Below are 98,324 nucleotides of genomic sequence, written 5' to 3'. Positions count from 1 at the left end.
ACCACCCGCCGACGCCTCCGCCCCCCCCCCCCCCCCCCCCCTCCCCTTCGCCGACGAACTCGCCCGCACCGGCCTCGGCACACCGCCCGGTGCCCTCGCCGCCACCGTCGTCTTCCTGCTCACCACGGGCGGCGCGCTGTACCTCGTACGCAGGCGCCGCTGAGCGCACCGAGCCCGCCTGCGACGATCCGTGGCAGCAACCCTCGTGCGGTGAGTCGGGAACCTCAGGACGCCCGACGACGTTCGTGTCACTGACGGCCGGACGAACCGAGCCGTCGGCTCGCAGTGCCCAACTGCTGATTCCGTACGACGACTTGACCGGGGGGCAAGAGGCGTGCAGCAGCACCGCGCACACCCCACGCGCCCGGCCGTCGTCGTGCTCTCCGCGCTGCTCGCGGTCCTGACCTTCCTCCTGCCGGTGTCGGCCAAGTCGGTGCCGGCGTCCCGCCCGTCCTCGACGGGCACGGCCGCGACAGTGACCGCGACGGCGATCGCGCAGGCGTCCGCGACCGCCGACGCGCCGCGACCCGTCGCCGTGGCGCGTCCCGTTCTCGGCCACGCTGACGTCGTGCCGTACCCGTTCCACGGCTTCCTGGGCCCTGGCACCGGGGACGCGGCCCCGCACCGCGCTGTCGGCGGTCCCGACGTGGCCGTGGCGGCCGCGGACGCGGGAGCGAGCCGGGGCGCCCACACGTGTCGCCCGCGTGGCCCGCCGTCCCGATGGAGCACCGAAGTCCGTATCGACGCCTGACCGTTCGCCTCCGCGCCCGGCGCAGACGTCGACTCCGTCTGCCTGCCCATCGTGGAGAACTCATGTCTCGCGCGCCCATGTGGCGGGCGATCGTCGCCCTAGGTGTGATCGCCGCCTCGCTCTTCTTCGCTCTCACCCAGTCCGCCCGCCTCGGCCTCGACCTGCGCGGCGGCACCCAGATCGTCCTGGAGACCAAGGACTCACCCGTCGTCGAGGCCAATGCCGAATCGACCCAGCGGGCCCTGGAGGTGCTCCGCCAGCGGGTCGACGCGCTCGGCGTGTCCGAGCCGAGCCTGTACCGGTCCGGACAGCAGCGGATCTTCGTCGAGCTGCCCGGCCTGCAGGACCCGCGCGAGGCCGCCGAAGTCATCGGCCGCACTGCCCAGTTGACCGTCCACCCGGTGCGGGGTGCGACGGATGAGCAGGGCAAAAACAAGGGGAAGCCGGCCGAGGACGGCTCGCGCACCCTGGCCGACCCCGACCAGAAGGGGGCGTTCCTCGAGCTCGGGCCCACCGCCCTCACCGGCGAGGGCGTCAAGGACGCCGAGGCCGTGCTCGACCAGCAGCAGATGTCGGGCTGGATGGTCGACCTCACCTTCCGCGGGCAGGCAGGCAAGGACTGGGCACGGGTCACCGGGGCGGCGGCCTGTGCCCCGCAGGGCGCCCCCGAGCGGCGCGTCGCCATCGTCCTGGACGGCAAGGTCCTCTCGGCGCCCGGCGTCAACGCGGATGTGGCGTGCAAGGTCGGTATCTCCGGCGGCTCCACGCAGATCACCGGCGGTTTCGACCGGGAGGAGGCCCGCGATCTGGCCGCGCTCGTGAAGGGCGGTGCGCTGCCGGTGCCCGTGGAGGTCGTGGAGCAGCGCACCGTCGGCCCCACGCTCGGTGCCGACGCCATCGCCGCCAGCACTCAGGCCGCGATCATCGGGCTCGCCCTGACGGGGCTGTTCATCCTCGTCGTCTACCGGCTGCTCGGCGCCCTGGCCACCATCGCGCTCGCGCTGTACGGGCTGATCTCCTACGCCGCACTGGTCGCCCTGGGCGCGACCCTGACCCTGCCCGGACTCGCCGGTTTCGTCCTGGCGATCGGCATGGCGGTGGACGCGAACGTGCTGGTCTTCGAGCGTGCCCGCGAGGAGTATCTGGGAGCCCGCGCCCTGAAGTCGGGTCCGTCGCGCCTGGACAAGCCGCTGCGCACCGCCTTCGGCAAGACGTGGAGCGCGGTCGTCGACGAGGAGTATCAGAGTGCCCGCGCTTTGAAGTCGGCCCCGGCCCGCCTCGACAAGCCGCTGCGCACCGCCTTCGGCAAGACGTGGAGCGCGGTCGTCGACTCGAATGTGACCACGCTGCTCGCGTCCGGGCTGCTCTTCTTCTTCGCGACCGGACCCGTCAAGGGCTTCGGCGTCACGCTCTCCATCGGTGTCCTCGTCTCGATGATCTCGGCCCTGGTGATCACCCGGGTCCTCGCCGACTTCGCGATCCGGCGCCGCTTCGTGCGGGGCCGGCCCGGCCTGACCGGGATCACCTCCACCGGCCGGGTGCGCGCCTGGCTCGCGCACCGCAAACCCCGCCTGGTGCACCATCGGCGCCGCTGGCTCGGCGTCAGCGCGCTGCTGATCGTGGTCGCCGTCGTCGGAATCGGCCTGCGCGGCCTGGACTTCGGGGTGGAGTTCACCGGCGGGCGCCTGGTGCAGTACAGCACCAGCAGGCCCGTGGACGTGGACGCGGCGCGCACGGCGGTCACGGAGGCCGGGTTCCCGCGCGCGGTGGTGCAGGAGTCGGGGGACGGGGACATCTCGGTACGCACCGGTGAGCTGAGCAACGACCAGCAGCACACGATCAAAACGGCGCTGGCGAAGGAGGGCGGCGAGGTCACCGTCGAGCGGGACGAGCTGATCGGACCGAGCCTCGGCGCCGAACTGCGCCAGAACGCGCTCATCGCGCTCGGCATCGCCGTCGCCGCCCAGCTGATCTACCTCAGCGTGCGGTTCCGGTGGACGTTCGCCGCCGCGGCCGTATCGGCCATGGTGCACGACGTGCTGCTCGTGGTGGGCCTGTTCGCCTGGCTCGGCAAGCCCGTCGACAGCATCTTCCTGGCGGCCCTGCTCACGATCATCGGGTACTCCGTCAATGACACCGTCGTCGTCTTCGACCGGGTGCGCGAGGCGCGCCGCCGCGATCCGGCGGCGGACCTGGAAACCACCGCGAACAAGGCCGTCATCCAGACGCTGCCGCGCACGGTGAACACCGGTATGGGCGCGCTGTTCATCCTGGTCGCCCTGGCCGTGCTCGGCGGTGACTCCCTCGCGGACTTCTCCCTGGCGCTGATCGCCGGCGTGGTGATCGGTATGGCGTCGACGGTGTTCACCGCCGTGCCGATCGCCGTGCAGCTCGAGGGCAGCCGCCCGGCGCCGCCGGTGCGCCCCAGGCGCGGCGAGGACGGCGGAACGCGCAGTCCGCTGGAGCGACGCGGGCGGGCGCGGGGTTCAGGCGCTGTGGTGTGAGGGCGCCCTGGGCATGGAGGTCCGCGACCGGGATGATGAGCGAGCTGGACACGGCGATCGCCAGGGGGAGTGACAGCTGATGAGAGCGTGTGTGGTCGGGGCCGGCCCCGGGGGAATCGTCACCGCCAAGGTGCTGCTGGAGAACGGCTTCGACGTCACGGTCTTCGACAAGTACCAGCAGGTCGGCGGGATCTGGTCGGCGCAGGGCTGCTACGACGGGCTGGCCAACCAGTCCGCGCTCCGCATCTTCGAGTTCGCGGACCTGCCCAACCGCCTGCACTTCGCCGACGCGGTGGACACGCAACGCTACCTGGAGAACTACGCCAAGACCTTCGGTGTACTGGACCGCGTCCGGCCCGGTACCGAGGTGATCTCCATCAGGCCGGTGGAGGGGCCCGGGCGGGCGGGCGCCTCCGGCTGGTCGGTCGACTCCCGGCCCGCCGGGGACGAGGCGGCGGACGTTGATCGCGAGACATTCGACTACGTCGTTGTCGCCAGCGGGGCTCATCATCATCCCCGAATGCCCGAGCTGCCCGGGCGTGAGTCGTTCCGTGGGACCGTGCTGCACTCCAACGAGGTGCGGGCCGGGACATTCGCCGGGCGGCGCGTGGTCGTCGTGGGCGGCGGCAAGTCCGCATTGGACCTGATCACCCGCGCCGCACGCGAGGCGGCCTCGGCCACGATCGTGCAGCGCAGGGTGAACTGGATGATCCCCGAGCGTCTCCTGCTCGGTCTGGTCGGCTACAAGTGGATCCTGTTCACCCGGCTCGGCGAGGCGCTCCTGCCCCGCTACCACGATCCGGCCTGCGTCCGCCCGATCGACCGCATCGACGAGCGCGTCAAGCGGGCTCTGTGGTGGCTCATCACCCGCGACATGTTGCTTTCCACCGGGCTGTACCGGCTGCCGAGACAGCTGCGGCCCGCTCACGCGCTCCCCTTCCACCTGGCACACGCGGGAGTGATGCCACGCGGCTACGTGCGGGCCGTCCGCCGCGGCCTGATCGCCCCCAAGGTCAGTGCCGTCGAGGCGTACACCGACAAGGGGCTGCGACTGGCGACCGGCGAGGAAGTGGCGGCGGATGTCATCGTGTTCGCCACCGGGCATCACAAGACCTTCCCGTTCCTGGACCCGAGCGTGCGCGTGCACGATTCCGACGGGAGGCTGCGGCTCTACCGAGGCATCGTGCCCCCCGGCGCCGAACGGCTGGGGTTCGTCGGTTTCCGGCAGGTCTTCAACAACATCATGGGCATGGAACTCACCGCGCACTGGCTGACCCGTCATTTCCGGGCGACGCTGCGCACCACCCCGGGCGAGCAGGGGATGCGGGAGGCCATCGACGCTCGCCTGGCCTGGCAGGAGCAGGTACTGCCAGGCTCCGGCGGCTACGACTTCGGCCCCTACGACATCCACTGCGCGGACGAACTCCTGCACGACATGGGGTTGCCGTCCCGCCGCGCCGGCAACCTGCTGGCCGAGTACCTGCTTCCCGGCGGAGTGGCACACCGCTACGCGGGCCTGACTCGCTCGGTCATCGGTACCGGGTGATCGACGGGGTCGAGATCACCGCTTCCTGACTACGCTGGGGGCGTCGGTACGCCGTGGTTCCGGCGCCCCCGCACATGCACGCACGTACGGCAGGAGAACCCGCACATGGCAGACCGCAAGCCCATCGAGTCATGGCTCACCGACATGGACGGTGTGCTCATCCACGAGGGCGTTCCGATCCCCGGTGCCGACGCGTTCCTGAAGAAGCTGCGGGAGTCCGGGAAGCCCTTCCTGGTCCTCACCAACAACTCGATGTACACCGGGCGCGACCTGCACGCCCGGCTGCGGCGCATGGGCCTTGAGGTGCCGATCGAGTCCATCTGGACCTCGGCGCTGGCCACCGCCCAGTTCCTGGACGACCAGCGGCCCGGCGGCTCGGCGTACGTCATCGGCGAGGCCGGCCTGACCACCGCGCTGCACGACATCGGCTACATCCTCACCGACCACGAGCCCGATTACGTCGTCCTCGGCGAGACTCGAACCTATTCGTTCGAGGCCATGACCAAGGCCGTACGGCTGATCCTGGGCGGCGCCCGCTTCATCTGCACCAACCCCGACGAGACGGGCCCCTCCACCGAGGGCCCGCTGCCCGCCACCGGCGCCGTCGCCGCGCTGATCACCCAGGCGACCGGCAAGAAGCCGTACTTCGCCGGCAAGCCGAACCCGCTGATGATGCGCACCGGGCTGAACGCGATCGGCGCGCACTCCGAGACCAGCGCGATGATCGGCGACCGCATGGACACGGACGTGCTGGCCGGCATGGAGGCCGGGATGCAGACCTTCCTGGTGCTCACCGGGCTGACCCGGCCCGAACAGGTCGAGGACTTCCCGTACCGGCCCTCGAAGGTCGTCGACTCCATCGCCGACCTCGTCGACCGGGTCTGAAACCCGGTTCCCACGAAATCCAACTCGTACGGAGCAGCGCGGCCCGGCTGAGGATGCGCGGCGGGGCCCCGCGGGGGAGCCTCCTGACTACGGGAGGTTCATGATGGGTCCACTGAAAGTCACTCTCTGTGCGGGTGCGGCGATCTTCGCGGCGCTCACCCCGGCCGCCCACGCGGCGGACGGAGGCGGCCTCTCGGTGACCCCGGCGTCCCCCGCCCCCGGTACCGACATAGCCCTCAGGACCACCGGCTGCTCCACCACCACCGGCACCGCGTCCTCGGCGGCCTTCGTCGCCGACGCCCGCCTCACCGGCTCCGGCGGCACGCTCGTCGGGGAGACCCGCGTCAGCTCCTCGGTCAGGGCGGGCACGTACGACGTGCGGATCACCTGCGCGGGCGTGCGGACGAAGGGCGCCCTCACCGTCGTAGAGAAAACGCCGCCGAAGACGCCACCAAAGGCGCAGCCGCACCAGCCCACCGCCCCCGCCTCCTCTCCGGTTGCCCCCGTCCAGGCGGGCGGCGGTGGTGCCGCCCGGCTCGGTGCCGGAGCCGAGGCGGATGCCGAGGCCGACGAGGCCGGGCCCGGTACGGGGCACGCGGTGACCGGGCTGGTGCTGGCGGGTGTCGCCGCGGTCGCCGTGGCGCTGCGCAGCGCCCGCCGGAGCCGCGGAACGGACTGACCGGCGATGTCCGAGCGCTCCTCGGGTACCGGCCGCCTCACGACGGGGTTGGTCTGGGCGGTGCTGCTGCTCGGGCTGTGGCTGTGGGGGCGGGAGGTCACCGACGTACGGCACGGGACGGCCACACCCACCACCGGCGACATGGCGGCGGTCGGCCGCCCGCCGGACGACGAACTGCCGCCCGTCGCCCGCCCGTTGAAGCCCGCGCTGCCGCAGCGCATCGACATCCCCGACCTGGGCGTGCAGGCCCCCGTCGTGGCCCGCGGGCTCGACGCGCACGGCGCCGTCGACGCGCCGCCCCTCGACCAGTCCGGAGTGGTCGGCTGGTACGCGGGCGGCGCGAAACCCGGCGCCGCGGGCGCCGCGCTCATGGTCGGACACGCCGACACCGAGACCCGCCCCGCCGTCTTCCACAAGATCAGCTCCCTGCAGCCCGGCGCGAAAGTCCGCGTCATCCGCGACGACGGCAAGATCGCCGAGTTCACCGTCGACGACATCCAGGTGGTGACCCGAGACCTCTTCGACGCCCACCAGGCCTACGGCCCTCACCACCCCGGCCGCCCCGAGCTACGGCTGATCACCTGTGGCGGCACCTTCGACCGACAGAGCCGCAGCTATACGGCAAACGTGATCGTGTCGGCGTACCTGACGAGGACAGGCTCCTGACGATTCCGGAGTCACCCGGCCCGGTCGACGACCCGCTCCCCCTGAAGCCGCCGACCGGGCTGGTCCTCGACCGCGCGCGCTCGGGCTGCGGGAGTAACCCGGCGACCGGCGCGGGAGGCTTGGAAGCCACAGTGGGGATCGACCGGCCGGGGACTGGGGCCGTCGAGGACGACTGTAGAACGAAAAACGCTGCCCGGCATAGAGGTTGCAGGTGGTGCGGGGGTCACGCGGGTCCACCGACCGTTCCCTCGCTCTCCCCGCTCTCCCGGCGCAACTCCGCGTCGTCCGCGACCCGTTCGATGACAGCGCTTGCTACCCGGTCGATCGGAAGCCTGCGCCGACGCGCGTACTGCCGCAGGGCCACGAAGGCTTCGTCGGCCCCCGTGCCCCAGCGCTCCGCCAGCATCCCCTTCGCCTGCTCGATCCGCACCCGGCTGGACAGGGCCTCCTGCAACTGCCCGGCCAGCGTGCGGTACTGCGCGTACGCGCGATGGTTCTGCAGTCCTACGGCGGCGGCGTCGGCCAGCGCCTGGGCCAGCGCCAGCGCCGCCTCACCGGCACGCCCGTCGTGCTCGGGGGGCGTCGGCGCGAACACGTTGAGCGCGCCGAGCAGTGTCTCGCGGCGGCGCAGCGGCGGCGTGCCGGATGGACACCGGCGGCACCGGCTGCCCGGAGCTGTAGCTGTCCAGACAGGGACCGCCGCCGTGCTGCGCCTCCAGCAGATCGAGGGCGACCTCCTGCTGCCGGCTGCTCCCGGCCAGCGACACCGCCCGCCCGCCGTCGATCAGCATGATCCCGGCCGCCCGCGCGGCCAGCAGTTCCACAGAGTGGTCCGAGATCACCTGTAAGTAGCGCGTGGCCTCGAAGGCGTCCGTGAGGGTGTCCGCCGCCTCCACGAGAGCCTGAGCGAGCTGGATCTCCCGATTGGTGTGATGCATGCCCGCGCACTCCCTTTCGCGTGCCCCCGCGCCCTCCTCTCAGGCGCGCGCCTCCCCAGACCATCGGGGCTGTAACAGCTCTCCGACAAGGCTCGGGCGGCCTCGTGGGCGCCGCGTCACGTATGCCAGGATTGAGACTCGAACGGTGCACCCAAGGGGGGTTGATGTACGGCAACAGGGGGGTGAGGTCTTTGTCGGCCGGAACGCGGGCGTCCGCAGTGGTGCTGGGGGCGGCGCTACTGCTCGCGGGGTGCTCTTCAGGGGACGGGGACGGCGGGGACGAGACCGGCGAGGCCGGCGCGAAGATCTCCCAACAGCCCAAGGAGACCGACCCGTTCTGGGTCAACCCGCAGGGAAACGCGGCCGCGCAGGTCGCGACGTACGCGAAGGCCGGCAAGCAGGACGAGGCCGAGCAGATCCGCAAGATCGCTCAGCAGCCGACGGGCGAGTGGCTCACTCCGGAGAGCGCCGAGCAGGAGGCGCGCGGTTTCACCGAGGCCGCCGAGAAGGCCGACCGGGACGCGCTGCTCGTCGTCTACAACATTCCGCATCGCGACTGCGGCCAGTTCTCCGGCGGCGGCGCCGCGGACGGCAACGCGTACCGGGAGTTCATCGACCAGGTGGCCAAGGGCATCGGCGATCGCTCCGCGACGGTGATCCTCGAACCGGACGCGATCCTGCACCTGGTCGACGGCTGCACCCCGGACGAGTTCCACGAGGAGCGCTACGACCTCCTCAAGGGCGCCGTCGAGAAGCTCAAGGCCAGCAAGAACACCAAGGTCTACCTGGACGCGGGCAACGTCGGCTGGGGCCGGCCCGACCAGATCTTCGAGCCCCTCCAGCGGGCGGGCATCGACAAGGCCGACGGCTTCTCCGTCAATGTCTCGAACTTCTACTCCACCGAGGACTCCATCGCCTACGGCAAGGAGCTCTCCGCGAAGGTCGGCAACAAGCCCTTCATCATCGACACCAGCCGCAACGGCAACGGCCCCTACACCGAGGGCAACCCCGACGAACGCTGGTGCAACCCACCCGGCCGAGCCCTCGGCGAAACCCCGACCACCAAAACGGCGGACCCCCTCGTCGACGCCTACGTCTGGGCCAAGCGCCCCGGCGAATCGGACGGCGAGTGCAAGGGCGGCCCGAAGGCGGGCGAGTGGTGGCCCGAGTACGCACTAAACCTGGCCAAAGCTTCCAACTAACGCCAATCCCCGCGCCCCGAAAGGGGCGCGGGGATTGGCGCGACAAGCCACAACGAACCTGCGGCCAAGAACGGCGCTAAGGCACCCGGACCCACTGCGCCTTACTAGGCGTCCCCTGATCATCCGTGACGAACAGCATGTACCACCCCGCCTGCACCAGATTCCGGTTCTTCGGCACCGTCACCGTGATCTTGTCCCCGGACACCTTGTAGTCCAGCGCGATGGACCGCTGATCCACGTCCGTGACGTGCGTCGACGCGCTCGGCCGGACCAACCGCACCTTCTTGATCGTCGACGCGTGCTGCGAGGTGAACGTCCCCGTCCCGCCGCGCTCGATGGTCTTCGGACCACCGGACAGCGACGGCTGTGCGTCCCGGTACAGATACGGCGGCGTGTAGATCTCGATCCGCTGCTCGAACTCGCCCGGCTTGGTGTTGGCCTTGTCGCTGTAGAGCGAGTCGGAGCCGAAGAACATCACCCGCCCGTCGGGCAGCAGGATCGACCCGGAGTGGTAGTTCCGGCCCACCAGCGGGTCGGCGACGCGCCGCATCTCGCCGGTCTCGGCGTCGTACATCCGCGCCTCGAGGATGTTGGAGTCGCCGCGCCCGCGGTAGTCCTCGGAGCCGCCGGAGATCAGCACGGTGTCGTCGGGCAGCACGGAGGCCTGCGGATACCGTGTGCCCTTCTCCAGCGAAGGCCCGTCCTTGAACGCCGGGTCCGCGTCCTTCAGGTCGATCAGCCGGGTCTTCTCGCTCGACAGCTTGGACTCGCCGACCCCGCCGCCGCCGATCACCATGTACTTCTCGTCCTGCGCGGGCGGCAGCAGCACGGTGTTGGCGGTCTCCAGCATGTTCGCGTCGCTCAGCCCGGGCACCTTGGTGAACTTGTTGGAGTCCAGGTCCCAGACACCGGGGTCACGCCCCACGTCGTCCGGCCCGTATCCCGCGTTCGCGCCCGAGTAGAAGATCTTGCCGTTCTGCATCAGGAACAGCGCCGGATACGTCGGGAACTGACGGATCTTCTTCGTGTACGTCCACTTCTTGGTCGCCGGGTCGAAGATCTCGTTCTTGCCGGGGACCAACTGGCCGATGTCGTCGAGGCCGGAGACGCTGAGGATCCTGCCGTCGCTCAGGGTGGTGAGCGTCGGGTACCAGCGGGCCTCCTTCATCGGGTCGACCTTGATGTACTTCTCGGCGACCGGGTCGAACTCGAAGGCGTCCCGGATGCCCTGGAAGTCCTTCTTGTCGAGCGCGAGCTTCTGCGCGATGCCGTAGGTGTTGCGGGCGGCGGCGCCGGTCAGGCCCTGGACGCGGTAGTTGTCCTGGGTGCCGGTCTCGTACTGTCTGCCCTTCTTCTGCGCCTCGACGTAGATCCGGCCGAGACCGGGGTCGTTGCGCAGGAACGCGCCGGTCGCCGGGTCGAAGACCTTCTTGGCGCGCGGCACGAGCACCGGGTCCTTGGAGACGAACGTCTTGCCGTTCTCCTTGCCGGTGAACTTGGTGCCCGCGGGCAGGGTGATCGGCTTGTCCGGGTTCTCGTTGTGGACGATCATCAGGCCGCCGGCCTTGGTGACGTCACCCTTGAGCTTCTCGTACCGCTTGGTGCCGCCCGCGATCAGCAGATTGCCGTTGGCGAGCTGGGTGTGGCCCGTGCAGAACAGGTCGCTGGGCGTCGGCACCTTCTTGATGGTGCCCTTGACGGGGTCCCAGATCCGGGTGTCGAACTTCTTCGCGTCGAAGTTGTCCTGGTCGTTGCCCGACCCGGCGACGAGCAGCACCTTGCCGGTGCGCAGCAGCGCCGCGTGGATGGTGTTCTGCCGGTACTCCTCCGGGAAATCGACGATCTCCCAGCGGCCGTTGTCGGCTTTGTAGTCGGGTCTGTTGATCTGGTACTCGTGATATTTCTCGGTCCCGACGCGGTAGAGCCACGGCCCGTTCATCCCGGCCAGCGCGAGAACCACCGCCGTGCCTATCGCGAGTCGGCGGACACGGCGGCGGCCGGCCTGGTCTTTCATTCCTTACGTCCCCCAAGTCCACCAAGGGCGATCTGCATGGTCTGGTCGTTGCCGCCGCCCTGCGGCGGCTGCGGCTGCTGCTGCGTGGCGGCCCAACTCGGCATCTGCTGCGGGGCGTGCGGCGCCGGCAGCGGCTGCGGCTCGGGCCGGTCGGGCGCGGCGGGCTTCTTCTTCTCCTGCCGCATCATGTGGCGCCAGGCGAAGATGGGCGTCGCCGTGATCAGCAGGGCGAAGCAGGCCCAGATGATCATCGCGGGGTGGGAGTGGCCGTACACGAAGCCCGCGGCGATCGAGCCGGCGAAGATCAGGATGAAGTACCAGTGGTACCGGAAGGTCCCGAACCAGCGGTCCGGGCTGGCCGAGTCGCCCTTGGGCGTGACCACGAACTTGCTCTTCTTGCGCAGCATCGAGTCGATCAGCGCCTTCGCGTACAGCGGCGCCGACAGCGCGGACATCACCATGCCGGCCACACCGCCGGAGCCCTCGGGCTCGTGCGGCGAGACATTGTGGCGGCGGTTCCAGACGTAGAGGCCGATCTGCAGGGCGGAGGCGTTGCCGTAGAGCATCAGCCATATCGTCGGGTCGATGTTGACACCCGAGGCACCCAGACCCAGGAACAGCGCACAACTGATCGCCGCGAGGATCCAGTTCAGGGCCGACATCGGGTAGAAGATGATCATCATCGTGTAGTTGAAGAGCTTGCTCGGCGGCAGCGAGTAGAAGCCCTTCCAGTACTGCTTGAGGATCGTCTCGTACGTCCCGCGCGACCAGCGCATCTGCTGGGTGAAGAAGTCCGTCCAGGCGCTCGGGCCCTCACCGACCGCCAGCACGTCCGGGGTGTAGACCGAGCGCCACTTCTTGCCCGTGACGGGGTTCTTGTGCCGGTGGATCTCGAAGCCGGTCGCCATGTCCTCGGTGATCGAGTCGTACAGCCCGCCGATCTGCTTCAGCGCCCTGATGCGTACGGCGTTGGAGGTGCCCACGAACATCGGCGAGCCGTAGCGGTTGCCGGCGCGCTGGATCAGGGCGTGGAAGAGGAACTGCTGGGACTCGGCGGCCTTGGTGACGAAGTTGTCGTAGTTGCCGTAGACCTGCGGGCCGATGACGAAGCCGACGTCCGGGTCGCGGAAGAAGCCGAGCATCCGCTCCAGGTAGTTGGGCAGCGGCACATGGTCGGTGTCGACGGAGGCGAAGAAGTCGTAGTGGTCGCCGTACGCGTCCAGCCAGGCGTTGTAGTTGCCGTGCTTGGTCTTGGCGCGGTGCGGGCCCTTGGCCTGGTTCCACTTGGCGACGCCCTTGCGGCTGAAGTGGTGCACGCCGAGCCGGGCGCAGACCTCCTTGACCGCCGGGTCGTCGCCCTCGTCGAGCAGCCAGACATGCAGCAGGCCCCGGTGGCGCAGCTTGACGGCCGCCTCCAGGGTCTTCGTCACCATCTCCAGCGGCTCCTTGCCGGGCACGAAGGAGGTCAGGAAGGCGACTCTCGTGCCGGTCTCGGGCACCACCGGGATGGGGTCGCGGGCGACCAGCGTGGCGTGCGCGTTCGACAGCACGTTCATGCAGCGGAAGAACTCGATCAGGCCGATCGAGACGAGCATGACCATGTCGAGGGTCGGCAGGAAGTCGTACGCCGGGTAGTCGCGCTCGGTCCAGTGCACGGGCTGGAGCAGCCAGGCGAGCAGCACCAGCGAGAGCAGCGGTGCGGCGGCCAGCATCAGGGCCACTCTGAGCCGGTGCGGCTCCTGTGAGATCAAGGAGCGGTACTGCACTCTGTAGGGCTTGTTCGGATCGGGTTGTGTGAGGGGACCCGCCAGTCGGCTGTAGTGCTCGTAGTCGTACTTCGGCAGCGTCTTCTTTATCCGGCGGAAGGCGCCGGTGCGATGCGACGGGACCCTGAGCTGGGTCGTCTGTGACGGGTCATAGTTCTGCTCGGCGCCCGTCGGCGTCGACGTCATGAGTCATCCCCCCACACGCGGGTCAGCGCGTGTTTGTCGGTTCCTTACACCTGCTCCGGTCCCCCTCGACCTTCACAGGCGTATCAGTGGTGGACCGCTGTCACCACATCTTCCACACCTCTAGACATGAAACAGCGACCTTCCGGTTGCATGATGCCCCCCTCGGCATCGCCTCATGAACGGGGCCCCTCTCTCCCCGTGACAAACCGGCAACCGGCTCCTTGCCCCCCAACTGCCGCGAATCCGCAGCATCTGGCAGAAACAGGGTTCTACGGCGTCCAGCATGATCGCAAGATGGGGGGTAAGGCGAAGGCCCCCCGCCGGAGCGAGGGGCCTAGCTGTCGGTGCGCCGCCAGGGACTCGAACCCCGGACCCGCTGATTAAGAGTCAGCTGCTCTAACCAACTGAGCTAGCGGCGCCTGCTGACCTGCACGACTTTACCGGACCCCGGAGGGTGCTCCGGACCACCCGCGCCCGGCCGGCCGGGGCCCGCCCTGGCCGCCGTACATCATTCGGACCGTCAACATGCGCGTCCGGACGACAGTTGTGAAACTGATCAACATGCACAGACGTGGACATTTCCAGCTGGAGTGTGAAGGGAATCGCATGCCGGCTCCGGCCTTCGAGGAATTCGATCCCGCGGGCGACTGCGACTGCGCGGGATGTGTTCACTGGCGGCGGGTCCTGCCGCATTCCGCGACCGGTCACGGAAGTCGTCACCCGGCCGCCCGGCGGGTGCTGGTCGTGGCCGCCGCGGCGCTCGCCGCGGGGCAGGCGGCACCGGCGCTCGCCGCCCCGCACGCGGCCCAGCGGCCGGACCTTCCCCCGGATGACGAGGCCACGAGTCCGCAGGGCGGTCCCGCCCCGCTGCACGGTGCGGCCGGCCGGCCCAAGCCCGCGCCCGGGACCGTGGTGCCCGCGATCACCCGGGCGGAGATCATCAAGCGGGCCAAGACATGGGTCGAGGCGAAGGTGCCGTACAGCATGAGCCGGTTCTGGTCCGACGGATACCGGCAGGACTGCTCCGGCTTCGTCTCGATGGCCTGGAAGCTGCCGGGCAACGAATGGACGGGCAGCCTCGGCCAGTACGGGGTGCGGGTGTCCAAGGACGATCTGCTGCCCGGCGACATGCTGCTGTTCCACAACCCGGAGAACCCGCAGAACGGCTCACACGTCGTCATCTTCGGCGGCTGGACCGATCACACGCACACCTCCTACATCGCCTACGAGTCCACCCGCCCGCACGCCCGCAAGCAGACCACCCCCTACGCCTACTGGAACAACTCCGACCGCTATCTCGCCTACCGCTACAAGGGGCTCGCGGCAGGCACGACGGGAACCCCGGGCGCCGAGCCGAGCGCGTCCGCCGCGCGGCCGTACCCGGGAGCGGCCTACTTCGGTCCCGGCGCCCACAACAAGCACGTCGCCGAACTGGGCCGGATGCTCGCCGCACGCGGCGCCGGCCGGTTCTACGCCTCGGGTCCGGGCCCCCGTTGGACGGACGCCGACCGCAGGGCGACCCGGGCCTTCCAGCGCGCCCAGGGCTGGACCGGCGACGACGCGGACGGGCTGCCGGGGCCGCGGACCTGGGCGCTGCTGGTCACCGGTGAGGGCAAGGACATCACCACGGGGGCCGCCGCACCGGCCGCTCCTGCCTCGCACGGGGTGCCCGGCTATCCGGGGCGGGCCATGTTCCGGCCGGGCGCGGCCAACGAGTACGTCACCCAGCTCCGCCGGCAGCTGGTGAGAAAGGGCTTCGGCACGCACCACACGACCGGTCAGGATCCGCGCTGGAGCGAGGCGGACCGGCGCGGCGTCGAGGCCTTCCAGCGCTCCCAGGGCTGGCGGGGCGGCGCGGCGGACGGCTATCCGGGGCCGGAGACCTGGCGGCGGCTCTTCGCGTGATGCGAGGAGGCCGCGCATCCCACCGTTCTGAGCATCGACTCTGAGCATCGACGCATCTGACGCATCTGGCGCGGAGGCTGGAGGCACCCGATGACCACGACCACGTCCCACACGCCCGAGTCCGACGGCCCCGCCGAGAGCGCGCCCCGGCCCGCCCGGCTGATCCAGAACGAGGCGACCACCGAGATCCCCGTCCATCTGCTGTTCCGCGACGACGCCAACCCGGTGTCCGTCCCCCTCAAGCCCGCCGTCGTGGGCCGTCGTCACGGGACGGGGGAGCAGCCGCGCTTGCGCCGCCCGGTCCCGGCGAAGGCCCGCCCGGTGCCGGAGGTGGACCCCGCCCTGACCGAACGCCCGGCACGCGTGCTGCCCGGAGTGGTGGGAGTGCTCGCCGGGGGGACGGGGGTGGCCGGAGCTCTCCTCACCTCTTGGTGGGCGGGCGCGTTGCCGGCCCCGGTCCTTGCGGAACTGGGTCTGCCGGGGACCGGCGGGGCCGGGCTCGGGCCCGCGCAGTGGGCGGCGTACGCCGGGGCCGTTTCCCTGGGTCTGTTCGGGTTCGGCGGGCTGGCGCGGGGGCGGACCGGGCGGGCGTGGGTGCTCGGGCTGTTCGGCCGCTATCGGGGGACCGTGCGGCGGACCGGCCTGATGTGGGTCAACCCGCTGGTGCTGCGCCGCCGGGTCGACGTACGGCTGCGGCACTGGCGCAGCGAGCCGATGCCCGCGGCCGAGGGCAGCGGGGTCTCGCTGCGGGTCGTCGTCCTCGTGGTGTGGCGGGTGCGTGACACCGCGCGGGCCACGCTGGGCGTCGAGGACCACGAGACCTATCTGCGCGAGTGCGTGGAGGCGGCGCTCGCCCGGGTGCCGGTGGAGATGCCGGGCGGCGTACGGCCGTCGATGGACGTGGCCACCGACGCGCTGACCCGGCTGGTCGCGGCGGACGCGACGCCGGTCGGCCTGGAGGTGTTCTCGGTGCGTCCGGTGCGTGTCGAGTACGCCCCCGAGGTCGCCGCCGCCATGCACCGCCGCCGGATCGCCGCGCTGGACGCCCAGCAGCGGGCGAGCATGCTGACGTCGGTCGTGGACTCGGTGGAGGACACGGTGACGCGGCTGACGATGCGGGGGCTGGTGGACCTCGACGACTACGAACGCAAGGTGCTGGTGAAGGACTTGACGGTGGCGTTCTGTTCCGGACGGACGGAAACAGGGCCCTGAACCATGTCCGGAATGAGTTCCTCGATTGGTATGGACATGTTCAAGTAACCGCAATAATCTGAGACTTGGTCTAGACCTGCAAGCTCACTGAACTTCCCCCACGTTTTCCAGGAGCGGCAGCATGCGCACCAAGACCAAGTTGTCCGCCGTCGCGGTGGGCCTCGCCACGACCGGAGCCCTGGTGCTCTCCTCCGGCGGCGCCAGCGGCCACGGCTACACGGACCTCCCCATCAGCAGGCAGAAGCTCTGCCAGAACGGCACCGTCACCAACTGCGGCAACATCCAGTGGGAGCCGCAGAGCGTCGAGGGCCCGAAGGGCTTCCCGGCGTCCGGCCCGGCGGACGGGCAGATATGCAACGCGGGGCTGGGCCAGTTCGCCCAGCTCAGCGCCCCGAAGACGCCGTCGGGCGCCAACTGGCCGACCACCAGGGTGACGGGTGGTCAGAGCTACACGTTCCGCTGGCAGTTCACGGCCATGCACGCCACGACCGACTTCAAGTACTACGTCACCAAGCCGGGCTGGAACCAGAACCACAACCTGGCCCGCTCGGACCTCAACCTCACCCCGTTCTTCACCGTCCCCTACAACGGCCAGCGCCCGCCGCAGACCCTCTCCCACAGCGGCACGCTGCCCTCCGGCCTGAGCGGCCACCACGTCATCCTCGCCGTGTGGACCATCGCGGACACGAGCAACGCGTTCTACGCCTGCTCCGACGTCACGTTCTGAGCATCCCTTGAGTCAATCCGCCACCCCCCGCGGGTAGGTTTCCCGCACGCCGATCAAGACCGTTCCGGCGTGCGGGAAGCCGTACCTGACCTCGGGGGATCTCATGGAAGCGCTGTTCTACGTCATTCCGCTGTGCATGATCGGCCTTGCGGGCTACGGCGCGACGAGGCTGATGCGGCGTGCCCGCGACATTCGCGGCGCCTGGAACCACGGGCTCACGGCCGAGGCGCGGTGTCTGCGGGCGTTCACGACGACGCGCAACGACTCCACGACGCAGCATCACGTCTACGAGTTCACCACGCGCGACGGGCGTTACATCCGGTTCGAGGAGGCGTACGGCCCGGCGACGACCGTGGAAGGCGACATCGTCACCGTGCACTACCTGCCGGACCGCCCCGAACGCGCCACGGCCCACGCCCCGGCGCGCGGAAAGCTCGCGGCGGGCTCGGGCTGCGTGCTGCTGTTCCTCGGCTTCTTCATCGCCTTCTGTATCGCGTTCATGATCATCGTCCACGCGTTCTTCTCGGCGGCGGAAGGCTTCGGGTTCTAGGTTCCTGGGGCGCTTCCGGGTCCTCCTGGTCCTCCTGGGTTCTCCTAGGGCTCCACATCTGACGGTATGTCAATTACCGTGCGCGCCCATGGAATCCAGTGCGCGTACGGTCGCGGAACTCGTCGCCGCGGGGTGGGGCGACCACCGCCCGGGGCTGTGGTGCGAGGAACGGACGCTCACCCACCACGAGATGGCGGCCGGAGCGGCGGCCCGGGCGGCGCTGCTGGCCGATCTGCTGCCGCCGGACGCCGAGCCGCACATCGGGGTGCTGCTCGACAACACCCCGGAGTATCCGCTGTGGTTGGGCGCCGCCGCCCTCGCCGGTGCGGCCGTCGCCGGGATCAACCCCACCCGCCGCGGCCCCGAACTCGCCCGCGACATCCTGCACACCGACTGCCGGATCGTCCTCACCGACCGCACGCGCCTGCCCCTCCTTACGGGCCTCGACCTGCCCGGCATACGACTGCTGTGCACCGACACCCAGGAGTACGACGACCTGCTCGCGCCTTACGCCGACGCCCGCCCGGACTCCACCCGTGCCACCCCCTCCCACCGTCTCCTGCTGTACTTCACCTCCGGCTCGACCGGCGCCCCCAAGGCAGCCGTCTGCACACAGGGCCGCCTTGCCGCCGCCGGACACTCCCTCGCCGGCCACTTCGGGGTGGGCCGGGACGACGTGCACTACATCTGCATGCCGATGTTCCACGGCAACGCGGTGATCGCCGACTGGGCGCCCGCGCTGGCGGCCGGGGCGGGGGTGGCGCTGCGGCGGCGGTTCTCGGCGTCGGGGTTCCTGGCGGATGTACGGCGCTACGGGGCGACCTACTTCACGTATGTCGGGCGGGCCGTGCAGTACATCCTCGCCACCGAGGAACGGCCCGACGACCGCGACAACCCACTGCGGCTCGGCTTCGGCACGGAGGCGGGGGCGGTGGACGCGGCGGCGTTCGAGCGGCGGTTCGGGGTGCGGCTGGTGGAGGGGTACGGGTCGTCGGAGGGCGGGGCGGCGGTGCAGTGGACGCCGGAGACACCGGCGGGGGCGGTGGGGCCCGCGACGCCCGGGCTCGTCGTACTCGATCCGGAGACGGGACAGGAGTGCCCGGCGGCTCTCTTCGACTCCACGGGGCGTCTGCTCAACGGAGAGGAGGCGATCGGCGAGCTCGTGAACCGGGGGCCGAATCCCTTCGAGGGCTACTGGCGCAACCCGGAGGCGGACGCGGCACGGCTGCGGGACGGGGCGTACTGGACCGGCGACCTCTTCTGCCGGGACGCCGACGGGTACCTGTACTTCGCCGGGCGCACGGACGACCGGATCCGCGTCGACAGCGAGAATCTCGCCGCCGCGATGATCGAGAACATCCTCGCCCGGTACGAGGGTGCGGACGCCGTCGCCGTGTACGCGGTGCCGGACCCGGTGACCGGCGACCAGGTGATGGCGGCGCTCTCCGGGACCTTTGAGCCCGACGACTTCGCGCGCTTTCTGGCGGCCCAGCCCGACCTCGGGACCAAGATGGCGCCCCGGTTCGTACGGGTCGTGCAGCGGATGCCGGTCACGGCGACGAACAAGATCCACCGCGCGCGGCTCCGCAAGGAGGGCGTCCACTGCGCCGATCCCGTGTGGTGGCGGCCGGCGGGGGAGGACGCGTACCGGAGGCTGACGCCCGCGGACATCGAAGCGGCCATCGAAGAAGGGCCCCTCGCTCCCACGAGAGGCCCGGCTTCAGGGGGTGTGGGTGGCGGAGCCCCCACAACGCGCGGCGCAGCCGCGCAGTAACGACGATGGCGAGCCGGTTCGCGCTTTCCGCGAACACGCCTCGCCATCGACAACGTGCGCCGCCAGGGACTCGAACCCCGGACCCGCTGATTAAGAGTCAGCTGCTCTAACCAACTGAGCTAGCGGCGCATGACCCTCGCCGGCCGCGCGTGATGTGCTTCGCGCGGCGGCGGTACGGAAAATATTACCCGGTTCTCAGGGGTGCTCCTGACCAATGCCGGGCGACCCTCAGATGGCCAGCGAGAGCAGCACCGGCGCGGCGTTGCGGTTCAGCGCGTCGGCGGCCTGCTTGAGCCGGTGTGCGTGCTCGACCGGGAGGGAGAGGGCGAGGCAGCCCACGGAGGAGCCGGCCGTGATCGGGACGGCGGCGCAGACCGTGCCGATCGCGTACTCCTGGAGGTCGAGGTGGGGCACGGTCGGCGGCTGGGCCTCCAGGCGGGAGAGCAGCAGCTTGTCGCTGGTGATCGTGCGCGAGGTGAGCCGGGCCATCTTGTGCCGGGAGAGATGGTCCCGGCGGCCATTGTGGTCGAGCTGGCCGAGCAGGCTCTTGCCGATCGCGGTGGCGTGGGCGGAGTAGCGGAAGTCCACCCACTCGTTGACCGCGGGGGTGGTGGGGCCGTCGGCGTACTGCGTGACGTTGATCTCGCCGTCGACGTACCGGCTGATGTAGACGGCCGCGCCCACCGAGTCGCGCAGCCGGTCGAGGGTGCCCTGAAGCTTTTCGCGCAGGGCCTCCTCGCGGCCGTGCGTGGAGGTGAGGCGGGTGAGGGCGGCGCCGGTGACATAGGCACCGTCGGCGCCCTGCTCGACGTACCCCTCACGGCGCAGCATCCGCAGCAGCGCGGTCAGCCGCTCGGCGCCGAGGCCGGTGTGCCGGGCGAGCTCTGCGTCGGTGACTCCGGCGGAGTGTCGCGCCACCGTCTCCAGGACGCGCAGGGCGTCCTGGGCCGAGTGGTACGGCGCGGTCGGCTCGTTCATCAGCGCCACGGTTTCCCCCTGCGCTCGCTCTTGGCTCGCTCTTGGGCCGCAATCCGGTCAGCGGATCCTCTCCACGATAGCCGCCAAGAGGCTTGTAGTGAGCGGTTGTTGACGAGATTCCGGCCCTCTCAGCAGGGGGACTGACACTCTGGCATATGCCAGAGGAAAGGGCTGTCGGTTGTGTACCGACAGCCCGTCCGCCTTCACCTCGTGCAATCAGAGAACCGCGCTGAGGAATTCCCGCGTTCGGTCCTGCTCCGGGTCGCTGAAGATTTTCTCCGGCGGCCCGGCCTCGATGACCCGGCCGGAATCGAACATCAGGACCTGGTCCGAGATGTCGCGGGCGAAATTCATCTCGTGGGTCACACAGAGCATCGTGATGTCCGTGGAACGGGCGATGTCCCGGAGGACGTCGAGGACACCGGCGACCAGCTCCGGGTCCAGCGCCGACGTCACTTCGTCGAGCAGCAGCACCTGCGGCCGCATCGCCAGCGCCCGCGCGATCGCGACACGCTGCTGCTGGCCGCCGGAGAGCTGGGTCGGCCGCGCGTCGCACTTGTCGGCCAGGCCCACCAGGTCCAGCAGCCCGCGCGCCCGCTCCTCCGCCTCGTCCTTGGACATGCCGAGCACGGTGACCGGCGCCTCGGTGATGTTCCTGAGGGCCGTCATGTTCGGGAACAGGTTGAACTGCTGGAAGACCATCCCGATCTTCTTGCGGACCTCGCGGACCTGCTTCTCCGGCGCGGGGAACAGCTGCTCCCCGTCCACGGTGATGGTGCCCTCGTCGGGCTTGGTCAGCGTCATCAGCAGCCGCAGGATCGTGGTCTTGCCGGAGCCGGACGGGCCGATCAGGGTGACGTGCTTGCCCGCGCTCACGGAGAAGTCGAGATGGTCGAGGACCGTGTTCTCGCCGAACCGCTTGGTCACGTTCTCCAGGCGGATCAGTTCGGACGAGGAGGCGGGCACGTCGGTCGGGTTCTTTTCGGTGTCAACGGACAAGGCGTCGCTCCAGGGTGCGCAGCAGGACGGATGCGAGATAGGAGATGAGGATGAAGGCCACGCCGATCACGGTCAGCGGCTCGGTGAACCGGAAGGTCTGCTGAGAGAACAGCCGTGCCTCGCCCATCATGTCCAGCACGGTGATGGCCATCAGCAGCGGCGTGTCCTTGAGCATCGCGATCACGTAGTTGCCGAGCGCCGGCACGACCCGGCGGATCGCCTGCGGCAGGATCACCACGGTCCACGTCCGCCTGAGCGGCAGGTTCAGCGCGGTCGCCGCCTCCCACTGGCCGACGGGCACCGCTTCGATACCGGCCCGGTAGACCTGCATCGTGTACGTCGAGTAGTGCAGGCCGATCGCGAAGACGCCGGTGGTCAGCGCGGAGAAGGTGATGTTCCACTCGGGCAGCACGTAGAAGAGGAAGAACAGCTGCACCAGCAGCGGGGTGTTGCGCACGAACTCCGTGAGGACCCCGACCGGCCAGGTCACCCAGCGCGAGGGCACCCGCATCAGCAGCGCCCACACCAGACCCAGCGCGAACGAGATCAGCGAGCCGAGCACCAGCGCCTGGAGGGTGACCAGCAGGCCGTCCCAGAAGTGCGGCATGAAGTCGGCGACCGCTCCCCAGTCCCAGTTCACGCGACACCACTCCCCTCAGGCACGCGCACCGCGGACACCTTCTTCTCCGGCTTCTTGCCGACCCCGGCCTTCAACTTCTTCTCCAGTCCGCGCATCACACGCGTCAGCAGGAAGGCGATCACGAAGTAGATCAGCAGGATGTACGTGTAGATCTCCGCGCTCTCCTGCAGCGCGAGCCGCACCAGGCTGCCGCTGAACGCCAGATCGCCCATGCCCATGATCGACACCAGCGCGGTGCCCTTGAGCAGCTCGATCAGCAGGTTGGAGAACGGCGGGATCATCTCCGGCACCGCCTGCGGCAGCAGGATCAGCCGCATCCGCTGCCAGGGCGTGAAGCTGAGCGCGATCCCGCCCTCCTTCTGCGCCGGGTCGACGGCGGCCAGCGCGCCGCGCACGATCTCGGAGCCGTACGCCCCGTAGGTCAGTCCGAGCGCCAGCGTGCCCGCCCACATGGGCACCAGCTGCCAGCCGAAGGCGGGCGGCAGCACGAAGTACACCCAGAAGATCATGACCAGCGCCGAGGTCCCGCGGAACACCTCGGTGTAGAAGCCCGCGAGGAAGCGGACGATCCGCGACCGGTGGACGCGGGCCGTGCCGACAATGAACGACACGGCCGCCGCGAGCAGCGCGCTGAAGACGAGCAGCTGGATCGTGACCCAGAGGCCCTTGAGTACCAGTTCCCACAGTCCCGAGGTCATCCGCCGCACAGCTCCTTCGCGGTGAGGTCGGTCATCTCCGCCTGGGTGAAGCCGAAGGGCCGGAGGATGCGGAGCAGCTCTCCGCTCTCCTTGAGCTTGCGCAGCTCGACATTGAAGGCGTCGCGGAGGTTCGTCTCCGTCGGGCGGAACGCGAAGGCGCCCCCGTCGACATGCGGCTTGCCGCCGACGATCGGCTTGAACGGCTCGGTCGACTCGGCCTTGGCGGACTTCTTCACCACCTCGCGAGTGGTGAGCGCGGTTCCGGCGAAGACGTCGACGCGCCCCGCCTCCACCGCGTTCAGCCCGGCGACCTGATCCTGGACGATCATGATGTCGCTCTCCTTGTACCCCGCCTCGACGGCGTACTGGATCTCCGCGTAACCGGTCCCGGTCGCGAACTTCGCCTTCTTCTCGACGACGTCCTTGTAGTTGTGCAGCCCTTTCGGATTCCCCTTGCGCACGATGAAGGCATCGAGCATCTGGTAGTCCGGATCGGCGAAGATCACCTCCGCACAGCGCTCGGGATTGACGTACATCCCCGCCGCCACGACGTCGAACTGCTGCACGTTCAGCCCCGGAATGAGCGACCCGAACTCCGTCGGCACGGCCTGCACGCTGTCCACGCCGAGCCGTTTGAAGATCACCTTCGCCAACTCCGGTGCCTCACCGGTGAGTTCGCCGTTCGTGTCGATGTATCCGAACGGTATCTCGCCCGCGATCCCGAGCCGTACGACACCCTGCGCCTTCAGCCGGTCGAGGAGATCACCGCCCTCCGTGGACGAGGCCGAGGCCACGCGTGAGCAGCCCGCGGCGCCCAGCGCGCCGACCGCCGCCACCCCCGCGAGCAGCGACCGGCGCGTGGGCCCGGACATACGCGTGGGCCCGGACATATCTGAGCCATGTTCCAGTGATGGAGCCATGGCGGCGCAGCTACCCGACCTCATGCGAGTTATGCGGGCCGATTTGAGCCCCGTTCCTGGCCACGCCCTCTTGACCGGCGGTGCACCATGGACTGCATGGCTGATCGCTACATCGAAGTATCGCTGGTCAAGCGCGGAATCACCTGCCGGGCCCGGCTGCTCGACGACCGCGCACCGATCACCTGCGCCGCCGTCTGGGATTCCCTGCCGCTTTCCGGCGACGTCTACCACGCGAAATACGCGCGCAATGAGATCTACGCCCTTTTCGCACCGTTCGCGGACGCGGAGCCCCCTCTGGAGAATCCGACGGTGACCCCCATCCCGGGGGACCTCTGCTACTTCTCCTTCGCGGGAGCGGAACTGGGCACGCAGGCGTACGGCTACGACCGCGAGGTCCGCCCCGGCACGACCCTCGTCGACCTCGCCCTCTTCTACGAACGCAACAACCTGCTGCTCAACGCCGACGTGGGGTGGGTACCGGGGATCGTGTGGGGGACGGTGGTCGAGGGCCTCACGGAAATGGCGGAGGGCTGCAACGACCTGTGGCGGACGGGGGCGGCGGGGGAGAGCCTCAGCTTCCGGAGGGCGTGACGTGCCTTGCCGCAGGGTTGGCCCGACCCTCCCGGGGAGAGGGGAGGGCCGGGCCGCGGCGGCGGGTCAGGTGTTGGGGCAGGTGTCCCGATACTGGCTGATCGCCGTGCTCGGGGTGGGTGCCGGGCAGAGGAACTGGTCGTAGCGGGTGTCGTTGTCGACGAAGCGCTTCAGCCAGGACAGCGCGTACTTGGCGGTGGTGACGTTCTCGCTGACGGGGGCGAAATGGCTGCCGTTCAGCATTTCCAGGTACGCCTTCTCGGGCGCGGCCGTCATGGACGTGTACATCGGGATCGACATGGAGGCGACCGGGGCGATGGTGTCGGACTGGCCTCCGATGATCATCGTAGGTACTGAGACATTCTCCCAGGTGGCGTCGGATTCCCAGGGCGCGAGCGGAATCGCCGCCTGCAGGGACGAGCGGTTCTGCGCCGCCCACAGCGAGCCCCCGCCGCCCATCGAATGCCCCATGACCGCGAGGCGGCTGGGGTCGACGCGATCGCGGACCGGACTCCTCGTGGTCAGATGGTCCAGCGCGGCGAGCAGTTGGCTGCCGCGGCTCTGCGGCTGGTCGAACAGCCCGTTGGAGTCCAGGGTGAAGACGACGAAGCCCTGCGAGGCCAGACGGGGGCCCAGCCACTGGACCACGGACTGGGGCGAGACGAAACCGGGAATGACCGCGACCGCGCCGAACGTGCCCTGACTGGTGTCGGTCGGGTAGTAGATCGTGCCGCCGTTGAAGCCGGTGCCGCTGCCGGACTCCACGGTGACCTGGCCGATGGCGAACGGACCGCGGGCGGCGATGACACTGGCCTGCGTGGGGGCGGGGCCGCGCTCGTACGGGTTCTGTGCCGCCCCGGCCGGGGAGTTGACGCCCAGCAACACGGTCAGGGACACACCGGTGAGCAGTACTCCTAACCTTTTTCTCAGCGCTGGTTTCACGGAGAGTCCTCTCGTGAGTGTGGGGGTGTGGGGGTTTCGAGAGGACATCGTGGAATCAGGGAGACCGGCGTTCTGCATGTGACGCCGGGCAATTCGCGGCCTTGTTTGTCGGTCTCCGACAAGGTTGGCGCGGCACCGACAAAACGATCAACTCACCTTGTCACGCAGGTGAGTTGACCGGGTGAACGAGGTGCCGGGACCATCCGGGGGGACGGAAGAGGATGCTTGTGACTGTCATCGACCCACCGTTGGCGAAGTCGCTGTCGGACATGCTCCGGCCGCACCTCCCGGACGCCGTCGAGGAGATCGAGCGCGAGGTCCGGGTGCATGTGCACGAGGGCGGTCCGCCCGTGGACGCCGACTACCGCAGAGCCGTCCGTCAGGTCATCGACGAAACCGTCGCCCACTTCGTCGACTCACTCGGCCGGCCCGCCACGGACTCCACCCGACTGACCGAGCTCTACAGCCAGTTGGGAGCCGAGGCGGCCTGTCGGGGCTACAGCCTCGACCGGCTGCAGACCGCGCTCAGGCTGAGCGGGCAGGTCGCCTGCCGCCGGTTCATCAAGGACGCCTACCGGTTCTCCTGGCCCAAGGAGACCCTCTCCTCGCTCACCGACGGCCTCTTCGGGCTCCTCGCCCAGGCGGCCGACGCCGGCGCCCAGGGGTACGCGCGTCAGCAGGGTGAGCTGGCCACCGACCGGGAGCGCCGGCGCCGACGACTGCGTAATCTGCTGGTCCGCGAGCTGCCGCCCGACCCCGGCATGATCCACGAGCAGGCCAGGGCGGCCGACTGGCGGGTGCCCGGCACGGTCGCGGCGGTCGCCCTGGTCTCCGCCGCCCATCCGCCGAGCCGCATCCTGCCTCCCGATGTGCTCGCCGACTGGGACGCGTCGTATCTGATCGTCCCCGACCCCGACTCGGCAGGGCGGGAATGGCTGCCCACCCTGCTGGTCCCGCTGGGTGCCGCCGCCATCGGGCCGACGGTGCCGGCCGAGCGCACCGCAGTGTCGCTCCGCTGGGCCCGGCGCACCGTCGCCCTCATGGAGCGCGGTGTGCTGCCGTCCGACCGGCCGCAGCGGGCGGCCGACCACACCGCGCTCCTGGCCGCCGCCATGGTCGAGGACCTCATCGACACCACCTCGGCCGTGTTCCTGGCCCCGATCCTCGCCCTGCCGCCGCGCCGCCGGGTGCCGCTGCTGACCACGCTCCTCACCTATCTCCAGTGCGGTGACAACGCCGTGATCACGAGCGCCCGGCTCCAGGTCCACGAACAGACCGTCCGCTACCGGCTGCGCCGCATAGCGGAACTGACCGGAAGCCGGGTCTACGATCCCGCCGACCGACTCGACCTCATGATCACCCTGACCTGGCTGCTGCACACCGACGGCATCACCGCCGCACCCGGCGCCGCACCCGGCAACCCCGCCGTCACGCCTGCACGATCGGCTCCCTCGTGAACAGGGATCCCAGCACCGGCGCGTTCACCCGCCGGTCCGTCAGTCGTAGGGCCTCCCAGACCGTGACCTGATTCGCGGTGAGGACCGGCTTGCCCAGTTCCTTCTCCAGGGCGGGGAGATGGGAGGCGGTGTGCAGGGCGGTGTCCGGGAGGAGGACCGCTTCCGCGTCCGTGTGGTCCGCCTCGCGCGCCAGCGTCAGGACCTCTTCCTCGCCCCAGGTGCCGACCTCGGCCGCCGTGATGATGCCGGAGCCACGGACGGAGAGCACCTCAGCGCCGCCGGCCCGCAGGAACTGAGCGAACAGGTCCGCCACGTCCGAGGGATACGTCGCGCCGACCGCGACCCGCCGCACGTCCAGCTCCCGCACCGCGTGCACGAAGGCGAAGGACGTCGAGGAGGCGGGCATGCCGGCCGCGAGCGCGAGGCTGCGGACCTGGTCGTGGGCGCCCTCCCAGCCGTAGACGAAGCTGCCGCTGGTGCAGGCCCACACCACCGCCTCGGCGCCGGTCAGGCGGAGGGCCTCGGTGCCCGCCGCGAGTCGTTCCACCGAGCCCATCCGGAGCAGCGCGTCGACGCGGTGGGCGTCCTCGCCGATGTCCGTGTGGATCACGTCGAGCCGGATGTCGCTGCCCAGGAGCTGCTCGATGCGTGGATAGTCGTCCTCGGCGGAGTGGCCCGGGTAGAGGAATCCGAGTGCTGTCATGTCCACCCTTCCTGCTGCTGCTCTTCCTCCGGCAGTACGGGGCCGGAACCCTCCGGCAGTACGGCGCCGGAACTCTCCGGCACCACGGCGCCAGAACTCTCCGGCAGTACGGGGCCGACACGCGCGGCCGGATCGATCAGCCGCTGATACGGCCCCACCGCTCGGGTACCCAGTCGGCGCAGTGCCGCCCACATCGTCACCTGGTTGGCCGACAGCACCGGCAGGCGCAGTTCCGCCTCGAGTTGGGGGATGACGTCGTACGTGGGCAGGTTGGTGCAGCTGATGAACAGCGCGTCCGCCCCGCCCCGGCTCACCGCCTGCCGCGCCATGTCCGCCACGTTCCGGTACGGCACCTTCCAGATGTGCCGGGTCAGGCCCATGAACTCGCAGCCCGTGACCGTGACGCCCGCCTCCGCCACGTACTGCTCCAGCGAGCGGGTCACCGACACCGTGTACGGCGTCACCAGCGCCACCCTTCGCGCGCCCAGCGAGGCCAGCGCCTCCAGCAGCGCGCCGGACGTCGTGAGGGACGGCACGGCGCCCTCGCGGGTCATCGCCTCGCACATCGCGCGTTCGCCCGCGATGCCGCCGACGAAGCTGCCGGAGGTGCAGGCGTAGGCGACGACCTCGGGCGTGACGGCGTTCAGGGTGCGCACGGCGTCGCCGAGCGTCTCGTGCTCGCTGACCAGCCGGGCCAGGTCGAGGCTGACCTCGACGGGTACGAAGGGCGTGCGTGTGAGGTGGAGGGAGACCTCGTCGGGTACCCACCGCCACAGCTCGCGGTCCAGCGCGAAGTCGAAGGGAGCGACTACACCGACACCGCGCTGAGGGCGCGGTCCACCCAGAAAGGAGACATCCATGGCAGGCACCGGCCTCACATGAGGAACGAGAGGGCAGCGGACCCAACGCCCGCCCATGTTGACGAAGGTAGGTTCGGGTGCGAGCGTGGTCAATCCTCGCATGTCGCCCGCAGGTCAACGTGTCGTTACCGGCACATCACCGCCCACGTCAGACGACTGTCATCGCCGAGAAATCGTTGAGAAGACGCCGAGAAACGGCCCCCGAATGACCTCATCCCCGTCCGCCCCCACCCTCCTCGTCCTCGACGCCGAGCCACCGCCCCGCCTCGGCCGCCTCACCGGCCGCGCGCGCATCGAACACGCGGAACCCGCGACCCTCGCCGAGCGCCTCCCGCACGCCGACGTGCTCCTGGTCTGGGACTTCACCTCGCACGCCGTGCGCGAGGCCTGGCCGGGCGGGGGACCGCGCCCGCGCTGGGTGCACACGGCGAGCGCGGGCGTGGACCATCTGATGTGCCCGGAACTGGCCGAGTCCGACACGGTGGTCACCAACGCGCGCGGCATCTTCGACCAGCCCATCGCCGAGTACGTCGCCGCGCTCGTCCTCGCCATGGCCAAGGATCTGCCGCGGACGTGGGAGCTCCAACGCGCCCGGGAGTGGCGCCACCGCGAGTCACAGCGGGTCGCGGGCACGCGCGCGTGCATCGTCGGTTCCGGCCCGATCGGGCGGACGATCGCCCGTACCCTCAAGGCCCTCGAAGTGACGACCGCGCTCGTCGGACGCACCTCGCGCACCGGCGTCCACGGCCCCGAAGACCTCGACCGGCTGATGGCCCGCGCCGACTGGGTGATCGCCGCCGCGCCGCTCACCGAGCAGACGCACGGCATGTTCGACGCCCGCCGCTTCGGCATGATGCAGCCCTCCGCCCGCTTCATCAACGTCGGCCGCGGCCAGCTGGTCGTCGAGGACGCGCTCGCCGAGGCGCTGGCCAAGCGGTGGATCGCGGGCGCCGCCCTGGACGTCTTCGAGCACGAACCCCTCACTCCCGACAGCCCGTTGTGGCAGTTGCCCGGCCTGATCGTGTCCCCGCACATGAGCGGCGACACGATCGGCTGGCGGGACGAACTGGGCCGGCAGTTCCTGGAGTTGTACGAACGCTGGGAGGCGGGCAGATCACTGCTGAACGTGGTCGACAAGAAGCGCGGGTACGTACCCGGACGCTGACGTCCCTGGAGGTTGCTGCATGTCGGAGCTCACCGAGCTGACCGCCGTACAACTCGTCAACGGCTTCCGAAAGGGCGAATTCAGCCCCGTCGAGGCGACCCGCGCGGCCCTGGAACGCGCCGAGCAACTGCAGCCGGTCGTCAACGCGTTCGTACGCCTCGACCCCGAGGACGCGCTCGCGCGGGCCGCCGAGTCGGAGCGGCGGTGGCGGCGCGGGGAGCCGGCCGGGCTGGTGGACGGGGTGCCGGTGACGGTGAAGGACATCCTGCTGATGCGGGGCGGGCCGACGCTCAAGGGCTCCAAGGCTATTGATCCGGACGGCCGTTGGGACGAGGACGCCCCCTCCGTCGCCCGGCTGCGCGAGCACGGTGCCGTGTTCCTCGGGAAGACCACGACGCCCGAGTTCGGCTGGAAGGGCGTCACGGACTCACCGCTGTCCGGGGTGACCCGCAATCCCCACGACACCTCGCGCACCGCGGGCGGTTCGAGCGGCGGAAGCGCGGCGGCCGTGGCGCTGGGCGCAGGGCCGTTGTCGCTCGGCACGGACGGCGGCGGCAGTGTCCGTATCCCGGCCGCCTTCTGCGGGATCTTCGCGCTGAAACCGACGTACGGACGGGTGCCGCTGTATCCCGCGAGCGCCTTCGGCACGCTGGCGCACGTCGGGCCGATGACGCGGGACGCGGCTGACGCGGCGCTGCTGATGGACGTGATCGGCGGCCCCGACGCCCGGGACTGGTCGGCGCTCGCACCGACCACCTCCTTCGTCCAGGCCCTCGCGGGCGGCGTCCGCGGCCTGCGGGTCGCGTACTCGCCCGCGCTGGGCGGCCAGGTGGCGGTCCGTCCCGCGGTCGCCGCGGCCGTACGGCGGGCCGTGGAACGCCTGGCCGGGCTCGGCGCGTACGTCGAGGAGACCGACCCCGACTTCACCGACCCGGTGGACGCCTTCCACACCCTGTGGTTCAGCGGCGCGGCCCGCGTGACCCAGCACTTCGGGCCGCACCAGCGCGAGCTGCTCGATCCCGGACTCCGAGAGATCTGCACCCTCGGCGCCCGCTACAGCGCGCTGGACTACCTCGCCGCCGTCGACGTCCGCATGGAACTCGGGCGCCGCATGGGTCAGTTCCACGAGTCGTACGACCTGCTGGTCACGCCGACCCTGCCGATCACCGCGTTCGAGGCGGGCGCCGAGGTGCCCAAGGGGTCGGGCCACCGGCGGTGGACCGGCTGGACGCCGTTCACCTACCCGTTCAACATGACCCAGCAGCCGGCGGCGACGGTGCCGGTGGGGACGGACGCGGAGGGGCTGCCGATCGGGATGCAGATCGTGGGGGCACGGCACCGGGACGATGTGGTGCTGCGGGCGGCGCATGCGCTCTACGAGGCAGGAGGCGCCGGCCCTCGGAACAACCCTCGGGAATAAGCGGAGACAGCCTCCTGTTGTTCCCGTGCGGACAGCGCACGGCATCAACACAGGAGGCTTCACCGTGACGGCAGACGAGATACGGGGCACAGCGCAGGGCACGGCCCCCACCGCCCTCTCCGTATTGGACCTGGTGACCGTCGGTGCGGGACACACCGCCACCGAGGCCCTCCGTACCAGCGTCGAGCTGTCCCGCCTCGCCGAAAAGCGCGGCTTTCACCGCTACTGGGTCGCCGAGCACCACTCCATGCCGGGCGTGGCCTCCTCGTCGCCGGCCGTGATCCTCGCCCATCTGGCCGCCCACACCAGCCGCATCCGCCTCGGCTCGGGCGGCGTGATGCTCCCGAACCACGCCCCGCTCGTCATCGCGGAGCAGTTCGGCACGCTGGAGGCGATGGCGCCGGGCCGCGTCGACCTGGGCCTCGGCCGAGCCCCGGGCACGGACGGCGCCACCGCGGCAGCCCTCCGCCGCACGGACCACCTCAACGAGGGCGCCGACGACTTCCCCCAGCAGCTCGCCGAGCTGGTCCGCTTCCTGGACGACGACTTCCCCGACGGCCACCCCTACCGCCGGATCCACGCCGTCCCCGGCCCGGTCCAGGCGACCAGCCCCGGCGGCGTCCAGTCCCCGCACCGCCCCCCGGTCTGGCTGCTCGGCTCCTCCGGCTTCAGCGCCCGTCTCGCCGCCGCCCTCGGCCTGCCCTTCGCCTTCGCGCACCACTTCTCCGCGCAGAACACGATCCCGGCCCTGGAGATCTACCGCGAGTCCTTCCAGCCGTCGGCGCTCCTGGCCGAGCCCTACGCCCTCATCGGCGTCTCCGCGCTCGCCACCGACGACGAGAAGGAGGCCCGCCGCCAGGTCATGGCCGGCGCCCTGAACATGATCCGCCTGCGCACCGGACGTCCCGGCCTCGTCCCCACCCCAGAGGAAGCCGAGGCCCACGAATTCAGCCCCATGGAGCGGGAGTTCATCGGCTCCTGGAACTCCAACATCATCCACGGCACCGCCGACGAGGTCCGCGCCGGCCTCGACGACCTCCAAAAGCGCACCGGGGCCGACGAGTTGATGCTCACCTCGCACGCCCACGACGGAGCCGTCCGCGTCCGCAGCTACGAACTCATCGCGGACGCCTACGGGTTGCCGACCGTCGCCTGAACCTCCGGCGGGGCCAGTAGCTCGGAGATACGATCCGGCGACACCGGACGGGAGTACAGCCACCCCTGCCCGGTGTCGCAGCCGATGTGCCTGAGCCGGGTGGCCTGCGCCGACGTCTCCACGCACTCCGCCGTGACGGTCAGCCCCAGCCGGTGGGCGAGCTGGATCATCGCCTCGACGATGACCTCGTCCGCCGGGTTGGGCGCGACGGCCTTGTCGGCGGTGCTGTCGGTGCTGTCGTACTGGAAACCCCGTACGAACGACCCGTCGAGCTTCAGCACCGACACCGGCAGCCGGCTGAGGTAGGCCAGGTTCGAGTAGCCGGTGCCGAAGTCGTCGATCGCGATGCCCACGCCCATCTCGCTGAGCGCCTGGAGCGCTTGGAGGGGGCGGCCCGCCGAGCCCATCACCGCGGACTCGGTGAGTTCGAGCTGGAGCAGATGCGGCGCGAGTCCCGTCTCCGCCAGCGTCTCGGCCACGTCCGCCACCAGGTCCGAGTCCCAGACCTGGCGGACCGCCACATTGACGCTGACGAACAGCGGGGGCTCGTCGGGGTGCTCCACCTGCCAGCGCCGCGCCTGCCGGCAGGCCGTGGCGAGCACCCAGCGGCCCAGCGGAACGATCGAACCGTCCTCCTCCGCCAATCCGATGAACCGATTCGGCGTCAGTACGCCGAACTGTGGATGGTTCCATCTGACCAACGCCTCGACCCCGCGCAGCCGTCCGTCCTCCATGCCCACCAACGGCTGGTATTCGAGGGTGAATTCACCGCGCTCGATGGCCGGGCGGAGGGTGGAGGCCAGGGCCTGGCGGGTCATGCGGTGGGCGTTGCGCTCCGGGTCGAACAGCGTCCAGCGGTCCTTGCCGTCGGCCTTCGCCCAGTACAGCGTGGTGTCGGCGGCCTGCATCAGACCGGTCGCCGTGGTCCCGGCGGCCCGGCGTTCCACCACTCCGATCGACGCCGAGACGGACAGCCGCTGCCCGGACAGGTCGAACGGCGCCTGCAGGGACCGCAGTACGGACTCGGCCAGATCGGCGAGTTGCTCGGTACCGGTCGAGTCCTCGACCAGCAGGGCGAACTCGTCCCCGCCGAGCCGCGCCACCAGCGGCGCGCTCGCTCTGGCGTAACCGGCGTCGTCCGCACAGCGATTGAGGCGCTCCGCCACGGCGGCCAGCAGCCGGTCACCGACCCGGTGGCCGAGCGTGTCGTTGACCGCCTTGAAGCCGTCGAGATCCAGGTAGCACAACCCGATCCGTCCGGTGCCGCCCTCGGCGTACGCATCCGCCTCCAGCGCGGACGACAGACGCTCGAAGAACAGCGTGCGGTTGGGCAGCCGGGTCACCGGGTCGTGCATCTGCAAGTGCCGCAGCCGCGCCTGGAGTTCACGCCGGGCACTGATGTCGGAGACGGACAGCAGCACCGCCTCGGCCCGGTCCGGCAGCGGCCCGACCGTGACCTGCACCCACACCGCCTGCCCGTCGGGATGCTTGATTCGACGCGTACAGCGCAGCCGCGCCTGCCGCCCGCGCAGCACCTCGCGATACGCGTGCCAGGTACGGGCGTCGGACGCCAGGTCCACCAGATCGGCGGCCAGTTTGCCGGTCAACACCTCTGCCTGCGCGCCGAGTAGAGCGCCGAGCGCTTCATTGGCGCTGACGACCAGGCCCTCGCGGTCGACCACGGCCATCGCGAGCGGGGCCGCGGAGAACGCGGAACGGAAGTCGACTGGTGGGGTCAGAGTGTCCGGGGTGGTGCCGGACGACAACATTTCATCACTCTCTGTGACGGCAAGTTGCATGAGATCTGCCGTGGGCGCCGGCCCTTCGGACGTTCCGCTCACCGCTCGCTCCCGCAGTGCACTCGATCTTCGGATGGGTCTCGTCGGGATGGCCGTCCGGGGAGGAAGGCCTCCGGGCCGTGTCCGGGCTGGAAAGTGTGCCGATCATAGAGGCTGGCCCCGGGCCCTTCCAGCCACAGTCCAGTGTCCCCGACGGACCGGCCTTTCTGGCAGATCGTTTCTGCCCGCACATGGGCGGGTTCTTCGGGCCCCCGATCGCATGTGACGTTCCGTGAGCGATTCGGGGGTGTCGGCTTCGGCTGTTGCCACTGGTCCTCTCTTCTGACGGTCTCTCGGGTATCTCACTCATCTGGGCCAGACAAACAGGACGTAATACGACAATCTCGCACAGGCTGGATGCGGTGTCCCGCGAACCGCACCCGGAGGTGCCCGTGCCACGTCAGCTCTCCCTCACCGGACTCACCCATGGGGTCCGCCGAGGGTTCGGCTGGGCGGCGGCGCGGCCCCGACTGCGCAGTACGGCCGCGGTGTTCACCACGATGTCCGCGCTCGCCGCGACCTCCCTGATCACCGGCCCCTCGGTCGCCGAGCCCTTCTCGCCGGCCTCGTGCGCCCTGCACCGCACCGACGCCCATCACTCGGAGGGCGTCGACACCTGGAACGCCGCCTACCCGCGCCCGGCCCGCCGGCTTGACGCGGTGATGGTGTTCCTGTCCTTCCCGGACTCCGCCCCGCTCACCACCCCCGCCGAACTGACCGCCGACCACTTCCCGGTCACCAGCCGCTTCTTCGAACGCTCTTCCTACGGCCGCTTCACCCTGCGCCCGCACCCGCTCCGGCACTGGCTCCGGATGCCGCACTCGTCGAGGTCGTACGCCATACAGCGCGACTGGAATTCCGCGCACCGGGCGGCGTTCCTGCGCGACGCCATGCGGGTGGCCGACCCGCACGTCGACTTCTCCCGCTACGACATCGTCTACTTCGTCGCCGATCCGCACGCCCCCGGCGTCGACTCGGACGCGACGAAGGTCGTCAACCTGGAGACTCCGCTGCGCGCCGACGGCACAGACCTGCGCCGCGTCGTCACGGTCTTCGAACAGCACCCGCCGGACCGGCTGGTCCTGGCCCATGAGACCGGGCATGTCTTCGACCTGCCCGACCTGTACCACCGGCCGACGGACGACGAGGGCGACTGGGACACCTATGTCGGCGACTGGGACCTGATGGGCAGCCAATTCGGCCTGGCACCCGACCTGTTCGGCTGGCACAAGTGGAAGCTGGGCTGGCTGGACGGCCGTCAGGTGAGATGCGTGCAGGGCAGCGGGCCCACCCGGCTGACCCTGGAGCCGCTCGCGGCGGGCCCGGATGACCCGGCGACCGGCGCCGCGGGCGCCCCGTCCTTCGGCCTGGGCAACGGCACCAAGGTGGCCATCGTCCGCACCGGCGCCGACACGGCCCTCGCCTTCGAGGCCCGTGGCCCCGTCGGCAACGACGCGACGGCCTGCCGCCAGGGCATCCTCGTCTACCGCGTCCGCAGCGGCGAGGCGTCCGGCGGCGGCCCGATCCAGGTCATCGACGCCCACCCCCGCACCGAGGCCTGCTGGGCGAACTCCGTCTACCCACCCCTCGCGGACGCCCCGGTCGCCCTCGGCGAGACCTTCACCGTGCCGGGCGAAGGGGTCAGGGTGGAGGTGGAGGGGCGGACGGCGGCGGGGGCGTGGACGGTGAGAATCACGAGGGCGTGATCCCCGTCGGTTGTGTTTTTTTTGGGGGGCACGCAAAAGGCCTCCCACCTGAGTGAGAGGCCTTCCGGTCGGTGCGCCGCCAGGGACTCGAACCCCGGACCCGCTGATTAAGAGTCAGCTGCTCTAACCAACTGAGCTAGCGGCGCCTGCTGACGTCGTAGACCTTAGCACCCTGATCGGCGGGAGGAAAAATCGATATCCGTACGGTGGTCCGGGCCGCCCGCACGGCCGCCCACAGCAGGATTTCCGGCCCCGGCAGCCAGGGGTGACGGGTGTCGGGGGCGACGAGCCAGCGGGAGTGGAGGCCGACCGCGCCGAGGGGTGCGGGGAGGGTTACGGCGTCGCCATGGCCGTGGCAGAGCAGTGGCGGGATTCCGCCGGTACGGCCGGCCCACTCCTCCCAGTCCAGCAGCGACGGCAGCCGGTGTGCCGTTCCCGGCCCGGCGAACAGCAGCATCCGCCCCCGGAACACCGCGACCGGCCCGGACCCCGGTCCCTCGTCCCACAACCGGTCCAGCATCTGCCGCCCGAAGACCGCGGGCACGCTCACGACATCGAAGGCGGTACCGCACGGCAGCACGACCGGCGCGTCCGGCCGCTCCTCCCACAGTGCGAGAGCGCTCCGCGGGTACACACCGGCCGACGCCAGCCACGCCGCACCGTCCGCGGTGACACCGGATACGTCGAATCGATCGGACAACGTCTCATTGCGGGTGCTGCTGCTCATACCGTCCAGATCTACCGCCGGTGAGCAGCCAGTCCCGGAGGGTTGCCGGAAACGGGGACAGAGAGCAACGGGAGGGAGTATCTTGCCCGCCTGGCATATGCCGGCAGGGGTGACGCGGGTGGGCGTAGGCGGCACCCGTCAGCGCCGGGCCGCGCGACCCACCCCCGGCCCGCACCAGCCGGCGTTCACGTCACTCACACCGGATCCGCAGTACCTCGCCCGTCCCCGGCAACCCCCCGCAAGAGATCCCGCCCGAACTCGACCATCTTCTTCGCGTAGTCCTCGGTCCACTCGGCCCGCTCAGCGATATCCGCCGCCGTCAGCCGATCGAACCGCCGAGGGTCGGCCAACTGCGCGGCCGCGATCGCCTGAAACTCCACCGCACGGTCCGTAGCCGCCCGAAACGCCTGCGTCAGCTCTGTCGCCCGCGCCAGCAACGCGCGCGGATCCTCGATCGACTCCAGATCGAAGAAGTGCTCCGGATCGTCCGCCACCTGCGCGGGCTCGAAGAGCAGTGGCGCGGGGCGTAGCCGCGGTTCGTTCCGACGCGGCGTGGGCTCCGCCATGTCTGTCTCCTCCTCGTACGTCATGGACGACCGGCCTGTGGAGCGGGCCACCGTCCATTGTCTCGCGCCTCCGCAAGTGGGCCCCCGGCACATGGCACCGGCACAGGCGCTGTATTCGTTGGCCGCCTCCGGCGGCGTGCCGGACTCCGTCCGGCGGTGGGCGGCGTCGTCTGCGGCGCTTGCTGGTGCGCTGCCCGGGAGCCGGTCACGGCCGCCACGCCACCCGCCGCTCGGCCAGGTGCGCCAGCACCGCGTGGTTCGCCTCCCAGCCGTCAGGGAACTTCACGACCGTCCCCAGTTGTACCGGCTCGGTCGACGGATATTCGTCCAGCAGGTCGCTCACCCCGGCCCGGCAGACCACGATGCAGGCGTGCCGGTGGCGGGAGGTGAGGACGCAGAGTCGTCCGGTCTCCAGGTGGAAGGCGGTCGCGTCGGGGCGGCCTGACAGGGGGTGAAGGATCACCGTGACGTCGTACTCGCGGCCCTGGAGTCGGTTCGCGGTGTCGACCGTGACGTCGGCGACGCCCAGATCGCCGAGTGCTGCCCGTACCGCCGCCGCCTGGTCCCGGTGTGCCGTGCCGACCGCGATCCGGTCGGCGGTCAGGGGCGCCGGGCCGTCCGACCGCTCCGACGTGGCCGCACCGCCCCGGTCCAGCAGTCGTCGTACGACCGTCGCGACGGCCCGTACCGCCTCCGGATCGGTGCGCGGGGTGCGCCGGGCGGGCAGCTCCAGCAGGCCCCAGCCCGACGCGGCCGCCTCGTCGATCACCCGGTCGGGGCCGGAGCCGTCCGAGGGGACCGCGAAGGTCAGCCGCCGGTCGCCGTGGTCCGTGCCGCTGCGGAACGGTGTGTACGGGTAGAAGGCGTCCGACACCAGGGGCGCCGCGGACGCCGGGAGCCGCCAGGACACCGGGAGGCGGTGCTGCGGCAGCTCGGGGTTGTGGGCGAGCAGGGTGGTCACGGCGGAGCCGGACGGGTCGTACGACAGGCCCGCCCACTGCTCGCTGCCCACGATCGAGAACGGGTCCAGCTGCCCCGGGTCGCCCACGAACAGCGCCCGCTCGAACAGCCCGGCCACGGCGAGCAGCGCGTCCGAGCGCATCTGGTACGCCTCGTCGACGATCGCGTGCCGCCACGGTTCGTCGACCTTGACGTGCGCCCACTTGGCGGCCGTCGAGACCACGACCGGGAGGCCGGTCAGCTCGCCGGCCTTCGCGGACTTCCGTACCTGCGGCAGATCGTCCAGCGCCTTGTCGTACGGGTCGGTGTCGCTGCTGTGCAGCCGGCCGACCGGCAGCTCGGGGTTCTTCTCGGCGAGTCTCAGCACCAGGTCGTCGACCTGGGCGTTCGTCTGCGCGATGACCATCAGCGGGCGCCCGGCATCGGCCAGTTCCAGCGCCGCACGGACGACGAGCGTGGACTTGCCGGCACCGGGCGGGGAGTCGACGACGACGCCCCGATGGGTGCCGTGCAGGGTGTCGGCGAGGATCGCGTCGGTCGCGCGGGCGGCCTCCGCACCCGGGTCGAAAGCGGCCTGGGCCGTCACAGCACGTCCTCCGCGGTCATCGGGTCAGCCTCGGGGAGGACCGCCTCGCCGGGCGGCCCGCCATGGGTCCACGGGGTCTGCTCGGGATCGGGCAGCTTGGCGCCGCCCCGCTGTTCGTGCTCGAAGAGCGTGAAGCAGACCGCGTCGCCCTTGTCCGGCACCGAACCTTCCTCCGGCACCTTGCCGCGGCCCATCTTGTCGACGATCCGCAGCACGATCAGGTCGTCCCCGGCGCGCTCGACGAACTCCGCCGCCTGCGGCTTCCCGCCCAGCGACCGGTACACCCTGACCCGCTCACCGAGATGCGGCCGGTCGCCGGTGCGGACCGTGATCAGCGGGCGCGGGCTGGGGCGCTTGCTCTCGCTGTACGCCATGACGACATCCGTGACCTCGCCCGCGAACGCCTCTCCGGACAGCCGCCGCCCGGCCATCACCAGCGGGTCGTCGAGCGCCTCCTGGGCCTCCAGACGGGCCTGCTCCCGCTCGCGCGCGGCGAGCTTGTTGGCCGCGGTGACCGCGTCGTCGCGGCGCGGCTGCGGGGGCTCGCCGGCCACGATCCGGTCGCGGTGGGCGGTGAAGGACCAGCGGTCGCGCGTCCACCGCTCCTCGATGTGCGCGCCGGTGGGCAGGGCGCGCAGCAGGTCGAGGCCCTGCCAGACCTTCTGCCAGGTGGGCAGCGTACGGCTCAGCACAAGATCGCGGATCTCCCGCTCGGCGGCGGTGAGTTCACCGAGCCGGTCGTCCGCCTGCAGGCCGTCCTCGGCGGCGGCGAGGGCGGTGCGCGCACGGTCGTAGCGCTCGATCGCGGGCGCGAGCAGCCTGTTGTCGAACGCCGGGTCGGTGGCCGGACCGGCGGGCGGGCACAGCAGCTGGCCCTGCCGGTCCCGCGCCAGCTCGGCCCGCAGGGCGGCCTCGGCTCCCTGCTCGCCCTCCGGGGGGTCGATCCACGCGAGCAGCGCGCCGAGGTGCTGGTCCTCGAGGCTGGACTGGCCGGTCTCCCAGTGCCGGGCCAGCACGTCCGTCATGGCCAGCAGCAGCGAGGAGCCGGGCACGCGGGCCCGCTCCCCGAAGTGGGTCAGCCACCGGCCGAGCAGCGGAACCCGGGGCGGCGCCGGATACGGGGTCTCCGGGTCCTGCTCCGCCGTGCGCCGAAAGCGCATGGAGCGTCCGAGCAGTCGTACGAAATCGACGCCCGCGCGGCTCGGGACGATCAACTGCGGGGCGTCCGCGCACAGTTCGACCTCGACCTTGACCCGCTTGCCGGTCTCGGGGTCCGTCTCGGAGCGCTCGGCGGCCTCGACCGCCTCGGCGTACCCGTCGACATACGGCAGCACGACATCCGCCAGCTCCGCCAGGAACGCGAACCTCAGGTCGCGGTCGCGTGGCTGCGGTACGACCAGCAGGCGCGGCGCGTCCCGGTCGGTGCCCACCAGCGCGCCGAGCGGGGCGCCGGCCTCACCGGCCGTGGTGAGCGGCACGAAGACCAGGGGGTGGTCGGACAGATGCCGGTGCCGGACCGTGGCGGCGGGCTGGGCGTGACCGGTGGCGACGGCTTCGAGACGGGCGAGGGTGGAGATCAGCGACACGGGGCGGCCTCCCCTACGCGCCGGTCGAGCGCCTCGGCCCGTAGCTCCGCCGCCCGGCGCAGCGCCGCCACCGCCGGGTCGTCCGGGTCGCCGGCCTCGCCGCGGGCCGCCGCGAGCACGTCCCCGACTGTCGTCAGCCCGCCCAGCTCGGCCCGTACCGAACGGCCCAGGGAGGTCACCGCGCCGGCCGCGCGGGAGCGGTCACGGCAGTGGAAGGCCAGCTCACAGGCGGACAGGCACTCGGGCGCGTAGGTCGCCGGAACCGACTCGACGGCCGCGGTCAGCTCGCCGACGGGCAGCTCGGGGGAGAAGCAGGTGGTCTCCGGGAGCGCGTCGGCGATGTCCTGGATGCGGGTGAGCCGGGCCAGCTGGCGGCCGGTCACCGCGCGCTGCTTGCGCACGTCGACGGCGGACGCCGTGGGCAGGTTGGAGAAGTCCTTCGGGCAGACCAGCAGCACCCGATGGCGTACGCGCGGGGCGGGGGTGAGGCGGGCCGCGACCTGCTCCAGTGCCAGGACGTACACCGCGGCCTGGCGGGCCGCCGCGCCCACCTTCGCCGGGTCCGCCGAGCCGTCCAGCATGGGGAAGGACTTGATCTCCACGACCGTCCAGCTGCCGTCCGGGTGCACGACCACCGCGTCCGGCTCCAGGAAGGCGGGCGACCCGGCGACGTCGAGGGCGAGCATCGGATGGTCGAGCAGCGTCCAGTCACCGGCTTCCACGGCCTCGCGCAGCGCCAGCGCCGTACGCGCGGACCGCCCCTCGGGGCCGATCGCGGACAGGTCGGGCACGTGCGCGCGTGCGGGCGGTTCGGCGCCTCGGTCCAGCTTCTCGTGCACCAGCCGCAGCAGCTCCGCGCCGCCGTCGGCCTTGACCTTCGCCTCGAACGCGTTGCCCCGGACGAACGCGAACTGCGACTGCCCGAAGGCCGACGGGGCGCCCAGCGCGCTCGCCAGCGCCGCCTTGTCCACCCCGGCGCCGTCGAGGATCGCGCGCCGCTTGCAGCCGGGGTTGGCGGCGAGTGCGGCCAGGGCACGGGCGTCCAGTGCCTTGGCCGGTACGTCGGGGCCGCGCAGCTCAGCGAGCCGGTGCCGGAGTGCTGTCCCCCGCGTCCTGGGGGACGGCACTCGGCTCGGCTCCGGATCCGAACCGGGACTCGCGCTGCCGTGGAAGTCGCTCACCCGTGGAAGTCTGGCATCCGCCACTGACAATTGAGGCGGGTGCGTCGACAGTGCCCGCTGTGACGGGCACGACCCGCGCCGTCAGCCGGGTCCGGACGAGGCCGGCGACCCGCAACACGTACGGCGTCAGCAGGAACCCGGCGCCCATGACGGCCGCGCCCGCGACCGCGTCGAGGAAGTAGTGGTTCGCGGTGCCCATCACCACGATCGTCGTCACCAGCGGGTAGACGACGGCGGCGACCTTGGTCAGACGCGTCCCGCCGTACCGCCAGAGGATCACGCCGCACCACAGCGCCCAGCCGCAGTGCAGGCTCGGCATCGCCGCGTACTGGTTGGTCAGGCCGCCCAGCCCCTTCGGCGCGCTCGCGTCGCCGCCCCACCAGCCGTACGAGCTGTACTGCGCCATCGTGTCGACGAAGCCGTGGCTCGCGTCGAGCAGACGGGGCGGACAGGTCGGCAGCAGCGTGAAGCCGATCAGGCCGATGAAGGTGGACGTCATCAGCCAGGTGCGGGCCGCGCGGTAGTGCCGGGAACGGGACCGGAAGAGCCAGATCAGGATCGCGGGCGTGACGGCGTAGTGCAGCGACGCGTACCAGAAGTCGGCCGGGACGCCGATCCAGGGCTCGCGGGTGAACAGGCGGTTGAGCGGATGCTCCGCGTTGAGATGGAGGACCTTCTCGATCTTCAGGATCGCCAGGCCGTGGTCGACGGCCTTGGAGACATCGCCCCCGACGAGCAGCCGGCCCCCGGAGTAGCAGGCGTACACCAGCACAATCAGCGGCAGTTCGGTCCACCAGCGCGGGCGGGGCCGTAGGGCTGCCTCGGTGCCCAGCGTCTCGGCGTGCGGCATCCGATCGCCCTCCCCCTTCTCGTCGCGCGGCCCCGGCGCTCCGGACGTGCCACTTTACGGTGTATGCGCGAGCCCCCGAGTGGCGCCCCCGGCCCTGATAGACGCAGAGATCGCCCGGCGGGTTGCCCGTGTGTGCCGTAGGCGATGATGAAGGGGTCCCACTCGAATCCTCATGGAATCCCTCGATTCCTCATGGAATCCCTCTGGAAAGGTCTTCCATGGCACCGCGCATCCTGCTGGCCAGACACGGACAGACGGCCTGGTCGCTGTCCGGCAGACACACCGGCAGGACCGACGTCCCTCTGCTCGAGGAGGGCCGCCGCGGCGCCAAACTGCTCGGCGAGCGGCTGCACCGGGCACCGTACGACGGTCTCCCCGGCGTCGAGGTGCGCACCAGCCCCCTGGCACGCGCGCGTGAGACATGCGAACTGGCCGGGTTGGGGGAACGCGCGCGTGCCTGGGACGTGCTCATGGAGTGGGACTACGGCGCGTACGAGGGCATGACGCCCGACGAGATCCAGTCCGGCCGGCCCGGCTGGCTGATCTGGCGCGACGGGGTGCCCGACGGGGAGAGCCTCGCCGAGGTGACGGCCCGAGCGGACGAGGTCGTCGCCTGGGCGCGGGCGGCGGACCGGGATGTGCTGGTCTTCGCCCACGGGCACATCCTGCGGTCCATCGGCGCGCGATGGCTGGGCCTGCCGCTCGATTTCGCGGCCCGGATACGGCTCAATCCCACGTCGCTGTCGGTGCTCGGGTGGGCGTACGGCGAGCCGGCGATCGAGAGCTGGAACGACCTGGGGCACCTGGGCGGGTAGGGCCTGCGGGACCGCTCATGCCGTACGCGGGAGGGACGCGTGCCGCTCCAGGAAGGCCGACACATCCGAGGCGCGGCGGTGCGGGAGCAGCACGCGCGCGGTTCCCGCCAGCATCGTCTGGATCCGGGACGACTGGACCTCGTTGAGGAGATCCAGGACGCGCATGCCGGCCAGGGCCGCCTCGTCGGGGTGGCCGCCGCGGGCGAGGTCGTCGGCCAGTTCGGCGGTGTACAGGGCGATGTTGCGGGTGAAGTGCCGGTCCTGGAGCTGGGCCGCACGCCGGGCGTGGCGGGCCGCGCGGGGCCAGTCGCCCAGGGTGGACCAGCACTGCGCCTCCAGGCCCTCCAGTTCGGCCTCGCCGTAGAAGCTCATCCACTCGGGGTCGTCCTCCGAGGGGCCGCGGTCGTACAGGGCCTGGGCGCGGGCCAGTGCCTGCTCGCAGCCGGTGCGGTCGGCGAGCCCCGCCCAGCCGCCCGCCTCACGCAGTGCGAGCAGCGACATCAGGCGTGCGGAGCCCAGCGGGCGTGCGACGCGTTGCGCGGCCTGCGCGGCGCGCAACGCCTCCCTCGGCCGTCCCGCGTCCCGCGCGAGGAACGCCGTGTTGCAGAAGGCGTGCGCCTCGAGGCCGGGATCGCCGGACATCCGGGCGGTCGCGAGCGCCTCCGCGTAGTGCGAGCGCGCGTCGTCGAACCGGCCCGAGTCATGGGCCAGCCAGCCCACCGAGATGGCCAGCTCACCGGCGCCCGAGTGGAGGCGGTCCGCGGTCTTCTGCCGGGTCGCTCCGGCGTCGAGCAGCGCGTATGCGGCGCGCAGCGGGGCCGCCGCGCGCTGGTAGAGGCCGTCCGCGCCGTGCCGGTCGTCGAGCAGCCGGATTCTGCGCACGGCCTCCTCCAGGGCGTCCGCCTCGCCCGCTCCGGAGCGGCGGGCCGGGCGCTGGGCGGCCGATGCGTCGACGGCGAGCCCGATGGGGCCCAGGGCGGCGGCCACCGTGGCGCCACCGCCGGTCATGAATGCGCGACGTAGCACGTCGCTCTCCTCGTGGTTCTCGTGCGTCTCGTAGGGCTTCTGCGGGTCATACGGCTCGTACGCCCCCTCCGTCTCACCGGGTTCGTACGCCGGGCTTGTGGTGTGCAAGGGGGGCGCGTCCTCGGGGTTTCGCGCCCCGCGTCCGCGTACGGATGCGCGGGGCGCGAAGCCCAGGTCGGTGAGCGTGCGGCCGGGGAACATGTGCAGGAACACCCGCTCGTACGCGTAGTTGGGGCAGCGGATCTCACCCGCCTCGACTCGACCGATGTAGCGCGCGTCACAGCTGACCCGCTCACCGATCTCGCGGGCGGCTCGCCGGACCGCCGCGGCGAACTCGGCCGGCGAGCGCTGGGCGCGCAACTGCCGGAACGCGAGATTCGGCCGCGGTGGCCGGGGAGACTGAGACGAGGTCACTTCGGACGACGCCATGGCCGGGTCCTCTCGTGCGAACCGTCGAACCATGCCGGATATAGGGCTGGTTGTCCGTGAGGCACCCCTGTGTCCGGCGGGCAAGAACGTACCTGCTGTGTCGGAGCCACCACGCGGTGTTTGGCTACAAACCGGATATCTCATCCGTGATCTGCCATGAACTGCCATCCTTTGCGGCTGACTTCTCGCGTAGCCGTTGACGCGGCGACGCGTTGGACTCTGTGGACCGGGAGCCGCCCGACTCCCGACCCGCTCGCCCTAGGAGGGGTTCCGTGGTGCAGGCCGGGATGGAGACCAGTCAGAGCGTCGAGGCGTGTGTGCCGAGTGCTCCGGTGACGACGGCGCGGCATGCACCGACCCCGGAGAGCAGCGCGACGCCGTTCGCCGCCGACGCGGACGGGTGCGACCTGGTGACGGTGCCCGCTCGGCAGGGGCTGGAGGCGGTCGACATCCTGCGGCGGGGGGCCGGGGACTCGGTGGGGCCGGTGCTGCACGACGACGGCTGCGACACCCTGGGGTTCGTGGTCCCGGCTGGGACGGCGGCGGGGTGGGACGTCCCGGGGAGTACGTGTACGGAGACGGACGGGCGGGGGTCGTGTCTGAACCCCGAGCCGCCGGTGGAGGGGTCGGACTGGTTGCTGCCCCCCGGCGAGGCCGACCTGGCGACGGATCCCGCGGTGCTGCGGGCGGCGCTGGGGGAGGCGGCTCGGTTGATCGAGGCGGCGGACAACTGTCGGTGACGTGCGGTGCCCGCAGCTGGGGCGGGCGGGGGCGGGTGCCTCGATAATGGGGCAATGGGAAAGTCCAGGAACTCGCGGCGGCGGGGTGTGGGTGACGCGGCTGTCGTCGAGGCTGTGGACGGGGGGCTGGCCGAGCTCATACCGGATCGGGATCGCAGCCGGGGCTGGACGTTGCTCATCGACGGGGCGCCGCAGTCGTATGTGGACCTGGACGACCCCGCCCATCTCTCCTTCGAGTACCAGCGGCGGCTCGGCCACGTCGTCGATCTCGTCGCCCCACCCGGCAGCCCCGTTCACGTCGTGCATCTCGGCGGTGGGGCGCTGACGCTGGCCCGCTATGTCGCGGCCACCCGCCCCCGGTCGACCCAGCAGGTAGTCGAACGGGACGCCACCCTCGTACAACTGGTGCGCAGGCAGCTGCCGTTGGAGCCGGGGACGCGTATCCGGGTGCGGTCCGTGGACGCGCGGGAGGGGCTGGCCAAGGTGCCCGACGGGTGGGCCGACCTGATCGTGGCCGACGTGTACAGCGGGGCCCGCACGCCCGCCCACCTCACCTCGACGGAGTTCCTCGACGAGGTACGCAGAGCGCTCAGGCCGGGTGGCTGGTACGCCGCCAACCTCGCGGACGGCCCGCCGCTGACCCACCTCCGGGGCCAGATCGCCACCGCGTCCGCCCGTTTCGCGGAGCTGGCACTCGTGGCCGACCCGACCGTGCTGCGGGGAAAACGGTTCGGCAACGCAATCCTCGTAGCCTCCGACCACCCCCTCCCGATCCCCGAACTGACCCGCCGAGCCGCCTCCGACCCCCATCCAGGCAGAGTCGAACACGGCAAGCCCCTGACCGACTTCACCGGCGGAGCCACACCGGTGACGGACGAGGCGGCGGTAGCGTCCCCGGCCCCACCACCATCGGTCTTCCGCTGAAAACGCCGGTGCAATAGCGCCCCGTCAGGGGCGCGGGGAACTGCGCGACCAGCCACAACGCACCCGCAGACGACACACGACCCACCGCGGAGCTAATACGTCCCGATGTCCACCCGAGGCGCACTGTCGTGCCAAGTACAGAACACCGACACCCGATCCGCCCCCTGCGCGAACTCCACCCGAATCCACGTCTCCGTCTTCCACACCTGCATCGACCACCCCGCGGCCGGCGAAGCCGACACCAGCGTCGCGGAACTCTCACCCAGGTCGAAGACCGCCCGCCCACCCTCGGTGTCGTAGCTCTTGACCCGGCCGGAGGCGGTGGGAGAGGGGCTGGGCTCCCGCGTCGGTGTCGTCGAGGGCGTCCCACGCGGCGTCGGCGTCGGCGTCGACGGCGGCTCGCTCGACGGAGTCCGCGTCCGTGCCGTAGAGGATGCCAGCGGCTTCGACTCCTGCGTGGTCGCGTCGCCGGACGTGATGGGGAGGGCGCGCGGCGGGTCGTAGGCCGTGCCCGCCATCACCGTGTGGACACCCCACCACGACAGCGTGACCGCCGCGCCCGTGGCGAGCGTCCACGCGAGTACGTGTATGAGACCTCTGCGCATCGCGCGCCATACTGCCTCACGCGTCCCACCGGTGTCGCCCGGATGCGCACCGCCTGGAGTTATCCACAGGCGCCGGACCGGTGTCCATCGCATGGCGTACGGTGCGGCGCATGGCAAGTGTGCTCGTGGTCGAGGACGACCAGTTCGTGCGCTCGGCCCTCATCCGGCATCTGACCGATGCCGCGCACACCGTGCGCAGCGTCGGCACCGCGCTCGAGGCGCTGCGCGAGGTCGCCCATTTCCGTTTCGACGTGGTCATTCTCGACCTCGGTCTGCCCGATCTGGACGGGTCCGAGGCGCTGAAGATGCTGCGCGGCATCACCGATGTCCCGGTGATCATCGCCACCGCGCGGGACGACGAGACGGAGATCGTCCGGCTGCTGAACGCGGGCGCGGACGACTACCTGACCAAGCCGTTCTCGGTCGACCATCTCTCCGCCCGGATGGCCGCGGTGCTACGGCGGTCCCGTGCCGCGGCGGGGGAGGCGCCCCCGGACACCGTGATCCGCGTCGGCGGGCTGACCGTGGATCCACTGCGCCGCCAGGCCGAGCTGGACGGCGTACGCCTCGACCTGACCCGGCGCGAGTTCGACCTGCTCGCCTTCCTGGCCGGGCGGCCCGGTGTCGTCGTGCCGCGCAAGGAGCTGCTCGCCGAGGTGTGGCAGCAGTCGTACGGCGACGACCAGACCATCGACGTCCATCTGTCGTGGCTGCGCCGGAAGCTGGGGGAGACGGCGGCGCGACCGCGTTATCTGCACACCCTGCGCGGGGTCGGCGTGAAGCTGGAGCCACCAGGGGTGGAGCCATGAGGTGGGCGGTGGAGCCATGAGGTGGGCGCTGGTCAAGGTCTCGCTGGCGGTCACCGCCATGGTCGTGGTCGCCTTCGCGGTGCCGCTGGGCCTCGTCATCAAGGAGATGGCCCGGGACCGCGCGTTCTCCAACGCCGAGCGGGAGGCCGCGGCCGTCGCCCCGGCGCTGTCCATCACCACCGACCGTGACCAGCTCGAGCGCGTCGTCGCCTCCGCGGGCTCGGATGCCGGGATGGCCGTGCACATACCGGCCTCCGACGGTGCCGCCGCCGTCGGCCTGGGCAAGCAGCGCGCCGCCGACGAGGACATCGCGACCGTGCGGAAGCTGGGCCGGGCCTCCACCACCGAGGTGCCCGGCGGGTCCACGCTGCTGCAGCCGGTCGCGCTGAGCTCCGGCGAGATCGCCGTGGTCGAGGTGTACGTCCCCGAGTCCGAGGTGACGAACGGCGTCGACACGGCGTGGGCCGTACTGGCCGCGGTGGGCGTCGCGCTCATCGTCGGCTCGGTCGCGGTCGCCGACCGGCTGGGCGTACGGATGGTGCAGCCGGCGCAGCGGCTGGTCGAGGGTGCGCATGAACTGGGGGAGGGGAAGCTGGGCTCCCGGGTGCCGGAGGAGGGGCCGACCGAACTGCGACTGGCGGCGGTCGCGTTCAACTCCATGGCCGATCAGGTCGTACAACTGCTGGCCAATGAGCGGGAGTTGGCGGCCGATCTGTCGCACCGGCTGCGCACCCCGCTGACCGTGCTTCGGCTCAACGCCGCCTCGCTCGGGGACGGGCCCGCCGCCGAGCAGACGCGGGCCGCCGTCGCGCAGTTGGAGCGGGAGGTCGACACCATCATCCAGACGGCGCGGGAGGCCAAGCCGCAGACGGCGGCGCCCGGTGCCGGGGCCGGGTGCGACGCGGCCGAGGTGGTGCGGGAGCGGATGGGGTTCTGGTCGGCGCTCGCCGAGGACGAAGGGCGCAAGGTGCGGGTGGCCGGGGTCGACCGGCCGGTGCGGATACCCGTGGCCCGGGCGGATCTGGCGGCCGCGCTGGACGCCCTGCTCGGCAATGTCTTCCGGCACACCCTCGAGGGCACGGCGTTCGCGGTCGACGTGCACAACGGCGAGGACGCGGTGATCGTGCTCGTCTCCGACGCGGGGCCCGGCATCATCGACCCCGAGGCCGCGATGGCCCGCGGGCGCGGCTCGGGGAGCGCCGGCTCGACCGGCCTCGGACTGGACATCGTGCGGCGCCTCGCCGAGTCGACGGGCGGCGACGTGCGCATCGGCTCCTCGGTGCTCGGCGGCACGGAGGTGCGGATCTGGATCCAGCTGGACGGGCGGGCACCGGAGCGCAGGGGGCATCGAGGGAGGACGGTACGGCGGCGGAGGCGGTCGGCTTCCGTGAAGTGAACGTTCGTCGGCCCGGCCCCCAGGGGGCCGGATTGGTCTTGACCTTTAACCGTCCCCGATCCCCTCCTTAAGCGAGCCCTAAGATCCCCAACCCCCGTCCGGATCAGGCGCTTTGCCCGATTCCGGATCGCTAGCGTGCTGCCGCACCCCCACCCCCCTTGAACAGCGAAGGCAGGCACGCGCATGAGCAGCACGCACCGGCGCAGGATCAGTGGCAGGAACAAGGTGATCGGCGGCCTGGTCGCGGCGGCCGTGGCCGGCGGTGGCGCGATCCTGTTCACCGGGACCGCGCAGGCGGCCGGCGTCGGCGCTGCCTACACCAAGACCAGTGACTGGTCGACGGGCTACACCGCGCAGTACGTCGTCACGAACAACAGCGGTGAGGCGAAGAGCGACTGGGCGCTGGAGTTCGACCTGCCGTCCGGCAGCAAGCTCAGCTCCCTCTGGAACGCCGAGTCGAGCGTGAGCGGTCGGCGCGTCACCGTGAAGCCGCCGTCCTGGGACAAGGACGGCCTCGCGGCCGGCGAGTCCGTCACCGTCGGCTTCGTCGTCAACGGCACCGGCGCCCCGACCGGCTGCCTGGTGGACGGCGCGAAGTGCTCCGCCGACGAGGGCGCCACGCCCGAGCCGAGCGGACGCCCGACGCAGACCTCCACCCCCACGCAGGCTCCGACCCCGACAGCCAAGCCCACCGAGACCGCCACCGCCTCACCCTCCGCGTCCCCGTCGGAGAGCACCGGCAACGGCACCACCGCCGGCTCCGGTTTCGCCCCGTACGTGGACACCTCCCTCTACCCGGCCTTCGACCTGGTCGGCACCGCCGAGGCCACCGGCGTGAAGGACTACAACCTCGCCTTCATCACCGACGGCGGCGGCTGCACCCCCAAGTGGGGCGGCGTGAGCGACCTGGCGAGCGACGCGGTGGCCGCGCAGATCGGCGACCTGCGGGCCAAGGGCGGCGACGTGCGGGTCTCCTTCGGCGGTGCGGCGGGCTCCGAGCTGGCCACGACCTGCTCGTCGGCGGACGCGCTGGCGGCGGCGTACGGCAAGGTCGTGGACGCGTACAAGCTCACCAAGGTCGACTTCGACGTGGAGGGCGGCGCGCTGCCGGACAAGGCGGCGAACACGCGTCGCGCCCAGGCCATCGCCAAGCTCCAGCAGGCCCACCCCGACCTGGACGTCTCTTACACCCTCCCGGTCATGCCCGAGGGCCTGACCCAGCCGGGCGTCGACCTCCTGTCCGACGCCAAGCAGAACGGCGTTGACATCACCACGGTCAACATCATGGCGATGGACTACGGGCCGGCGTACAGCGACGACATGGGCACCTACGCCGAGCAGGCCGCCACCGCCACCCAGGCCCAGGTCAAGAGCGTCCTCGGGCTCTCCGACAGCGCGGCCTGGAAGACGGTCGCCGTCACCCCGATGATCGGCGTCAACGACGTCGTGACCGAGATCTTCAAGGTCGAGGACGCCACCCAGCTGGTGAACTTCGCCAAGTCCAAGGGCCTCGGCTGGCTGTCGATGTGGTCCGCGACCCGCGACAAGCAGTGCCCGGGCGGCGCCAAGCCCGCCGCCGACGCGACGTGCAGCTCGATCGTCCAGGACGAGCACGCGTTCTCGAAGGCGTTCGCCGCGTACCAGTAGGTCAGGGCCGTCTCCAACGTCTCCAAGGGGGCGTACAGCCGCACCGGCGGCCGTACGCCCCCTTTGTGTGCTCTGAGAGGCGCCCGGTGATGTCGATTACGTTTCGACAACTGGGGCCGCAAACCCTTGACGCATGACCGGACATACGGCTGTTATTACGCCACCCATGTTCGGTCAAGTTGGTTTCTGAGTGATTACGACGGAACTCGATGCGGCTCGCTCATGGTCGAACCCTCACCCCTGGAGCCGTTCATGCACGATCTCTCCCCCTCGGGCCTCAGCCTCCCCGCGCCCACCCGCCGCACCCTGCTGCGCGGCATAGGCGGCGCGGCCGTGCTCGGTGCCGGCATACCCCTGCTCAGCGCGTGCGGCGGCAGCGGTACGGCCGCCGATCCGAAGTCGGTCTCGTTGGGCTCGAAGGCGTCGGACCCGGTGCCGAAGAAGGCGTTCGCCGACATCTACGCGGCCTACAAGAAGAAGTCCGGCATCACGGTCGACGTGAACACCAAGGACTCCAACACCTTCCAGGAGCAGATCAACTCCTACCTCCAGGGCACGCCGGACGACGTGTTCACCTGGTTCGCCGGGTACCGGATGCAGTTCTTCGCGGCCAAGGGCCTCGCCACCCCGATCGACGACGTGTGGCAGACCATCGGGGCCAACTTCCCCGAGGCGATGAAGAAGCTCAGCAAGGGTGAGGACGGCAAGTACTACTTCGTGCCGCTGTACACGTACCCCTGGGCGGTCTTCTACCGGAAGAGCGTCTTCGCGCAGTACGGCTACGAAGTCCCCACCACCTGGGACGACTTCGTGGCGCTGTGCAAGCAGATGCAGAAGGACAAGCTGGTCCCGATGGCCTTCGGCGACAAGGACGCCTGGCCCGCGCTCGGCACCTTCGACCAGATCAACTTCCGCCAGAACGGCTACGACTTCCATGTCGAGCTGATGGCGGGCAAGGCGTCCTGGACCGACGCCAAGGTGCGCAAGGTCTTCGACCTGTGGGCCGAGATCCTCCCCTACCACCAGGAGGGCGCCGTCGGCCGCACCTGGCAGGACGCCGCCCAGACCCTGGCCTCCAAGAAGGCCGGCATGTACATCCTGGGCACCTTCGTGGCGCAGCAGTTCACCGACAAGGCCGCCCTCGACGACCTCGACTTCTTCGCCTTCCCGGAGATCGACCCGGCGCACGGGCAGGACACCGTCGAGGCGCCGACCGACGGCTTCATGATGAGCAAGAGCCCGAAGAACAAGGCCGAGGCCGTCAAGCTGCTCGAGTACCTGGGCACCCCGGACGCCGAGGACATCTACCTCAAGTCCGACCCGAGCGTGGTCCACGCCTCCAGCAAGGCCGACACGTCGTCGTACACCGCCATCCAGAAGAAGGCGTACGACATGATCTCCGGCGCCAAGTCCCTGACGCAGTTCATGGACCGCGACAGCCGCCCGGACTTCACCTCGACCGTGATGCAGCCCGCGCTGCAGAAGTTCATCCGTGACCCCAAGGGCGTCGACAGCCTGCTGTCCTCGATCGAGCGCCAGAAGAAGACGATCTTCGCCCAGTCATGACAACCGAGACCACCAAGGAGATCCCGGAGGCGGCCGCCGTGCCGCCTCCGGGCGTTGCCCCCGCGCCCAAGGCCTCGAACGGCCACCGCCGTCTGCTCACCCGCCGTGACCGGATCACCCTCGGTTTCATGGCGGGTCTGCCGACGATCCTGCACATCGCCCTCGTCTGGGTCACCGCGTTCGCCTCGATCGCGCTGGCCTTCACCACCTGGGACGGCATCGGCTTCGACTCGATCCAGTGGGTCGGGCTGCAGAACTTCAAGGAACTGTTCGAGCAGAACCCGCAGTTCTGGCCCGCCGTCCAGCACAACGTCATCTGGTTCGTCGTGCTGATCGCGATCCCCACGCCGCTCGGCCTGTTCCTGGCCGTGCAGCTGGACAAGAAGATCCGCTTCAGCCGCGTCTACCAGACGGCGTTCTTCCTGCCCGTCGTCCTGTCGATGGCCGTGATCGGCTTCGTCTGGCAGCTGATCTACAACCCCGACACCGGCCTGATCAACAGCATCATCGGGGCCAACGAGCCGGGCAAGTACATCGACTGGATCGGCGACCCGGACCTCAACCTGTGGGCCATCCTCATCGCCGCGTCCTGGCGCCACACCGGCTACATGATGATCCTCTACCTGGCCGGCCTGAAGGGCGTCGACCCCTCCCTGCGGGAGGCGTCCGCACTGGACGGCGCCAACGAGTGGCAGACGTTCAAGAACGTCATCTTCCCCACCCTGCGCCCCACCAACACGGTCGTCCTCGTCGTCACCATCATCGAGGCCCTGCGCGCCTTCGACCTGGTCTTCGTCTTCAACAAGGGCGCCGAGGGCACCGAGCTGCTCTCGATCCTGGTCACCAACAACATCATCGGCGAGTCCAGCCGCATCGGATACGGCTCCGCGATCGCGGTCGTCCTGCTGCTGATCTCCCTCGTCGTGATCATTCCGTACCTGGTGGCCACCTTCCGGAAGGAGCGGCGCGCATGAGCACCACCGTCGCGACCAAGCCCCGTACGCCCGTCCGCCCCGCCCGGATCCTGCTGCACCTCTTCCTCGCGGGCGCCTCCCTGGCCTGGCTCGCACCGCTGGCGTGGGCGCTGTACTCGGCCATGCGGCCCTACGCGGAGACCAGTGAGAAGGGATACGTGTCCTGGCCGGACACGCTGAACTTCGACAACTTCACCAACGCGTTCACGCAGTCGGACATGAGCCACTACTTCGTCAACACGATGATCATCGCCGTTCCGGCGGTGCTGTTGACGCTGTTCCTGTCGTCGATGGTCGCCTTCTACGTCAGCCGCTTCGACTTCCGCCTCAACATCGCGCTGCTGCTCGTCTTCACGGCCGGCAACCTGCTCCCGCAGCAGGTCATCATCACCCCGCTGTACCGGCTGTACCTGCTGATCGACCTGCCCGGCATCACCATGTCCGGCAAGCTGTACGACTCCGCGCTCGGCCTGGTCCTCATCCATGTCGCGTTCCAGTCCGGCTTCTGCGCCTTCGTGCTCAGCAACTACATGCGCTCGCTGCCGCACGAGCTGACCGAGGCCGCGCTGGTCGACGGCGCCTCGGTGTGGCGCATGTACTGGCAGATCGTGCTGCCGCTGTGCCGCCCGGCGATGGCCGCCCTGGCCACACTGCTGTCCATCTGGATCTACAACGACTTCTTCTGGGCCCTCGTCCTGATCTCCACCGGCGAGAACATGCCGATCACCTCGGCGCTGAACAACCTCACCGGGGCGTACTTCACCGACCCCAACCTGGTCGCCGCCGGCGCCCTGCTCACCGCGATCCCGACGCTGATCGTGTACTTCGTGCTCCAGCGGCAGTTCGTCAGCGGCCTCACGCTCGGCGCCAACAAGGGCTGACCCCCTTTCCCGAAAGAGAACCCCGTGCACAACCCCTTCACCCCGGTCGCCACCGTCCCCGTGGACCCGAGCACCGCCCGCGTCCACGAGGAGGGCTGGCAGTCCTGGAGCCCCAGCGGCGCCTACGCCCTCGGCGACACCCCCCACCGCCCGACCAACGACAACTGGGCGACGGTCTGCTACCGCCCCAGCGTCACCGTCCCCGCCGGGACCTTCCAGGGGGAGGGCCTGCTGGCGCTCGACCCGGGTGACGGCTCACCGGTCCGGCTGTGGGCGGCGCCGGACCCGCGGCACTCGGTCCCGTCCATCCGGCTGACCGTCCAGGGCGACCGGGCGGAGATCAGCGCCGACGGGCCGGTGAAGCTGCTGACCGGGACGGACATCCAGTCGGTGCTGGCGGACTGGGCCGAGGGCCTGGGCATACCGGCCCCCCGCCCGGCGCCGACCGTCTGGTGCTCCTGGTACGAGTACTTCACCGACGTCACCGAGGACGACATCCACGAGAACCTCCGTGCGATGGACACCCTCGACCTGCCCATCGACGTCGTCCAGATCGACGACGGCTACCAGAGCAAGCTGGGCGACTGGCTCACCCTCTCCGGCCGCTTCCGCTCCCGCGCGGGCATCGCCGACGCGATCCGCGCCCGGGGCCGCCGGGCCGGCATCTGGACGGCACCGTTCCTGGTGGACCCGAGCAGCGAACTGGCCGCCACACAGCCCGACTGGCTGGTGCGCGACGCGGACGGCACGCCCCTGCACGCCGGCGTCAACTGGGGCCACGACCTGTACGCCCTGGACACCACCCACCCTCAGGCGGCGGCCTACCTGGTCGAAGTGTTCACCACCCTCCGCGCCGAGGGCTACGACTACTTCAAGGTCGACTTCCTCTACGCGGGCGCCCTGGACGGCGTACGGCACTCCGGCGCGGACCCGCTCACCGCGTACCGCGAGGGCATCACCCTCATCCGCGAGGCGATCGGCGACGACGCCTACCTGCTGGGCTGCGGCGCCCCGACCCTTCCGTCCATCGGCCTGTTCGACGCGATGCGGGTCAGCGCGGACACCGCGCCGTACCGTCGCCCCAAGGCGGACGACTACAGCCAGCCCGGCCAGGACGCCGCCGAGTTCACCGGCGTCGGACGGCAGTGGCAGCACGGCCGCCTCTGGATCAACGACCCCGACTGCCTGATGGCCCGTCCGGCGGTCGAGACCCGCGAACGCTGGGCGGTGCACGTGGAGGCGACGGGCGGCCTGATGGCGTCCAGCGACCGGCTGCTGTCGCTCGACGAGTGGGGCGTGACCACAACACGCCGTCTCCTGAGCGGAGTTGCCCGATGAGCAAGCGCGCACTGAACCTTCCGGGCATCGCTTACGGCGGCGACTACAACCCCGAGCAGTGGCCCGAGGAGGTCTGGGCCGAGGACGTACGCCTGATGCGCGAGGCCGGCGTGACCATGGTCAGCGTCGGCATCTTCTCCTGGGCGCTGCTCGAGCCGTCCGAGGGCGCGTACGACTTCTCCCGCATGGACAAGATCCTCGACCTGCTCCACGAGAACGGCATCGCCGCCGACCTGGCGACCCCGACGGCCGCACCCCCGGCGTGGTTCTTCCGCAAGCACCCTCAGGCGCTGCCCGTCGACAAGGACGGGCGCAGGCTGTCGTACGGCAGTCGCCAGACGTTCTGCCCGTCGAGCCCCGCCTACCGCGAGGCCGCCCTGCGGATCGCGGGCGCGCTCGGCGAGCGGTACGCCGACCATCCGGCCGTGGTGATGTGGCACGTCCACAACGAGTACGGCTGCCACAACGCGGAGTGCTACTGCGACGAGAGCGCGGCGGCGTTCCGCGTATGGCTGAGGGCGAAGTACGACGACCTGGCTGCCCTCAACCACGCCTGGGGCACCACCTTCTGGAGCCAGTGGTACTACGACTGGGACGAGATCATCCCGCCCCGCCCGACGGGCGCCGTCCCCAACCCGACCCACCAGCTGGACTGGCGCCGCTTCTGCAGCGACGCACTGCTGTCGCTGTACAAGGCGGAACGGGACGTCCTGCGCGAGGCGGCCCCGGCTCTGCCCGCCACCACCAACTTCATGGTGATGTACAACTTCGACGCCCTGGACTACTGGCGCTGGGCCCCGGAACTGGACGTCGTCTCGAACGACCACTACCTCGGCTCCACCGACCCCGAGTCGGAGATCGACATCGCCCTCAGCGGCGACCTGATGCGCTCCCTCGCGGGCGGCCCCTGGCTGCTGATGGAGCACTCGACGGGCGCGGTGAACTGGCAGCCGGTCAACCGGGCCAAGAACGCGGGCGAGTTGCGCCGCAACGCCCTCGCCCATGTCGCCCACGGCGCGGACGGCATCGCCTACTTCCAGTGGCGGGCCGCCAAGGCGGGCGCCGAGCAGTGGCACTCGGCGATGCTGCCGCACGCGGGCACGGACAGCCAGATCTGGCGTGACGTCGTCCGGCTCGGCGCCGACCTCAAGGCCCTGGCGGAGGTACGCGGCAGCACGGGCACGGCTGAAGTGGCCGTCGTCTGGGACTGGGACGCCCGCTGGGCCCTCGAACTCCCCTCCCAGCCCAGCGAGATGGTCCGATACCTCGACCTCGTCCGCTCCTGGTATGAGCCCCTGTGGCGGTCGGGCATCGCCGTGGACTTCGTACGCCCGGACGCGGACCTGTCGTCGTACCGCCTGGTCCTCGCCCCCAGCCTCTACCTGATCGACGACGCGGGCACCGCCAACCTCACCGGCTTCGCCGAACGCGGCGGCACGCTGGCCGTCGGCTTCCACAGCGGGATGGTCGACGAGAACTGCCATGTACGGCTGGGCGGTTACCCCGGCGCCTTCCGCGAGGCCCTGGGCATCCGCACCGACGAACTCTTCCCCCTGCTGCCGGGCGAGAAGGTCGCCCTCGGCGGCGACGCGACCGCGACCCTGTGGTCGGAGCGCGTCCGCCTGGAAGGCGCCGAGGCGGTGGAGTCGTACACGGACGGCCCCCTGGCCGGACTCCCGGCGGTGACCCGCAACTCCCATGGGGCGGGCACGACCTGGTACGTCTCCACCCGCCCCGACCCCGACACCCTCGCCGCCCTCCTGCACCGCATCCGCACCGAGGCGGGCGTACGGCCGGTGCTGGACGCCGTCCCCGAGGGCATCGAGGCGGTGCTGCGACGCGGCACGGACGCCGACTACCTCTTCCTGATCGACCACGGAGGGAAGGGAGCCGAGGTCCAGGTCGCATCCGACGCCACCGAACTCCTCACGGGGAAGCCGGTCACGTCGGGCACGGTCGAGGTGCCCCCGGGAGAGATCGCGGTGGTACGGCAGCCCCACTAAAAGGCACAGAACAGACCGGGGCGCGGCATGCCCCCACCGCATGCCGCGCCCCGCCCCCCCGCTCAGTCCCCCTGTATGGCCGGCAGGCTCCCCGTGCGTGCCGCCTCCCCGTACCACAGGGCGCTCGACTTGGGCGTGCGCTCCAGAGTCGAGTAGTCCACGTAGACCGCGCCGAAGCGCTTGCCGTAGCCGTAGGCCCACTCGAAGTTGTCCATGAGGGACCACAGGTAGTAGCCGCGGACGTCGGCGCCGGCGGTGATCGCCTGGCGTACGGCGGTCAGGTGGCCGTGGAGGTAGGCGATCCGCTCGGGGTCGTGGACGCGGCCGTCGGGGTCGGGCTTGTCGTCGTAGGCCGCGCCGTTCTCCGTGATGTAGATCGGCAGGCCCGGGGCCTCCCGCGTGTAGCGCATGATCAGGTCCTGCAGGCCGGTCGGGTCGATCGTCCAGCCCATCTCCGTACGCTCGCCCGGGGTCTGGTGGAAGGCGACGTCGTCCGCGGCCGGCCAGGGGGAGAACGCGCTCGCTCCGTGGCCGTCCGCCCGGGGGCCGCTCGCGTCCGGGTCCACGGCCGAAACCAGCGCCGGTGTGTAGTAGTTGAGGCCCAGCGCGTCCAACGGCTGGTTGATCAGGGCCAGGTCGCCGTCCAGGACGTACGACCAGTCGGTGAGCGACGACGTGGCCGGGAAGAGCGTCTCCGGGTAGGCGCCGTTCAGCATCGGGCCGTGGAAGACGCCGTTGGCGAGGTCGTCGATCTTCTGAGCCGCCGCCAGGTCGGCCGGGTCCTCGGACACCGTCCTGACCACCGAGGAGTTGAGGCTGACCGCCACGGAGTTGCGGGCGGGCATCGCCGTACGCAGTGCCGACGTACCCAGGCCGTGCGCCAGGTTCAGATGGTGCGCCGCCTTCAGTGACGCCGCCGCGTCCGTGCGGCCCGGCGCGTGGACCCCCGACGCGTAGCCGAGGAACGCGCTGCACCACGGCTCGTTGAGGGTGATCCACTGCTCCACGCGGTCGCCGAGCGCCTCACCGACGATCTGCGCGTACTCGGCGAACCGGAACGCCGTGTCCCGCTCCGGCCAGCCGCCCGCGTCCTCCAGCTCCTGCGGCAGATCCCAGTGGTAGAGGGTGAGGGCCGGTTTGATGCCGGCCGCCAGCAGCTCGTCCACCAGCCGACGGTAGAAGTCCAGGCCCTTCTGGACGGCCGGACCCCGTCCTGTCGGCTGCACCCGCGACCAGGACACTGAGAAGCGGTACGCGTTCAGGCCCAGGTCGGCCATCATCGCGACGTCGTCGCGGTACCGGTGGTAATGGTCGACAGCGATATCACCGTGCTCACCGCCGGCCGTCTTGCCCGGCGTATGACTGAACGTGTCCCAGATCGAGGGCGTACGACCGTCCTCCCGCACCGCCCCCTCGATCTGATACGCGGAGGTCGCGGCACCCCAGAGAAAGGCGGGAGGAAAGGAGACGGACGTTTCGGGCTCAGGCATGGAAGCGCTCCCAAGACGGTGAAGACCGGAGTAGGGGGAAGGGGGGAAGGACCGCGCCCCGAAGGGGCGCGGGGAACTGCGCGACCAGCCACGACGGCGCGGCACCGAACCGACAACACATCGCGGCACTTCAAGCGGAGCGCTCGGTTACCCCTTGATCGCGCCCTGCATGATGCCGCCCACAATCTGCTTACCGAACAGCAGGAACGCGATCAGCAACGGCAGCGTGCCGATCAACGCGCCCGCCATGATCACTGCCTGGTCGGGAACATAGCCGGTACCGAGGGAGTTGAGGGCGACCTGCACGGTCGGGTTCTCCTGGTTGAGCGCGATGATCGGCCACAGGAAGTCGTTCCAGGCGAACACGAAGGTCAGCAGCCCGAGTACGGCCATCGCGGGCCGCGCCGCCGGGAAGACCACGTGCCACACCACCCGCAGGCTGCTCGCCCCGTCCACCCGCGCCGCCTCGATCAGCTCGCTCGGCAGCGCCTGCACCAGGTACTGCCGCATGAAGAACGTGCCGAACGCGGTGACCAGGGTGGGCAGGATGACCGTCTGCAGCTGGTTCGACCAGCCGAGGTCCGCCATCCACAAGTACAGGGGTACGACCGCCAGTTGCGGCGGAATCATCATGGTGCCGATGGTCAGCAGCAGCAGCACACCGGAGAACTTGAACCGCAGTTTGGCGAAGGCGAACCCGGCGAGCGTGGAGAACAGCACCGTGGAGACGGTGATCGTGCCCGCGACGAGGGTTGTGTTGAACATCGCCGTGCCGAGACCCGCCTCCTCCCACGCCGTCTCCATGTTCTTGAACAGGTTCCCGCCGAACCACAGCGGCGGCGGGGTCTCCGCGAGCCGCCGGTCGGTACGCGAGGCGGCGATCGCGGTCCACACCAGCGGGGCCAGCGAGACCAGCGCGAAGACGGTCAGGACGATGTAGGTGACCGGGCCCGCGTGCAGCTGCTTGCCCGCGCCCATGATCCGGGAGCGCCTTCGCCCAGCGCTCTTCACCGGCGTCTGAGGTCGCGTCAGTTCACTTGTGGTCATTGGGACTTCCTCAGACGTCGGGTGATCAGCAGGTTGATCACGGCGATGATCACGAGGATCAGGAACATCGACCACGCGATCGCGGACGCCTTGCCGAGGTTGCCGATGATCCAGCCCTGGTCGTACATGTACAGACCGAGCGTCTGGTACTGGTGGTCGGAGCCGCCCTTGGAGCCGCTGACCCCGCCGAACAGCAGGGGCTCACCGAAGAGCTGGGTCGCGCCGATCGTGGAGACGACCACCGTGAACAGGATCGTCGGCCGCAGCTGCGGGATCGTCACATGGATGAACTGCTGCCAGCGGTTCGCACCGTCGATCGACGCCGACTCGTACAGGTCGGCCGGGATCGCCTGCATCGCGGCCAGGTAGATCAGCGCGTTGTAGCCGGTCCACCGCCAGATCACGATCGACGACACGGCGAACTGCGAACCCCAGTCCGACTCACGCCAGTTGATCGGATCGATGCCGATGCCGCCGAGCATCCAGTTGATCGCGCCGCCGTCCCAGGAGTACAGCAGCACGAACACCAGCGTCGCCGCCGCCACCGAGGTGGCGTACGGGGTGAGCATCACGACCCGCCACATCGTCGAGCCGCGCAGCCGGTAGTTGAGCAGGTGCGCCAGGCCGATCGCCATCATCAGCTGCGGCACGGTCGAGATCACGCCGATGGTGAAGGTGTTCCACAGGGCGTTCCAGAAGAAGTCCGAGGACAGCAGGTTCTGGTAGTTGTCCAGCCCCGCCCACTTCTGGTCGTCCAGGCTGGACAGCTGCACGTTGTGCAGCGAATACCAGGCCGTGTAGAGCAGCGGGATGAGGCTGAACGCCCCGAACACGATGAAGAAGGGGGCGATGAACGCGTACGGCGACGCCTTCATGTCCCAGCGGTACAGCCGGCTCCGCCAGGAACCCGGGCCCGGGGGCGGCGTACCGCGACCGTGAGCGCCCCGGGCCGCGCCCGGCTTGTCGCCGGGCGCGGCCTCGGCACTCGACGCGGTGTGCGCGAGAGCCTGCTTGGAGCTTGTCACTGGCCGAGCACGTCCTTGATCTCCTCGGACGCCGCGTCCCAGCCCTCGTCCGGCGACGCGCCCTTCTGCTCTACCTGGAGGATGCCGACGTCGGTGAGCGCGGTGTTGATCGGCTGGTCCTTGATGCCGAAGTACTGGCTCGGGATGGTCTCCGCCGAGGCCGAGAAGATCTCCGTGAGCGGCGCGTTCGAGAAGTACGCCGTGGTGTCCGTCGCCGGCTTCAGGGTCGAGTACGCCGACGGGGTCGACGGGAAGCTGGCCTGCTTGGCGAAGACCTTCGCCTGCTGCTCGGGCGCGGTCAGCCACTTCGCCAGCGCGACGGCCTCCTTCTGGTTCTTGCTCGCCGTCGGTACGCCGATGAACGAGCCGCCCCAGTTGGCCGCGGTCGGCGCCGCCGCCACGTCCCACTTGCCCTTGCCGGAGTCGCCGGACTTCTCCAGGATGTAGCCGATCATCCAGGCCGGGCAGGCCACGGTCGCGAAGGTGCCGTTCGCGTAGCCCTGGTCCCACGGCTTGTCGAACTGCTTCAGCTTCGCCGACATGTCGCTGGTCGCCACCTCCATGGCGACGTCCCAGGCCTTCTTGACGCTCTGCGACTTGTCCCAGATGACGGTGCCGTCGGTCTCGTAGTAGCGCTCGGGCTCGCCGCCGAGGGCCGCGTTGTAGACCGAGGAGGCGGAGTCCACGAACTTGGTGCCGCTGGGCGCCTTCTTCATGTACTCCTTGCCCAGATCGACGTACTTGCTCCAGTCGCCCTTCCACTGCTCGGCGAGCTTGGTGCGGTCGGTCTCGAGGCCGGCCTTCTCGAACAGGTCCTTGCGGTAGCAGATCGCCATCGGGCCGACATCGGTGCCGAGTCCGATCTGCTTGCCGTCCTTGGTGGTGGCCTGGGCGTTCTTCCAGTCCAGCCACTGGGACTTGTCGACTTCCTTGCCGAGGTCGACGAACTTGTCGGCCTGGGTCTCCACCGCCTCCGTGACGTTCATGATCTCGATCGCCTGGATGTCGTCGGTACCCGAGCCGGCCTGCAGTCGGGTGAGGACCTTGGGCCAGTAGACGTCGGTCCGGGTGGTGACGTTCTCCTTGATGTTGATGTCGGGGTTGAGCTTCATGTACTCGTCATAGAGACCGGCCTGCTTGTAGCCGAAGGTGCCGAACGTGCCGACCGTCAGGGTGGTCTTGCCCTCGGCGTTGCCACCGCCCTCGTTGGAGCCGGAGCCGTCCGAGTCCTCGGCGCAGCCGGCCAGCAGGCCCGTAGTCAGCGCGGCGGCGACCGCTAGGGCCGACAGTCTGCGGGACCGGCGGGTACTCGTGCGCATTGCGTCCTCCTGTTGCCTGACGTGCCGACCCCCCGGCCAACTGCACTGTTGGGCCCGTTGGTTCTCGCTGCGGCTCGGGCGGGGAACGTGCGGGATGTGTATGTGTCAGGTACTGTGGGAGCGCTCCCACAGGTGATGAGTTGAAGACTCGTCGGTCCGAGCGGGGGTGTCAAGGGAGCGGGCGCGGAGATATGCGTTCAGTTATCGGGACGTTAACTGAGCCTCGGCGGCACGGCCCGACCCGTCGGGGGGCGGCTCGGAAGGTCACCATGTCAGCCGGGGCTGTTAGATTCCAGGCCGGCGCGGTGACGGCGGAAAGGCGGAGCCACATGGCAATCCATGGAGCGCGGGGCCGGAGCGGTGGCCGGCCCACCCTCGAAGAGGTCGCCGCCCGCGCCGGAGTCGGCCGTGGCACGGTCTCCCGGGTGATCAACGGCTCGCCCCGGGTCAGCGACGCCACCCGCGCGGCCGTCGAGGCGGCGGTCGCGGAGCTCGGCTACGTCCCGAACACGGCCGCCCGCGCCCTCGCCGCCAACCGGACGGACGCCGTCGCCCTGGTCGTCCCCGAGCCGGAGACCCGCTTCTTCTCGGAGCCGTACTTCTCGGACATCCTGAAGGGCGTCGGCGCCGAACTCTCCGACACCGAGATGCAGTTGCTGCTGATCTTCGCCGGCAGCGACCGGGAGCGCGCCCGCCTCGCCCAGTACCTCGCCGCCCACCGCGTCGACGGCGTCCTGCTGGTCTCGGTCCACGCGGACGACCCGCTCCCCGACCTCCTCGCCCAACTGGAGATACCCGCGGTCATCAGCGGCCCCAGGTCGGCCGCCGAGACGCTCACCTCGGTCGACTCCGACAACTACGGCGGCGCCCGCTCAGCCGTCGAGCACCTCCTCGCCGGCGGCCGCCGCACGATCGCCCACATCACCGGCCGCCAGGACGTCTACGGCGCCCAGCGCCGCGTCGACGGCTACCGCGACGCCCTGCGCGACGCGGGCCACGAGGCCGACGACCGCCTCATCGAACCCGGCGACTTCACGGAGGAGGGCGGCCACCGGGCGATGGCCGCGCTCCTCGACCGCTGCCCCGACCTCGACGCCGTCTTCGCCGCCTCCGACGTCACCGCGGCCGGCGCCCGCCAGGTCCTCCGCGAGGCCGGCCGCCGCATCCCCGACGACGTCGCCCTCGTCGGCTACGACGACTCCGCCATCGCCCGCCACATGGACCCGCCCCTCACCAGCGTCCGCCAGCCCATACAGGAAATGGGCCGCACCATGATCGACCTCCTCCTCACCGAGATAGCCGACCGCCGCCCCCCGGCCTCCCGAGGCCTGGAGCGCCGCCAGCTGGTCCTGGCTACGGAACTGGTGCCGCGTACGTCGTCGTGAGGCGCGGCGCCGGTTCGTCACAGCCACTCACGAGAGCCGCCACCGCATCTCGCCGTCGTGTTCCTCGTCCGTGGGAGACAGGCCGGCGGTCCTGGCCACAGCGGCGGAGGCGTGGTGGGCCGGGTGGATGTGGGCGATCACTGTGAGAGCCAGGGATCGCTCCCGTAGCCAGGTCACGAGCCCCCGCGCCGCCTCGGAGGCATAACCGCGTCCTTGCCACGGCGTGCCCACGACCCAGGCGACCTCCGCGGTCGGTCCCGTGACCGTGGCCTGGACGGTGCCCATGAGGCGGGAGTCGGTGCGGTGGCGCAGGACCCAGTTGCACCAGGAGACGGCCGGGTCGGGGGAGCCGGCGACGAGGCGTTCGTAGCGGGCGCGGAGGGCTTCGGGGGTGCTCGGGGCGCCGCCGATGTAGGTGTGCAGGGCCGGGTCGGAGAGTACGGCGGCCATCTCGGTGGCGTGCTCGACGCGCAGGGGGAGCAGGTCCAGGCGGGCGGTGCGGATCGGTTCGGTGTGCAACAGGACCCCCGGAAACGGAATCAGCCGGTGACTTCGATTTCTCGAAGTCACCGGCTGATCACTCAGGGTGAGTGACGGGACTCGAACCCGCGGCATCCTGGACCACAACCAGGTGCTCTACCAGCTGAGCTACACCCACCATGACCGGCGATTCGACGAGTGTTACCTCCCCGACCGGCCGAGAAAAAGTGTACAGGGTCCGAAGGGGTGCTCGCGCCTGGCTTTCGCGGCGCCCCCCTCAAGGTCCCTGATCTGTCCCTGATCTGCCTACTGAGCAGGCAGAACGTACTTCGCGGCGATCGTCCTCGCCGTGTCGGAGTCGGGGCCGGGCTGGGGGACGAAGACGGCCTCGCGGTAGTAGCGCAGTTCCGCGATGGACTCGCGGATGTCGGCGAGGGCGCGGTGGTTGCCGTTCTTCTCGGGGCTGTTGAAGTACGCCCGCGGGTACCAGCGCCGGGCCAGCTCCTTGATCGACGACACATCGACGATGCGGTAGTGGAGGTACTCCTCGACCTTCGGCATGTCCCGCAGGAGGAAACCGCGGTCGGTGCCGACGGAGTTGCCGCACAGCGGGGCCTTGCCGGGCTCCTTGACGTGTTCCCGGACGTAGGCGAGCACCTGCTCCTCGGCGTCCGCCAGAGTCGTACCGGCCGGGAGCTCGTCGAGCAGTCCGGAGGCGGTGTGCATCTGACGCACCACGTCCGGCATCGTCTCCAGCGCGGAGTCCGGCGGACGGATGACGATGTCCACACCCTCGCCGAGTACGTTCAGCTCGGAGTCGGTGACGAGGGCGGCCACTTCGATGAGTGCGTCGTCGGACAGCGAGAGGCCGGTCATCTCGCAGTCGATCCAGACCATACGATCGTTCATGCGACCACCCTAAAGCCGACCTCCGCTTATGAGGGCCCCGCGGTGGCGCCGAGCTCCTCACGCCGGCCGCCATGGTGAGGGGCGTGGAGTTCCCCGCCCCTCACCATCGACATCGGCCTACGACCCGCTGCGCTGCCCCGGCAATGTCGCCCGGCTTCCCGCGTACGCCTCACGGCCGTGCTCGCCGGAGGCGGTCGCCGCCAGCGACGGCGACGGTCCGACCGCGTTCGCCGCCGCGGTACGGCGGGTCTGCATCGGGACCGCGCCAGGGCCCTCCGAATGGAGCGCGGGTGCCGGGCTCGGGGAGCCCGGTGAGCCGGTCGCGGCCGGCGCTCCGTCGGTGTCCACCGGCTGCTTCTCGCCCTGCGGCCTGCGCGCCCGGTACGCGGCCCGGTACGCCGCGGGCGACGAGCCGAGCTGGCGGCGGAAGTGCCCGCGCAGCGCCACCGGCGAACGGAAGCCGCAGCGGCCGGCGACCTCGTCCACCGAGTAGTCCGACGTCTCCAGCAGCCGCTGCGCCTGGAGCACCCGCTGCGTGATCAGCCACTGCAGCGGGGCGCTTCCCGTCAGCGAGCGGAACCGGCGGTCGAACGTACGACGGCTCATGTACGCGCGCGCGGCGAGCGTCTCCACGTCGAACTGCTCGTGGAGATGCTCCAGCGCCCAGGCGACGACCTCGGCCAGCGGGTCGGCGCCGATCTCCTCTGGTAAAGATCGATCGAGGTAGCGCTCCTGGCCGCCGCTCCGGCGCGGCGGGACCACCAGGCGCCGGGCGAGCGCGCCCGCCGCCTCGTTGCCGTGGTCCGTCCGCACGATGTGCAGGCACAGGTCGATTCCGGCCGCGGTGCCCGCGCTCGTCAGTACGTCGCCGTCGTCCACGAAGAGTTCCCGTGGGTCGACGTGCACCGACGGATAGCGCTTGGCCAGCGTCGGCGCGTACATCCAGTGGGTGGTCGCGGGGCGGCCGTCCAGCAGGCCCGCCGCCAGTACGAAGGCGCCGGTGCACAGCCCTACGATGCGGGCGCCCTCTTCATGTGCCCGGCGGAGTGCGTCGAGCGCCTCCTCCGGTGGCGGGGAAGTGATCGAGCGCCAGGCAGGCACGACGACCGTGCCCGCCCGCGAGATCGCTTCCAGGCCATGCGGTGCGGAGAGCTCCAGGCCCCCCGTGGTCCGTAGCGGTCCTTCTTCGCCACCGCACACCAGCAGTCGGTAGCGCGGTACGCCGGCGTCCTGGCGGTCGATCCCGAACACCGACAACGGTATGGAACTCTCGAAGATGGGGCCGCCGCTGAACAGCAGCACCGCGACGATCTCCTTGCGGCGTCGCCCGGAAAGTTTCCGGGCCGCGGCTTCCGGCGCGGCAGTGGAGTCGTGGCTCATACTGCTAAGCCCCCCTCGGTGGTCGCGGCTCCTCGGTTGTGTCGCTCCTGCACGTTTCCCCTCGGTCCTGCACGAGTCCCCCGCCGTAAGACAGTCAAGATCGAATCTACTGCGTCCCGTGGTGCCGGGGTGACCAGTTCATCACCCGGCACATTGTCGACTTGGCAACTTGGCGTGAAGCATTCGATCACGAAGCGTTGCACTCGCGGGGCGTGCAGGGAAGTGCGCCTCGTCGCAGTGGCCAATCCCTGTAGGGTGCGCACGCCCTCCGAGGCCCTTTCCGTGCAGGTGGAACGGGGCGTGGGGGGTGCTCAGGGCAAGGGGCGTGCGGTAGCCAGAAGTTGGCTGAAAAGAAGCGGTTGGGGGTATGGAAACCGGTCAGTCGACCGGTGAGTTTCCCCCAGTGTGACGTCCGCCTCGGTGGGCCCCCGTTCCGCTCCTGTGGTGACGGCCCCGGTGCGGCGCCGGTTCGTCGGTGAGCGGCCGCGCGGCGCTGCGCTCGGACTGGCGCAGCAGCACCCGGCAGACGGCGGTGACGGCCGCCAGGCCGAGGGCCGTACCCGTGGCGCCGGCGAGCGAGGTGCCGTACACGACAAGGACGACGGGGACGAGTACACAGCTGAAGGCCGCCCAGCGGACCACGTCGGTCGCGGTGTCCTGGGAGTGGGGGGCCTCGGGGGTGGAACGTGGGCCGGACATTGCGTGCTCCCGGGGGTCGGTCGGTCGCCGGGTTCAACGCGTGTTCGAGGCGTCGGTCACTGTACGTGCTGCTCCGGCCCCGCGCGGGCCGGGCAGGTGAACGCTGTGCAAACCGCCTGTACGGCGCAGCAACCATTGCGTTGCGGGCGTGGCCTCGTGCATGCTCCCTGGAACCCCCGCGGAGGTTGCGCGGGATCTGGGCTTAAGGAGGCGTGACGCCGTACCCTTGGGGGTATGGGGTTGGGAAGATTATTCCCGGACACAGCTCCGCCGCACACTGTCGTCCCTCCCAAAAGGATCACAACGCCGAGACAGCCATGGCCGGTCACGAATTCTTCGAACCCGCGGACCGCAAGCGACCGGTCGCCGATCACACGGCGGCCGATCCCCTGGCGGCGGAAGAGTCACGCCATCCCTGCGATCCCGCTTTCAAGCACGGCGTCGTCGTCGGCTTCGACGGCTCCACCTCCAGTGAGCGGGCCCTCGCGTACGCCATCGGCATGGCCCATCGCTCCGGGTCGGGCCTGATCATCGTCCATGTGGCCAACCGGCTGCCGACCACCGTGTGGGCCGGCTGCGAGCCACCCGTCTTCGTCGACGTCCCGGACCATCGCACCGAGGTGCTCGGTCTCGAGCTCGCCTGCGCGGACTATCTCGCCGAGGTGCCCTGGATCCTCGTCGAGCGCGGCGGCGACATCTGCCATGAACTCGAAGAGGTCGGGCGGGAGTACGAGGCGGACGCGATCGTCGTCGGGTCCACGCAGGGCATCGTCGGACGGCTCTTCGGGTCCGTCGCCGGGCGGCTCGCCAAGCGTGCGAAGCGGCCCGTCGTTGTCATTCCGTAACTCGCCGTTGTCCCTGGTGAGACGTGGAGTTCGCGTGGCCTGACCCCCTTTGTGCAGAGCGTAAAACTACTCGTGCGTAGAGGTGTTTGTGCCCTTGTGAAGGGCATATACCGGTCACCGCACAACTGCACATGCATGAAGGGAGCCCGCCGTGGACAACGACGTCTCTGCGGGAAGCGGAATCACCACCGTGGTCGGCCGACTCGCCCTGGGAATCACCCTGTTGGCCTTCGGGCTGGGGTACACCGACGTGATCGACGGGGTGTCGGCCGCTGACGCCGTATCAATCGCCCAGTACGTGGGCGGTGTCGCCCTCTTCGTCGCCGGCCTGATGGCTTTTCGGGATCGTGACGCCGCGAACGGGACCGCGTTCGCCGCGCTCGGTGCGCTCTGGTTCACCTGGGCCGTCTCCGCCGACGCCCAAGTCTCCGCCAACGCGGCCGGGTTGTTCCTGCTGCTCTTCGCCCTGGTGGCGCTGACCCTCACCCTCGCGGGTGGAGATCAGCTCGGTCAGGGGATGTACGGGTTGTTCTTCGTCGCCCTGGTGCTCATGGCTATCGCCCATTTCGCCGACAATGACGGGCTCACCAAGGTGGGTGGGTGGTTCGCTGTCGCGTCCGGCGCGGTGGCTTGGTATGCGGCGACTGCGGCGTTGGCTCACTGGCCGACGGCTCTTTCTCGACGTGCTGCTGGTCGGGGCGTGACGGCCCACGGCTGAAATGGCAGCCGACGTCGGGGTATTGGGCGGCCCCGGCGAACTGACGGACCCCCCGTGCTTGGTGGCGGCACGTGGGGGTCCGTTGTGTTGTGTGGCCTCTGCGGGTGGGTGGGGGTTGCTCGCGCAGTTCCCCGCGCCCCTAAAAGCAAAAAGCCTCTACTCCACCGTTACTGACTTGGCGAGGTTCCTCGGCTTGTCGATGTCCCTGCCGAGTGCCAATGCCGTGTGGTAGGCGAGGAGTTGGAGGGGGATGCCCATCAGGATCGGGTCCAACTCGTCCTCGTTCTTCGGGACTACGAGCGTCTGGTCGGCCTTCTCCTGGTGCTGGTGGGCCACCGCGAGGATCTTGCCGCTGCGGGCCTTGATCTCTTCCATGGCGGCGCGGTTCTTCTCCAGGAGGTCGTCGTTGGGGACGATGGCGACCGTGGGGAGGGCGGGCTCGATGAGGGCCAGGGGGCCGTGCTTGAGCTCTGAGGCGGGGTAGGCCTCCGCGTGGATGTAGGAGACCTCCTTGAGCTTCAGGGAGGCCTCGCGGGCGACCGGGTAGCCGCGGACGCGGCCGATGAAGAGCATCGAGCGGGCCTCGGCGTAACTCTGGGCCAGCTTCTCGATCTCGCCCTCGTACTCCATGATCTCGGCGATCTGGGCGGGGAGTTTGCGCAGGCCCTCGATGATGCGCTTGCCGTCGCGGACCGAGAGGTCGCGGGTGCGGCCCAGGTGCAGGGCGAGGAGCGCGAAGGCGACCGTCGTGTTGGTGAAGCACTTGGTCGAGACGACGCAGACCTCGGGGCCCGCGTGCACGTAGATGCCGCCGTCCGCCTCGCGGGCGATCGCCGAGCCGACGACGTTCACCACGCCCAGCACCCGTGCGCCCTTGCGCTTCAGCTCCTGCACGGCGGCCAGGACGTCGTACGTCTCACCGGACTGGGAGACCGCGATGTACAGGGTGTCGGGGTCGACGACCGCGTTGCGGTAGCGGAACTCGGAGGCGGGCTCGGCGTCCGCGGGGATGCGGGCCAGCTCCTCGATCATCTGGGCGCCGATCATGCCGGCGTGGTACGAGGTGCCGCAGCCGAGGATCTTGACGCGGCGGATCTGGCGGGCCTCGCGGGCGTCCAGGTTGAGGCCGCCGAGGTGCACGGTGGAGAAGCGGTCGTCGATGCGGCCGCGCAGGACGCGGTCCACGGCGTCGGCCTGCTCGTGGATCTCCTTGTGCATGTAGGTGTCGTGGCCGCCCATGTCGTAGGAGGCGGCTTCCCATTCGACGGTGGTGGGCTCCGCCGTCGTACGCGTGCCCTCCGTCGTGTACGTGCGGAAGTCGTCGGCCTTGAGGGTGGCCATCTCGCCGTCGTCCAGCGTCACTATCTGCCGGGTGTGGGTGACCAGGGCCGCGATGTCCGACGCGACGAACATCTCCTTCTCACCGATGCCGAGGACGACCGGGGAGCCGTTGCGGGCGACGACGATGCGGTCGGGGAAGTCGGCGTGCAGGACGGCGATGCCGTAGGTGCCCTCGATGACGCGGAGGGTGTCGCGGACCTTGTCCTCGAGCTTCTCCGCCTGCGAGCGGGCGATGAGGTGGACGAGGACCTCGGTGTCGGTCTCGGAGAGGAACTCGACGCCGTCGGCCTCCAGTTTGCGGCGCAGGTCGGAGGCGTTGTCGATGATGCCGTTGTGGACGACGGCGACCTTGCCCTCGGCGTCCAGGTGCGGGTGGGCGTTGACGTCGGAGGGGGCGCCGTGGGTGGCCCAGCGGGTGTGGGCGATGCCGGTGGTGCCCTTGAAGCGGGCCGGCACCTTGGCTTCCAGGTCGCGGACCCGGCCCTTGGCCTTGACCATCTTCAGGCCTGAGGACTTGGGGGTGGTCACGACGATGCCGGCCGAGTCGTAGCCGCGGTACTCCAGACGCTGGAGGCCCTCCAGGAGCAGGGGGGCGACGTCACGCTTACCGATGTATCCGACAATTCCGCACATGTAGAGGTATTCCTAGCCGTAGACGATGCGGCGCAGCTGCCGGAGGGTGAGCTCCGGGGGTGCGACCGCCCTGTATGTGAGGTCCGCCTCGATCCGTTCGAAGATCTCCGCGTTCACCAGGCCCTGGGCCTGCAGCTCACGGTGGCGGCGACGGACGTAGTCCTCGGTCGTCTCGTCGAAGTAGGCGAGCACGTCCTGGATCACGCGCAGCGCCTCGCCCCGGCTGAGGGGCGTGGAGCGCGTCAGATGATCTACGAGTTCGTCGTGCACCCGGTAGATCCTGGGGTACCGGCGGCTCTTTCGCAAGAATCCTGCCCGATATCGGGCATTGGCCAGTTGAATCTCTTTGGGAGAACGTTGAATCCGTCATGGACACCTGTTCGCGAGCTGTCCATCCGGGAGCACTCGGCTCGTTGCCCAAGGGGACGAGTTTCAGTCACCATGGACATTCCTCGCATGGGAGTACCGGAGCGGCTGGCCGAGCGCATGAGCATGGCCGAGCAGCACGAGTACCTGCGCACGCGCTTCTCACGGCGCACGATGATCAGAGGCGGCGCCGTCACGCTGGGCGCCGTCGCGGGTGGCGCGTTCGTACCCGGTGCCACCGCCCAGGCCGCGGTGCCGACGCAGCGGACGAGCACCGAGACCGTCGACGGCGCGCTCGTCGCCCCCTTCGGCCGCCACCTGGCCTACGGCAACGACGCGCGCACCGAGATGACCGTCTCCTGGCAGGTCCCGGTCGCCGTCAGGAAGCCGTTCATCCGGATCGGCGCCCGCCCCTGGGACCTCTCCCGCAAGATCGACGCCGAGGTGCGCACCCTCCACACCCCGGCCGGCGTCGGCGTCAGCGCCGACCACACCCAGTACTACGTGCACGCCAAGCTGACCCATCTGCGCCCCGGCAGCACGTACTACTACGGCGTCGGTCACGACGGCTTCGACCCGGCCGAGCCGCATCTGCTCGGCACCCTGGGCACCTTCACCACCGGCCCCGGCCACAAGAAGCCGTTCACCTTCACCGCCTTCGGCGACCAGGGCGTCAGCTACCACGGCCTCGCCAACGACAGCCTGATCCTCGGCCAGGACCCGGTCTTCCATCTGCACGCCGGCGACATCGCCTACGCCGACCCGGCCGGCGCGGGCAAGAGTGCCGACACCGGCTTCGACTCGCGGGTGTGGGACCAGTTCCTCGCCCAGACCGAGTCGGTCGCCAAGTCCGTGCCGTGGATGGTGAGTTACGGCAACCACGACATGGAAGCCTGGTACTCGCCCAACGGCTACGGCGGCGAGGAGGCCCGCTTCACGCTCCCCGACAACGGGCCCGACAAGGCGAACCTGCCGGGCGTGTACTCCTTCGTCTACGGCAACACCGCGGTCATCTCGCTCGACCCGAACGACGTGTCGTACGAGATCCCCGCCAACCTCGGCCTCTCCGGCGGCACCCAGACCACGTGGTTCGAGGCGCAGCTGAAGAAGTACCGGGCCGCGCACGACATCGACTTCATCGTCGTGTTCTTCCACCACTGCGCCTACTGCACGTCCACCTCGCACGCCTCGGAGGGAGGCGTGCGCCAGGAGTGGGTGCCGCTGTTCGAGAAGTACACGGTGGACCTGGTCATCAACGGCCACAACCACCAGTACGAGCGCACCGACGTCATCAAGGGCAACAAGGTCGCCAAGAAGCTCGCCATCGGCGACACGGCCTACCCCGAGACCGAGGGCGTCGTCTATGTGACGGCGGGCGCGGCGGGCCGCAGCCTGTACGCGTTCAGCGCGCCGGACTCCTACGAGGGGCACCCGCACGAGGTCGACTCCGTGGCCTCGTTCGTCAACACCAAGGACGGCAAGGTCGATGAGACCGTCGCCTGGTCCCGGGTGCGTTACCTCGACTACTCCTTCTTGCGCGTGGACGTCGAGCCCGCTCCGCGCGGCCACTACGCCAGGCTGAAGGTGTCGGGCATCGCCGAGACCGGTGACCGGATCGACCACTTCACGGTGGCGCGCAGGGCGAAGTAGCCCCGCACGCCGCTCACATCCGCTTGAGGATCGCCTGCTTGGCCACGGTGAACTCCTCGTCCGTCAGCACGCCCGACCGGTGCAGCTCGCCGAGTTCGCGCAGCCGGCGCAGGAGGGCGTCATGGTCGTCCTCGGCGGAGGCCACCGGAGGAGAGGGCACTTCCGGTCGTGCGTCGTGTACGTCGACGGCGGCGGCCTGGGCCGGATGCGGAAGTCTGGCCTGGACCGCCGCCGCGACCAGGGCCATCAGCGGGTCCTTCTTGAAGCCCCACAGCTCGACGGAGTTGGGGTCGTACTTGGGCGGGGCCTTGGTGGGGGCGTTCTTCACGGTGAAGCGGAGATAGCCGTTCTCCAGGCCGGCCGCCGGGTGCCATTCGACGGCGGTCAGGTCGGACAGGGTGAGCGTGCGGGTGCCGGCGGCGGCCTTGGCGTCCTCGGTCTTCCAGTTCCACTCCAGGCGGATGCGCTCGCCGTCGAAGGTGGCGGTGCCGTCGCCGGCGGAGACCGACAGCGGGACCGCGGGGCCCGGCAGCAGATACTCGGAGACGGGGTCGGACGGCACCTCGTCCAGGAGCAGGGCGTTGCGGACCTCGTCCGTGAAGTACTCGGCGACGCCGTAGCGGTCGGCGTCGACGATCAGTTGGTAGGGGTCGTGGGGTTCGGACAGCCGTCCGCCGGTGGCGTGCAGCAGCGGGTCGGCGCCGTCGCGCAGCCGGAGCCTGAGCCGCCCGGACTTCCTGCCCTGCTCGAAGGAGATGCCCGCCAACGCGCCCAGGGGGACGACCAGTTCACCCAGGGTCTTGCGGAGCAGGCTGACGTTCTTGTCCCGTCCTGGGGTCAGTCGCAGGGCGTCGCCGTCGAAGGCCCAGGTGCCGTCCTTCTGGATGATTTCCGCCATGGGAGGGATTGTTTCATCGCTTCTGCGAGAGAGTGGTCTCTACCAATTGTGAAGGGAGCGCATGTGAGACGGCACCACAGAACGACTCCCCGTATGTTCCGGCTCCTCGGTTCGCTGCTGCTGGTGACGGCGGCCGGCGCCTTCGCCGGCGGCGCGGCACCGGCCCCGCGGGCCGCCGCGACGCCGCTGGACCGGGTGATCCCGGCCCCCACCTCGGTCGACGCGGGCGGATCGCCGTACCGCATCACCGACTCCACCCGTATCCGTGTCGACGGCTCGCGCGAGGCACGCCGGGTCGGCGAGTATCTGGCGGACGTCCTGCGTCCCTCGACCGGTTATCGACTGCCGGTCACGACGTCCGGCTCCGGAGGCATCCAACTCCGGCTCGGCAAGGGCTCCTTCGGTGCGGAGGGCTACCGCCTGGACAGCGGGAGCAAGGGCGTCACCATCACGGCGGCGGGGCCCTCCGGGCTCTTCCACGGCGTCCAGACCCTGCGTCAGCTCCTCCCCGCCGCCGTCGAGAAGGACTCCGTGCAGCCCGGGCCGTGGCTGATCGCCGGCGGCACGATCAAGGACACCCCGCGGTACGGCTGGCGCGGCGCCATGCTCGACGTCTCCCGGCACTTCTTCACCGTCGACCAGGTCAAGCGCTACATCGACCAGCTCGCCCTGTACAAGATGAACAAGCTGCATCTGCACCTCAGCGACGACCAGGGCTGGCGCATCGCCATCGACTCCTGGCCGCGGCTGACGACGTACGGCGGCTCCACGCAGGTCGGCGGTGGCCCCGGCGGCTACTACACCAAGGCCGACTACAAGGAGATCGTCCGGTACGCGGGCTCCCGCCATCTGGAGGTCGTCCCCGAGATAGACATGCCCGGCCACACGAACGCCGCGCTGGCCTCGTACGCCGAGCTGAACTGCGACGGGGTGGCTCCGCCGCTCTACACCGGCACGGAGGTCGGCTTCAGCTCGCTGTGCGTGGACAAGGAGGTCACGTACGACTTCGTGGACGACGTGGTGCGGGAGTTGGCGGCGATCACGCCGGGGCGGTATCTGCACATCGGTGGGGATGAGGCGCATTCCACCAGCCATGAGGATTTCGTGAAGTTCATGGATCGGGTGCAGCCGATCGTCGCGAAGTACGGGAAGACGGTGGTGGGTTGGCATCAGCTGACCGGGGCCACTCCGGTGAAGGGGGCGCTTGCTCAGTACTGGGGGCTCGACTCCACCAGTGCGGAGGAGAAGGCGCAGGTCGCTGCGGCGGCGCGCGGCGGGACCGGGATTGTCCTCTCGCCGGCCGACCGGATCTACCTCGACATGAAGTACGACGCGAATACTCCGCTGGGGTTGTCGTGGGCGGGGTATGTCGAGGTGCAGCGGGCGTATGACTGGGATCCCGGGGAGTATCTCGCGGGGGTGCCTGCGTCGGCTGTTCGGGGTGTTGAGGCGCCGCTGTGGAGCGAGACGATCAGCAAGTCCGCGGATATCGAGTACATGGCGTTTCCGCGGTTGGCGGGGGTGGCTGAGTTGGGGTGGTCGCCGGCCTCCACGCATGACTGGGGTGACTACAGGGTGCGGCTTGCTGCGCAGGGCCTGCGGTGGGATGCGATGGGGATTGGGTACTACCGGTCTCCGCAGGTTCCGTGGGAATCGGTGTCGTGATTCGGCTGCGGGGCGGTGGGGGCTGGTCGCGCAGTTCCCCGCGCCCCTAAAGGGGCGCCCTCCCCGCGCCGGAAACAGCGACGGGCCCCCGGAGGACCGTACTCCGGGGGCCCGCCTGCCTGTTGGGGCTCTACAGCCCTGCGATCGGGTTCTTCAGGTTTCCGATCAGCTGGAGTGCGCCCGCCGGGTCCGCCAGGTCCACCATCTGCTTGTTGTTGCGGAGTTGGAGGCGGTTGAGGCAGGAGAGGGCGAACTCGGGGGCGAACATGTCGTACTGCTTGAATTTGTCGGCGAGTTCGGGCACCGAGTGCTGGTAGTCGCGGGTGACTTCGGCGACCGTGCGCCAGAAGGCGGCCTCGTCCAGGATTCCCTCGGCTGCCAGGTTCGCGGCGAGGAAGCGGAAGAAGCAGTCGAAGACGTCCGTGAAGATGGAGAGGAGTTTCTTGTCCTCCGGGACCTCCACGCGGAGCCGCTCGACCGTCGGCGGCAGGACCGCCTCCGGGTCCATCACGGCGATCTCCTCGGCGATGTCCTTGTAGATCGCGCGTTCCACTACGCCGTCCTTGAGGACGAGGATGACGTTCTCGCCGTGCGGCATGAACACCAGGTCGTAGGCGTAGAAGCTGTGGAGGAGCGGGGTGAAGTACGCCCGCAGGTAGCGGCGCAGCCACTCCGTCGGCGTCAGGCCGGACTGCTCGATCAGGGCGCCCGCGAAGGACGTGCCCTCGTGGTCGACGTGGACGAGGGCGGCCATGGTGGCCAGGGACTCGCCGTCCTGGAGGGACGCGACCGGGCTTTCGCGCCACAGGGCCGCGAGCATTTTGCGGTACGGCGAGTAGCGGTCCGTCGCCTTCTCGTACTCCAGGTGCCGGTAGCCGACGGCGGCGCGTTCGCGGATGATCGACAGGCCGGTGGACTTGAGGACCGGGTCGTTGTCGATGAGCTGGGCGAGCCAGTCGTTGATGGCGGGGGTGGCCTCCATGTAGGCGGCCGAGAGTCCGCGCATGAAGCCCATGTTGAGGACCGAGAGCGCTGTTTTGACGTAGTGCTTCTCAGGGCTGGTGCTGTTGAAGAAGGTGCGGATCGATTGCTGGGCCAGGTACTCGTCGTCGCCCTCGCCGAGGCAGACCAGGTGCTTCTGGGCGACCTCGGCGGCGAAGGTCACCGTCAGCTTGTTCCACCACTGCCAGGGGTGGACGGGGATGAGGAGATAGTCGGCGGGGTCGAGGTGCTGGTCGCGCAGGACGTCGTAGAAGCGCGCGACGGTGTCCTCGCCGAGCTCCTGCCGTACGAAGGACTCGTACTCGATGCCGACACCGGCCGTGAACGCGGCGCGTGAGCGGTGGGCCGCGAGCCAGACCAGGCGGACCGGGCTGGCGGTCTCGGGGGCGTACGAGAGGTACTCGTGGATGCCGAAGCCGAGCCGGCCGTTGTTGGCGACGAAGCAGGGGTGGCCCTCGGTCATGCCGGTCTCGATGGCCTGGAAGTCGCTCCGGGCCAGCTCCGCCGACGTGACCTGCGGCTTGGCGAGCTTGTAGCAGGTGCCGGAGAGGGTGGAGGAGATCTCCTCCAGGTAGACCGGCAGGACCTCGTCGCTCAGGCCGAGTGATGTCTTCAGCTCGATGAAGAAGTCGAGGGCGGCGAGGGGGAGTTCGGCGCCGTCGCGGCGGCGGGAGATCGAGTCGGCGTCGACCTGCCAGTGGTCGAGGGCGCGGACGACTGCCGTGAAGGTGTACCGGGTCAGGCCGTCGTCGCTGCGGACGACGTACCGGTCACCGTCCTTCTCGGGGGTGATCAGCCGCTCGTGCGCGAACTCGGCGAGCGCCTTGCGGACGAGGAGGCGGTTGGCCCGCTCCCAGCGCTCGGGGGAGAGGTGGGCCGTGGCGTCGGCGAGGGTCATCCGTGCACCGCCTTCTCGAAGTGGTCGCGGATGCAGAAACTCAGCAACGCCTTCTTCTCCGGCTTCTGTATCTCCCGCTCGGGGACGAACCCGACGGCTTCGTTCAGGGCGTGGACGGCCTTGTTGGCGATGTCCGGCTCGACGACGACGCGGGCGGTGCGCGGGTCTTCGAAGAGGTGGGCCATCACGGCGGTGATGACGGCCTTGGTGTAGCCGTGCACGGGCCGGTGGGTGGCCGGCACGAGGAAGTGCATGCCGACGTCGCCGGGCTGCGGGTCGTACAGGCCGACCAGTTCACGGTGTGCGGGGTCGTAGTACTCCATGAGGAAGGCGGGTTCGCCGTCGCGCAGTCCGAGCAGGGCGTGATGGTGTTCGTCGGCCGCGATCTCCATGTAGGCACGCTCGACGTCCTGCAACTTCGCGTCCTGCATCATCCAGTAGGCCGCCTTGGGGTGCGTGACCCAGGTGTGCAGCAGCTCGGCGTCGGTCAGGGGGTCGAGCGGGCGGAAGGTGAAGGTGAGGGGGCTCGTCATGGGGCTCATACGGCGAACTCCTGGAACGCGATGGTCTTCTCGACCGGGTAGTACTCGCTGCCGAGCAGCTCGCGGATGATGTAGCTGTTGCGGTACGCGGCCATGCCCAGGTCGGGGCTGGTGATGCTGTGGGTGTGGACGCCGGCGTTCTGCAGGAAGACGCCGCGGCCGGTCGTGTCGATCGAGTAGTTGCGGGCGACGTCGAAGTTGCCCTGCGAGTCGTAGACCAGCCGGTCGCGCACGGGCTTCAGGAACTCCGGCTCGGCGTAGTGGTAGCCGGTGGCCAGGACCAGGCCCTGGGTCTCGATCTCGTACTCCTTCTGCTGCTCCTCCTGGCGCAGGCCCAGCGTGTACGTGCCGTTCTCGTACCGTGCGCTGTTCAGCGAGGAGTTGGTGAGCAGGCGTGTGGGCACCGGGCCGCCGAGGTTCTTCTGGTAGAGCAGGTCGAAGATCTCGTTGATCAGGTCGCCGTCGATGCCCTTGAACAGGCCCTTCTGCTCGCTCGTGAGGCGGTAGCGGGTCTGTTCCGGCAGCGCGTGGAAGTAGTCGACGTACTCCGGCGACGTCATCTCCAACGTGAGCTTGGTGTACTCCAGCGGGAAGAAGCGCGGGGAGCGGGTCACCCAGTTCAGCCGGTAGCCGTGGACGTCGATCTCGCTGAGGAGGTCGTAGTAGATCTCCGCGGCGGACTGGCCGGAGCCGACGAGTGTGATCGAGTCCTTCTTCTGCAGCTCCGCCTTGTTCTGCATGTAGCGGGAGTTGTGGAAGAAGTCGCCGCCCAGTTCGCGCACCGCCTCGGGGTAGTACGGCGAGGTGCCGGTGCCGAGGACCAGGTGGCGGGCGCGGAAGGTGTCGCCGGCCGCTGTCTTCACGACGTAAAGATCGTCCTCGTACGTCACTTCCGTCACCGTCGTGCCGAAGCGGACGCTGCTGAGTTTGCCGGCGGCCCAGCGGCAGTAGTCGTCGTACTCGACGCGCAGGGGATAGAAGTTCTCGCGGATGTAGAACGAGTACAACCGGCCCTGTTCTTTGAGGTAGTTGAGGAAGGAGTACGGCGACGTCGGGTCGGCGAGGGTGACCAGGTCCGACATGAACGGGGTCTGGAGGTGGGCGCCGTCCAGGAACATGCCCGCGTGCCACTCGAAGTTGGGCTTCGACTCCAGGAAGATCCCGTCGAGTTCGTCGATGGGCTCGGTCAGGCAGGCCAGGCCGAGATTGAAGGGGCCGAGGCCTATCCCGACGAAGTCGAGGGTCTTTGCAGAGGCTTCAGGAAGCGCGGACAACGGTCTCTCCCAGGTACTGCTCGGCGTGGCCGGCGATCAGATCGAGGACGGCGGCGATGTCGGATGCCTGTGTCTCGGGGTTGAGCAGGGTGAACTTCAGGTAGTGGCGGCCGCCGACCTTGGTGCCCGCGACCACCGCGTCACCGGAGGCGAACAGGGCCTTGCGGGCGTACAGGTTGGCCCGGTCGATCTCGGCGGGGTCGGTGACGGCGGCCGGGATGTAGCGGAAGACGAGGGTGGAGAGCGACGGCTGAACGACCACGTCGAAGCGCGGGTCGGCGGCGAGCAGCTGCCAGCCCTCGACGGCCAGGTCGCAAACCTCGTCGAAGAGCTGGCCGATCCCGTCGGCGCCCATCGTCCGCAGCGTCATCCACAGCTTGAGCGCGTCGAAGCGGCGGGTGGTCTGCAGGGACTTGTCGACCTGGTTGGGTATGCGCTCCTGCACCATCCGGCGCGGGTTGAGGTACTCCGCGTGGTAGGTGGCGTGCTGCAGGGTGGCGGCGTCGCGGACCAGCACGGCCGATGAACTCACCGGCTGGAAGAAGGACTTGTGGTAGTCGACGGTGACGGAGTCGGCGCGCTCGATGCCGTCGATGCGGTCGCGGTACTTGATCGAGGCGAGGAGTCCGCAGCCGTACGCGGCGTCGACGTGCATCCAGGTGCCGTACTGCTCGCACAGCTCGGCGATCTCGGGCAGCGGGTCGATGGAGCCGAAGTCGGTGGTGCCGGCGGTGGCGACGACGGCCATGGGGACCAGGCCGTCCTTCTTGCAGCGCTCCAGCTGATGGGCGAGTGCCACGGTCTGCATGCGCTTGTCGTGGTCGACGGGGATCGAGACGACGGAGTCGGGGCTCAGGCCGAGCAGCTTCGCGGACTTCTTCACGCTGAAGTGGCTGACGTCGGAGGCGAAGATCCGCAGCTTGGCGAAGGAGTCGGACTTCGCTTCCTCGCGGGCCAGCAGCAGCGCCTGGAGGTTGGACTGCGTGCCTCCGGAGGTGAACACCCCGTCGGAGGCCGGGCCGAGGCCGATACGGGCCGTGGTCCAGTCGATGAGCTTGCGCTCGATGAGGGTGCCGCCGGCCGACTGGTCCCAGGTGTCCAGGGAGGAGTTGACGGCGGAGAGGACCGCCTCGCCGACCACGGCCGGGATGACGACCGGGCAGTTGAGGTGGGCGAGGTAGCGGGGGTGGTGGAAGTAGATCGCGTCCCGGAGGTAGACGTCCTCCAGTTCGTCGAGGACCGCGGCGGTGTCGTGCAGCGGCCGGTCGAGGTCGATCGCGTCGATACGGGGGGCGAGGGCGTCGACCGTGATGCCGGTGAACGGACGGTCGGTGGTGGCGAGTTTGGCCGCCACCCGCTCGATTCCCTCGGTCACGGAGCTGCGATACCGCTCCGCGGTCGTGTCATTGAGCAGGTGCGAGCGCATGTGGGGTGTCCTCCGATGGGGCGTCAACTTAGGTTAGCCTAACCTAAGTAACGCAGGCTAAGGGCGGCCTCGCCCGTGACCGTGATCACTTCGGTCCCGGTGGCGACTATTCGGCTGCGCGCAGCTGTTCCTCGGTCATGCCGTGCCGCCAGTAGCCGACGAACGTCACCCGGCGCCGGTCGATCCCGCGTTCACCGACGAAATGCCGGCGCAGCTCCTTCACACAGCCGGACTCACCGGCGATCCAGACGTACGGGCGCTCGGCGGCGGGGAGTTCGGCGGCGCGGATCGCATCGAGGGCGTTCTCCCGGACCAGCCAGGTGATCTCGGCGTCCGCCTCCGTCACCAGGTCCTGGATGTCACCGGCATGGTGCACCTCCAGCCAGACCCGGGCACGGGTACCGGCCGGCAGCGACTCGACGATGGCGGAGACGGCCGGTACGGCGGTCTCGTCGCCCCAGATCACCACGAGGTCGGTGTCGGCGGGCGGCCGGAACCGAATGGCCCGGTTGTCGGCGATCGCTGGTCCGAGCAGCTGCACCTTGTCCCCGGCGGCGGCCCGCGAGGCCCACCGGGAGGCAGGTCCGGCAGGCTCGTGCAGCACGAAGTCGATGTCGATCTCGTCGGGGTTCCGGCGCAGAGACCGGAGTGAGTACGACCGCATCACGGCCCGCACGTCGTCGGGCTGTTCGCGCCACGCCTGCCACCAGCCGTCGCCGAGCTCGGCGGGGACGCGGGGCTCGGTCTGGCCCTCGGCGGGGATGAACAACGACAGCGACTGGTCACACCCGTCGGAGTGAAAGTCCCGCAACTCGTCCCCGGCAAAGGTGACCCGGACCAGAGAGGGCCCGAGCCGCTGAGTCCGTACGACGTGGAGGGAGAAGAACCGGAAGGGGGCGACGACGGCGGTAGACATGGGGGTAACTCCTGAATGGGCGTCAGGGGAACTGACCCAGGGGCGCGGGGAACTGCGCGACCAGCCACAGCGGGCCCGCAGTCACCCCACCAAGCTCAACCACCCCTGATCAGCTGACCTTCTTCGCCTTCTCAAGAGCCTCCGCAAGGTTCTCAAGAAGCGGCGTGCACTTGTCATACGACAGAATCGGCTCCGGCGACCGAGCAATGACCTGCCCCGCCTTCACCGCCGGCAACTGCTTCCACGTGCCCTCAGCGATGTCCGCCGGCTGAATCGTCGAAGACCGGTCGTCCATCATGATGACGTCCGCCCCGTACTTGTCGACGTTCTCCCAGCTGAGGCTCTCGAACCAACCACCGGTCGCCTCCTTCGCCTTCTCCGGGGGCTCGACGAAGTTCACGCCGAGAGCCTTGAAGTACTCCAGGTCGATGGAGAAGTTGGTGCCGGACACGTAGAAGAGGTCCGCGCTCGCGGAGCCGGCCAGCACCTTGATGTCGGGCTTCGACTTGGCCGCGGCCCGCAGCCGGGCGGCCGCGTCCTCGAACTTCTTCTTGGACTGGACGACCTTGTCGGCCGTCATGTCGGCGCCGAGCGACTCGGCCAGCTCCCACATGCGCGCCAGCGGCTTGGTCAGCTGCCGGTCGTAGACCGAGATGGCGGCGCTCGGCGCGAGCTTGGCGATCTTGTCCTTGGACGCCTCGGGGACGTACCAGAGGGTGCCGGCGCTGTCGAAGGTCGTGGAGATGAGGACGTCGGGCTGGAAGGCGGCGTACTGCTCGACGTTGAACGCGTCCCAGACGTTGCCGAAGACCGTCAGCTTGCTGACGTCCATGTCGCCGGCCTGCACATCCGCCTTGCCGGACTTGGTCTTGGTCGGGCCGAAGACGCCCTTGACCTCGATGCCGTAGTCGTAGAGGGCGGCGGCGACACCGGTGAAGGCGACGATCTTCGTGGGGACTTCGTCCAGCTTCACGGTCGTACCGCGGTCGTCCTTGAACGACCAGGGGCCGGTAGCCTTCGCGGAGGCCGTCGACTCAGAGCCACCGCTCTTCGCGTCGTCGTCTCCGCAGGCCGCGAGCGCGGCACCGAGGCCGAGGGCGCCACCGGCGGCGAGGATGCCACGGCGGGTGAAGTGGGTGGCTCTGGCGTTGGACATGGTGTGACTGCTTTCGAACGGGGCGAAGCGCCCGCCGGACAAGTTCGAACGTAGGTTAGCCTAACCTCACCACTTGTCCAGGGGTGGGTCGCCCCCCGGTCCGAAGCCTGTGCGCACCCTGTGACCTGCGGTTTCAGGTGGTCAGCCCCAACTCCCGTGCGATCAGCATCCGTTGGACCTCGCTGGTGCCCTCACCGATTTCCAGGATCTTCGAGTCGCGCCACATGCGGGCCACCGGGTATTCGTTCATGAAGCCGTAGCCGCCGTGGATCTGGGTCGCCTCGCGGGCGTTGTCCACCGCGATCGTCGACGAGTAGAGCTTGGCCAGGGCCGCCTCCTTCTTGAAGGGTTCCCCGGCGACCAGGCGGGAGGCCGCGTCACGCCAGGCCAGTCGGGATGTGTGGGCCTTCATCTCCATGTCGGCGATCTTGAACTGGATCGCCTGGTTGGCGCCGATCGGGCGGCCGAACGCGTGCCGTTCCTTCGCGTACTTCAGTGACTCGTCCACACAGCCCTGGGCCAGGCCCGTCGCCAGGGCCGCGATGGCGACACGGCCCTCGTCGAGGATGTGCAGGAACTGGGCGTAGCCCCGGCCCTGTTCACCCAGCAGGTTCGCCGCCGGAACCCGGACGTCGGAGAAGGACAGCTCGCGGGTGTCGGAGGCGTTCCAGCCGACCTTCGAGTAGGGCGGGGCGACGGTGAAGCCCGGGGTTCCCGACGGGACGATGATCGCGGAGATCAGCGGCCTGCCGTCCGGCTTGCGGCCCGTCACCGCCGTGACCGTCACCAGACCCGTGATGTCCGTACCGGAGTTGGTGATGAAGCACTTCGTGCCGTTGATCACCCATTCGTCCGTCTCGGCGTCCAGCCGGGCCGTCGTCCGCGTCGCGCCCGCGTCGCTGCCGCCGTCCGGTTCGGTCAGGCCGAAGGCGCCGAGGATCTCGCCGGTGCACAGGCGGGGGAGCCACTCGCGCTTCTGCTCCTCGGTGCCGAAGAGGTGGATCGGCATCGCGCCGAGCGAGACGCCGGCCTCCAGGGTGATGGCCACCGAGGAGTCCACGCGGGCGAGTTCCTCCAGGGCGATGCCCAGCGCCAGATAGTCGCCGCCCATACCGCCGTACTCCTCCGGGAACGGCAGCCCGAACAGGCCCATGCGGCCCATCTCGCGGATGATCTCGTACGGGAATTCATGGTGCTCGTAGAACTCGCCGATCTTGGGGGCGACCACGTCGTGTGCGAACTGCTCGACCGTACGCCGGAGTTCTTCGAGTTCGGGGGACAGACGGTGGTCCATGGCAGATCACTGCTCCTTGTGGGGCTGTGGTGTGGTACCGAGTGCGCGGACGGCGCGGGACGGGCTGGGTCGGCCCAGGTGGGCGGCCATCCAGACGCTGGTGGCGACGAGACGGCCGAGGTCTACTCCGGTGTCGATGCCGAGTCCTTGGAGCATCCACACGAGGTCTTCGGTGGCGAGGTTGCCGGTGGCGGACTTGGCGTACGGGCAGCCGCCGAGGCCGCCCGCCGAGGCGTCGACGGTGGTGACGCCGTGCTGCAGCGCGGCCAGGGTGTTGGCCAGCGCCTGGCCGTACGTGTCGTGGAAGTGCACGCCCAAGGCGCTGGTCGGGACGTGCTGTTCATTGAGTGCCCTGAGCAGTTCGAGGACATGGCCCGGGGTCGCCACGCCGATCGTGTCGCCGAGGCTCAGCTCGTCGCAGCCCATGTCCAGCAGGGTTCTGGCGACGTGCGCGACCTGGTGGACGGGGACCGGGCCCTCCCACGGGTCGCCGAAGCACATCGACAGATAGCCGCGTACGTGGACCTGCTCGGCCTTCGCCCGCAAGACCACCGGCTCGAACATGGCCAGCGCCTCGTCGAGCGTCCGGTTGAGGTTGGCCTTGGCGAAGGTCTCGGTGGCGCTGGCGAAGACGGCGACGCGGGTGGCGCCGAGGGACAGCGCCCGGTCCAGCCCGCGTTCGTTCGGCACGAGCACCGGGAGCGCGACCGGCAGCCCGCTCACGGCCGGGAACAGCTCTTCCGCGTCCGCGAGTTGAGGCACCCACTTGGGGTGGACGAAGCTGGTTGCCTCGATCGTCGTCAGGCCCGAGTCGGCCAGCCGGCGGATGAACTCCGCCTTGATCTCGGTCGGCACGGTCGACTTCTCGTTCTGCAGTCCGTCGCGCGCGCCGACCTCGTGGATCCGCACCCGCGCGGGCAGACCCTGGGCGGGTACGACCATGGGGAGTCCCTGAACCGTCATTCCTCCGCCTCCTCGTGCGGTGCGACGACCGCCAGTACCTGGTCCATGGCGACCGTCGTGCCCGGCGCCACATCCAGCTCGGCGACCGTGCCGGCGTGCGGGGCGGAGATGACGTGCTCCATCTTCATCGCCTCCACGACCAGCAGACTCTGACCGGCGGCCACCTCGTCACCGACGGCCACCTTCACGACCGTGACCGTCCCCGGCATCGGCGCGGTGAGCGAGTCGGCACCGGAGTGCGCGGCCCGGGTGAGCGAGGCGGCGACCGGGTCGTGGTCACGGACGTGCCAGGCGTCGCCGTCGCGGCCGATCCAGGTGCCGTCCGGCAGGGCGGCGAAGGTGTGGGCGATGCCGTCGAGCCGGCAGGTGAACCGGCCTCCGGGCCCGGGCAGCGGGCCCGCGGATCCCCGGAGAGGCTCGTCCGCAGCGTCCAGCAGCAGCTCGGTCCCGCCGTCCGGTGTGCTGCGTACGCGCACGGTCACCGGCTCGTGGCCCGGCACGCGCAGGTGGTGTGCCGTCCAGGCCCGCTCGCCGCCCAGCCGCCATCCGTCCGCGGCGCCGAACGGGTCGGCCCAGCCGGTGCCGCCGGCCGGCGCGAGCGCCGCCTGACGCAGCAGCGCCGCTGCCGCGTAGACCTCCGCGGGCACTTCGTCGAGTACGAGCCCGTCCACCTCCCGCTCGACCAGCCCCGTGTCCAACTCGCCCGCCATGACCGCCGGATGGGCCAGCAGCCGTCGCAGGAACCCCGCGTTCGTCTGCACGCCCAGCGTCACCGTCTCCCCGAGGGCGGCCCGGAGCTTCCTGAGCGCGGTCCCGCGGTCGGAGCCGTACGCGATCACCTTGGACAGCATCGGGTCGTACAGGCTGCCGACCTCGGTGCCCTCGCTGAGCCCGGAGTCGGTGCGGACGCCGTCACCCTGGGGCTCGCGCAGTTGCAGCACCGTGCCACCCGACGGGAGGAACCCGCGCGAGGGGTCCTCGGCGCAGACGCGGGCCTCGACCGCGTGCCCCGTCAGCCGGATCTCGTCCTGCGTGAACGGCAGCTGCTCACCCGCCGCCACCCGCAGCTGCCACTCCACCAGGTCCAGGCCTGTGATCAGCTCGGTCACCGGGTGCTCCACCTGGAGGCGGGTGTTCATCTCCATGAAGTAGTACGACGACGGATCGACGCCCGGGACGATGAACTCGACCGTGCCCGCGCCGACGTATCCGCACGAACGCGCCGCCTGGACCGCCGCCTCGCCCATGGACGCGCGCGTGGCCTCGTCGAGCAGGACCGAAGGCGCCTCCTCGATGATCTTCTGGTGGCGGCGCTGGAGGGAGCACTCGCGTTCGCCCAGGTGGATCACGTTCCCGTGGGCGTCCGCCAGGACCTGGATCTCGATGTGCCGGGGCCGGTCGATCCACCGCTCGACGAGGAGCGTGTCGTCGCCGAAGGAGGCCGCGGCCTCGCGCCGGGCCGCCGCGATCTCCTCGTCCAGCACGGCGAGGTCCCGCACCAGGCGCATGCCCTTGCCGCCACCGCCGGCGCTGGGCTTCAGCAGCACGGGAGCGCCCAACTCGCGGGCGGCATCGGCGATTTCGGGGTCGCGTCCGCCGGGCACCACCGGCACCCCGGCCGCCTGCACCGTCTCCTTGGCCCGGATCTTGTCGCCCATGAGGGAGATCGCCTCGGCGGGCGGCCCGATGAAGGCCAGGCCCGCCTCGGCGCACGCGCGCGCGAACGCGGTGTTCTCGGCGAGGAAGCCGTACCCGGGGTGGACCGCCTGGGCACCCGTGCGGGCTGCCGCCTCCAGGATGCGCTCCACGGACAGATAGCTCTGTGCCGCCGGGGCGGGACCGATCCGTACCGCCGTGTCGGCCTCCCGGACGTGCCGGGCGTCGGCGTCAGCGTCGGAGAAGACGGCGACCGAGCGGACGCCCAGCGTGCGCAGCGTGCGGATGACCCGGACGGCGATCTCGCCCCGGTTGGCCACAAGCACGGTGTCGAACATGATCGTGTCGGGCATGGTCGTGTCGGACATGGTCGTAAGGTCCCTCACATCCGGAAGACGCCGAACTGGGGGTCACCCAGGGGCGCGTTGGCGCACGCGGTCAGGGCCAGGCCCAGCACCTGACGGGTGTCCAGCGGGTCGATGACGCCGTCGTCCCAGAGCCGGGCGGTGGCGTAGTAAGCGTTCCCCTGACGCTCGTACTGCGCACGGATCGGCGCTTTGAAGTCCTCTTCCTCGTCCTCGGGCCAGGACTCGCCGCGGGCCTCCAGCTGGTCCCGCTTGACGGTGGCGAGGACGGAGGCGGCCTGTTCGCCGCCCATCACTGAAATCTTGGCGCCGGGCCACATCCACAGGAAGCGGGGGGAGTAGGCCCGGCCGCACATCGAGTAGTTGCCCGCGCCGTACGACCCGCCGACCACGACCGTCAGCTTCGGCACGCGCGTGGTGGCGACCGCCGTCACCATCTTGGCGCCGTGCTTGGCGATGCCCCCGGCCTCGTAGTCCCGGCCGACCATGAACCCGGAGATGTTCTGCAGGAACACCAGCGGGATCCCGCGCTGGTCGCACAGCTCGATGAAGTGGGCGCCCTTCTGGGCGGACTCGGAGAACAGGATGCCGTTGTTGGCGACGATGCCGACCGGGTGGCCGTGGATCCGGGCGAAGCCGGTGACCAGGGTCTGCCCGAACTCGGATTTGAACTCGGAGAAGCGGGAGCCGTCGGTGACGCGCGCGACGATCTCGCGGACGTCGTACGGAGTGCGGGGGTCGGCGGGCACGGCGCCGTACAGCCCGTACGGGTCGACCTTCGGTTCCACGGCGGGCACCACATCCCAGGGCAGCGGCCCGCGTGCGGGAAGCGTGGCGACGATGTTGCGCACGATCCGCAGCGCGTGCGCGTCGTCCTCCGCGAGGTGGTCGGTCACGCCGGACACGCGCGCGTGGACCTCGCCGCCGCCGAGCTCCTCCGCGGTGACGACCTCGCCGGTGGCGGCCTTCACGAGCGGGGGCCCGCCGAGAAAGATGGTGCCCTGATTGCGGACGATCACGGCTTCGTCGCTCATCGCGGGGACGTAAGCCCCACCGGCCGTGCACGACCCCAGCACGGCCGCGATCTGCGGGATGCGGGCCGCGGACATCCGGGCCTGGTTGTAGAAGATCCGCCCGAAGTGCTCACGGTCGGGGAAGACCTCGTCCTGCATGGGGAGGAAGGCGCCGCCGGAGTCGACGAGATAGAGGCAGGGCAGCCGGTTCTCCAGGGCGACTTCCTGTGCCCGCAGATGCTTCTTCACGGTGATCGGGTAGTACGTGCCCCCCTTCACCGTGGCGTCATTGGCGACGATCACGCACTCGCGCCCGCCGACCCGCCCGATCCCGGCGATGACACCGGCAGCCGGGGCCTGTCCGTCGTACATCCCGTCGGCCGCGAGCGGGGCCAGCTCCAGGAAGGGCGAGCCGGGGTCGAGGAGGGCGTCGACCCGGTCGCGGGGCAGCAGCTTGCCGCGTGCGCGGTGTCGTGCGCGGGCCTTCTCGCCGCCGCCGAGCCGGGCGGCGGCGAGCTTGCCGCGCAGCTCCTCGACGAGCGCCAGCTGTGCCGCCTCGTTGGCCCGCCAGGCCTCCGACGCGGGGTCCGCCGCGCTGTGGAGCTCCGGTGCCTGTTGCATCCTGCGGTCCCCTCACCTTGTTAATGAGCGTTAACGCATTTCCTCCAGGTTAACGACCGCTAACCTCCCTGTCTAGAATTGGTTTCATGGCCACCAGAACCGACGCCCCCACCCGCCGTGAGCAGATCCTCAAGGAAGCGGCCCGGCTCTTCGCCGAGCGCGGCTTCCACGGGGTCGGAGTCGACGAGATAGGCGCCGCGGTGGGCATCAGCGGCCCCGGCCTCTACCGGCACTTCGCGGGCAAGGACGCGATGCTCGCGGAGCTGCTCGTCGGCATCAGCGGCCAGCTCCTGACCGGCGGAAAGCGCAGGGTCGCCGAGGCGGACGGCAACCCCGACGCGCTCCTCGACTCCCTCATCGAGGGCCACATCGACTTCGCCCTCGACGACCGCCCCCTCATCACCCTGCACGACCGCGAGCTGGACCGCCTCCGCGACAGCGACCGCAAGCTCGTACGGCAGCTGCAGCGGCAGTACGTCGAGCTGTGGGTGGAGGTGGTGCGCAAGGTCTACCCCGGCCTGACCGAGCCGACGGCCCGCTCGGCGGTGCACTCGGTCTTCGGCCTGCTGAACTCGACCCCGCACCTGGGGCGGCCGGGGTCCCTGCCGGGGCGCGCGGCTACGGCGGAGCTGCTGCACCGGATGGCGCGGGGGGCGTTCGGGGCGGCGGAGGTGGAGTGAGGCCGGGCATTCGCCAACGGCATCAGGTCGTCAGGACGGGGGTGGGGTGACGGCCCCGGTGCGTATGCCTGCGAGGAGGTGGGCGAGGGGGGTGGGGGTGGTGGTGAGGTGGGTGGTGGGGGTGTCGCTTTCGCGGAGGTGGATGCCGGAGGGGGAGGCGGCGAGTTCGACGCAGGTGTTGCCATCTCCCCCGTCGGAGAGGGTTGACTTCTGCCAGCGCAAGGCTTGAGTCATCGTGCGCCTCACAGTTCCTTCGTCACGCGGTGGATGAGGTCCCGGGACGCCGTTGGGCTCAGCGCCGCCTTCTCCACCCTATGGAAGAGCGTTCGAAGCTGCTTCAGTTGGGGTTCCGCGTCGATGAACGCGGTGCCGGTGGGGGCGTCTCGGAGCCCCGTGTCCAGTGCCGGTACCGGACCGCCCGCGTACATCATTGAAGCTCCGGCACCGGCGAAGCCGTCCTGGTCGGTTGGGATGACACGTACGGTCGCGTTCCCCTGCTCGATCTGGTCCAGGATTTGCCGGAGTTGAGCCAGTGCCACGCTGCGATCGGACACCCGGATGCGCAGGGCGAATTCATGGACGATCGTCTCGTACGGGGTGGGGGTGTCGCCTTCGATGGCCGCCCTCCGCTTCATCCGGTGCTCCACGCGAGGGTTCAGCTCACTCTTCGGCAGCCCGGGAACCATGAACGAGTAGACGGCGCGGGCGTAGTCGGCGGTCTGGAGCAGCCCGGGAATGTGGGTGATCACCACCTCGCGCAGGAACGTCGCATGGTGCTCCACTTCGGCGGTGTCCAGGAATACCGGGGGTAGCACCCCGCGGTACTCCTCCCACCAGCCTCGGGTGCGATCGGTAGCCATGACCACCAGCGCTTCGATCAACGCCTCGTCCGTGCAGGCGTAGTGGGCCGCGAGACGGCGTACGCGTTCTGGGCTCACGCCGGCGACGCCGGACTCGATCTGACTTATCTGAACCGAGTCTGCGCAAAGCAGGGCTGCGGCCTCCCGGGCTTTCATGCCGGTTGCTTCGCGCAGTTTGCGCAGCTCAGCACCCAGGCGCACTCTGCGAGCTGTGAGATGCCTCTTCGGTGGCACCCGCACCTCCTGGTTTCAACTGCCTGGCAGACGTGCCCCGTTCGGGGGTCAGAATACGGCAACGGGTTGCGAGTTCCTAAATTTAGGAACTACCGTCAGTGCTGCTCCGCACACGCTGCGGAACCGCCGGCGTCCGGAAGCGCACCACTCCGTCCTGCCACGACGGCTGCGGCACTGCCACCGGCCCGCCCCTCAACTCCCCTCTCGCCGACCGGAGCTCACCCATGCCCGAAAACGACCCCGAACCCTGGCAGTACGTCCTCTCCATCCCCAACGACCCCCGAGCCGTCACCATCAGCCGCCGCACCCTGCGCCTGATCCTGACCATGCACGGCCTGATCGGCCTCGTCGACGTCGCCGAACTCCTGGCCACGGAGCTGGTCGGCAATGCCGTGCGCCACACCAAGGGCCCCGTTGACCTGCGGGTGTGCTGGTCGGCCGGCGTCCTGCGGATCGGCGCGTGGGACGGGGACCCCCAACCTCCCGAGCCACCAGGGCAGTTGGATCGCATCGCCGACCAGGAGGAGGGGCGCGGTCTCGCCCTCGTCCGGGCCTGCTCCGACCTGTGGGGCTGGCAGCCGCAGTCCCGGTACGGCAATCGCGGCAAATTCATCTGGTGTGACCTGGCTGCCGCATAGCTCGTTGATCACATCCGAAAGAAAGGAGAGCCGATGGTCAGCTCGTCGCACGAGGCGATGCACCGGATCTTCCAGAAGGACCCTGCACTGCTCACCGATGCTTTGCAGGACGTGTTACGCGTCCCCTTCCCGAAGCCCCACGACTTCGCCGCCATGAACGTCGACCTCACTGAGATCGAGCCGGTCGAGCGGCGGGTGGACACGCTGCTGCGGGCGGAGACCGACGAGGGCACGTACCTCCTGATCGTGGAGTCGCAGGGGCAGCCCGACAAGAAGAAGCTCGGCAGTTGGCCGTACTACCTCAGCTATCTGTATGAGAAGTACAGCTGGCAGCCGGTGCTCATCGTCGTCACGCAGAGCAGCGCCACGGCCCGCTGGGCGGCGCAACCCATTCACCTCGGGATGGGCGGGTGTCCTTCGCTCACCGTGCGCCCCCTCGTGCTGGGACCGGACAACGTTCCGCTCATCGCGGACGTGGATGAGGCCGTGGCGAATCCGTCCCTTGCGGTGCTTTCGGCCATGACGCATGGTCGGGGTCCGCAGGCGCCCGCCATACTGGAATCCCTGGTAGCCGCCCTGCAAAAAGTGGAACCGGACACTGCAGCGGCCTTCGCGCAGTTGGTCGACTCATGCCTGGCAGATCCCCAGGTCAAGCAGATGTGGAGGGACTTGATGACGACGATGCAGTACTTCTACCGGCACCCGCTCGCCGAGGAGATCCGCGAGCAGGGACGTGTCGAGGACCGTGCCGAGACGGTTCTGGACCTTCTGCGTTGGCGAGGGATCGAGGTGCCCGAGTCGGTGCGTCGGCGTGTGGAGGCGTGTACCGATCTGGAGCAGCTCAAGGTGTGGTCGCAGCGGGCCGTGCAGGTGAGTCGGGCGTCGGAACTGTTCGAGGTCGATTAGAGCGCCCCAGTCCTCACGGCCGTAGCCGACGGGGTCGGATCCGTCCGTGTGGGTCCGGCCCCTGCGCGTGCCGCCCCTCCGCCCCCGGCGTGACGAGCGTTACCCCCAGCCCACCCTGGACGCCGTGTCCTACTCGCCGGTACCTTGAATGAGCAAGCGCTTAGACATGTACCGGGTGGAGGAGGACGGCGTGCGCCGTACGGTGTTCAACGAGGATCACGAGGCGTTCCGGGAGACCCTTCGCGCCTTCATCGAGGCCGAGGTCGTGCCGGTCTACGACGAGTGGTTCGCGGCTGGTCAGGCGCCGCGCGACTTCTACTACAAGCTGGCCGAGCTGGGCGTCTTCGGTATCCGCGTGGACGAGGAGTTCGGCGGCGCCGGCATCGACTCGTACAAGTTCGAGGCCGTGATGTACGAGGAGACGGCCCGCGCGGGTGTGCAGTTCGGCGGCTCCGGTGTGCACGTGCTGCTCGGTCTGCCGTACATCAAGATGCTCGCCACCGACGAGCAGAAGAAGCGGTTCCTGCCGAAGTTCGTCTCCGGTGAGGAGATGTGGGCGCTGGCCATGACCGAGCCGGGGACGGGGTCCGACCTCGCCGGTATGAAGACCACCGCCAAGCTCAGCGAGGACGGCACGCACTACGTCCTCAACGGCGCCAAGACCTTCATCACGGGTGGCGTCCACGCCGACCGCGTCATCGTCTGCGCCCGCACCTCCGCGCCCACCGCCGAGGACCGCCGCTTCGGTATCTCCCTCTTCGCCGTGGACACCAAGTCCGAGGGCTACTCGGTCGGCCGGAAGCTCGACAAGCTCGGGCTGAAGACCTCCGACACCGCCGAGCTGGCGTTCGTCGACGTCAAGGTGCCCGTCGAGGACCTGCTCGGCGAGGAGAACAAGGGCTTCTACTACCTCGGCCACAACCTGGCGTCCGAGCGCTGGGGCATCGCCTTCGGCGCCTACGCCCAGGCCAAGGCGGCCGTCCGGTTCGCCAAGGAGTACGTCCAGGACCGCACCGTCTTCGGCAAGACCGTCGCCTCCTTCCAGAACACCAAGTTCGAACTGGCCGCCTGCCAGGCCGAGGTGGACGCGGCGGAGGCCGTCGCCGACCGCGCCCTCGAGGCGCTCGACGCCGGTGAGCTGACCCCGGCCGAGGCCGCCAGCGCCAAGCTGTTCTGCACCGAGGTCGCGCACCGCGTGATCGACCGCTGCCTCCAGCTGCACGGCGGCTACGGGTTCATGAACGAGTACCCGATCGCCCGCCTGTACGCGGACAACCGCGTGAACCGCATCTACGGCGGCACCAGCGAGATCATGAAGTCGATCATCGCGAAGGACATGGGCCTGTAAGGTTCCCGAAATTACCGGCCAGTAGAAAAGGTGCCATGAACCAGGCACTACAGGGTCTCCTCGATCTGCTCGACATCGAGCAGATCGAGGAGAACATCTTCCGCGGCCAGTCCCGCTCCGCCGTCGTCCCACGCGTCTTCGGCGGACAGGTCGCGGCCCAGGCGCTCGTCGCCGCCGGGCGTACGGTCCCCGAGGACCGCCTCGCCCACTCCCTCCACGCGTACTTCCTGCGCATCGGCGACGCGGGCGCGCCCATCGTCTACAACGTCGACCGGATGAACGACGGCCGTTCCTTCACCGCGCGCCGCGTGGTCGCGGTCCAGCACGGGCAGCCGATCTTCGCGCTCTCCGCCTCCTTCCAGAAGTACGAGGAAGGCTTCGACCACCAGATCCCGATGCCGCCCGCCCCCGACCCGGTCACCCTCCCCACCGCCGAGGAACGGCTGCCGGCGTACGACCTCGCCCCCGAGATCGTCGAGAGGATGCTGGAGGCGCGGGCCGCCGTCGATCTGCGCTACGTCGACGACCCGCCGTACGGCCGCTACGGCGAGCCCCGCGAGCCGCACTCCCAGGTCTGGTTCCGCACCAACGGCAAACTGGCCGACGACCCCCTGCTCCACGTGGTCCTCGCCACCTACGTCTCCGACATGACCCTCCTCGACTCCGTCCTCCTCGCGCACGGGCGCGGGGGATGGGCGGTCGGGGACGTCGTCGGGGCCTCCCTGGACCACGCGATGTGGTTCCACCGGCCCTTCCGCGCCGACGAATGGCTCCTGTACGACCAGGAGTCCCCGTCGGCGCACGGCGGCCGGGGCCTCGGGCAGGCCCGCATCTACACCCAGGACGGACAGCTCGCGATATCGGTGATCCAGGAGGGCGTGGTGCGCGCCCCCCGGCCTAGGTGAGCCCCGCCTCGGACAGCAGGTACGCCGTCAGCGGGTCGTAGTACCGCGGGCTGAGGACGTGGTCGTCGAGGGGGACCGCCACCTGGAGGGTGCCTTCGGACTCGGCGAGGAAGAGGGCCGGGTCGTTGCAGTCCGCGTACCCCACGGAGTCGACGCCGTGCTGGGCGGCGTATCCGGCCCAGCCGTGGTCGGCGACGACCAGGTCGGGCAGCGGGCGGCCCTCCTGCTCCAGGGCGGTGAGGATGGCGCGCATCGGGGCGCCGGAGTGCGTGTGCCACAGCGTGGCGCCGTGCTCCAGCATCGCCACGTCCGCGAACTGCATGACGTATCCCTCGTCCGTCTGCAATCCGTCCGGGATGACGACGATCTCGCAGCCGGCCGTGCGCAGCGCGGCGGCCGTGGCGCGGTGCACGTCGAGCATGCCGCCGGGGTGGCCGGTGGCGAACAGCACCCGCTGCTCGCCGTCGGCCGCCTTGCGCAGCCGGGCCGCCATCCGATCCAGGGCGTCGACCGTCAGCTCGGGGTCGATGGTGTCCTGGCCGTACCGGTACTCCGGGTCGTCGTGCACACCCACCCGCTCGGTCATCACCGCGAGCACGTCCTGCTCGTCCGTCCAGCGCTCGCCGAGCTCGAGGCCGAGCCAGTAGTGCCGGTCGCCGTTGGCCAGCTTGCGGTAGTGGGAGAGGTTGTTCTCGCGAGGCGTGGCCACGTCGCCCGCGATACGGGTCTTCACGAGATGGTCGACGAGCTCGGCGCGGCTGGGGGTCCCGGATATCGGCATGGGAACCATTGTGAGGCAGACCGCAGTGCGATCACCCGGCGTCCCGCCCGCTGGGACACGCGTCACTCACCCTTTCCGCAGCGCGAACCACAACTCCATGCGTACGTCCGGATCGTCCAGGTCGGCGCCCAGCAGCGCCGCGCACCGGGCGATCCGCTGCCGCACGGTGTTGCGGTGCACGGACAGCGCGACGGCCGTACGGTCCCAACTCCCGTGCAGGGAGAGCCAGGTGCGCAGGGTCTCGGTGAGGGCCGGAGCGGCGGCGACGGGAGCGAGGAGCGCGCGGGCGTGCGCCTCCGCCTCTTCCCGCGGGAGGAGTTCGGCGAGACCGGGGTGGGCGCCGTGCCGGACCAGGGGCGCGCGGGTGGCACGCGCGCGTGCCAGGGCACGGGCCGCCTGGGTGTCGGCCGACGGCCACTCCTGCGGCGCGGCGGGCGCACTGACCCCGAGCGTCCAGCCCGGCTGCGGCTCGATCTCACGAAGGGGCAGGAGCACGCGTACGACATCCGCCGCGAGGTCCACCAACGGCGAACCGAGCGCCGCGCCCAGCGCCGAGGCCGCCATCGCGTCGGGGCGCTGCGCGTCCGGCCGCGCGTGCACGACCAGCCACCGGTCGGCACCCAGCAGCGGCGCCACCTCCTCGGGTGGGGCGCCCAGCAGCAGCCGTACCAGCGCGGAGGACCGTGCCGCGCCCGTGCCGCTGTGGTGCTCGCCGGTGAGGAGGGTGAGCAGCACGGCGGCGACGGAAGCGATGGTGTGGTCGCCGGGGTCGCGCCGCGGAGCCGCGATGCCCAGCACGAAGCCCTGGCCGGCGCCGAGGGCGTAGGCGGCGAGGTGGGTGTCGGCGACGGTGTCGGTGGCGGAGGTGGGGGAAGTGCCGGAGGCGGTACGGGTGGGGCGCACGATCTCGGCCAGCTCCGCCAGCGCCCCCTCCACCTCACCCCCAGGCCCCCGCCCCGCCGCCGCAACCTCCCCGCCGTCCGGTCCGAACAGCACCGCCCGCCCTCCGACCCGCTGTGCCAGTTGCCGCAGCACCGACGGCACCGGGTCCGGGCGGGAGGCCGCGGTGGCCAGGCTCTGCTGGGCCTCTGTTACCCGGCGCAGTTCGGCCAGGCGGGCCTGGGCCATGAGTTGCCAGACCGCGCGGGCGACGCCGGAGAAGGTGGTCTGCGGCGGGACTTCGACGAGTGGCAGCTCGTACGTCTCGCAGGCCGCGACCAGCGCCCTCGGCACCGTGTCGTGCACCGGGGCGAGCCCGAAACCGAGGGCCGCGCCGCCCGCCTCGACGATCCGGGAGACGTAGTCGTCGAAGTACGTGCCCGAGCCCGCCGCGTCCGGGATGTGCACGCCGGCCGTCAGCAGCAGCTCGCCGCCGAGCAGATACGGGTACGGGTCCGCCATCTCCGAGGTGTGCGCCCAGTGGATGACGATGTCCGGATCGGTGGGCCCGGCGATCTGGCGCAGGGCGAGGTCCTCGCGAGCCAGGAGGGACGCGAGGGGCACGGGTGGGGTGGGGGGAACAGAGGGTTCCGGCATGGTGTGCGCTTCCTCCACTCAGGGCACCTCGAATGGATGAAACGTACACTTCGCAGTCGCTTTCCGGCCACCTAGGGTCGGTCGTCAGCACCCGCCGGCGAGACCGACCGAAGGAGGGCCCTGTGGCCATCGACTACGCAGTGATCGTCGTCTATCTGGTCGGCATGCTGGCCATGGGCTGGTGGGGCATGCGCCGCGCCAAGTCCAAGAGTGAGTTCCTGGTCGCGGGCCGCCGTCTCGGCCCGACCATGTACTCCGGCACCATGGCCGCGATCGTCCTCGGCGGCGCGTCCACCATCGGGGGCGTCGGGCTGGGTTACCAGTACGGGCTCTCCGGTGCCTGGATGGTCTTCACCATCGGCCTCGGACTCCTCGCCCTCTCCGTCTTCTTCTCCGCCCGCATCGCCCGCCTCAAGGTCTACACCGTCTCCGAGATGCTCGACCTGCGCTACGGCGGCCGGGCGGGCGTCATCTCCGGTGTCGTCATGTGGGCGTACACCCTCATGCTCGCGGTCACCTCGACGATCGCGTACGCCACGATCTTCGACGTCCTCTTCGACATGAACCGCACCGTCGCGATCATCCTCGGCGGCTCGATCGTCGTCGCGTACTCGACGCTCGGCGGCATGTGGTCGATCACGCTGACGGACATGGTGCAGTTCGTGGTGAAGACGATCGGCGTGCTGCTGCTCCTGCTGCCCATCGCCGTCGTCAAGGCGGGCGGCTTCAGCGAGATGAAGGCGCAGCTGCCCACCGAGTACTTCGACCCGCTGGGCATCGGCGGCGAGACGATCTTCACGTACGTGCTGATCTACACCTTCGGCATGCTCATCGGTCAGGACATCTGGCAGCGCGTGTTCACCGCCCGCAGCGACAGGACGGCGAAGTGGGGCGGCACGGTCGCGGGCACGTACTGCCTCGCGTACGCCCTCGCGGGCGCCGTCATCGGTACGGCGGCCAAGGTGCTGTACCCGAAGCTGGGGAGCGCGGACGACGCTTTCGCGACCATCGTGAAGGACGAACTCCCGGTGGGCGTACGGGGGTTGGTGCTGGCCGCCGCGCTCGCGGCCGTCATGTCGACGTCCTCCGGCGCGCTGATCGCCTGTGCCACCGTCGCCAACAACGACATCTGGTCGCGGCTGCGGGGGAAGACCACGGGCGGTGACCGCGACGAGGTCCAGGACAACCGCGCCTTCATCCTCATCATGGGCCTCGCGGTCATCGGTACGGCCATCGCGCTGAACAACGTCGTCGAGGCGCTGACGGTGGCGTACAACCTGCTCGTCGGCGGACTCCTCGTGCCGATCCTCGGCGGACTGCTGTGGAAGCGGGGCACCGCCCAGGGCGCGCTCGCCTCCGTCGCCGTCGGCGGTCTCGCCGTCATCGGCCTGATGGCGACGTACGGCATCCTCGCCAACGAGCCCATCTACTACGGGCTGCTGTCCTCGCTGGCCACCTATGTCGTCGTCTCCCTGGCGACTCCGGCGACCGACGCGGCCGTACTCGAAGCCTGGCGCGAGCGGCTCGCCGGGCGGGCGCCCGAACCCCGGTCGGAGCCGGTCCCGGCGCACCAGTAAAGTCGTATGGCAAGTAGTACATACGCGATGAAGCGTGAGAAAGAAGGCATTTCCCGATGAGCAGCACCGAGACGCCCCGCGGCCCCGTCGACTCCTCCCGCATCCCGCGGTACGCCGGACCCGCGACCTTCGCCCGGCTGCCGCGGCTCGACGAGGTCGGCCGTGCCGATGTCGCCGTGGTCGGCGTGCCGTTCGACTCGGGCGTCTCGTACCGGCCGGGCGCCCGCTTCGGCGGCAACGCGATCCGTGAGGCGTCCCGGCTGCTGCGGCCGTACAACCCGGCGCAGGACGCGTCCCCCTTCAAGCTGGCGCAGGTCGCGGACGGCGGGGACATCGCGGTGAACCCGTTCAACATCAACGAGGCCGTGGAGACGGTCGAGGCGGCGGCGGACGAGCTGCTGGGGACGGGGGCCCGCCTGATGACGCTGGGCGGCGACCACACCATCGCGCTGCCGTTGTTGAGGTCCGTCGCCAAGAAGCACGGCCCGGTGGCGCTGCTGCACTTCGACGCGCACCTCGACACCTGGGACACGTACTTCGGCGCCGAGTACACGCACGGGACCCCCTTCCGGCGGGCGGTGGAGGAGGGGATCCTCGACACGTCGGCTCTGTCGCACGTCGGTATTCGCGGCCCCCTCTACGGCAAGCAGGACCTGGACGACGACGCCAAGCTCGGCTTCGGCATCGTGACGTCCGCGGACGTCATGCGGCGCGGTGTCGACGAGGTCGCCGACCAGCTGCGCCAGCGCATCGGCGACCGTCCGCTGTACATCTCCATCGACATCGACTGCCTGGACCCGGCGCACGCGCCCGGCACGGGGACGCCGGAGGCGGGCGGCATGACGTCGAGGGAGCTGCTTGAGATCCTGCGGGGTCTGGCGTCCTGCAACCTGGTC

87 protein-coding genes and 4 tRNA genes (1 of these 91 only partly in view) are annotated in these 98,324 nt (G+C 70.0%); 41 read left to right on the top strand and 50 right to left on the bottom strand.

The window, feature by feature from the left end; translation table 11 throughout:
• Positions 1 to 334: 334 nt before the first annotated feature.
• The 6 genes from KCH48_RS24140 to KCH48_RS24115 all read left to right on the top strand — a co-directional run bounded on the left by KCH48_RS24140 (position 335) and on the right by KCH48_RS24115 (position 7,031).
• Complete coding sequence (locus KCH48_RS24140; protein ID WP_210576786.1) at positions 335 to 751, top strand: hypothetical protein; 417 nt, start codon at positions 335 to 337, stop codon at positions 749 to 751.
• A gap of 62 nt (positions 752 to 813) precedes the next feature.
• Positions 814 to 3,255, top strand: coding sequence for a protein translocase subunit SecD (gene secD / locus KCH48_RS24135; RefSeq protein WP_210576785.1), 2,442 nt, complete (start codon positions 814 to 816; stop codon positions 3,253 to 3,255).
• Positions 3,256 to 3,334: 79 nt separating this feature from the next.
• Positions 3,335 to 4,801: an NAD(P)/FAD-dependent oxidoreductase gene (locus KCH48_RS24130; RefSeq protein WP_210576784.1), complete on the top strand. Its 1,467-nt coding sequence runs from the start codon at positions 3,335 to 3,337 to the stop codon at positions 4,799 to 4,801.
• Between the two features lie 105 nt (positions 4,802 to 4,906).
• Positions 4,907 to 5,686, top strand: a complete 780-nt coding sequence (locus KCH48_RS24125; RefSeq protein ID WP_210576783.1) for an HAD-IIA family hydrolase — start codon at positions 4,907 to 4,909, stop codon at positions 5,684 to 5,686.
• A 103-nt stretch (positions 5,687 to 5,789) separates the two neighbouring features.
• On the top strand, positions 5,790 to 6,365 hold the full coding sequence (locus KCH48_RS24120; RefSeq protein WP_210576805.1) for a hypothetical protein: 576 nt from the start codon (positions 5,790 to 5,792) through the stop codon (positions 6,363 to 6,365).
• Between the two features lie 6 nt (positions 6,366 to 6,371).
• Complete coding sequence (locus KCH48_RS24115; RefSeq protein WP_210576782.1) at positions 6,372 to 7,031, top strand: class F sortase; 660 nt, start codon at positions 6,372 to 6,374, stop codon at positions 7,029 to 7,031.
• 223 nt (positions 7,032 to 7,254) lie between these two features.
• On the opposite strand, the gene KCH48_RS43205 is transcribed toward KCH48_RS24115, so the two are convergent.
• Entirely contained in the window at positions 7,255 to 7,626 is a 372-nt protein-coding gene (locus KCH48_RS43205; protein ID WP_307840927.1) for an ANTAR domain-containing protein, read from the bottom strand.
• Positions 7,583 to 7,969, bottom strand: coding sequence for a hypothetical protein (locus KCH48_RS42360; protein ID WP_246885758.1), 387 nt, complete (start codon positions 7,967 to 7,969; stop codon positions 7,583 to 7,585). The genes KCH48_RS43205 and KCH48_RS42360 overlap by 44 nt, the downstream gene beginning before the upstream one ends.
• Positions 7,970 to 8,133: 164 nt before the next feature.
• On the opposite strand from KCH48_RS42360, the gene KCH48_RS24105 reads away from it, so the two are divergent.
• Positions 8,134 to 9,171: a glycoside hydrolase family 6 protein gene (locus KCH48_RS24105; RefSeq protein ID WP_210576781.1), complete on the top strand. Its 1,038-nt coding sequence runs from the start codon at positions 8,134 to 8,136 to the stop codon at positions 9,169 to 9,171.
• 76 nt (positions 9,172 to 9,247) lie between these two features.
• Here the strand turns inward: KCH48_RS24105 and KCH48_RS24100 are convergent, their stop codons facing one another.
• The 3 genes from KCH48_RS24100 to KCH48_RS24090 form a co-directional block, all read right to left on the bottom strand.
• Positions 9,248 to 11,185 carry a kelch motif-containing protein gene (locus KCH48_RS24100; protein WP_210576780.1) on the bottom strand — a complete coding sequence of 646 codons (1,938 nt, stop codon included), beginning with the start codon at positions 11,183 to 11,185 and terminating at the stop codon, positions 9,248 to 9,250.
• Positions 11,182 to 13,137 (bottom strand): glycosyltransferase family 2 protein, encoded by a 1,956-nt coding sequence (locus KCH48_RS24095; protein WP_210576779.1) that lies wholly within the window; start codon positions 13,135 to 13,137, stop codon positions 11,182 to 11,184. The genes KCH48_RS24100 and KCH48_RS24095 overlap by 4 nt, the downstream gene beginning before the upstream one ends.
• A 345-nt stretch (positions 13,138 to 13,482) precedes the next feature.
• Positions 13,483 to 13,556, bottom strand: a tRNA-Lys gene (locus tag KCH48_RS24090).
• 187 nt (positions 13,557 to 13,743) lie between these two features.
• Here KCH48_RS24090 and KCH48_RS24085 point away from each other — a divergent pair.
• From KCH48_RS24085 to KCH48_RS24065, 5 genes are all read left to right on the top strand, one after another.
• Positions 13,744 to 15,042 (top strand): peptidoglycan-binding protein, encoded by a 1,299-nt coding sequence (locus tag KCH48_RS24085; protein WP_210576778.1) that lies wholly within the window; start codon positions 13,744 to 13,746, stop codon positions 15,040 to 15,042.
• A gap of 90 nt (positions 15,043 to 15,132) precedes the next feature.
• Entirely contained in the window at positions 15,133 to 16,254 is a 1,122-nt protein-coding gene (locus tag KCH48_RS24080; RefSeq protein WP_210576777.1) for an SPFH domain-containing protein, read from the top strand.
• A gap of 121 nt (positions 16,255 to 16,375) precedes the next feature.
• Positions 16,376 to 16,981 (top strand): lytic polysaccharide monooxygenase, encoded by a 606-nt coding sequence (locus KCH48_RS24075; RefSeq protein ID WP_210576776.1) that lies wholly within the window; start codon positions 16,376 to 16,378, stop codon positions 16,979 to 16,981.
• A gap of 103 nt (positions 16,982 to 17,084) precedes the next feature.
• Entirely contained in the window at positions 17,085 to 17,531 is a 447-nt protein-coding gene (locus KCH48_RS24070; RefSeq protein ID WP_210576775.1) for a DUF3592 domain-containing protein, read from the top strand.
• Between the two features lie 88 nt (positions 17,532 to 17,619).
• The gene (locus KCH48_RS24065; RefSeq protein WP_210576774.1) at positions 17,620 to 19,305 is read left to right on the top strand and encodes a long-chain-fatty-acid--CoA ligase; all 1,686 of its coding nucleotides are present in this window, start codon (positions 17,620 to 17,622) and stop codon (positions 19,303 to 19,305) included.
• Between the two features lie 55 nt (positions 19,306 to 19,360).
• Here the strand turns inward: KCH48_RS24065 and KCH48_RS24060 are convergent.
• From KCH48_RS24060 to ehuB, 6 genes are all read right to left on the bottom strand, one after another.
• Positions 19,361 to 19,434, bottom strand: a tRNA-Lys gene (locus KCH48_RS24060).
• 99 nt (positions 19,435 to 19,533) lie between these two features.
• Entirely contained in the window at positions 19,534 to 20,292 is a 759-nt protein-coding gene (locus tag KCH48_RS24055; protein WP_210576773.1) for an IclR family transcriptional regulator, read from the bottom strand.
• 207 nt (positions 20,293 to 20,499) lie between these two features.
• The gene (gene ehuA, locus KCH48_RS24050; RefSeq protein ID WP_210576772.1) at positions 20,500 to 21,282 is read right to left on the bottom strand and encodes an ectoine/hydroxyectoine ABC transporter ATP-binding protein EhuA; all 783 of its coding nucleotides are present in this window, start codon (positions 21,280 to 21,282) and stop codon (positions 20,500 to 20,502) included.
• Positions 21,272 to 21,922, bottom strand: coding sequence for an ectoine/hydroxyectoine ABC transporter permease subunit EhuD (gene ehuD, locus KCH48_RS24045; RefSeq protein WP_210576771.1), 651 nt, complete (start codon positions 21,920 to 21,922; stop codon positions 21,272 to 21,274). Before ehuD ends, ehuA begins: the two co-directional genes overlap by 11 nt.
• Positions 21,919 to 22,620, bottom strand: a complete 702-nt coding sequence (gene ehuC, locus KCH48_RS24040; RefSeq protein ID WP_210576770.1) for an ectoine/hydroxyectoine ABC transporter permease subunit EhuC — start codon at positions 22,618 to 22,620, stop codon at positions 21,919 to 21,921. The genes ehuD and ehuC overlap by 4 nt, the downstream gene beginning before the upstream one ends.
• Positions 22,617 to 23,510 (bottom strand): ectoine/hydroxyectoine ABC transporter substrate-binding protein EhuB, encoded by an 894-nt coding sequence (gene ehuB / locus KCH48_RS24035; RefSeq protein WP_210576769.1) that lies wholly within the window; start codon positions 23,508 to 23,510, stop codon positions 22,617 to 22,619. The genes ehuC and ehuB overlap by 4 nt, the downstream gene beginning before the upstream one ends.
• Positions 23,511 to 23,636: 126 nt before the next feature.
• On the opposite strand from ehuB, the gene KCH48_RS24030 reads away from it, so the two are divergent.
• Positions 23,637 to 24,131, top strand: a complete 495-nt coding sequence (locus KCH48_RS24030; RefSeq protein WP_210576768.1) for a DUF3830 family protein — start codon at positions 23,637 to 23,639, stop codon at positions 24,129 to 24,131.
• 66 nt (positions 24,132 to 24,197) lie between these two features.
• Here the strand turns inward: KCH48_RS24030 and KCH48_RS24025 are convergent, their stop codons facing one another.
• Complete coding sequence (locus KCH48_RS24025) at positions 24,198 to 25,121, bottom strand: serine aminopeptidase domain-containing protein (protein ID WP_246885756.1); 924 nt, start codon at positions 25,119 to 25,121, stop codon at positions 24,198 to 24,200.
• A gap of 179 nt (positions 25,122 to 25,300) precedes the next feature.
• Between KCH48_RS24025 and KCH48_RS43200 the strand changes: the two genes are divergently transcribed.
• Positions 25,301 to 26,530: a helix-turn-helix domain-containing protein gene (locus KCH48_RS43200; RefSeq protein WP_210576766.1), complete on the top strand. Its 1,230-nt coding sequence runs from the start codon at positions 25,301 to 25,303 to the stop codon at positions 26,528 to 26,530.
• Here the strand turns inward: KCH48_RS43200 and KCH48_RS24015 are convergent.
• Together KCH48_RS24015 and KCH48_RS24010 are read right to left on the bottom strand one after the other, a co-directional pair.
• Positions 26,502 to 27,233 (bottom strand): aspartate/glutamate racemase family protein, encoded by a 732-nt coding sequence (locus KCH48_RS24015; RefSeq protein WP_210576765.1) that lies wholly within the window; start codon positions 27,231 to 27,233, stop codon positions 26,502 to 26,504. The two genes, KCH48_RS43200 and KCH48_RS24015, sit on opposite strands and share 29 nt — an antisense overlap.
• Complete coding sequence (locus KCH48_RS24010) at positions 27,230 to 28,093, bottom strand: aspartate/glutamate racemase family protein (protein ID WP_210576764.1); 864 nt, start codon at positions 28,091 to 28,093, stop codon at positions 27,230 to 27,232. The genes KCH48_RS24015 and KCH48_RS24010 overlap by 4 nt, the downstream gene beginning before the upstream one ends.
• 205 nt (positions 28,094 to 28,298) lie before the next feature.
• Between KCH48_RS24010 and KCH48_RS24005 the strand changes: the two genes are divergently transcribed.
• The 3 genes from KCH48_RS24005 (at position 28,299) to KCH48_RS23995 (ending at position 31,834) form a co-directional block, all read left to right on the top strand.
• Positions 28,299 to 29,258, top strand: coding sequence for a D-2-hydroxyacid dehydrogenase (locus KCH48_RS24005; RefSeq protein WP_210576763.1), 960 nt, complete (start codon positions 28,299 to 28,301; stop codon positions 29,256 to 29,258).
• A 19-nt stretch (positions 29,259 to 29,277) separates the two neighbouring features.
• On the top strand, positions 29,278 to 30,678 hold the full coding sequence (locus KCH48_RS24000) for an amidase (protein WP_210576762.1): 1,401 nt from the start codon (positions 29,278 to 29,280) through the stop codon (positions 30,676 to 30,678).
• Positions 30,679 to 30,742: 64 nt separating this feature from the next.
• Positions 30,743 to 31,834 carry an LLM class flavin-dependent oxidoreductase gene (locus tag KCH48_RS23995; RefSeq protein ID WP_210576761.1) on the top strand — a complete coding sequence of 364 codons (1,092 nt, stop codon included), beginning with the start codon at positions 30,743 to 30,745 and terminating at the stop codon, positions 31,832 to 31,834.
• Here KCH48_RS23995 and KCH48_RS23990 read toward each other — a convergent pair.
• Positions 31,810 to 33,675, bottom strand: a complete 1,866-nt coding sequence (locus KCH48_RS23990) for a bifunctional diguanylate cyclase/phosphodiesterase (protein WP_210576760.1) — start codon at positions 33,673 to 33,675, stop codon at positions 31,810 to 31,812. The genes KCH48_RS23995 and KCH48_RS23990 overlap by 25 nt on opposite strands.
• Positions 33,676 to 34,034: 359 nt before the next feature.
• On the opposite strand from KCH48_RS23990, the gene KCH48_RS23985 reads away from it, so the two are divergent.
• Entirely contained in the window at positions 34,035 to 35,378 is a 1,344-nt protein-coding gene (locus tag KCH48_RS23985; RefSeq protein WP_307840925.1) for a M6 family metalloprotease domain-containing protein, read from the top strand.
• 72 nt (positions 35,379 to 35,450) lie between these two features.
• On the opposite strand, the gene KCH48_RS23980 is transcribed toward KCH48_RS23985, so the two are convergent.
• From KCH48_RS23980 to KCH48_RS23950, 7 genes are all read right to left on the bottom strand, one after another.
• Positions 35,451 to 35,524: transfer RNA gene (locus KCH48_RS23980), tRNA-Lys, on the bottom strand.
• Positions 35,515 to 36,105: a bifunctional DNA primase/polymerase gene (locus KCH48_RS23975; RefSeq protein WP_210576759.1), complete on the bottom strand. Its 591-nt coding sequence runs from the start codon at positions 36,103 to 36,105 to the stop codon at positions 35,515 to 35,517. Before KCH48_RS23975 ends, KCH48_RS23980 begins: the two co-directional genes overlap by 10 nt.
• A 194-nt stretch (positions 36,106 to 36,299) precedes the next feature.
• A complete protein-coding gene (locus tag KCH48_RS23970) occupies positions 36,300 to 36,671 on the bottom strand; it encodes a hypothetical protein (protein ID WP_210576758.1) in 372 nt (123 codons plus the stop codon).
• 205 nt (positions 36,672 to 36,876) lie between these two features.
• The gene (locus KCH48_RS23965; protein ID WP_210576757.1) at positions 36,877 to 38,217 is read right to left on the bottom strand and encodes an AAA domain-containing protein; all 1,341 of its coding nucleotides are present in this window, start codon (positions 38,215 to 38,217) and stop codon (positions 36,877 to 36,879) included.
• On the bottom strand, positions 38,214 to 39,803 hold the full coding sequence (locus tag KCH48_RS23960) for a hypothetical protein (protein WP_210576756.1): 1,590 nt from the start codon (positions 39,801 to 39,803) through the stop codon (positions 38,214 to 38,216). Before KCH48_RS23960 ends, KCH48_RS23965 begins: the two co-directional genes overlap by 4 nt.
• Positions 39,794 to 40,930 (bottom strand): hypothetical protein, encoded by a 1,137-nt coding sequence (locus KCH48_RS23955; protein WP_210576755.1) that lies wholly within the window; start codon positions 40,928 to 40,930, stop codon positions 39,794 to 39,796. Before KCH48_RS23955 ends, KCH48_RS23960 begins: the two co-directional genes overlap by 10 nt.
• Complete coding sequence (locus KCH48_RS23950; RefSeq protein WP_210576754.1) at positions 40,881 to 41,834, bottom strand: phosphatase PAP2 family protein; 954 nt, start codon at positions 41,832 to 41,834, stop codon at positions 40,881 to 40,883. Before KCH48_RS23950 ends, KCH48_RS23955 begins: the two co-directional genes overlap by 50 nt.
• Positions 41,835 to 42,052: 218 nt before the next feature.
• On the opposite strand from KCH48_RS23950, the gene KCH48_RS23945 reads away from it, so the two are divergent.
• Entirely contained in the window at positions 42,053 to 42,649 is a 597-nt protein-coding gene (locus KCH48_RS23945; protein ID WP_210576753.1) for a histidine phosphatase family protein, read from the top strand.
• A 15-nt stretch (positions 42,650 to 42,664) separates the two neighbouring features.
• Here KCH48_RS23945 and KCH48_RS23940 read toward each other — a convergent pair whose 3' ends face one another.
• The gene (locus KCH48_RS23940; protein WP_210576752.1) at positions 42,665 to 44,104 is read right to left on the bottom strand and encodes a hypothetical protein; all 1,440 of its coding nucleotides are present in this window, start codon (positions 44,102 to 44,104) and stop codon (positions 42,665 to 42,667) included.
• Between the two features lie 272 nt (positions 44,105 to 44,376).
• Between KCH48_RS23940 and KCH48_RS23935 the strand changes: the two genes are divergently transcribed.
• On the top strand, positions 44,377 to 44,844 hold the full coding sequence (locus tag KCH48_RS23935; RefSeq protein WP_210576751.1) for a hypothetical protein: 468 nt from the start codon (positions 44,377 to 44,379) through the stop codon (positions 44,842 to 44,844).
• Positions 44,845 to 44,898: 54 nt separating this feature from the next.
• Complete coding sequence (locus KCH48_RS23930) at positions 44,899 to 45,768, top strand: spermidine synthase (RefSeq protein ID WP_210576750.1); 870 nt, start codon at positions 44,899 to 44,901, stop codon at positions 45,766 to 45,768.
• Positions 45,769 to 45,860: 92 nt separating this feature from the next.
• Here the strand turns inward: KCH48_RS23930 and KCH48_RS23925 are convergent, their stop codons facing one another.
• The gene (locus KCH48_RS23925; protein WP_210576749.1) at positions 45,861 to 46,373 is read right to left on the bottom strand and encodes a hypothetical protein; all 513 of its coding nucleotides are present in this window, start codon (positions 46,371 to 46,373) and stop codon (positions 45,861 to 45,863) included.
• 110 nt (positions 46,374 to 46,483) lie between these two features.
• Here KCH48_RS23925 and KCH48_RS23920 point away from each other — a divergent pair, with 110 nt between their 5' ends.
• The 8 genes from KCH48_RS23920 to KCH48_RS23885 all read left to right on the top strand — a co-directional run bounded on the left by KCH48_RS23920 (position 46,484) and on the right by KCH48_RS23885 (position 56,987).
• Positions 46,484 to 47,182, top strand: a complete 699-nt coding sequence (locus KCH48_RS23920; RefSeq protein ID WP_210576748.1) for a response regulator transcription factor — start codon at positions 46,484 to 46,486, stop codon at positions 47,180 to 47,182.
• A 16-nt stretch (positions 47,183 to 47,198) separates the two neighbouring features.
• Positions 47,199 to 48,578, top strand: a complete 1,380-nt coding sequence (locus tag KCH48_RS23915; RefSeq protein ID WP_210576747.1) for a HAMP domain-containing sensor histidine kinase — start codon at positions 47,199 to 47,201, stop codon at positions 48,576 to 48,578.
• 183 nt (positions 48,579 to 48,761) lie between these two features.
• Positions 48,762 to 50,225: a cellulose binding domain-containing protein gene (locus tag KCH48_RS23910; RefSeq protein WP_210576746.1), complete on the top strand. Its 1,464-nt coding sequence runs from the start codon at positions 48,762 to 48,764 to the stop codon at positions 50,223 to 50,225.
• Between the two features lie 252 nt (positions 50,226 to 50,477).
• Positions 50,478 to 51,791: an ABC transporter substrate-binding protein gene (locus KCH48_RS23905; protein WP_210576745.1), complete on the top strand. Its 1,314-nt coding sequence runs from the start codon at positions 50,478 to 50,480 to the stop codon at positions 51,789 to 51,791.
• Positions 51,788 to 52,765 carry a carbohydrate ABC transporter permease gene (locus tag KCH48_RS23900; protein ID WP_210576744.1) on the top strand — a complete coding sequence of 326 codons (978 nt, stop codon included), beginning with the start codon at positions 51,788 to 51,790 and terminating at the stop codon, positions 52,763 to 52,765. The genes KCH48_RS23905 and KCH48_RS23900 overlap by 4 nt, the downstream gene beginning before the upstream one ends.
• Positions 52,762 to 53,646: a carbohydrate ABC transporter permease gene (locus tag KCH48_RS23895; RefSeq protein WP_210576743.1), complete on the top strand. Its 885-nt coding sequence runs from the start codon at positions 52,762 to 52,764 to the stop codon at positions 53,644 to 53,646. The genes KCH48_RS23900 and KCH48_RS23895 overlap by 4 nt, the downstream gene beginning before the upstream one ends.
• Before the next feature lie 24 nt (positions 53,647 to 53,670).
• Entirely contained in the window at positions 53,671 to 54,984 is a 1,314-nt protein-coding gene (locus KCH48_RS23890) for a glycoside hydrolase family 36 protein (protein WP_210576742.1), read from the top strand.
• Positions 54,981 to 56,987: a beta-galactosidase gene (locus tag KCH48_RS23885; protein ID WP_210576741.1), complete on the top strand. Its 2,007-nt coding sequence runs from the start codon at positions 54,981 to 54,983 to the stop codon at positions 56,985 to 56,987. Before KCH48_RS23890 ends, KCH48_RS23885 begins: the two co-directional genes overlap by 4 nt.
• A gap of 62 nt (positions 56,988 to 57,049) precedes the next feature.
• On the opposite strand, the gene KCH48_RS23880 is transcribed toward KCH48_RS23885, so the two are convergent.
• The 4 genes from KCH48_RS23880 to KCH48_RS23865 all read right to left on the bottom strand — a co-directional run bounded on the left by KCH48_RS23880 (position 57,050) and on the right by KCH48_RS23865 (position 61,868).
• Positions 57,050 to 58,477 (bottom strand): GH1 family beta-glucosidase, encoded by a 1,428-nt coding sequence (locus KCH48_RS23880; protein ID WP_210576740.1) that lies wholly within the window; start codon positions 58,475 to 58,477, stop codon positions 57,050 to 57,052.
• Positions 58,478 to 58,624: 147 nt separating this feature from the next.
• Positions 58,625 to 59,524: a carbohydrate ABC transporter permease gene (locus KCH48_RS23875; protein ID WP_210576739.1), complete on the bottom strand. Its 900-nt coding sequence runs from the start codon at positions 59,522 to 59,524 to the stop codon at positions 58,625 to 58,627.
• A complete protein-coding gene (locus tag KCH48_RS23870; RefSeq protein WP_210576738.1) occupies positions 59,521 to 60,549 on the bottom strand; it encodes a carbohydrate ABC transporter permease in 1,029 nt (342 codons plus the stop codon). Before KCH48_RS23870 ends, KCH48_RS23875 begins: the two co-directional genes overlap by 4 nt.
• Complete coding sequence (locus KCH48_RS23865) at positions 60,546 to 61,868, bottom strand: ABC transporter substrate-binding protein (protein ID WP_210576737.1); 1,323 nt, start codon at positions 61,866 to 61,868, stop codon at positions 60,546 to 60,548. Before KCH48_RS23865 ends, KCH48_RS23870 begins: the two co-directional genes overlap by 4 nt.
• Before the next feature lie 329 nt (positions 61,869 to 62,197).
• Between KCH48_RS23865 and KCH48_RS23860 the strand changes: the two genes are divergently transcribed.
• Positions 62,198 to 63,253, top strand: a complete 1,056-nt coding sequence (locus KCH48_RS23860) for a LacI family DNA-binding transcriptional regulator (protein ID WP_210576736.1) — start codon at positions 62,198 to 62,200, stop codon at positions 63,251 to 63,253.
• Positions 63,254 to 63,280: 27 nt separating this feature from the next.
• On the opposite strand, the gene KCH48_RS23855 is transcribed toward KCH48_RS23860, so the two are convergent.
• The 5 genes from KCH48_RS23855 to KCH48_RS23835 all read right to left on the bottom strand — a co-directional run bounded on the left by KCH48_RS23855 (position 63,281) and on the right by KCH48_RS23835 (position 66,721).
• Positions 63,281 to 63,772 (bottom strand): GNAT family N-acetyltransferase, encoded by a 492-nt coding sequence (locus KCH48_RS23855; RefSeq protein WP_246885754.1) that lies wholly within the window; start codon positions 63,770 to 63,772, stop codon positions 63,281 to 63,283.
• Positions 63,773 to 63,838: 66 nt separating this feature from the next.
• Positions 63,839 to 63,911: transfer RNA gene (locus KCH48_RS23850), tRNA-His, on the bottom strand.
• Between the two features lie 128 nt (positions 63,912 to 64,039).
• Positions 64,040 to 64,642 (bottom strand): oligoribonuclease, encoded by a 603-nt coding sequence (orn, locus tag KCH48_RS23845; RefSeq protein ID WP_210576734.1) that lies wholly within the window; start codon positions 64,640 to 64,642, stop codon positions 64,040 to 64,042.
• A gap of 117 nt (positions 64,643 to 64,759) precedes the next feature.
• Positions 64,760 to 66,022 (bottom strand): helix-turn-helix domain-containing protein, encoded by a 1,263-nt coding sequence (locus tag KCH48_RS23840; RefSeq protein WP_210576733.1) that lies wholly within the window; start codon positions 66,020 to 66,022, stop codon positions 64,760 to 64,762.
• A gap of 378 nt (positions 66,023 to 66,400) precedes the next feature.
• Positions 66,401 to 66,721, bottom strand: coding sequence for a hypothetical protein (locus tag KCH48_RS23835; protein ID WP_210576732.1), 321 nt, complete (start codon positions 66,719 to 66,721; stop codon positions 66,401 to 66,403).
• A gap of 317 nt (positions 66,722 to 67,038) precedes the next feature.
• Between KCH48_RS23835 and KCH48_RS23830 the strand changes: the two genes are divergently transcribed.
• Both KCH48_RS23830 and KCH48_RS23825 read left to right on the top strand, forming a co-directional pair.
• The gene (locus KCH48_RS23830) at positions 67,039 to 67,566 is read left to right on the top strand and encodes a universal stress protein (protein WP_210576731.1); all 528 of its coding nucleotides are present in this window, start codon (positions 67,039 to 67,041) and stop codon (positions 67,564 to 67,566) included.
• A gap of 151 nt (positions 67,567 to 67,717) precedes the next feature.
• Positions 67,718 to 68,284 (top strand): GPR1/FUN34/YaaH family transporter, encoded by a 567-nt coding sequence (locus KCH48_RS23825; protein ID WP_210576730.1) that lies wholly within the window; start codon positions 67,718 to 67,720, stop codon positions 68,282 to 68,284.
• 156 nt (positions 68,285 to 68,440) lie between these two features.
• Here the strand turns inward: KCH48_RS23825 and glmS are convergent, their stop codons facing one another.
• Both glmS and KCH48_RS23815 read right to left on the bottom strand, forming a co-directional pair.
• Positions 68,441 to 70,258 (bottom strand): glutamine--fructose-6-phosphate transaminase (isomerizing), encoded by a 1,818-nt coding sequence (glmS, locus tag KCH48_RS23820; RefSeq protein WP_210576729.1) that lies wholly within the window; start codon positions 70,256 to 70,258, stop codon positions 68,441 to 68,443.
• 12 nt (positions 70,259 to 70,270) lie between these two features.
• Positions 70,271 to 70,528: a hypothetical protein gene (locus KCH48_RS23815; RefSeq protein WP_210576728.1), complete on the bottom strand. Its 258-nt coding sequence runs from the start codon at positions 70,526 to 70,528 to the stop codon at positions 70,271 to 70,273.
• 186 nt (positions 70,529 to 70,714) lie between these two features.
• Between KCH48_RS23815 and KCH48_RS23810 the strand changes: the two genes are divergently transcribed.
• Positions 70,715 to 72,274 carry a metallophosphoesterase family protein gene (locus tag KCH48_RS23810; protein ID WP_210576727.1) on the top strand — a complete coding sequence of 520 codons (1,560 nt, stop codon included), beginning with the start codon at positions 70,715 to 70,717 and terminating at the stop codon, positions 72,272 to 72,274.
• Positions 72,275 to 72,287: 13 nt separating this feature from the next.
• Here KCH48_RS23810 and KCH48_RS23805 read toward each other — a convergent pair whose 3' ends face one another.
• A complete protein-coding gene (locus tag KCH48_RS23805; RefSeq protein ID WP_210576726.1) occupies positions 72,288 to 73,172 on the bottom strand; it encodes a DUF4429 domain-containing protein in 885 nt (294 codons plus the stop codon).
• Positions 73,173 to 73,265: 93 nt separating this feature from the next.
• On the opposite strand from KCH48_RS23805, the gene KCH48_RS23800 reads away from it, so the two are divergent.
• On the top strand, positions 73,266 to 74,837 hold the full coding sequence (locus tag KCH48_RS23800; RefSeq protein ID WP_210576725.1) for a beta-N-acetylhexosaminidase: 1,572 nt from the start codon (positions 73,266 to 73,268) through the stop codon (positions 74,835 to 74,837).
• Between the two features lie 130 nt (positions 74,838 to 74,967).
• Here KCH48_RS23800 and KCH48_RS23795 read toward each other — a convergent pair whose 3' ends face one another.
• The 10 genes from KCH48_RS23795 to KCH48_RS23750 all read right to left on the bottom strand — a co-directional run bounded on the left by KCH48_RS23795 (position 74,968) and on the right by KCH48_RS23750 (position 87,963).
• Positions 74,968 to 76,737, bottom strand: coding sequence for an IucA/IucC family siderophore biosynthesis protein (locus KCH48_RS23795; RefSeq protein WP_210576724.1), 1,770 nt, complete (start codon positions 76,735 to 76,737; stop codon positions 74,968 to 74,970).
• Positions 76,734 to 77,270: a GNAT family N-acetyltransferase gene (locus KCH48_RS23790; RefSeq protein WP_210576803.1), complete on the bottom strand. Its 537-nt coding sequence runs from the start codon at positions 77,268 to 77,270 to the stop codon at positions 76,734 to 76,736. Before KCH48_RS23790 ends, KCH48_RS23795 begins: the two co-directional genes overlap by 4 nt.
• 5 nt (positions 77,271 to 77,275) lie before the next feature.
• The gene (locus KCH48_RS23785; RefSeq protein WP_210576723.1) at positions 77,276 to 78,553 is read right to left on the bottom strand and encodes a lysine N(6)-hydroxylase/L-ornithine N(5)-oxygenase family protein; all 1,278 of its coding nucleotides are present in this window, start codon (positions 78,551 to 78,553) and stop codon (positions 77,276 to 77,278) included.
• The gene (gene desA, locus KCH48_RS23780) at positions 78,537 to 79,979 is read right to left on the bottom strand and encodes a lysine decarboxylase DesA (protein WP_210576722.1); all 1,443 of its coding nucleotides are present in this window, start codon (positions 79,977 to 79,979) and stop codon (positions 78,537 to 78,539) included. The genes KCH48_RS23785 and desA overlap by 17 nt, the downstream gene beginning before the upstream one ends.
• Before the next feature lie 106 nt (positions 79,980 to 80,085).
• Positions 80,086 to 80,895: a siderophore-interacting protein gene (locus KCH48_RS23775; protein WP_210576721.1), complete on the bottom strand. Its 810-nt coding sequence runs from the start codon at positions 80,893 to 80,895 to the stop codon at positions 80,086 to 80,088.
• A 109-nt stretch (positions 80,896 to 81,004) separates the two neighbouring features.
• Positions 81,005 to 82,051, bottom strand: a complete 1,047-nt coding sequence (locus tag KCH48_RS23770) for an ABC transporter substrate-binding protein (RefSeq protein ID WP_210576720.1) — start codon at positions 82,049 to 82,051, stop codon at positions 81,005 to 81,007.
• Positions 82,052 to 82,184: 133 nt separating this feature from the next.
• Positions 82,185 to 83,345: an acyl-CoA dehydrogenase family protein gene (locus tag KCH48_RS23765; protein ID WP_210576719.1), complete on the bottom strand. Its 1,161-nt coding sequence runs from the start codon at positions 83,343 to 83,345 to the stop codon at positions 82,185 to 82,187.
• A 6-nt stretch (positions 83,346 to 83,351) separates the two neighbouring features.
• Positions 83,352 to 84,308: a hydroxymethylglutaryl-CoA lyase gene (locus tag KCH48_RS23760; protein WP_246885752.1), complete on the bottom strand. Its 957-nt coding sequence runs from the start codon at positions 84,306 to 84,308 to the stop codon at positions 83,352 to 83,354.
• The gene (locus KCH48_RS23755) at positions 84,305 to 86,302 is read right to left on the bottom strand and encodes a biotin carboxylase N-terminal domain-containing protein (protein ID WP_210576801.1); all 1,998 of its coding nucleotides are present in this window, start codon (positions 86,300 to 86,302) and stop codon (positions 84,305 to 84,307) included. Before KCH48_RS23755 ends, KCH48_RS23760 begins: the two co-directional genes overlap by 4 nt.
• A 44-nt stretch (positions 86,303 to 86,346) precedes the next feature.
• Positions 86,347 to 87,963 (bottom strand): carboxyl transferase domain-containing protein, encoded by a 1,617-nt coding sequence (locus KCH48_RS23750; protein ID WP_210576718.1) that lies wholly within the window; start codon positions 87,961 to 87,963, stop codon positions 86,347 to 86,349.
• Between the two features lie 86 nt (positions 87,964 to 88,049).
• On the opposite strand from KCH48_RS23750, the gene KCH48_RS23745 reads away from it, so the two are divergent.
• Positions 88,050 to 88,643 (top strand): TetR/AcrR family transcriptional regulator, encoded by a 594-nt coding sequence (locus tag KCH48_RS23745; RefSeq protein WP_210576717.1) that lies wholly within the window; start codon positions 88,050 to 88,052, stop codon positions 88,641 to 88,643.
• Positions 88,644 to 88,673: 30 nt separating this feature from the next.
• Here KCH48_RS23745 and KCH48_RS23740 read toward each other — a convergent pair whose 3' ends face one another.
• Together KCH48_RS23740 and KCH48_RS23735 are read right to left on the bottom strand one after the other, a co-directional pair.
• A complete protein-coding gene (locus KCH48_RS23740) occupies positions 88,674 to 88,877 on the bottom strand; it encodes a DUF397 domain-containing protein (protein ID WP_210576716.1) in 204 nt (67 codons plus the stop codon).
• An 8-nt stretch (positions 88,878 to 88,885) separates the two neighbouring features.
• Entirely contained in the window at positions 88,886 to 89,737 is an 852-nt protein-coding gene (locus KCH48_RS23735) for a helix-turn-helix transcriptional regulator (protein WP_210576715.1), read from the bottom strand.
• Positions 89,738 to 89,961: 224 nt separating this feature from the next.
• Here KCH48_RS23735 and KCH48_RS23730 point away from each other — a divergent pair, with 224 nt between their 5' ends.
• The 4 genes from KCH48_RS23730 (at position 89,962) to KCH48_RS23715 (ending at position 93,534) form a co-directional block, all read left to right on the top strand.
• Positions 89,962 to 90,375 carry an ATP-binding protein gene (locus KCH48_RS23730; protein WP_210576714.1) on the top strand — a complete coding sequence of 138 codons (414 nt, stop codon included), beginning with the start codon at positions 89,962 to 89,964 and terminating at the stop codon, positions 90,373 to 90,375.
• A gap of 33 nt (positions 90,376 to 90,408) precedes the next feature.
• The gene (locus KCH48_RS23725; RefSeq protein WP_210576713.1) at positions 90,409 to 91,281 is read left to right on the top strand and encodes a hypothetical protein; all 873 of its coding nucleotides are present in this window, start codon (positions 90,409 to 90,411) and stop codon (positions 91,279 to 91,281) included.
• Between the two features lie 190 nt (positions 91,282 to 91,471).
• Positions 91,472 to 92,629 (top strand): acyl-CoA dehydrogenase family protein, encoded by a 1,158-nt coding sequence (locus tag KCH48_RS23720; protein WP_210576800.1) that lies wholly within the window; start codon positions 91,472 to 91,474, stop codon positions 92,627 to 92,629.
• Positions 92,630 to 92,664: 35 nt separating this feature from the next.
• The gene (locus KCH48_RS23715) at positions 92,665 to 93,534 is read left to right on the top strand and encodes an acyl-CoA thioesterase II (RefSeq protein WP_210576712.1); all 870 of its coding nucleotides are present in this window, start codon (positions 92,665 to 92,667) and stop codon (positions 93,532 to 93,534) included.
• Here KCH48_RS23715 and KCH48_RS23710 read toward each other — a convergent pair.
• Together KCH48_RS23710 and KCH48_RS23705 are read right to left on the bottom strand one after the other, a co-directional pair.
• Positions 93,527 to 94,315 carry a phosphatase gene (locus KCH48_RS23710; protein ID WP_210576711.1) on the bottom strand — a complete coding sequence of 263 codons (789 nt, stop codon included), beginning with the start codon at positions 94,313 to 94,315 and terminating at the stop codon, positions 93,527 to 93,529. The genes KCH48_RS23715 and KCH48_RS23710 overlap by 8 nt on opposite strands.
• A gap of 66 nt (positions 94,316 to 94,381) precedes the next feature.
• Positions 94,382 to 95,851 (bottom strand): PucR family transcriptional regulator, encoded by a 1,470-nt coding sequence (locus tag KCH48_RS23705; RefSeq protein WP_210576710.1) that lies wholly within the window; start codon positions 95,849 to 95,851, stop codon positions 94,382 to 94,384.
• A 122-nt stretch (positions 95,852 to 95,973) separates the two neighbouring features.
• Between KCH48_RS23705 and KCH48_RS23700 the strand changes: the two genes are divergently transcribed.
• Positions 95,974 to 97,428, top strand: a complete 1,455-nt coding sequence (locus KCH48_RS23700) for a sodium:solute symporter (protein ID WP_210576709.1) — start codon at positions 95,974 to 95,976, stop codon at positions 97,426 to 97,428.
• A 56-nt stretch (positions 97,429 to 97,484) separates the two neighbouring features.
• A protein-coding gene (gene speB / locus KCH48_RS23695) for an agmatinase (protein ID WP_210576708.1) crosses the window boundary here: on the top strand, positions 97,485 to 98,324 show its 5' portion. It continues 129 nt past the right edge of the window; only the first 840 of its 969 coding nucleotides appear in the window; its start codon is at positions 97,485 to 97,487; its stop codon lies beyond the right edge, outside the window.

The sequence above is a fragment of the Streptomyces sp. GESEQ-4 genome (assembly GCF_017948455.1).
In the GTDB taxonomy this organism is placed as follows: domain Bacteria; phylum Actinomycetota; class Actinomycetes; order Streptomycetales; family Streptomycetaceae; genus Streptomyces.
This window is presented reverse-complemented; position numbering and strand designations above follow the sequence as displayed.

What these genes read in the sequence shown, in the direction of transcription:
- KCH48_RS23930 (WP_210576750.1), top strand. Translation starts at nt 44,899, where the DNA reads ATGGGAAAGTCCAGGAACTCGCGGCGGCGGGGTGTGGGTGACGCGGCT.
- glmS (WP_210576729.1), bottom strand. Translation starts at nt 70,258, where the DNA reads ATGTGCGGAATTGTCGGATACATCGGTAAGCGTGACGTCGCCCCCCTG.
- KCH48_RS23915 (WP_210576747.1), top strand. Translation starts at nt 47,199, where the DNA reads ATGAGGTGGGCGCTGGTCAAGGTCTCGCTGGCGGTCACCGCCATGGTC.
- KCH48_RS23875 (WP_210576739.1), bottom strand. Translation starts at nt 59,524, where the DNA reads ATGACCACAAGTGAACTGACGCGACCTCAGACGCCGGTGAAGAGCGCT.
- KCH48_RS23725 (WP_210576713.1), top strand. Translation starts at nt 90,409, where the DNA reads ATGGTCAGCTCGTCGCACGAGGCGATGCACCGGATCTTCCAGAAGGAC.
- KCH48_RS24130 (WP_210576784.1), top strand. Translation starts at nt 3,335, where the DNA reads ATGAGAGCGTGTGTGGTCGGGGCCGGCCCCGGGGGAATCGTCACCGCC.
- KCH48_RS23795 (WP_210576724.1), bottom strand. Translation starts at nt 76,737, where the DNA reads ATGACCCTCGCCGACGCCACGGCCCACCTCTCCCCCGAGCGCTGGGAG.
- KCH48_RS23865 (WP_210576737.1), bottom strand. Translation starts at nt 61,868, where the DNA reads ATGCGCACGAGTACCCGCCGGTCCCGCAGACTGTCGGCCCTAGCGGTC.
- KCH48_RS24080 (WP_210576777.1), top strand. Translation starts at nt 15,133, where the DNA reads ATGACCACGACCACGTCCCACACGCCCGAGTCCGACGGCCCCGCCGAG.
- KCH48_RS23730 (WP_210576714.1), top strand. Translation starts at nt 89,962, where the DNA reads ATGCCCGAAAACGACCCCGAACCCTGGCAGTACGTCCTCTCCATCCCC.
- KCH48_RS23840 (WP_210576733.1), bottom strand. Translation starts at nt 66,022, where the DNA reads ATGAGCCACGACTCCACTGCCGCGCCGGAAGCCGCGGCCCGGAAACTT.
- KCH48_RS23830 (WP_210576731.1), top strand. Translation starts at nt 67,039, where the DNA reads ATGGCCGGTCACGAATTCTTCGAACCCGCGGACCGCAAGCGACCGGTC.
- KCH48_RS23740 (WP_210576716.1), bottom strand. Translation starts at nt 88,877, where the DNA reads ATGACTCAAGCCTTGCGCTGGCAGAAGTCAACCCTCTCCGACGGGGGA.
- KCH48_RS24075 (WP_210576776.1), top strand. Translation starts at nt 16,376, where the DNA reads ATGCGCACCAAGACCAAGTTGTCCGCCGTCGCGGTGGGCCTCGCCACG.
- secD (WP_210576785.1), top strand. Translation starts at nt 814, where the DNA reads ATGTCTCGCGCGCCCATGTGGCGGGCGATCGTCGCCCTAGGTGTGATC.
- KCH48_RS23900 (WP_210576744.1), top strand. Translation starts at nt 51,788, where the DNA reads ATGACAACCGAGACCACCAAGGAGATCCCGGAGGCGGCCGCCGTGCCG.
- KCH48_RS24115 (WP_210576782.1), top strand. Translation starts at nt 6,372, where the DNA reads ATGTCCGAGCGCTCCTCGGGTACCGGCCGCCTCACGACGGGGTTGGTC.
- KCH48_RS23880 (WP_210576740.1), bottom strand. Translation starts at nt 58,477, where the DNA reads ATGCCTGAGCCCGAAACGTCCGTCTCCTTTCCTCCCGCCTTTCTCTGG.
- KCH48_RS23925 (WP_210576749.1), bottom strand. Translation starts at nt 46,373, where the DNA reads ATGCGCAGAGGTCTCATACACGTACTCGCGTGGACGCTCGCCACGGGC.
- KCH48_RS23940 (WP_210576752.1), bottom strand. Translation starts at nt 44,104, where the DNA reads ATGGCGTCGTCCGAAGTGACCTCGTCTCAGTCTCCCCGGCCACCGCGG.
- KCH48_RS24005 (WP_210576763.1), top strand. Translation starts at nt 28,299, where the DNA reads ATGACCTCATCCCCGTCCGCCCCCACCCTCCTCGTCCTCGACGCCGAG.
- KCH48_RS24120 (WP_210576805.1), top strand. Translation starts at nt 5,790, where the DNA reads ATGGGTCCACTGAAAGTCACTCTCTGTGCGGGTGCGGCGATCTTCGCG.
- KCH48_RS24105 (WP_210576781.1), top strand. Translation starts at nt 8,134, where the DNA reads ATGTACGGCAACAGGGGGGTGAGGTCTTTGTCGGCCGGAACGCGGGCG.
- KCH48_RS24065 (WP_210576774.1), top strand. Translation starts at nt 17,620, where the DNA reads ATGGAATCCAGTGCGCGTACGGTCGCGGAACTCGTCGCCGCGGGGTGG.
- KCH48_RS23835 (WP_210576732.1), bottom strand. Translation starts at nt 66,721, where the DNA reads ATGTCCGGCCCACGTTCCACCCCCGAGGCCCCCCACTCCCAGGACACC.
- KCH48_RS23770 (WP_210576720.1), bottom strand. Translation starts at nt 82,051, where the DNA reads ATGTCCAACGCCAGAGCCACCCACTTCACCCGCCGTGGCATCCTCGCC.
- ehuB (WP_210576769.1), bottom strand. Translation starts at nt 23,510, where the DNA reads ATGTCCGGGCCCACGCGTATGTCCGGGCCCACGCGCCGGTCGCTGCTC.
- KCH48_RS24010 (WP_210576764.1), bottom strand. Translation starts at nt 28,093, where the DNA reads ATGGATGTCTCCTTTCTGGGTGGACCGCGCCCTCAGCGCGGTGTCGGT.
- KCH48_RS24125 (WP_210576783.1), top strand. Translation starts at nt 4,907, where the DNA reads ATGGCAGACCGCAAGCCCATCGAGTCATGGCTCACCGACATGGACGGT.
- KCH48_RS23710 (WP_210576711.1), bottom strand. Translation starts at nt 94,315, where the DNA reads ATGCCGATATCCGGGACCCCCAGCCGCGCCGAGCTCGTCGACCATCTC.
- KCH48_RS23805 (WP_210576726.1), bottom strand. Translation starts at nt 73,172, where the DNA reads ATGGCGGAAATCATCCAGAAGGACGGCACCTGGGCCTTCGACGGCGAC.
- KCH48_RS24030 (WP_210576768.1), top strand. Translation starts at nt 23,637, where the DNA reads ATGGCTGATCGCTACATCGAAGTATCGCTGGTCAAGCGCGGAATCACC.
- KCH48_RS23765 (WP_210576719.1), bottom strand. Translation starts at nt 83,345, where the DNA reads ATGGACCACCGTCTGTCCCCCGAACTCGAAGAACTCCGGCGTACGGTC.
- KCH48_RS24000 (WP_210576762.1), top strand. Translation starts at nt 29,278, where the DNA reads ATGTCGGAGCTCACCGAGCTGACCGCCGTACAACTCGTCAACGGCTTC.
- KCH48_RS23760 (WP_246885752.1), bottom strand. Translation starts at nt 84,308, where the DNA reads ATGACGGTTCAGGGACTCCCCATGGTCGTACCCGCCCAGGGTCTGCCC.
- KCH48_RS23790 (WP_210576803.1), bottom strand. Translation starts at nt 77,270, where the DNA reads ATGACGAGCCCCCTCACCTTCACCTTCCGCCCGCTCGACCCCCTGACC.
- KCH48_RS23810 (WP_210576727.1), top strand. Translation starts at nt 70,715, where the DNA reads ATGGGAGTACCGGAGCGGCTGGCCGAGCGCATGAGCATGGCCGAGCAG.
- KCH48_RS23945 (WP_210576753.1), top strand. Translation starts at nt 42,053, where the DNA reads ATGGCACCGCGCATCCTGCTGGCCAGACACGGACAGACGGCCTGGTCG.
- KCH48_RS23705 (WP_210576710.1), bottom strand. Translation starts at nt 95,851, where the DNA reads ATGCCGGAACCCTCTGTTCCCCCCACCCCACCCGTGCCCCTCGCGTCC.
- KCH48_RS23895 (WP_210576743.1), top strand. Translation starts at nt 52,762, where the DNA reads ATGAGCACCACCGTCGCGACCAAGCCCCGTACGCCCGTCCGCCCCGCC.
- ehuC (WP_210576770.1), bottom strand. Translation starts at nt 22,620, where the DNA reads ATGACCTCGGGACTGTGGGAACTGGTACTCAAGGGCCTCTGGGTCACG.
- KCH48_RS23950 (WP_210576754.1), bottom strand. Translation starts at nt 41,834, where the DNA reads ATGCCGCACGCCGAGACGCTGGGCACCGAGGCAGCCCTACGGCCCCGC.
- KCH48_RS24095 (WP_210576779.1), bottom strand. Translation starts at nt 13,137, where the DNA reads ATGACGTCGACGCCGACGGGCGCCGAGCAGAACTATGACCCGTCACAG.
- KCH48_RS23905 (WP_210576745.1), top strand. Translation starts at nt 50,478, where the DNA reads ATGCACGATCTCTCCCCCTCGGGCCTCAGCCTCCCCGCGCCCACCCGC.
- KCH48_RS23920 (WP_210576748.1), top strand. Translation starts at nt 46,484, where the DNA reads ATGGCAAGTGTGCTCGTGGTCGAGGACGACCAGTTCGTGCGCTCGGCC.
- KCH48_RS24070 (WP_210576775.1), top strand. Translation starts at nt 17,085, where the DNA reads ATGGAAGCGCTGTTCTACGTCATTCCGCTGTGCATGATCGGCCTTGCG.
- desA (WP_210576722.1), bottom strand. Translation starts at nt 79,979, where the DNA reads ATGCGCTCGCACCTGCTCAATGACACGACCGCGGAGCGGTATCGCAGC.
- KCH48_RS23750 (WP_210576718.1), bottom strand. Translation starts at nt 87,963, where the DNA reads ATGCAACAGGCACCGGAGCTCCACAGCGCGGCGGACCCCGCGTCGGAG.
- KCH48_RS23910 (WP_210576746.1), top strand. Translation starts at nt 48,762, where the DNA reads ATGAGCAGCACGCACCGGCGCAGGATCAGTGGCAGGAACAAGGTGATC.
- KCH48_RS24085 (WP_210576778.1), top strand. Translation starts at nt 13,744, where the DNA reads ATGCCGGCTCCGGCCTTCGAGGAATTCGATCCCGCGGGCGACTGCGAC.
- orn (WP_210576734.1), bottom strand. Translation starts at nt 64,642, where the DNA reads ATGAACGATCGTATGGTCTGGATCGACTGCGAGATGACCGGCCTCTCG.
- KCH48_RS23745 (WP_210576717.1), top strand. Translation starts at nt 88,050, where the DNA reads ATGGCCACCAGAACCGACGCCCCCACCCGCCGTGAGCAGATCCTCAAG.
- KCH48_RS23755 (WP_210576801.1), bottom strand. Translation starts at nt 86,302, where the DNA reads ATGTTCGACACCGTGCTTGTGGCCAACCGGGGCGAGATCGCCGTCCGG.
- KCH48_RS23970 (WP_210576758.1), bottom strand. Translation starts at nt 36,671, where the DNA reads ATGGCGGAGCCCACGCCGCGTCGGAACGAACCGCGGCTACGCCCCGCG.
- KCH48_RS42360 (WP_246885758.1), bottom strand. Translation starts at nt 7,969, where the DNA reads ATGCATCACACCAATCGGGAGATCCAGCTCGCTCAGGCTCTCGTGGAG.
- KCH48_RS23800 (WP_210576725.1), top strand. Translation starts at nt 73,266, where the DNA reads ATGTTCCGGCTCCTCGGTTCGCTGCTGCTGGTGACGGCGGCCGGCGCC.
- KCH48_RS23715 (WP_210576712.1), top strand. Translation starts at nt 92,665, where the DNA reads ATGAACCAGGCACTACAGGGTCTCCTCGATCTGCTCGACATCGAGCAG.
- KCH48_RS23975 (WP_210576759.1), bottom strand. Translation starts at nt 36,105, where the DNA reads ATGAGCAGCAGCACCCGCAATGAGACGTTGTCCGATCGATTCGACGTA.
- KCH48_RS24025 (WP_246885756.1), bottom strand. Translation starts at nt 25,121, where the DNA reads ATGTCCTCTCGAAACCCCCACACCCCCACACTCACGAGAGGACTCTCC.
- KCH48_RS23775 (WP_210576721.1), bottom strand. Translation starts at nt 80,895, where the DNA reads ATGTCTACCGCCGTCGTCGCCCCCTTCCGGTTCTTCTCCCTCCACGTC.
- KCH48_RS24015 (WP_210576765.1), bottom strand. Translation starts at nt 27,233, where the DNA reads ATGACAGCACTCGGATTCCTCTACCCGGGCCACTCCGCCGAGGACGAC.
- KCH48_RS24100 (WP_210576780.1), bottom strand. Translation starts at nt 11,185, where the DNA reads ATGAAAGACCAGGCCGGCCGCCGCCGTGTCCGCCGACTCGCGATAGGC.
- KCH48_RS23885 (WP_210576741.1), top strand. Translation starts at nt 54,981, where the DNA reads ATGAGCAAGCGCGCACTGAACCTTCCGGGCATCGCTTACGGCGGCGAC.
- KCH48_RS23860 (WP_210576736.1), top strand. Translation starts at nt 62,198, where the DNA reads ATGGCAATCCATGGAGCGCGGGGCCGGAGCGGTGGCCGGCCCACCCTC.